This window comes from Pseudomonas ceruminis, from assembly GCF_021602025.1.
GTDB classification, from domain to species: domain Bacteria; phylum Pseudomonadota; class Gammaproteobacteria; order Pseudomonadales; family Pseudomonadaceae; genus Aquipseudomonas; species Aquipseudomonas ceruminis.
Window position 1 is genome coordinate 54,283 of sequence record NZ_BQHW01000014.1, and the last position, 97,920, is coordinate 152,202.

Here is a 97,920-nt window from a genome sequence, read left to right on the forward strand (position 1 = left end):
CCTTCAGGGTTACGCGGGTCGTCGCACCCAGTGGGCGAATGTCACGCACCTCGGCCGCATGGTGGCCTTCGGTTTCATGGCGCGACAACGAGACCTCGTGCGGGCGGAACAACACGTGATGACCTTCGCTCAACGCCAGGCGGTTGGAGTCGCCGAGGAAGTGGTAGACAAAGTCGTTGGCCGGCTTCTCATACACTTCGCCCGGCGAGCCAATCTGCTCGATCACGCCTTTGTTCATCACCACGATGCGGTCTGCCACTTCCATGGCTTCTTCCTGGTCGTGGGTGACGAACACCGAGGTCAGGTTGATGTCCTCGTGCAACCGTGCCAGCCAACGGCGCAGCTCTTTGCGCACCTTGGCGTCCAGCGCACCGAACGGTTCGTCGAGCAGCAGCACCTTGGGCTCCACCGCCAGGGCGCGCGCCAGGGCGATACGCTGGCGCTGGCCACCCGAGAGCTGCTCGGGGTAGCGGTCGGACAACCAGTCCAGTTGCACCATGTTCAGCAACTCGTGGACCTTCTCGGCAATCTTGCTCTCGCTCGGGCGCTCACCCTTGGGCTTCATGCGCAGGCCGAAGGCGACGTTGTCGAACACGCTCATGTGGCGGAACAGCGCATAGTGCTGGAACACGAACCCGACGTTGCGATCACGCACATCGTGGCCGGACACATCCTCGCCGTGGAACACGATGCTGCCATCATCCGGCGTTTCCAGGCCGGCGATGATGCGCAGCAGGGTGGTTTTGCCGCAGCCGGACGGGCCGAGCAAGGCCACCAGCTCACCGCTGTGGATATCCAGGTTGATGTTGTCCAGGGCCTGGAAGCTGTTGAAGCGCTTGCTGACGTTACGAACTTCGATCGACATGAATTATTCCTCCGCTGCGCTTTGGCGCAGGCGGTTAATACGGTTCTCGCTCCACTGCTTGAGCAGCAGGATGAAGAGCGCCAGGATCAGCAGCAGGCTGGCCACGCTGAAGGCTGCGACGTGGTTGTACTCGTTGTAGAGGATCTCCACATGCAGCGGCAGGGTGTTGGTCACGCCGCGGATGTGGCCCGACACCACCGACACCGCGCCAAACTCGCCCATGGCTCGCGCAGTACATAGCACCACGCCGTAGATCAGGCCCCATTTTATGTTCGGCAAGGTCACGTGCCAGAACATCTGCCAGCCGTTGGCGCCGAGCAGCCGCGCGGCTTCCTCTTCCTGGGTGCCCTGCTCCTGCATCAGCGGAATCAGCTCACGGGCAACGAAGGGCACGGTGACGAAGATGGTCGCCAGCACGATGCCAGGCAAGGCGAAGACGATCTGGATATCGTGATCCTGCAGCCAAGGCCCGAACAGGCCCTGCGCACCGAACATGAGCACGTAGACCAGGCCGGCAATCACTGGCGACACCGAGAACGGCAGGTCGATCAGGGTGACCAGTACACTTTTGCCGGGGAAGGTGTACTTGCTTACGCACCAGGCGGCGCTGACGCCGAACACCAGGTTCAGGGGCACGGAAATGACCACCGCCAACAGCGTCAGCTTCAGCGCCGACAAGGCATCGGGCTCGAAGATCGCCTCGAAGAAGGTACCGAAGCCGTTTTTCAAGGCCTGCGACACCACGATCACCAGCGGCAGCAGCAGGAACAGCGCGAACACCAGCCAGCCAAGGCCGATCAGGATGCGTCGCGAAGTGGCACTGCCACGGCGGGCTGCATTGGCGGCGGCGGTAGCGCTCAGGGATGAACTAGACATGACCGGCCTCCTTCAAGGGGTTTCGATGCGGCGCTGCAGCAGGTTGATCAGCAGCAGCAGGATGAAGGAAACCACCAGCATCAGCACGCCGATGGCAGTCGCGCCGGTGTAGTCGTACTGGTCCAGCTTGACCATGATCAGCAGCGGCAGGATCTCGGTCTTCATCGGCATGTTGCCTGCGATGAAGATCACCGAACCATACTCGCCGACGCCGCGGGCGAAGGCCAGGGCAAAGCCGGTGAGCCAGGCAGGCAGCAAGGCCGGTGCCAGCACATGGCGGAACACCTGCAGCGGTTTCGCGCCCAGGCAGGCGGCGGCCTCTTCGACTTCACGCGGGATGTCGGCCAGCACCGGCTGTACCGTGCGCACCACGAACGGCAAGGTGACGAAGGTCAGCGCCAGGGTGATACCCAGTGGGGTATAGGCGATCTTGAAACCCAGGTCGGTGGCGAACTGACCGACCCAACCCGCCGGGGCGTACAGAGCAGTCAGGGCGATACCGGCAACGGCTGTGGGCAGGGCGAACGGCAGGTCGATCATCGCATCGATGATCTTGCGCCCCGGGAAGGTGTAGCGCACCAGCACCCAGGCCAGCAGTGTTCCGATCACACCGTTGATGATGGCGGCAAACAGCGCTGTACCGAAACTCAGCTTGAGCGCGGCGAGCACCCGCGGCGCACTGATGATGTTCCAGAACTGCTCCCAGGTCAGCTGAGCGGCATGCACGAACATGGCTGCCAGCGGTATCAGCACGATCAGGCTGAGGTACACCAAGGTGTAGCCCAGCGTCAGCCCGAAGCCGGGTATGACGGGGGAAATGCGACGTGACATAAATATCCCTGGTTGAACGCACGAAGCCCGGGATCGATCCCGGGCCGGTGCAGGCTACTGAAGGGTGTTGCTCCTGAGGCTGCACAGCAGCCCCTGCGTTCTACTGTGCCTGGTAGATCTGGTCGAACACACCGCCATCGTTGAAGAACTTGGGTTGTGCAGTCTTCCAGCCACCGAAGTCTTTGTCGATGGTTACCAAATCCAATTTCGGGAATTGCTTGCCGAATTCGGCAGCGACTTTCTCGTCACGTGGGCGGTAGAAGTTCTCGGCAGCAATTTTCTGACCTGCCGGGCTGTACAGGTACTTGAGGTAGGCAGTAGCGATTTCCGTGTTGCCCTTCTTCTCGGCGTTCTTGTCGACCACGGCCACCGGTGGCTCGGCAAGGATCGACAGCGAAGGCACGACGATGTCGAACTTGTCGGCGCCACCGTCTTCCTTCAGCGCCAGGAAGGCTTCGTTTTCCCAGGCCAGCAGCACGTCACCCTGGCCGTTGTTGACGAAGGTAATGGTCGAACCGCGGGCACCGGTGTCCAGCACAGGCACATGCTTGAACAGCTCCTGCACGTATTCCTTGGCCTTTTCTTCACTGCCGCCTTGTTTCAGGCCATACGCCCAGGCAGCAAGGAAGTTCCAGCGGGCGCCGCCGGACGTTTTCGGGTTGGGGGTAATCACCGAGACATCTTTCTTGATCAGGTCGCCCCAGTCCTTGATGCCTTTCGGGTTGCCCTTGCGCACCAGGAACACGATCGTCGAGGTGTAAGGGGTGCTGGCATCCGGCAGGCGCTTCTGCCAGTCCTCCGGCAGGGTCTTGCCGAGCTTGGCGATTTCGTCGATGTCACCGGCCAGGGCCAGGGTCACCACGTCGGCGCGCAGGCCGTCGATCACGGCGCGGCCCTGTTTGCCCGAGCCACCGTGGGACTGCTGGATCTTCACTTTGTCGTCCGGATGAGCTTGCTGCCAGTGCTTGATGAACTCGGCGTTGTACTGCTGGTACAGCTCGCGGGTCGGGTCATAGGACACGTTCAACAGTTCGTAGTCCTTGGCGATCGCGGAACCGGCAAAAACGGCACTGGCCAGGGCGGCGAGCGCATAACGGCGGATGGACATGGTGAAGCTCCCGATTGGCATTTTTCTAATTTTGGTGTGATGCGGTATCAGCTGGACTTGTTGCCGGGCTGCTGCAGGCGGAACTTTTCCTTGCGCTCGATCTGCACGACCTGAGCGTTATGCACGGTAATCTCCACCGCACCGAAACGCAGATCGCGCAGGGCGCTCTGGATCTCACGCAGAATGGTGGCTTCGTCCTGACCGTCGATGCTACGCAGAGATGCACTCATGCTCGTTCTCCTGTGAGTGAAGTGCCGGGCAGAGGTTTGAAGGGGATTTGCGCCTGGCTTGAGGGCAATAGTAGTGAGGCGCGGATATTCTTAAAAATACTGTTTAAGAATGTTTATATAACTAATTTAATCATGGGGCCCGATGGCCCTGTCGCGGGCAACCCGGCTCCTACAGAAACCACACCGTTATCACGCCGTGTGGTGTATGCGGAGCCGGCTTGCCGGCGATAGATCCAGTGAGCGTCAGCGTTGTTGCTGCGGCTCTTGGATCTTGTACCAGGCCACATAGAGCGCCGGCAGGAACAGCAGCGTCAGCAGCGTTGCACTGATGATGCCGCCGATCATGGCGTAGGCCATCGGCCCCCAGAACACTTCGCGGGCAATCGGGATCATGCCCAGGCTGGCCGCTGCGGCGGTCAGCAGGATCGGTCGGCGCCGGTGGTTGGTGGCTTCCATCACTGCATCCCACGGCGAATAGCCTTGGGCTTCGAACTCGTCGATCTGCGTCACCAGAATTACCGAGTTACGAATGATGATGCCGGCCAGGGCCAGAATCCCGAGGATCGCCACAAAGCCCATCGGTGTGCCCGTGGGCACCAGCGCCAGCACCACCCCGATCAACCCCAGGGGCGCTACGCTGACGACCAGGAACAGCTTCTGCACGCTTTGCAGCTGGATCATCAGGAAGGTCGCCATCAGGAACAGCATCAGCGGGATGACCTTGGCGATCGGACCTTGCGCCTTGCCGCTCTCCTCCACCGTACCGCCGGTGGCCACTTCGTAGCCAACGGGCAACTTGCTGGCGAACTCGTCGATCTTCGGCTTGAGCTGCTCCACCAAGTCAGTAGGCTGCAGGTCTCCGTTGACCGAGGCCTTGATGGTGATGGTCGGCTTGCGGTCGCGGCGCCACACCAGCGGCTGCTCCAGCTCGTAACGCACTGTGGCGAAGGCCAGCAGCGGTATCGAGGTGCCACTAGGAGTGACGATCTGCAGGTTCTGCAGGGTGTCGGGCGAACCTCGCTCGCTGTCCACGGCACGGGCGATGACATCCACCAGGTAGATGTTGTCGTTGACCTCGGTGACCGGCGCACCGCTGACGATGCTGTTCATCACGTTGGCCACGTCCTCGGACGACAGCCCCAACTGGCGCGCCTTGTCCTGGGCGATTTCCACCCGCAATACCTTACCGGGCTCGTTCCAGTCGTAGATCATGTCGCCGATGTGTTCGTTGCTGTTGAGCATGGTCGCCAGGTCGATGGCGTGCTTGCGCACCTGGTCGATGTCCTTGCCACTGACCCGGTACTGGATCGGCCGCCCCACTGGCGGGCCCATTTCCAGCGACTGAACGTTGCTGCCGATGCCGACGAACTCCTCGTGCAACAGCTTCTGCAGCCGACCGATCAGGGCGCCGCGTTCCTCCAGGCCTTTGCTGACGATCACCAGCTGAGCGTAGTACGGGTTCTGCAACTGCTGGTCGAGCGGCAGGTAGAAGCGGATGGCCCCCTGGCCAATGTACGTGCTCCAGCGCACCAGGTCCGGGTCGTCCTTGATCTTGGCTTCCAGGCGGTCGACGACCTTGCGCGTCTCTTCGATCGAGGCGTTCTGCGGCAGGTTGAGGTCGACGAGGATTTCTGGCCGGTCGGACGACGGGAAGAACTGGTTCTGCACGAAGCGCATGCTGAACAACGCCAGGGCGAAAAGCACGATGGTGCCGATGATGGTCAGCCAGCGGTGGCGCATGCACCACACCAACCCGCCTTCGAATGCCCGCCCGACTCGCCCGGGCTCGGCATCATGCGCTTTGAGCTTGTCGACCTTGAGAATATGCACGCCCAGCACCGGGGCGAAGAACACCGCCACCACCCAGGACACGAGCAGCGCCACGGCGATCACCGCGAACAGCGTAAAGGTGTACTCGCCTGCGGAACTGGCATTGAGCCCGATGGGCACGAAGCCGGCCACGGTCACCAGGGTCCCGGTGAGCATGGGGAAGGCGGTCGAGGTATAGGCGAAGGTGGCCGCCTGCTCCTTGCTCTCGCCCATTTCCAGGCGTGTGACCATCACTTCGACCGTGATCATCGCATCGTCCACCAGCAGCCCCAGGGCAATGATCAGCGCGCCCAGGGAAATCCGCTGCATGGTGATACCGCTGTACTCCATGAACACGAACACCATGGCCAGCACCAACGGGATCGAGCAGGCCACCACCAGGCCCGCGCGTACCCCCAGGCTGACGAAACTTACCGCGAGCACGATCACCACAGCCTCGAACAAGGCACTGGTAAAGCCACCAACCGCCTCCTTCACCACCACCGACTGGTCAGACACGGTGTGCACGCCTACGCCCACTGGCAATTCGCTGACCACGCTGTCCATTTTCTCTTTCAGCGCGGCGCCGAACTCCTGGATGTTGCCGCCCGCCTTCATGCCGATTGCCAGGCCGATCGCGGTCTGGCCGTTGTAACGGAACATCGGTGAGGGTGGGTCGACATAGCCACGCTCGATGTCGGCGATATCGGACAGGCGGAAGAAACGGTCATTGATGCGCAGGTTTACGGTCTGCAGGTCCTTTTCCGAGGCGAACTGCCCCGTGGTGCGCACCGAAATCCGCTCCGGGCCCGCCTCGATCACCCCGGCAGGGGTTACCGCGTTCTGTTGCTGCAAGGCCTGCATGACCTGGCGCTGGTCGATGCCCAGGGACGCCAGCTTGCGGGTGGAGAACTTGAGGTAAAGCACTTCGTCCTGGGTGCCTACCAGCTCGATCTTGCCGATGTTAGGGACTTCACGCACCTCGGCCCGGGCCTGCTCCACGTAGTCACGTAACTGGCGCAGGGTCAGGCCATCGGCGGTGAAGGCGTAGATCGAGCCGAACACGTCACCGAACTCATCGTTGAAGCCCGGCCCCTGGATACCCTGGGGGAACTCGCCACGAATGTCCTGGATCTTCTTGCGCACCTGGTACCAGATCTGCGGAATGTCACCCGCTTTGGTGGTGTCACGCAGGTAGACGTAGACCGTGGACTCGCCAGGGCGGGTGTAGCTCTTGGTGTAGTCGAGGGAGTCGAGTTCCTCGAGCTTTTTCTCGATGCGGTCAGTGACCTGGTAGAGCGTTTCGTCCTGCGTGGCACCCGGCCAACGGGTCTGGATCACCATGGTCTTGATGGTGAACGAGGGGTCTTCCTCACGGCCCAGGTTGAAGTAGGAGAAGATCCCCATCAACAGGCCAACGAACATCAGGTACCAGACGAAGGATTGGTGGCGCAGCGCCCATTCGGACAGGTTGAAGCTTCCTTTCATTGCCCTTCCTCGTCGAATGTGACCTTCTGGCCAGGCTTGAGACTATTCACACCGGCGGTAACCACCCGCTCGCCGGCTTTTACCCCGGAAGCCAGCACAATGCTGTCGCGCGTGCGCTCGAGCACGGCTACATCACGGGTGGCAACCGTCTTCTGCTGTGGGTCGACGACCCACACCTGGGTCTTGCCATCGCGCTCCAGCAGCGCACTCAGCGGCAATTCGCTGCGTGGGGTTATCGCCGAGGTCAGGGTGACGCTGATGGCAGTCCCCAGGTGGAACGCGTTCGGGGTACTGGCAAGGGTCAGCCGCGCACGCCGGGTGCGGGTGGCGGCGTCGGCCTGCGGTTCCAGTTCACGCAGGGTGGCGGTGGTGTTGATGCTGTTGTCCAGCTGCGAGGCAACGGTGAAGGTGAGGTCTTTGGTCAGTTGTTCGGCAACGCTGATTGGCAGGTCGATCACCGCCTCCTTGACGTCTGGCCGGGCCAGAGTCACCACAGCCTGGCCGGCGGTGACAGTCTGCCCGGCCTCGGCCTGCCAGGCGGTGATCACCGCCGCGTGGTCGCTGCGCAGGGTGCTGTAGTCGAGTTGGTCGCGGGCCTGGCTCAGCGCCGAGCGGGCTTGCTCAAGGCTGGCGCCGGTGGTTTTCAGGTCGGTCTGGGCGATGTCCAACTGGGCCTGTGCGCCGACGCCGCGGTCATACAGCTGCTGCTGGCGACGGGCGTTGGCCTGGGCATTGATCCACTGCGCCTGAACCCTGGCCAGGTCGCCTTCGGCGGCGCGCAGCTGGTTTTGCTGGTCGGTAGGGTCGAGGGTGGCCAGGGTATCGCCGGGTTTCACCTGGGCCCCTACATCCAGCCAGCGGCGGGCAATACGCCCGGACACCCGAAAGCCCAGGGTGCTTTCGTAGCGTGCCTGGACAGTGCCGGCGAAACGGCCCAACTGCGACTGCGCCTGGGCCTCGACCAAGGTCGAAAGCACGGGCCGCACGGCTTCGGGCTGCTCTTCTTCACTGCCACAGGCGGTCAACAACAGGCCAGCCGCACATATCATCAGCATTCGTTTCATGGCGCGGCACCTCCATCCTTGGCATCGACCTTTTCAACCTGCATGCCTGGATGCAACAGCTGGCCGCCACTGACCACCACGGTCTCGCCGTCCTTGATGCCCTGGGCGACCACCACCTTGCCGGTGAGGTAGCGAGCGACCTGGACCTTGCGCAGTTCCACCTTGTCGCCCTCGCCCACCACCCACACGGCCGGCTCATGCAATGCTTTGGTCAGGGCTGCCCAAGGCAACTCGATACTTGGCCGCCCCTGGGCATTGGCGGTGGCGGTCACCGGCGAACCGAGCTGCATGCCTGCCGGCACGTCGCGCAGGGCCACCTTGACCTGCACCGTACCGCTCTGCGCCGACACGGTCGGGGTGATTTCACGGACATGGCCCTGGGCCTGGACCTTGGGGTTGTCGAGCAGGCTGACGATGACGCCGACGTCACTGGGCGGCGCCACCAGCAAGGATTCGTACACGTTGAACACTGCATCGCGGTCGCCATCGCGGGCTAGGCTGAAAATCGGCATGGTCGCCTGCACCACCTGGCCAACCTCGGCCTGACGCTCGGTGATCACCCCATCGGCCTCGGACACCAGCGCGGTGTAGCTCAATTGCTCGTTGGCATTGGCCAGCTGTGCCTGGGCAGCCTTGAGCGCGCTCTGGCTGCTGCGCAGTGCAGCCTGGGCAGAATCGTATTCGCTTTGACTGGTGTAGCCCTTGGGCAACAGTTTTTGCTGGCGGACGAAAGCCGCGCTGGTCTGGGTGACCCGCGCCTGGGCGGCAAACACCTCGGCCTTGGCCGAGTCGACATTGTTCTGCAGGTCTTTCGGGTCCAGCCGTGCGAGCACCTGGTTGGCCTTGACGTGATCGCCCACATCGACGCTGCGCGAGATGATCTTGCCACCCACGCGGAACGACAGGTCAGTCTGCACCCGCGCCTGGACGTCACCGGTCAGGGTGACCTTGGCAGCAAAATCGGTGGGTTGAACCTGCAACACGCCGACCCGCGGCATGACCTCGGGGGTTTCTTCCTTGCTGCAGCCTGAGAGCATGCCAAACAGCCCCAAGCCTACGACCAACAGTGAACGCGTCACCCTCATGCAGGCTCCTAGCTTGCGCACAAATGATTCGTGGGATGCGACTGTTAGCGTAGATCAGGGTTCAGAAAAAACACTGATGAGGCCCGTTGGATAACCTCTGAGGCACTTCCTCCAAGGAAAGTACTTACGGTGAGTAGGCCCTTGCACGGGCAAGCCCGCTCCCACTGAGTACTGTGCAGACGTCATGATCTGCGCAGTACCTGTGAAAGCGGGCTTGTCCGCGAGCAGGCCGGGTCAGGCCGACGCAGCGACCTGCGTCGGGCGCTTGACCTGTGGTTGCGACACGTTGGCCGCGGCACCCTCTTCGATCGCCTGCTGGATGGCCTTGCGGCGACGCTCTTCTGCACGGCGGCTGAAGAACCAGACCAGGAAGGTGACCAGCGACACCGACAGCAGGATCAGGCTGGCCACGGCGTTGATCTCTGGCTTCACACCCAGGCGCACGGCAGAGAACACTTCCATGGGCAAGGTGGTGGAGCCAGGGCCTGACACGAAGCTGGCCAGTACCAGGTCATCGAGCGACAGGGCGAACGACATCATGCCACCCGCCGCCAGCGACGGCGCGATCATCGGGATGGTGATCAAGAAGAACACCTTCCACGGCTTGGCGCCCAGGTCCATCGCCGCTTCCTCGATCGACAGGTCCAGCTCACGCAGGCGCGCCGACACCACCACCGCCACGTAAGCGGCGCAGAACGTGGTGTGGGCGATCCAGATGGTGACGATGCCACGCTCCTGCGGCCAGCCGATCATCTGTGCCATGGCCACGAACAGCAGCAACAGCGACAGGCCGGTGATGACCTCGGGCATTACCAGCGGCGCGGTGACCAGGCCACCGAACAGCGTGCGGCCTTTGAAGCGGGTTACCCGGGTCAGCACGAAGGCCGCCAGGGTACCCAACGCAACCGCTGCCACCGCCGTGTAGCAGGCGATTTCCAGCGAGCGCATCACCGACCCCATCAGCTGGGTGTTGTCGAGCAGGCCGACGTACCACTTCACCGACCAGCCACCCCACACGGTCACCAGCTTGGAGGCGTTGAACGAGTAGATCACCAGGATCAGCATCGGCAGGTAGATGAACAGCAAGCCGAGCACCAGCATCAGCTTGGAAAAACTGAAGCGCTTCATGCCCTGCCCTCCATTTCTTTAGCCTGGCTGCGGTTGAACAGCAGGATCGGCACAATCAGGATCGCCAGCATCACCACCGCCAGGGCGGATGCCACCGGCCAGTCGCGGTTGTTGAAGAACTCCTGCCACAACACCTTACCGATCATCAGGGTTTCCGGGCCGCCCAGCAGTTCAGGGATGACGAACTCGCCCACCACCGGGATGAACACCAGCATGCAGCCGGCGATGATGCCGTTCTTCGACAGCGGCACGGTGATTTTCCAGAAGCTGTTGAAGGTGCTCGAACCGAGGTCCGATGCGGCCTCGAGCAAGCTCGGGTCATGCTTCACCAGGTTGGCGAACAGCGGCAGGATCATGAACGGCAGGTACGAGTAGACCACGCCGATATAGACCGCCAGGTTGGTATTGAGGATCTGCAACGGCTGGTCGATCAGCCCCGTCCACATCAGGAAACCGTTGAGCAGCCCGTTATTGCTGAGGATGCCCATCCAGGCATAGACGCGGATCAGGATCGCGGTCCAGGTCGGCATCATGATCAGCAGCAACAGCACGGTCTGGGTTTCCTTGCGGGCGTTGGCAATGGCGTAGGCCATGGGGTAGCCAATCAGCAGGCAGAGGATGGTGCTGAAGAAGGCCATCTTCAGCGATCCCAGGTAGGCCGAGATGTACAGCTCATCCTCAGTCAACAGGCCGTAGTTGGCCAGGTTGAGCACCAACTGGATCTTGTCTTCGACGTAGCTGTAGATTTCGGTATACGGCGGGATGGCCACGTCGGCTTCAGCGAAGCTGATCTTCAACACGATGAAGAACGGCAGCATGAAGAACAGGAACAGCCAGATGAACGGCACGCCGATCACCAGGTGCCGCCCCTGCGGGGTCAGGCGCTGGAAGGCTCGCTTGAGCTTGCGCAGTTTCATGACCGCAGTACCACGCCGCTGTCGTCTTCCCACCACACGTACACTTCATCACCCCAGGTAGGGCGTGCGCCCTGGCGCTCGGCGTTGGCGACGAACGACTGGACGACCTTGCCACTTGGCAACTCGACGTAGAACACCGAATGGCCACCCAGGTAGGCGATATCGTGGACCTTGCCGCGCGACCAGTTGTGCTCGAACTCCGGCTGCGTGGTGGTCACCAGCAGCTTTTCCGGGCGCAGGGCGTAGGTGATGTGTTTGTCTTCCACCGAGGTGGTGATGCCGTGGCCGACGTAGATCTTGCGCTCCAGTTCCGGGCTGGCAATGATCGCATGGCCTTCGGCGTCGTCGACCACGTCACCCTCGAACAGGTTGACGTTGCCGATGAACTCACACACCAGGCGGCTGGTGGGGGTCTCGTAGATGTCCACAGGCGAACCGATCTGGGCAATCCAGCCCAGGTGCATGATGGCGATGCGCTGGGCCATGGTCATGGCCTCTTCCTGATCGTGGGTCACCATCACGCAGGTCACGCCCACGCGCTCGATGATCTCGACCAGTTCCAGTTGCATCTGCGAGCGCAGCTTCTTGTCCAGCGCCCCCATCGGCTCGTCGAGCAGCAGCAGCTTGGGGCGCTTGGCCAGCGAACGGGCCAGGGCCACGCGCTGACGCTGGCCACCAGAGAGCTGGTGCGGCTTGCGCTTGGCGTACTGGGTCATGTGTACCAGCTTGAGCATCTCGGTCACACGGGCGTCGATCTCGGCCTTGGGCATCCGGTCCTGCTGCAGGCCAAAAGCGATGTTCTGCGCCACAGTCATGTGCGGGAACAGCGCGTAGGACTGGAACATCATGTTGATCGGCCGCTCGTAGGGCGGCATGTCGGTGATGTCGACGCCATCGAGGAAGATCCGCCCTTCAGTCGGGCGTTCAAACCCGGCCAGCATGCGCAACAGGGTCGATTTGCCAGAACCGGAGCCACCCAGCAGGGCGAAGATCTCGCCTTTGCGGATTTCCAGGGACACATCGTCCACAGCTACCGTTTCATCGAACTTTTTCGTGACCCGGTCGATCTTGACCAGCACCTGCTTGGGTTGCTGGCCACCCTCGAGGGCTTTCTTATAGGCACCGGAGGCAACTGCCATGAGTGAAACTCCCAACAAGATTTGTGTGCCCGCCCTACGTTTGCGGCGGGCCTGGATTGTTACTTGCCCGACTTGACCTTGGTCCAGCTGCGGGTCATCAAACGTTGCACCTTGGGTGGCAACTCACTGTTGACGAACATCTTGTCCAGCACTTCCTGCGGTGGGTAAACCGCGGCGTCAGTCCTCACGGCCTGGTCCATCAGGTCGCCAGCCTTGGGGTTTGGGTTGGCGTAACCGACGTAATCACTGACCTGGGCGATAACCTCAGGTTTCAGCAAATAGTTGATGAAGGCGTGGGCCTCCTTGACGTTCTTGGCGTCCTTGGGAATCGCCAGCACGTCGAACCAGAGGTTGCCGCCTTCCTTGGGAATCGCGTAGGCCAGTTTCACGCCCTTCTTTGCCTCTTCGGCACGGGCCTTGGCCTGGAATACATCACCCGAGAAACCTGCCGCGACGCAGATGTCGCCGTTGGCCAGGTCGGTGATGTATTTGGACGAGTGGAAGTAGGTCACGTACGGGCGTACCGCCAGCAGCTTCTTCTCGGCCTTTGCATAATCCTTGGGGTCGGTGCTGTTGGGGTTCAGCCCCATGTAGTTGAGCACCGCCGGAAGCATCTCGTCGGCCGAGTCGAGGAACGCCACACCGCACTTGGAGAGCTTCTTCATGTTCTCGGGCTCGAACAGCACAGCCCAGGAATCGATGGTGTCCACGCCCAGCGCCGCTTTTACCTTCTCGACGTTGTAGCCGATGCCATTGGTGCCCCACAGGTAAGGCACGGCGTATAAGTTACCCGGGTCGTTCTTTTCCAGGCGCTTCATCAACGCCGGGTCCAGGTTGGAATAGTTGGGCAGCAGGCTCTTGTCGAGCTTCTGGAACGCGCCCGCCTTGATCTGCTTGCCAAGAAAATGGTTGGACGGCACCACCACGTCATAGCCGGTGTTGCCCGCCAGCAGTTTGCCTTCCAGGGTTTCGTTGGAGTCGAACACATCCTGCACGGGCTTGATGCCCGTTGCTTTCTCGAAGTCCGCGAGTGTGGTCGGGCCGATGTAGTCGGACCAGTTGTAGAGATGCACCGAAGGCGCCGCTTGGACGCTGCATGCCAGCGTCAGGCCCGCTCCAGCCAACAAGGCTTTGCGCAATACAGAAATAGACAAGTGGGTGGTCCTCAAATCAGTGCCTTGGTAACGGCGCAATGCTGCCGCGCACGCAAAACCGGCGCGCAACTTACCTTCGCAGCTTCGATGCCGCAATCATCAATTGCCATTCATTGCCTCTGGGCCGAAAAACCCCGGCCCAGAGGTGCTGCATCGGGCTTATTTACCCGACTTGATCTTGGTCCAGCTGCGGGTGATGAGGCGCTGGGCAGACGCTTCCGGCGCGGCGATCGCGTACAGGTGCTTCTTCACATCGGCAGGCGGATAGATGCTTGGGTCGCTGGTGATGTCCTTGTCCACGAACGGCGTGGCCGCCGCGTTGCCATTCGGGAAGCGCACGGCGTTGGTGATCTCGGCCATGACTTCTGGCTGCATCAGGAAGTCCATGAACTTGTAGGCGGCTTCCTTGTGCTCGGCATCCTTCGGAATGGCGACCATGTCGTAGAAGGTACCTGCGCCCTCTTTCGGGATGATGTACTCGACCTTGACCTTATCGCCGGCTTCGTGGGCACGCGCCTTGGACTGCTCCAGATCACCCGAGTAACCGACGGCCACGCAGATGTTGCCGTTGGCCATGTCGCCGATGTACTTGGAGGAGTGGAAGTAGGTGATCGACGGACGAATCTTCAGGAACAGGTCCTCGGCCGCCTTCAGGTCTTCCTTGGTGGTGCTGTTGGTCGGCTTGCCCAGGTAGTGCAGCGCGGCCGGGATCATCTCGGTCGGTGCATCGAGGAAGCTTACGCCGCAGCTTTTGAGCTTGGCGATGTTCTCAGGCTTGAACACGGTATCCCACGAGTCGATCTTGTCCACACCCAGTGCAGCTTTGACCTTTTCCGGGTTGTAGCCGATGCCGATCGAGCCCCACATGTAGGGGAAGGCATGCTTGTTGCCCTGGTCGCTGGCATCACCGACCGCCTTGAGCAGGTCTTCGTCGAGGTTCTTCCAGTTCGGCAGTTTGGAGCGGTCCAGCTCCTCGTAGACGCCGGCTTTGATCTGCTTGGCCAGGAAGTTGTTGGACGGTACGACGATGTCATAGCCGGACTTGCCTGCCAGCAGCTTGGCTTCCAGGGTTTCGTTGCTGTCGAAGACGTCGTATTTGACCTTGATGCCGGTCTGCTTCTCGAACTTTGCGATGGTGTCCGGAGCGATGTAGTCCGACCAGTTGTAGACGTTCAGCACCTTGTCTTCAGCCTGTACAGCGGTGGCCATGGCACCCATCAGGGCGGCGGCCAGCAACGTCTTGCCCATTTTCTTCATGCGTCATGCTCCAGAATTTTTATTTAGCCATCTGTTCAGCAGCCAGGACCTACGGTGCAGAGCGCCGGGCGACTGGAACAGCCGCTAGTCTGGCAAGTTACAAGGCGCTGTTTCAAGGAAAGCAGCCCCTTGTAACGACTTAATGTCACATCGCTAGCCTAGCAGGCGCTCAACGGATCGCTTCGAGGGTCAGGTCCAGGCACTTGCGCGCCTTTTCCACCAGCTCGTCGACCTCCGCATGGGTGATCACCAGGGGTGGTGCAATGATCATGGTGTCGCCCACCGCGCGCATGATCAGGCCGTTGTCGAAGCAGAAGTTGCGGCACACCATGCCCACCCCTTTGCCTTCGTAACGGCTGCGCGTGGCCTTGTCCTTGACCAGCTCGATCGCACCGAGCAGGCCCAGGCCGCGTACCTCGCCCACCAGCGGGTGGTCCTGCAGCTCACGCAAACGTTTTTGCAAGTACGGTGCCACTTCCGTGCGCGCCTTCTCGACAATCTTTTCGTCGCGCAGAATGCGCAGGTTTTCCAGACCTACCGCGGCCGCTACCGGGTGGCCGGAATAGGTGAAGCCGTGGTTGAAATCGCCGCCCTCGCTCAGCACCTTGGCTACCGTGTCACGCACGATCACACCGCCCATAGGGATGTAACCGGAGGTAAGCCCCTTGGCGATGGTCATCAGGTCGGGCTTGAGGTCGTAATAGTCGGAGCCGAACCATTCGCCGGTACGGCCGAAACCGCAGATCACTTCGTCGGCGACGAACAGGATGTCGTACTTGGCGAGGATCTCCTTGACCTTTGGCCAGTAGGTTTCTGGCGGAATGATCACCCCGCCGGCGCCCTGGATGGGCTCGGCGATGAAGGCGGCGACATTGTCCTCGCCCACTTCCAGGATCTTCTTCTCCAGTTGCTCCGCTGCCCACACACCGAACGCGTCCGGAGTCATGTCACCGCCTTCACCGTACCAGTACGGCTGCGCAATGTGCACGATGCCGGGGATCGGCAGGCCGCCCTGTTCATGCATGCCGCTCATGCCGCCCAGGCTGGCACCGGCGACGGTGGAACCATGGTAGCCATTGATCCGGCCGATGATGGTCTGCTTCTGCGGCTTGCCCTTGAGCGCCCAGTAGTGGCGGACCATCCGCAATACGGTGTCGTTACCTTCGGAGCCGGAGCCGGTGAAGAACACGTGGGTCATGCCCTGCGGCGCCACCTCGGTGATGGCCTTGGCCAGCTCCAGCGCAGGCGGGTGGGCGGTCTGGAAGAACAGGTTGTAGTACGGCAGTTCGCGCATCTGCTTTTGCGCGGCCTGCACCAGTTCTTCACGGCCGTAACCGACCGCAACGCACCACAGGCCGGCCATGCCGTCGAGGATCTTGTGCCCCTCGCTGTCCCACAAATGCACGCCCTGCGCCTTGGTGATGATGCGCGGCCCCTTCTCCTTCAGCTGCTTGTAGTCACTGAAAGGTGCAAGGTGGTGCTCGCCGCTCAGGGTTTGCCATTCACGGGTTTGCGGGTTGTTGACGCTCATGTGCTTCTCCATGGTCCGGTGGCCGCCGGGGGGCGGCCTCAGGGTTGATCACACAGCAAATAGCAGGAACTCACGCTCCCAGGAGCTGATGACACGCTTGAAGTTCTCATGCTCGGCGCGTTTGGTGGCGACGTAGCCGGTGATGAATTTCTTGCCCAGGTACTGGGTCAGCGCGCGGCTGACCTCCATGCGCTCCAGGGCATCTTCGATGGTCAGAGGCAGGCGCAGGTTGCGCCGTTCGTAGCCGCGGCCCTGCACCGGCGCGCTGGCGGCAATGCCTTCGACCATGCCGATGTAGCCGCACAGCAAGCTGGCGGCGATGGCCAGGTACGGGTTGGCGTCGGCGCCTGGCAGGCGGTTCTCGACACGGCGGTTCTGCGGGCCAGCGTCCGGCACGCGCAGGCCGACGGTGCGGTTCTCTTCACCCCACTCGACGTTCACCGGTGCCGAGGTGTCAGGCAGGAAGCGGCGGAACGAGTTGACGTTGGGGGCGAACAGCGGCAGCGCTTCGGGGATGAACTTCTGCAGGCCACCGATGTGGTACAGGAACAGCTCACTCATGCTGCCGTCTTCGTTACTGAAGATGTTCTTGCCGGTGACCGCATCGACCACGCTCTGGTGCAGGTGCATGGCACTGCCCGGCTCGCCGGTCATGGGCTTGGCCATGAAGGTGGCGGCCACGTTGTGCTTGAGCGCGGCCTCGCGCATGGTGCGCTTGAACACCAGAATCTGGTCGGCCAGATGCAGGGCATCGCCGTGACGGAAGTTGATTTCCATCTGCGCGGTGCCGTCTTCGTGGATCAGCGTGTCGAGGTCCAGCTGCTGCAGTTCGCACCAGTCGTAGACATCCTCGAACAGCGGGTCGAATTCGTTGGCGGCCTCGATCGAGAAGGACTGCCGGCCGGTTTCCGGGCGGCCCGAGCGGCCTACCGGCGGTTGCAGCGGAAAGTCTGGGTCTTCGCTGCGCTTGGTCAGGTAGAACTCCATCTCGGGGGCGACGATCGGCTGCCAGCCCTTGTCGGCGTAGAGCTTGAGCACTTTCTTCAAGACGTTGCGCGGTGACAGCTCGACCGGGTTGCCCTTCTTGTCGTAGGTGTCGTGAATGACCTGGGCGGTCGGCTCGATGGCCCATGGCACCAGGAACACGGCGTTTTCATCGGGGCGGCAGATCATGTCGATGTCGGCCGGATCGAGCAGTTCGTAATAGATGTCGTCGTCGACGTAATCGCCCGTCACGGTCTGCAGCAGCACGCTCTCGGGCAGGCGCATGCCTTTTTCGGCGATGAACTTGTTGGTCGGCGAGATCTTGCCGCGGGTGATGCCGGTCAGGTCGCTGATCAGGCATTCGACTTCGGTGATCTTGTGCTCTTTCAACCAATCGGTGAGCTGGTCGAGGTTGTTACTCATAGATACCTCAGGAGGTAATGTGGTCCGCGCATTGATTCTGGATGGAGTAGATTGCTAAAGCAAAAACCCCCATGCAGGAGCACAGTGGATACACTGCAAACACGCGTATCCGTAATGAGTTCGAAGGGCAGGAATACAAGAAGGGAAGCGAAACGGCGCTACGAAGGGTGGTCCAGCTGGGCAAAACGTCAATTATTGCGGCCAGGGCGACCACAGCGCGATTGAGGCTTGCTGCAACGACAGGGATACCCGAGCGCACTGCACAGGCAGCGCTTTCAGGTCGCAAAAAGCGGACCATGTGACCCTCGTATTATTGTGTTCTGGGTTGAGGCCGAGCTTAGCCTTGTTCATTTTTTTACACAACACCTCCGTAAAAAATAAAACACGGCATGTCGGAGATAGCCCTTCAGCAAGGAAATAGCGGATAATGGCACGCCCCGATATGCAGCAAATCTGCCGTCGATGTGCCATTTCAGGGCATCATGGGGTTGGCTTGACATCAGTATGTCTTTTCGATTGACTGGACCTGCAAGCCCCCCTTGATTGATATTTTTAACAACAAAGGTGTTGCATCATGTCGGTACCCCCGCGTGCCGTTCAGCTTAACGAAGCGAACGCGTTCCTTAAGGAACATCCTGAGGTTCTCTACGTTGACCTTCTGATTGCAGATATGAATGGTGTGGTGCGCGGCAAGCGCATAGAGCGCACCAGCCTCCACAAGGTTTACGAGAAAGGCATCAACCTGCCTGCCTCCCTTTTCGCCCTGGACATCAACGGTTCCACCGTCGAAAGCACCGGGCTTGGCCTGGACATCGGCGATGCGGACCGTATCTGCTACCCGATCCCTGGCACCCTCTCCAACGAACCGTGGCAAAAGCGCCCAACCGCGCAATTGCTCATGACCATGCACGAACTCGAAGGCGAGCCGTTCTTCGCCGACCCGCGCGAAGTGCTGCGTCAGGTGGTGAGCAAGTTCACCGATATGGGCCTGACCATCTGCGCCGCGTTCGAGCTGGAGTTCTACCTGATCGACCAGGAAAACGTGAATGGCCGCCCGCAGCCACCACGCTCGCCGATCTCGGGCAAGCGCCCACAGTCGACCCAGGTGTACCTGATCGACGACCTCGACGAATACGCCGACTGCCTCCAGGACATCCTCGAAGGTGCCAAGGAGCAAGGCATTCCGGCCGACGCCATCGTCAAGGAAAGCGCCCCGGCGCAGTTCGAAGTCAACCTGCACCACGTGCCGGACCCGCTCAAGGCCTGCGACTATGCCGTGCTGCTCAAGCGCCTGATCAAGAACATCGCCTACGACCATGAGATGGACACCACCTTCATGGCCAAGCCCTACCCGGGCCAGGCAGGTAATGGCCTGCATGTACACATTTCCGTGCTGGACAAAGATGGTAACAACATCTTCACCAGCGAGGATCCCGAGCAGAACGCCGCGCTACGTCACGCTGTCGGCGGTGTGCTCGAGACCCTGCCCGCGTCCATGGCGTTCCTCTGCCCGAACGTCAACTCGTACCGTCGCTTTGGCGCGCAGTTCTATGTGCCGAATGCGCCGAGCTGGGGCCTGGACAACCGCACCGTGGCACTGCGTGTACCAACCGGCTCGCCGGACGCCGTACGCCTGGAGCACCGCGTGGCGGGTGCCGACGCCAACCCGTACCTGATGATGGCCGCCGTTCTGGCAGGCGTGCACCACGGCCTGACCAACAAGATCGAGCCAGGCGAGCCGATCGAAGGCAACTCGTACGAGCAGTTGGAGCAGAGCCTGCCGAACAACCTGCGTGATGCCCTGCGTGAGTTGGACGACAGCGAGATCCTGAACAAGTACATCGATCCGAAGTACATCGACATCTTTGTCGCGTGCAAGGAGAGCGAGCTGGAGGAGTTCGAGCACTCGATTTCCGACCTCGAGTACAACTGGTATCTGCACACCGTGTAAACGAAAACGCCGCCCTCCGGGGCGGCGTTTTTCATTGTGGGAGCGCAGTTGCCCGCCAAGCGGCCATCACCATCACTCAGATCGCCTTCTCGAAAATCTTCGAATTGCGCTGGTAGTTGTAGAGCGATGCCCGCGCCGCCGGCAGCCGCTCCACGCCACTGGGCGCAAAGCCACGCTCGCGGAACCAGTGGGCAGTACGCGTGGTAAGTACGAACAGGGTATTGAGCCCCAACTGCCGCGCCCGGCTCTCGATGCGCTCGAGCAACTCATCCCCGCGCCCGCCATGGCGGTACTCCGGGTTCACCGCCAGGCAGGCCAGTTCCCCGGCCTCGGAATCGGCAATCGGGTACAACGCCGCACAGGCGATGATCATGCCTTCGCGCTCGACCACACTGAACTGCTCGATCTCCCGCTCCAGCACCTCACGCGAGCGACGCACCAGGATGCCCTGCTCTTCCAGCGGGCTGATCAGTTCCAGCAAGCCCCCTACGTCCTCGATGGTCGCCTCGCGCACCACTTCGAATTGCTCCTGCGATACCAGCGTACCGCCCCCCCCCCGGGTGAACAGCTCGGTCAGCAACGCGCCATCTTCGGCATAGCTGACGATATGGCTGCGCGCCACGCCGCCCTTGCAAGCCTCGGCGGCAGCATCGAGCAGCTCGCCCTGGTAATCGCTGCCCAGGCGCTGCAGATGCGGGGCAACCTGCTGCGGCCGCAGTTCGCGTACCAACTTGCCATCGGCATCCAGCAGGCCCGGCTCAGCACCGAACAGCAGCAGCTTGTCTGCGCCCAGCTCGATGGCGGCGCGGGTGGCCACGTCTTCGCAGGCCAGGTTGAAGATTTCCCCGGTGGGCGAGTAGCCCAGCGGCGACAGCAGCACGATGGAGCGCTCGTCCAGCAAGCGGCTGATACCCTTGCGATCGACCCGGCGTACTTCGCCGGTGTGGTGGTAGTCCACCCCTTCGAGCACGCCGATCGGCCGCGCCGTGACCAGGTTGCCGGACGCCACGCGCAAGCGCGAGCCCTGCATCGGCGAAGCGGCGATGTCCATCGACAGGCGCGCCTCGATGGCCAGGCGCAGGGCGCCGACAGCATCGATCACGCAATCCAGGGTGGCGGCATCGGTAATGCGCATGCCACGGTGGTAGTGCGGTGTCAGCCCACGATCAGCCAGGCGGCTTTCGATCTGCGGGCGTGAACCATGCACCAGCACCAGGCGCACGCCCAGGCTGTGCAACAGCACCAGGTCATGGACGATATTGCCGAAGTTCGGGTGTTCCACCCCATCGCCGGGGAGCATGACCACAAAGGTGCAGTCGCGATGGGCATTGATGTACGGGGAGGCATGACGTAGCCAGTTGACGTATTCGGGCATGACGGGGCCTGTGGATAAAGTGGACGGAGAACGGTGGAATCACACGGCGTTCAGGATCATCGTCGGAACAGGCTTGCGGTCACGCGCGGTCTCCTCTAGGCAAGAACGAATCAACAGGGTGGACGTTTAATGGAGGCAATAGTGCCTGATCAGGTCACGCAATAGACGCACGGTAGGCTCGATTCGTGACATTTCAAGGTATTCGCCAGGCTGGTGGGCGCAGGCTATGTCGCCAGGGCCGAGCACGATGGTCTGGCAACCGAGCTGCTGAAGATAAGGCGCTTCGGTGCCAAACGCCACCGCTTCGGCGCGATGCCCAGTCAGGCGTTCGGCGACTTGCACCAGCTCGGCATCGGCAGCCTGCTCGAACGGTGGCACCTCGGGGAACAGCGGTGCGTAATCGATGCGCACTTCATGGCGCTCGGCCACAGGGCGGAGTTTTTCACGAATGGTTGCACGCAGTTGCTCGACGTCCATGCCTGGCAAAGGCCGCAGATCGAACTCCAGCGCACATTGCCCGCAGATGCGGTTGGGGTTGTCGCCACCGTGGATGCAGCCGAAGTTCATCGTCGGCGTGGGCACGGTGAACTGTGGGTTGCGATAGGTTTCCTGCCATTGCCGGCGCAGGCCCATCAGCTCACCCATCACCGCGTGCATGGCCTCCATCGCACTGCGGCCCAGGCTTGGGTCGGAGGAATGGCCGCTGCGGCCGAGAATATCGATACGCTCCATGAGGATGCCCTTGTGCATGCGGATCGGCCGCAAGCCCGTCGGCTCGCCGATAACCGCTGCACGGCCAAGCGGCTGCCCAGCCTCGGCCAGGGCGCGAGCACCGGACATCGAACTTTCTTCGTCGCAGGTGGCAAGGATCAGCAGCGGTTGCTTGAAGTCATGCTCCAGCAGTGGAAGCACCGCTTCGATGACCAGTGCGAAGAAGCCTTTCATGTCGCAGCTGCCCAGCCCTACCCAACGGCCATCGACTTCGGTGAGCTTCAGCGGGTCGCTGGCCCACAGCTGTTCGTCATACGGTACGGTATCGCTGTGCCCGGCCAGCACCAGGCCACCTGGGCCGGTGCCACGGCTGGCCAGCAGGTTGAACTTGCCTGGGCTGACCTGCTGGATATCGCAACTGAAACCCAGGTCAGCCAACCAGCCGGCCAGCAGGTCAATGACCTGACGGTTGGACTGGTCCAGCGCAGCTTGGGTGCAACTGACCGAGGGCGCGGCGATCAAGGCGGCAAACTGGTCTTTGAGCGGTGGCAACGGCATGCGCAAACTCCTCGGAAGCGTTGCCCATCATAGGGCCATCCGCCGTAAGGAATAAACCGTTGCCGGCCTAGTCCTGTAGACTGCACGGCAATCACGCCCTCCCTTCGAGCCTGCGATGCACAAAGAAACCGAACTCAAGCTTCGCGCCAGCCGCGACACCCTGGCCGCACTGCGCGAGCACCCTCTGCTGAAAAAGCGCAACAAGTCCGGCTGGCAGACCCGCGAGCTGCTCAACCAGTACTTCGACACCCCAGAGCGCGACCTTTCTGCTGCCCGTGTCGCGCTGCGCCTGCGCCGCGATGGCGAGGAGATCATCCAGACCCTGAAGTGCCGCGGCCAGAGCGTCGCCGGCCTGTCCGAGCGCAACGAATTCGAGTGGCACCTGGACAAGGTCAAGCTCGACCTGAAAAAGCTCGACGCCACCTGCTGGCCCGAGCAGCTGGCCGCGCTGGACAAGAAAACCATCAAGCCGCTGTTCACCACCGATTTCACTCGCGAGTTCGCTGAAATCGCCTGGGGCCGTGGCAAGACCAAAGTGGTGATCGAAGCCGCCCTGGACCAAGGCTTCGTCATTGCCGGCAAGCGCAAGGAAGAGATCTGCGAGCTGGAACTTGAGCTGCGCGAAGGCGACCCGCAAGCCCTGTTGGAACTGGCGGCTGAGCTGGCTGCCAGCCTGCCCCTGATGCCGTGCGACATCAGCAAGGCCGAACGCGGCTACCGCCTGCTGGAGCCGGACAGCTACGAGCTGGGCTTGCCCAGCACCGAGCTGGACGCCGAAATGGCCTTGGACGACGCCTTCACGGCCCTCGCCTGGCAGTTGCTGGGCAGCAGCCAGCGCCTGGCCGAACAGTACCGCCACAACGGCCACTGGCGCCTGTTGCAGGACTGGGTGCAGTGCCTGGCCGAACTGCGCGCACTGGTTGCCAGCCTGGGCCAGGCCGCGCCACGGGCAACGACCCGCGAGCTGCGGGCCAGCCTCGATGCGCTGCTGGAAGACTGGCGCCCGCTGGTGCAGGCCGGCAACGATGACGAAGACATCCGCCGCGCAGCGCCTGAGCAGTTCCTGGAAGAGCTCGAGGATGTACGCTGGGGCCAGTTCTCTCTGGAGACTTCGCGCTGGCTGCTGGCCCGCGCCTGGACCGCAGAGCGCAAGGGCCGTGGCGAGCGCCAGGGCAAGGCACAGCTGGCCAGTTGGTTGGCTCACCTGCTGGCCGAAGAGGGCCGCGCGCTGAAGTTGCCACTTTACACCCAGCGCCCGGAAGACCTGGCTGAACAACTGCCGCGCATCGAGCAGTTGCTGGCCTGGCTGCACCATGCGCGCCAGGTCCTCGAAGCGCCGCAGATGGACCGCCTGTATGGCGACCTGAAAAAACTGCACGAGCTGGCTGAGCTGCCGCTGTCGCAAGAGCCTGGCGAGCTGCTCGAAGCCCGTGTCGAGCAGGCCCGTGCGATCGATCAGAGCCGGGGCTGGAAGCATCTGCTCAAGGCTTGAAGCGCGTCGCGGGTAAACCCGCTCCCACAGAACGGTAGTTCGGATCCTGGGGAGTGGGCTTGCCCGCGAATGCTTCAGCGCGCCAGTGGCAGGCTGGTGGTGGACTTGATTTCCGACAGTGCCACAATCGAATTCACCTCCTGAATTCCCGGCACGTTCGACAGCTTTTCGAAGAAGAACCGTTCATAGGCTTCAATATCCTGCGTGACGATTCGCAGCAGGAAGTCCACCGACCCCATCAGTACATAACACTCCAGCACTTCCGGAAAGCCGCGGATCGCCTCGGTAAATTCAGTGAAGTTGGAGCGACCGTGGGCGTTGAGTTTCACCTCGGCAAATATCTGAGTGTTCAGGCCGACCTTTTTGCGGTCGAGCAGGGTCACCTGCCCGCGGATCACCCCCTCTTCCTTCAAGCGCTGAATGCGCCGCCAGCACGGCGACTGCGACAGCCCGACACGCTCGGCGATCTGCGCGCTGGACAGCGAAGCGTCCTCTTGGAGCAGTTCGAGAATGCGACGGTCGTAGGCATCCAGCTCGCTGTGCATTATTGATTCTCCTATTGAATATTTTGCGAATTGATCAATTTGCAAATAGAACGAAATAACCGAATCATAGCGAAAAAATACCGCGAACAACGTGCAAGAATTTCTCCCACATTTTGCGGAGACGAGCATGAACCCACAGCCCCGTACCGACGCCTGGGCCGCCAACAATGCCCACAGCACCGTGCACTATCGCCTGCAGGCCGAGGCCGAGCCCGACAGCCTGTGCCGGGTGCTCAACCTATTCGCCCTGCAATTTCTGACTCCGCACAGCGTGCAGGTCAGCCAGCAAGATGATTGGCTGGATATCGAGGTTGGCATCGGCGGGTTGAGCTGGCACCGGGCGCAGGTGATTGCGCAGAAACTGCGTAACCTGGTGTGTGTGGGTGAAGTGAGCCTGACCAACCTGCAGCGGCTGGAATTGGCGGCTGTCTAAGCGTTTACCGGCCCCAGCAAAATCCCGAAACCCTTCAACTTCGGTAACCCTCGCCCCTCCGGCTAGCCTTGATCAGCACTCCCTCAGGCACGGATGCCAGCCATGCACACCCCCGACAACCCGGCACTCGACCTCAAGCGCGTGCTCCAGGCCTTGCTTGCAGACCAGCACCTGCAAGCCAACGACACCCTTCAAGTGCTCGAATACGCTGCTGCTCACCCCACCGGCCACCCGCTGGAGCAAATCGCCGACTGCCGCCTGGAAAACCGCCAGCAGCCCGGCCAGCCCCTGGACCTGAACTACCTCTGCCAATGGCTGGCCAACAAGGTCGGGCAACCCTTCCTGCGCATCGACCCTATGCAACTCGACCTACCCCAGGTCGCCGGCCTGATCTCACCGGCCTTTGCCCAACGTCATGGCATCCTCATCGTCGCCGCCGACGCATCCAGCATCACCGTTGCCAGCGCCCAGCCCTACCAGGATGACTGGCAGGCAGACCTGGCCCGTAGCCTGGGCCGATCCATTCGTCGCGTACTGGCCAGCCCGCTGCAGATCCGTCAGTCAGGGCAGTCGTTCCAGCGCCTGGCCCAGTCGGTAAAGGGCGCGCAACACCAGCAGTCGGCCAGCCTTGGCGAACTCGATCAGTTGCTGGAGCTGGGCAGGCACCAGGGTGAGGCCGCTGCCACCGACGCCCACATCGTGCACATCGTCGACTGGCTGTTGCAGTACGCAGTCGAGCAGCGTGCCAGCGATGTTCATCTGGAACCGCGTCGCGAGCAGGGCCGGCTGCGCTACCGCATAGACGGGCTGCTGCATACGGTTTACGCCTTCCCCGCCAGCGTGACCCTGGCTGTCGTCAGCCGCCTCAAGCATCTGGGCCGCATGGATGTAGCAGAGAAACGCCGACCGCAAGATGGTCGTGTGCAAAGTAGCCTGCCAGGGGGGCGCGAAGTGGAACTGCGCCTGTCGACCCTGCCGACCCCATTCGGCGAGAAGCTGGTGCTGCGGCTGTTCGACCCGCAGCAGTTACGTGAAGACTTCGATCATCTGGGCCTGCAAGACGAGCAGCTGGCGCAATGGCAAGCCCTGCTGCAGCGCCGCCAAGGCATGCTGCTGGTTACCGGCCCCACTGGCTCGGGCAAGACCAGCACGCTGTACGCCAGCCTCAAGCTACTGGCCACGCCGGAGATCAACCTTTGCACCATCGAAGACCCTATCGAGCGGCTGGAGCCAGCGTTCAACCAGCTTCAGGTTCAGCCGGCCCTGGACCTGGGTTTTGCCAATGGCGTGCGCGCGTTGCTGCGCCAGGACCCTGACATCATCATGATCGGTGAAATACGTGACCGCGAAACCGCGCTGGTGGCGGTGCAGGCGGCACTGACGGGGCATCTGGTGCTATCGACCCTGCACACCAACGACAGTTGCAGCGCCATCACCCGCCTGCAGGAGCTGGGCGTGGCCAATTACCTGATCACCGCCACCCTGGGCGGGGTCATGGCTCAACGCCTGGTGCGCCTGCTGTGCGCTCAATGCCAGGGTTCGCCATCGAGCGCCAGCGGCCAACCCTGCCTGACCTGCCGGGGCACAGGCTTCCATGGCCGCACGGGCCTGTTCGAGCTGCTGATTCCAAGCGAAGGGATGCGCGACCGCATAGCGGCCGGGGCGGATGTTGCCAGCCTGCGGCACCAGGCGCGACAGGAAGGGTTACAAGACCTGCGCGGTTGCGGGGAAGCCAAAGTGGCCCGCGGTCTGACCCGCCTGGAAGAGGTGCTACGCGTCTGTGCCTGAGCAAAAAACCGTTGTTTTCAAGGAACTTGGGCCTGCCTGACAGGATCAAAGCGGGCATCATCAGCCCTCACCCTTCGAGGTGTTTCATCATGCGTCTTAAAACCGCCATCGCAGCCGCTGCCCTGCTGTCGCTGCCTATTGGCTCCGCCATGGCCGATACCTTCTGGCGCAATGTGCTTTCTTCCGGCGCAACCACCGGGTCCACCTACCTGACGTCCAGGGACCACAAGCTGGTGCTCGCGGCGCAGGAGGATGCGGGCAGCTTCGTGGCCAGCGACGGCGCCATTCGTGGGCCGTTCCTGGAGTCCGCGATGCGCCAGGTGCGGGCTGAGCACCCCGGCCTGCAAGCCAGCGACATGGAATTGGCCAACGCCATCCTGGCCAGAAATGCAGTAACCGAATAACCGCGTCGTGCTTTTCGCGGGTAAACCCGCTCCCATAGGGATCGCACCGCGCTGCCAGCGGCGCAGCACCTGTGGGGGCGGGTTTGTCTGCAACGCCCCCATAGCCGCTCTGACGCCCTAGCGATACGCCTCCACCGGCACACACGCACAGAACAGATTCCTGTCCCCATACACATTGTCGACCCGGTTCACCGCAGGCCAGTACTTGTGCTGGCGCACGTGAGCACTGGGGGCGACCGCCTCCTCCAGGCTGTATGGCCGGCTCCACGGTGCAAGCACATCGGCCAGCGTATGCGGCGCATGCTTGAGCGGGTTGTCCTCCGCCGTCCAGTTGCCCTGCTGCACCTCGCCGATTTCTGCGCGGATCGCCAGCATCGCCTCGACGAACCGGTCCAGCTCGGCCTTGGACTCGCTCTCGGTCGGCTCGACCATCAGCGTACCTGGCACCGGGAACGACATGGTCGGCGCATGGAAGCCGTAATCCATCAGGCGCTTGGCCACGTCCTCTTCCGTGATACCGGTCTGCGCCTTGAGTGGCCTGAGGTCGAGAATGCATTCATGCGCCACCCGCTGGTTACGGCCGCGATACAGCACCGGGAAGGCCCCGCCCAGCTGACTGGCCAGGTAGTTGGCCGACAGGATCGCCACCTCGCTGGCATCCGCCAGCTGCGGGCCCATCATGGCGATGTACATCCAGCTGATCGGCAGAATGCTCGCGCTGCCCCAGGGTGCTGCACTGACTGCGCTGTTGTTCGGGTCCAGGCCGGGCACGGGCACCACTGGGTGGCTGGCGACAAACGGCGTGAGGTGGGCGCGAATGCCAATCGGCCCCATGCCAGGGCCACCCCCACCGTGGGGGATGCAGAAGGTCTTGTGCAGGTTCATGTGCGACACGTCGGCACCGATGTCCGCGGGCCTGGCCAAACCCACCTGGGCATTGAGGTTGGCGCCATCCATGTAGACCTGGCCGCCGTGCTGGTGCACGACCTCACAGATTTCCCGAATGCCCTCCTCATACACGCCATGGGTCGATGGGTAGGTGACCATCAGGCAGGACAATCGCTCGCCTGCGGCACTGGCTTTGGCCTTGAGGTCGCCAAGGTCGACGTTGCCGTCGTCATCGCAGTCGACGATCACCACCTCCATGCCCGCCATTTGTGCCGAAGCCGGGTTGGTACCGTGGGCCGAGGAAGGGATCAGGCACAGGGTGCGCTGCGGCTGGTGGCGGCTGCGGTGATAGCGGGTGATGGCCATGAGGCCGGCGTATTCGCCCTGGGCGCCGGAATTGGGTTGCATGCAGATGGCGTCGAACCCCGTTATGGCGCATAACCAGCGTTCCAGTTCGTCGATCATCGCCTTGTAGCCCGTGGTCTGGCCCGCAGGCGCGAAGGGATGGAGCTGGGCGAACGCAGGCCACGTAATGGGAATCATCTCACTGGTGGCGTTGAGTTTCATGGTGCAGGAACCCAGCGGGATCATCGACTGGTTCAGTGCCAGGTCCTTGTTCTCCAGTTGTTTGAGATAGCGCAGCATCTCGGTTTCGCTGTGGTGCAGGTTGAACACCGGATGGCCGAGAAACGGTGTGCGCCGTGCCAGTGCCGCGGGAATGCCTTCCGGCAGGACCTGCTGGTCAAGGCCGGGCACCTCCAGGCCATGGTCCACTCCAAGGAAGATGTCGAATAGCCGCAACACAGTGTCTTCGCTGCAGGTCTCGTCCAGGCTTACACCCAGCTGGCCACGCCCCAGAATGCGCAGGTTGATCCGCGCCGCCTCGGCGCTTTCGATGATCGCCGCCTGGGCGCCGCCCACCTCAAGGGTCAGCGTGTCGAAGAAATACTGGTTGAGACGCTTGATCCCCTTCGCCTCAAGGCCCGCGGCCAATACGACGGTGAGCCGGTGGACGCGCTGGGCGATGCGCTGCAAGCCTTCAGGGCCGTGGTACACCGCATAGAAGCCGGCGATGTTGGCCAGCAGCACCTGGGCCGTGCAGATGTTGGAGTTGGCCTTCTCACGGCGGATGTGTTGTTCACGGGTCTGCAAGGCCATGCGCAGCGCGGTGTTGCCACGGGCGTCGCGGGACACGCCAATGATGCGGCCCGGCATGGCCCGCTTGTAGTCGTCGCGACAGGCGAAATAGGCTGCATGCGGGCCGCCGTAGCCCATAGGCACACCGAAGCGCTGGGTCGAGCCAAGCACCACATCGGCGCCAAACTCGCCGGGCGGTGTCAGCACCACCAGGCTCAGCAGGTCCGCCGCCACGCAGGCCAACGCCTGTTGGCTGTGTAGCTGGTCGATGAGGGGGCGCAGGTCGCGTACCTCACCCTGGGTGTCCGGGTACTGCAGCAGCGCGCCGAATACCTGATGCTGGGCAAGGTTATCCACAGAGTCGACGATCAACTCGAAACCAAAGCCTTCGGCACGGGTACGCAGCACCGAGAGCGTCTGCGGATGGCAGTGCTCGTCGGCGAAGAACGCGTTGCGCTTGTTACGCGTCACGCGCTTGGCCAGCGCCATGGCTTCGGCAGCTGCGGTGGCCTCGTCGAGCAGCGAAGCATTGGCCAATGCCAGGCCGGTAAGGTCGATCACCATCTGCTGGAAGTTGAGCAGGGCTTCGAGCCGGCCTTGCGCGATTTCAGGTTGGTAAGGCGTGTAGGCGGTGTACCAGCCCGGGTTTTCCAGCACGTTGCGCAGAATGACAGTGGGTGTGATGGTGCCGTGGTAGCCCATGCCGATCAGGCTTGTCCACAGCTGATTCTGCTCGGCGTAACTGGCGAGCCTGGCCAGTGCGGCCTGCTCATCCAAGGCCGGTGGCAAGTCGAGGGCGCGGTTCAAGCGGATGCCCGGCGGCACGGTCTGCTCGATCAACTCGCTGCGGCTGTTGAGGCCCAGCGCGCTGAGCATGGCCTGCTGCTCCGAGGCATCGGGCCCCAGGTGGCGGCGCAGGAACGGGTTGAGCTCTTGCAGTTGCTGCAGGGATGGCGACTGGGACATGACGACGCTCTCTTCCTGGACCAGGTCTCATGGAGACTTATAAGTCTAGGAAGGATTGCCGATACTGCGGGAAAACTTGTCTGGGCAATACCGGCCTCATCGCCGACAGGCGGCGATGAGGCGCGGACAGTTACTCGCCGATAGCCGCTTTGTAACCCGCTGCATCCAGCAGCTTGTCCAGTTCGGCCTGGTCGCTTGGCTTGAGCTTGAAGATCCAGGCAGTGTAAGGCGCTTCGTTGAGCTGCTCCGGGCTATCGGCCAGTGCTTCGTTGACCTCGATCACTTCACCGCTGACCGGGGCATAGATATCCGAAGCGGCCTTCACCGACTCGACCACACCCGCCGCATCGCCAGCCGCGAACACCTTGCCCACTTCTGCCAGTTCAACGAACACCACATCACCCAGGGCCTGCTGGGCGTGGTCGCTGATGCCCACGGTCACTGTGCCATCGGCTTCAAGGCGTGCCCACTCGTGGCTTTCGGCAAAACGCAGATCGGCGGGGATATTGCTCATGTCTTGTATTCCTCGATTGGGTCAGCGGTCGGCCCGCCGTTAATTGTTCAGATCAGAATCTTGCCGTGGCGCACAAAAGTCGGTTTGACCACCCGCACCGGGTACCACTTGCCGCGAATCTCGACCTCGGCACGGTCTCCGGTGGCCATAGGCACCCGGGCCAGAGCAATGGATTTGCTCAGCGTAGGAGAGAAACTACCACTGGTGATCTCCCCTTCGCCAATCCCGGCAACGCGAACCACCTGATGGGCGCGCAAAACGCCGCGTTCTTCCAGTACCAGGCCGACCAGTTTGTCCTGCACGCCGTGCTCGATTTCTGCCAGCAGGCTGGCGCGGCCGATGAAGTCGCGCTCTGCCGGTTCCCACGCGATGCTCCAGCCCAGATTGGACGTGAGGGGGGTGTGGTGTTCATCGATATCCTGGCCGTAGAGGTTCATGCCGGCTTCCAGCCGCAGTGTATCGCGGGCGCCCAGGCCACTGGGGGCGATACCGGCACCCACCAAGTCGTTGTAGAAGGCCACCGCCTCCCTGCCCGGCAGGATGATCTCCAGGCCGTCTTCACCGGTGTAGCCGGTGCGGGCAATGAACCAGTCACCGTCGGCAAGCCCTTCGAACGGGCGCAGTTCACGGATCAGCGCCGCGCGCGAGGCACTGAGCAACGCGGCTACCTTTTCCCGTGCCTGAGGCCCCTGGATGGCGAGAATGGCCAGGTCGGGTCGCACTTCGACACCCACCGAGAACCCCGCGCTCTGGGCTTCCAGCCAAGCCAGCACCTTGGCCCGTGTGGCAGCGTTGGTGACCAGGCGATAGCCATGTTCCGTGCGGTAGACGATCAGGTCGTCAATGACCCCTCCCGCTTCGTTGAGCAGCGGGCTGTACAGTGCCTTGCCTACGCCCCCCAAGCGGGCTACGTCGTTGGCCAGCAAGCGCTGCAGCCAGGCAGTGGCATCGCTGCCATCGATGTCGATCACTGTCATGTGGGAAACATCGAAAACCCCGCAATCGCTGCGTACCTGATGGTGCTCCTCGACCTGCGAGCCATAGTGCAGGGGCATGTCCCAGCCACCAAAGTCGACCGTCTTGGCGCCGAGCGCCAGGTGGAGGTCGTATAAAAGCGTGCGCTGTCCCATGGGTTTCTCCTTCCGGGCGTGGCGAAGCGGCGGCGGTCGATGACGTTCAGTCGTCAGCTTTTCTTGTAAGACCCGCCGCGCGAATGCCGCGCATTGTAGCCGCAAGGGCGAAGGCTGGCATCCTCAGTGACTGTGACCGGGGCGTCGGGCGGAACGGCGAATCAGGCCGATGACCGGCAGCAGGCCCACCAATACAAGGGTCAAGGCAGGCAACGAGGCGCGCGCCCACTCTCCCTCGCTGGTCATCTCGAACACCCGGACTGCGAGGGTGTCCCAGCCGAAGGGGCGCATCAGCAAGGTAGCCGGCATTTCCTTGAGCACATCGACGAACACCAGCAGCGCAGCGCTGAGCGCCCCCGGCACCAGCAGTGGCAGATACACCTTGAAAAACAATCTCGCGCCACCGACGCCAAGGCTGCGAGAAGCCTCTGGCAAGGACGGGCGAATACGCTCCAGGCTGCTTTCCAGTGGCCCATAGGCGACGGCGATGAACCGCACCAGGTAGGCCAGCAGCAAGGCAGCCACACTGCCCAGCAACAGGGGCTTGCCGGCGCCCCCCAGCCAGCTGGACAGCGGTATCACCAGGTGGTTGTCCAAGTAGCTGAACGCCAGCATGATCGACACCGCCAGCACTGAGCCGGGTAAGGCGTAGCCCAGGTTCGCCAGGCCGACCCCGGCACGAATACCGCCGGTCGGCGCCTGGCGCCGGGCAAACGCCAGCAGCAAGGCCACACACACCGTGATCAATGCCGCCATGCCACCCAGGTAGAGGGTGTGCAGCACCAGGCCGACATAACGCTCATCCAGATCATGCCGGCCCCGCTGCCAGCACCATACCAGCAGCTGCAACAGCGGAATGACGAAGGCACAGGCAAACACCAGCAGGCACCAGCCACTGGCGAGCAGCGCCTTGACTCCGTGCAAGTGATACAGCGCCTGCCCCCGTGGGCGTTCGTTGCCGCTGCGCGTCGCACCCCGGGCGCGGCGCTCGCCGTAGAGCACCAGCATCACCGCCAGCAGTAGCAAGCTCGCCAGCTGAGCGGCGCTGGAAAGGCTGAAAAAACCGTACCAGGTCTTGTAGATGGCGGTGGTGAAGGTATCGAAGTTGAATACCGCTACCGCACCGAAATCAGCCAGGGTTTCCATCAGGGCCAGCGCGATGCCGGCGCCGATCGCAGGCCTTGCCATAGGCAGGGCAACCCGCCAGAACGCTTGCAAGGGCGACAGGCCGAGCACCCGCGCAGCTTCCATCAGGCCTTTGCCTTGGGCGAGGAATGCGGTGCGCGCAAGCAGGTAGACGTAGGGGTAGAACACCAGCACCAGCACGATGATCACCCCACCGGTGGAGCGCACCCGCGGCAGGCGCATCGGCCCGAATACCTCGCGCAAGGCACTTTGCACGGGGCCGGCGAAATCCAGCAGGCCGACGAAGACGAACGCCAGCACATAGGCGGGGATCGCAAACGGCAGCATCAGCGCCCAGTCCAGCCAGCGCCTGCCAGGAAACTCGCACAGGCTGGTGAGCCAGGCCAGGCTGACACCGAGCACGGTGACGCCAAGCCCCACGCCAACCACCAGGGTCAGGGTATTGCCGAGCAGGCGGCTCATCTGGGTGTCGAGCAGGTGGGACCAGATCTGCAGGTCGATTGATTGCCAGGACAGCAGCAGCACGCTCAGGGGGAGCAGCACCAAGGCGGCGATCAGGCAGACCGGGAGGTACCAGCGACGTTGGGGGGTGTGGGGCAAATCGGATTTCTCTGTGGCTGGTTGCGACCGCTTTGCGGTCGTTCGCGGGCAGTGCCTGCCCCGCGAAAGGGCCCTTGCGGGCCCCAGAAGGATAAAGCCTGCCGCTTAGTTGTAGCCAGCCCGATCCATCAGGCGAATGGCTTCGGCCTGGCGCTTGCCGGCCACTTCGACAGGGATGCTGTCAGCCTTGAAGCTGCCCCAGGCCGCGACTTCGTCCGATGGCTTGACCTTGGGGTTGGCCGGAAACTCCTGGTTGATGTCAGCGAACAGCTTCTGCGCCTCCTCGCCGGTCATCCACTCCACCAGCTTCTTGGCTGCCTCCGGGTGCGGTGCGTGCTTGGTCAGGCCAATCCCCGACAGGTTGACATGCACACCGCGGTCGCCCTGGTTAGGCCAGAAAATCTTTACCGGCAGGTTCGGGTTCTGCTTGTGCAAGCGCCCGTAGTAGTAAGTGTTGACCACCCCCACGTCGCACTGGCCCGCCTCGATGGCCTGGATCACCGAATTGTCGTCGGAGAACACGTCGGTCGACAGGTTGTTTACCCAGCCTTTGACGATTTGTTCAGCCTTGGCTTCGCCGTGGTTCTCGATCAGCGTGGCGGTCAGCGACTGGTTGTATACCTTCTTCGCCGTGCGCAGGCACAGGCGACCCTCCCAGTGCTTGTCGGCCAGTGCTTCATAGGTGCTCAGCTCCGTCGGCTTGACCCGCTCGGTGGAGTAGACGATGGTCCGCGCACGCAGGCTCAGGCCGGTCCAGTCATGGGACGAGGCGCGGTATTGGGACGGGATGTTCTGGTCGATGATATCCGACTTGATCGGCTGCAGGATGCCCATTTGCTCGGCCTGCCAGAGGTTGCCGGCATCGACGGTCAGCAGCAGGTCGGCCACCCCGTTCTCGCCCTCGGCCTTGATGCGTTGCATCAGCGGGGCTTCCTTGTCGGTAATGAACTTGATCTTGACCCCGGTCTTGGCGGTGTAGGCGTCGAACACCGGCTTGATCAGCTCGTCGATGCGCGAGGAGTACACCACCACTTCGTCCGCCGCCTGGGCCGTGCCGCCGAACAGGGTCAGGGCCAGGGCGGCCAGTAGGGGCTTGCGTGGCAACATGGAAAGCACTCCTCGGATCGTATGAGAGGCGCAAATGGTAGTGAATCCCATTTTGCGGCTCATCCACCGAGCAGTTACCGGATGTTGCAAAGCCCCCTCAAGGCTTGGCCAGTTCTGGCAGATCGCCTGTCAGGCCCAGTGCCTGGCGCACGAACAAGGCCTTGGCTTCCGGCATCTTTTCCACGATTTTCAAGCCGCTGTTACGCAACCAGCGCAACGGCAGCGGGTTGGCCTGGAACAGCCGCTCAAAGCCTTCCATCGCCGCCATCAACGCCAGGTTGTGCGGCATGCGCCGACGTTCGTAGCGGCTCAGTACCTTTTCATCCGCCAGCCGCTCGCCGCGCTCGCAGGCATTGACCAGCACCTCGGCCAGTACGGCGGCATCGAGAAAGCCCAGGTTGACGCCCTGCCCTGCCAGCGGGTGAATGGTGTGCGCCGCGTCACCAATCAACGCCAGGCCTTCGTCCACGTAACGTTTTGCATGGCGCTGACGCAACGGCACACAGACGCGCGGGTCGGCCTCCAGCACGGCGCCCAGACGCCCTTCGAATGCGCGTTCCAGCGCTTTGAGGAAGGCTGCGTCATCCGATGCCATGAGCTGTTCGGCGTGCTCGGGGGTGGTCGACCAGACGATCGAGCACCAGTCCTGCTTGCCGTCACGCGACAATGGCAGGAACGCCAGCGGGCCTTCGTCGGTGAACCGTTGCCAGGCCGTGGCCTGGTGCGCCGCGCTGCACCGTACGCTGGTAACGATGGCGTGATGCAGGTAATCCCACTCACGCGTCTGGCAGCCCGCCAGGCGTCGCACCGCCGAATTGGCACCGTCGGCAGCCACCACCAACGGCGCGCGCAGGCGACGACCATCGGCCAGGGTCAGCAGCCACTCGTCACCCGAGCGACGCAGCTGTTCCAGGCGGGCATTGGGTAACAGGCCGATATCACTGTCGTGCAGACGCTCCAGCAACCCGTCCTGCACCACCCGGTTTTCGACAATGTGGCCCAGCGCCTGGGCATGCACGCTGGCTGCCGAGAAATGGATCTGCCCCGTGCCGCTGCCGTCCCATACCTGCATGTCCGAGTACGGCGAAACGCGCCGCTTCTCGATGCCCTCCCACGCGCCCAAACGCTCGAGAATGCGTTGACTGGCAGCTGAAAGGGCACTGACCCGTGGCTCGAACGGCGCATCGCCATCAAACGGTTTGACCGACAGCGGGCCACCATCGAGCAGGAGAATGTTCAGGCCACTGTGGCGCAATGCCAGGGCCAGAGCGCTACCGACCATACCGGCACCGACAATCAACACATCTGCGCGCATGTCCATGCCTTACGCCTGCCTCGCTTGCGGCTTGAGCCGCACGTATAGGGTTTTATCGACCCGCGCCACCAGTTCACCGGCGCCATCGCGGATATCGACCTGCAATCGTGGCAGGTACTTCTTGCCGGTGGCGGTCTGCTGGCGAATTTCGTTCAGCAGTGCGTCATCGACGTGAAACTCGGCATACACCGGCCCTTTGCCAGGGGCGATGAAGTCGATGCTGGCAGCCTTGTCCCAGACGATGTACTCCCGGCCCAACTGCTCGATCAGCAGCAGCATGTAGAACGGGTCGACCATCGAATACAGGCTGCCTCCGAACTGGGTGCCGACGTAGTTGCGGTTCCAGCGGGTGAGCTTCATGCACACCTTGACGCTGCGCATGTCGGGGCTGATGTGCTGGATGCGAATACCGGCACCGAGGTACGGCGGGTAGAAATTCAGCAGCCAGCGCAACATGCGCGCCCGGCGCGCCAGCTTGCGAGGGTTGCTCATGCCTGGCCTCGCGGATCAGGCCGGGTACCCAGGCCCATGGCCTGGCGGGCGAACCAGCTTTTTGCCGGTGGCAACAGGTCGAGCCCGAGCAGGCCAATGTTGCGTCCGGCCGCCAGCAGCGGCTGGTTGCTGCCGAACAGGCGGGTGACCTGGTCGGAAAAGCCGATGGTCAGGGCCTGGTCGAGCCGTTGGCGGTGATGGTAGGCCTGCAGGGTCGCCAGGTCGCCTGGCTGCTGTGGGCCTGCCAGCAGCGCGTCGGCCAGCGACTGCACATCACGCAGTGACAGGTTGAACCCCTGACCTGCAATCGGGTGCAGGCTGTGCGCGGCATTGCCCAGCACGACCAGATACGGGCGCACCTGCTCCTGGGCTTCGACCAACGCCAGCGGGTACAGATGCCGTGCGCCCACCTGACGCAGCGCGCCGAGGCGGTAGCCGAATGCGCCTTGCAGCTCACGCAGGAAGCTGCGCTCGTCGATATCGGCCAAGCGCCTGGCGTCCATGCCCTGCCGGGTCCAGACCAGCGCGCACCGGTTCTCGGGCAACGGCAGCAGGGCCATGGGGCCTTGCTCGGTAAAACGCTCGAAGGCTTGCCCACGATGGGCTTCGCCAGGGGTGATATTGGCAATCAGCGCGCTTTGGTCATACGGGGTGCGGCGCACATGGATGCCCAACTGCTCACGCAACCCGGAACGGCCACCGTCGGCCAGCACCGCCAGGTCGCACTCCAGGCTGGTGTCATCGTCAAGCTGCAAACGGTAGCCGCCGGCAATCGCCTGCATTGCCTTGACTTCGGCCGGGCAGCGCCAGCTCACCACGTCGCGGTCCAGCCCTTGCCATAGGCACTGGCCCAGCCAGGCGTTCTCGACAACGTAACCCAGTGCGGGCACACCTTCCTGTGTGGCGTCCAGGCGGGTAGCACCAAAACGCCCGCGATCGGATACCTGGATCTGGCTGATGGGCTCGGCACGCGGGCTGATAGCCTGCCACAGGCCAAGGTGCTGATAGATCTGCCGGGTACCGAACGACAGCGCCGAGGACCGGGCGTCGTAGCTGGGCTGGAAGCTGTCACCCGGGGCAAATGGCTCGATCAACAGGATCTTCCAACCTCGCGCCTTGGCGCCTGCCTGCAGGGCCAGGGCCAGGCTCGCGCCAACCAGGCCGCCGCCGATGATTGCCAGGTTGACCCGGCTCATGCCGCGTCCTTGCGCGCAGCCTGCATCAAGGCCTCGATCTCGGCGACCGTCTTGGGCACGCCTGATGTCAGAATTTCACAACCTTGCCGGGTGACCACCACGTCGTCCTCGATCCTTATGCCGATGCCGCGCCATTTCTTTGCAACCTGCTGGTTGTCGGCGGCAATGTAGATGCCAGGCTCGACAGTCAACGCCATGCCGGGCTCCAGCACACGCCACTGACCACCGACCTTGTACTCGCCCACGTCGTGCACATCCATGCCCAGCCAGTGCCCGGCGCGGTGCATGTAGAAGGCGCGATACGCCTCGTTGTCGATCAGCGCCTGCACCTGGCCCTTGAGCAGCCCCAGCTCCACCAGCCCTTCGGTGATGACCCGCACAGTCGCCTCGTGGGCGTGGTTCCAGTGCTTGCCAGGGGCGATCTCGGCAAAAGCGGCTTCCTGGGCCTTGAGCACCAGCTCGTAGATGGCCTTCTGCTCTGGCGAAAAACGCCCGCTGACCGGGAAGGTGCGAGTGATGTCGCTGGCATAGCAGTCGATCTCGCAGCCCGCGTCGATCAGCACCAGATCACCATCCTTGAGCAGGGCATCGTTCTCCTGATAGTGCAGGATGCAGCCGTTGCGACCAGCCGCGACGATAGACCCGTAGGCCGGCATCTTCGCGCCGCCCTTGCGAAATTCGTAGTCCAGCTCCGCTTCCAGGCTGTATTCGTGCAGCCCGGCCCGGCAAGCCTGCATCGCCCGCACATGGGCCCGTGCGGATAGGGTTGCCGCCGCACGCATCACTTTCACTTCTGCCGCCGATTTATACAGACGCATGTCGTGCAGCAGGTGATCCAGCGCAACGAACTCGTTCGGCGGCTGGGCACCGAGGCGCGCCTTGGAGCGAATGACGTTGATCCAGTCCATCAGTCGACGGTCGAATTCGGCGTTGCTGCCCATGGCGCTGTAGACCCGCTCGCGGCCTTCGATCAGGCCAGGCAGGATCTCGTCGATGTCGGTGATCGGGAAGGCATCGTCGGCACCAAAGTCGCGGATTGCCCCTTCCTGCCCGGCCCGCAGGCCGTCCCACAGCTCCCGCTCTGGGTTGCGCTCTCGGCAAAACAGCACGTATTCGCCATGCTCGCGGCCAGGGATAAGTGCAATGACCGCTTCTGGCTCAGGGAAGCCACTGAGGTACTGAAAGTCGCTGTCCTGGCGGTATACGTGCTCGACGTCGCGATTGCGGATGGCGACCGCGGCAGCCGGCAGAATGGCAATGCTGTTGGGGACCATCTGCGCCATCAGCGCCTTGCGCCGGCGGGCATACTCGGCCTTGGGTATGTGGCTCATGGGCAGAACGACCCCCGGTTGATCAATGCAACGATGGTTTTGGTGCAGGCGCGACTGGCGCTGCCAGTTCCGTGTACAGCAGCAACGGAGCGACCCGCAGGTACTCCATGACTTCCATGTAGTCGCTTTCGCCGTCTTCGGACTCTTCCAGTGCTTCCTGGACCTGCGAAATGGCCACCAGGTCCTGGAGCACCTCTTTGGCATCGGTGGACAAGTCCTTGCCACCGGCATTCAGGCCAAAGCCCGTGATGAAGCCCTGGCACCACTGGCCCAGCGCTGTGGCACGCTCGGTGAGTGGCGTCTCGTCCCCTGGCAGCAGCAGGACAATGGCGATGTCTTCGCCGGTCAGCTCGGCCTTGACCATCTCCTGCAAGCCGAGCAGTGCGGCACGCACAGAGTCTTGCGGCTCGTTTTCCAGCACCCCGGCGGCGTCGGCCAGCCATGCATCGGCATCGAAGCCGACACCGGCGCAGCTGCGGCCGATGAGCAGGCCGTGCAGCTCGGCAGGGGATACTGGGTGGCCGTTGCTCGAGAGCAGCGCGGCGAAAGCGGTGTAAGGCGATTGGGTATTAGGCATGGGCGGCTAGGCGCCAGACGGCGCATTTGACTAGAATGAAGACCTTGTATCCTAGCACCGGCAGGCGCGCCAAGACCATCGGCACTGGCCGACGCCGTACAGGGAGAGGCATCATCGCCGGGTGAAACATTGATGGAGCGAAGCGAGTGCAACCCACGCAAGAGAACGACCTGCAAGCGCTGATGAGCCGATTCGAGTTGCTGATCGAACGCGTCGAGCAACTAAAACGGCAAAATGCACTCCTAGTAGCTCAGGAAAAATCCTGGCGCGAGGAGCGCGCCCACCTCATCGAAAAAAACGAGATCGCAAGGCGCAAGGTCGAGTCGATGATTTTACGCCTCAAGGCCCTGGAGCAAGACTCATGAGTTCAAGCAATAGCGTCACCGTGCAGATCCTCGACAAGGAATACTCGATCATCTGCCCGCCGGAAGAGCGCAACAACCTGGTCAGCGCCGCACGCTACCTGGACAGCAAGATGCGCGAGATCCGCAGCAGCGGCAAGGTGATCGGCGCCGACCGCATCGCGGTCATGGCTGCTTTGAACATCACCCACGAAATGCTCCATCGCCAGGAAGATCGTACTGACGCACCTGCCGGCAGCACCAACCGCGAACAGGTCCGTGACCTGCTCGATCGGGTCGATAAGGCGTTGTCCGACGATGCGGATACCAAAATCAGCTGAGATTGGTATACTGGCGCCACTCCCTGGGGGATGCGCCAGTCGGTTATGTCCCTGAGCCGATACGCACAACCACGGGGGTTGCACGCTGGGGCCGGTGTGCATGTCCGCTCGACGGAAAGCCTTAACGCCCCCTGCAATCTCCACCTTGAACTTTCGGGTTCAAGGGCTACACCGATAGCGGTCTTATCGGGGAGCCTGATTTTTCTTGCCCACCCTGCGCGGTGGGCAATTCGACACCTGGGACAGCCAGTGCCATGACCGACGCCAAGCCCGAATCTGCGCCGCTCACCCGCCCCCAGCTTCGTCGCCTGCTTCGCAAAGCCCGCCGTGCCCTGAGCCCCGCCCAACAGCGGCAGGCCTCGCTTGGCCTGTATCGACAGCTGGCGCAAAACCCGCTGTTCCGCCGCGCCCGGCACATTGCCCTGTACCTGCCCAATGACGGTGAAATCGACCCGCGCCTGCTGCTGCGCGAGGCCCAGCGCCGGGGGAAACGTACCTACCTGCCGGTCCTGCATGCCTGGCCGCGCACGCGCATGGTGTTCCAGCGCTTTGAACCGGGTGAAAAGCTCAAGCGCAACCGCTTCCGCATTCCAGAGCCCCTGACCGACCGCAGGCGCCAACGGCCAATCTGGTCGCTGGACCTGATCCTGCTGCCACTGGTGGGGTTCGATGAAGCCGGGGGGCGGCTGGGCATGGGGGGTGGTTTCTACGATCGCAGCCTGGCTTATCAGGCTCGCCGCAAGACATGGAAAAAACCACTGCTGCTGGGGCTGGCGCATGAATGCCAGAAGGTCGAGCGGCTGGCGCAGGCCAGTTGGGATGTACCGCTGCAGGGCACGGTCTCGGACCGTGACTGGTATCGGGCGCCGAGTTGAGCGGCGTCAGCAGAAGGGTCAGCGTTGCGGTTGGCCGGCGTCCACCGGGGCCTGATAGGCGGTGTCCAGCTTGCGCTCCCAAATACCCTGGGCATAGCCGGTGGTGACCACACCCAGGCCAAAAATGAAGACCAGGATCCAGAGCAGATCCGGTTTGCGTTGATTCATCGAAGCATGCCCCCTAAGCAAACTGTTCAGGCTCGGCGACCTTCTTGGTGCCGCCGGAGCGTCTAGCTTTAAAATCGGCGCATTTTCCGACAACCTGAGTCGACACGCAAACCTTGACGCCAACCGGCTGTCGGTTTCGTGCAACAGGTTATTTCAAACCTTTTCAGGAGCACCCTCCATGGCCTATTGGCTGATGAAATCCGAGCCCGACGAGCTCTCCATCGAAGCCCTTGGGCGCCTGGGTGAAGCACGCTGGGACGGCGTGCGCAATTACCAGGCGCGCAACTTCCTGCGAGCCATGAGCGTTGGCGACGAGTTTTTCTTCTATCACTCCAGCTGCCCAGAGCCGGGCGTTGCCGGCATCGCCAGAATCACTGCAGCGGCCTACCCGGACCCGACCGCGCTGGACCCAGAGAGCCATTATCACGACCCCAAGGCCACTGCCGAGAAGAACCCATGGAGTGCCGTTGATGTGGCGCATGTGAGGACCCTGCCCAAGGTGCTGAGCCTGGGGTTGCTCAAGCAGCAGGGTGCTCTTGCCGAACTGCCGCTGGTGCAAAAGGGAAGCCGCCTGTCGGTGATGCCGGTTACGCCCGAGCAATGGGCGGCAATAGTCGCGTTAAGTTGAAAGTGCGCTAGGATCAGGGGGTTTGACCGATATCAATACGCCATGGATTGCCGCACGTCACGATGAAGGTGCGCATTAAGCAGGGACGCTGACTGATGAACCGATATGCCCCCAGGATCTTCGCCACCGCGCTGATCGTTCTACTGGCGACCGCTGCTGGCCTGGGTTACTGGAAGTCGCTCCACGACCAGTTACCCGAAGGTTTGAGCATGGGCAACGGCCGCCTCGAGGCAACCGAAGTTCAGATTGCCAGCAAAATCCCTGGGCGCTTGGCCGAAGTGCGGGTCGACGAAGGCGACAAGGTTACCCGCGGCCAGCTCCTTGCCCGTATCGACACCCGCACCATGGAAGCTCAGCGCAGCCAGGCCGAAGCCGAAGTGCTGCGTGCCCGGGAAAACTACGCGGCGGCCCAGGCCAGTGTGCAACTGCGCCAAAGTGAGCTGCTGCTGGCCGGGCAGGAGCTCAAGCGCGTGCGTGAGATCTTCCAGCGCAAGTATGCCAGCCAGCAGTTGCTCGATCAGCAGCAGGCCCGCTTCGACACGGCCAACGCGGCAGTGGTCGCTGCGCGTGCCCAGCTGGCGGCAGTCAAAGCTGCCATCGGCGCTGCTCAGGCCCAGGTGGCTCAACTCACCAGCGAAATCGACGACAGCAGCCTGCGTGCGCCCATCGACGGCATCATCCAGTTGCGCCTGGCCGAACCGGGTGAAGTGCTGGGCGCTGGTGGTCGGGTACTGATGCTGATCGACCCGAGCGACCAGTACATGAACCTTTACCTCCCCGCGTCCACCAGCGGCCGCCTGACCGTAGGCGATCAGGCGCGGATCGTTCTCGACGCCCTGCCAGATCAGGCCTTGCCGGCGAAGGTAGCCTTTGTCGCGGCCAAGGCACAGTTCACCCCGAAGCAGGTCGAAACCCGTGACGAGCGGCAGAAACTGGTGTTTCGCGTCAAACTGCGCTTGATCGACCCCAGCGCTGTGCCCCAAGCCAAGCCGGGCATGCCGGGTGCTGGCTACGTGCGCACGGCGGACGTGGACTGGCCGGCCAACCTGCAATGAACACGCCAGCGCTGCTGGCCGAAGGTATCAGCCACCGCTATGGCGATCTGGTCGCCTTGCACACGCTGGGGTTCAGCCTGCCTGCGGGCACACGCTGCGCACTGATCGGCCCGGACGGGGCCGGTAAATCGACCCTGCTCGGGTTGATCGCCGGCGTGAAGCGCCTGCAACAGGGCGAACTGCAGGTGCTGGGCGGCTCCATCCGGCAGAGTCGCCACCGCGCCGCGTTGTACCCAAAAGTGGCATTCATGCCGCAAGGGCTGGGCAACAACCTTTATCCCGAACTGTCGATCAGCGAGAACATTCGCTTTTTCGCCACGCTGTTTGGCCTTGGCCGCAGCGAATGCGAACAGCGCATGGCCAGCCTGCTGCATGCCACCGACCTGCAACGCTTCGCCGAGCGCCTGGCCGGCAAGCTGTCGGGGGGCATGAAACAGAAACTGGGCCTGTGCTGTGCCTTGATCCACGAGCCTGACCTGCTGATCCTCGATGAACCTACGACGGGCGTCGACCCGCTGTCGCGGCGGCGCTTCTGGGAGCTGGTCGAGCAGGTACGCGCGCAACGCCCGCAATTGACGCTGCTGGTAGCTACCGCCTACATGGAGGAGGCCGAACAGTTCGAACACTGCCTGATGCTCGATGGCGGCCGGCTGATTGCCGCGGGCCCCAGCCAGACGCTTTGCGCCGTTACGCCCAGCGGCAAGCTGGACGACGCGTTTACCCACTTCCAGGGCGCAGGCACGGCCCAACACGCGCCATTGAGCATCCCACCACGCACGGCCAATGACAGCCCGGTCGCCATCGAAGCGCACGACCTGACGCTGCGCTTTGGCGATTTCACCGCCGTCAACAAGGTCAGCTTCGCCATTGGCCGGGGGGAGATTTTCGGTTTCCTGGGCTCCAACGGCTGCGGCAAGACCAGCACCATGAAAGTGCTCACCGGCCTGATGCCCGCCAGCGAGGGCAGCGCCAAGCTGCTCGGACGCCCGGTGGATGCCAGCGACCTGGCCACGCGCAAGCGGGTGGGATTCATGTCGCAAAGCTTCTCGCTGTATGGCGAGCTCAGCACCCTGCAGAACCTGACACTGCACGCACGCCTGTTCGACCTGCCCAAGGCCGAAAGCGCCCAGCGAATCACCGAACTGATCGAACGCTTTGACCTGGGCAGTTTCGCCGACCAGCCATCAGGCGCCCTGCCCCTTGGTCTGCGCCAGCGTCTGTCGCTCGCCGTCGCGGTGCTGCATCGCCCTGAGGTGCTGATCCTCGATGAGCCGACGTCCGGCGTCGACCCGGCCGCCCGGGACGACTTCTGGCGGCTGCTGGTGGAGTTGTCCCGCGAGCAGGGTGTGACTATTTTCCTGTCCACCCACTTCATGAACGAAGCCCAGCGCTGCGACCGTATTTCGCTGATGCATGCCGGCCGAGTGCTGGCCTGCGACACACCTGACGCACTGCAGCGCCAGTACAACGGTGAAACCCTGGAAGACGCTTTCGTCCGCTGCCTGGAACAAGCGCAGACGCCCGAGCCCCAAGCCCCGGACAGCAGCGTACTGGAGCAGCCCGCCGCAACCACGGTCACGCCGCCGTTGCGTCAGGGCTTCAGCCTACGGCGCCTGCTGGCGGTGGCCAGCCGGGAAGGCAAGGAGCTGCTGCGTGACAAGGTACGCCTGGCCTTCGCCCTGCTCGGTGCAGTGTTCATGATGGTGATCTTTGGCTATGGCATTTCGCTGGATGTGGAGAACCTCGCCTTCGCCGTTCACGATCAGGATCAAAGCCCGCAGAGCCGTGCCTACCTCGAAGCCTTTCGCGGATCGCGCTATTTCGCCGAACAGGCGCCGATCCGTGATACACGCGAGATGCACCAGCGCCTGCAGCGCTCGGAAATCAAACTGGCCCTGGAGATCCCGCCCGGCTTTGGCCGTGACCTGCACGCAGGTCGCCAGCCGGTGGTGGCGGCCTGGCTCGATGGCGGCATGCCGTTCCGTGCCGAAACCAGTCGTAACTATGTGGAAGCGGTACACCAGGCGAACCTCGAGCAGCTTGCCGCGTCCAGCCAGCAGGCCGTGCAGCGCCAGGCGCCAGTGCGCCTGGAAACGCGGTTTCGCTACAACCAGGATGTGGTCAGCGTGAACGCCATCGGCCCAGGGGTGATGGCACTGATCCTGGCCTTCATACCGGCCATGCTCACCGCGCTGGGCATTGTCCGCGAGAAAGAGCTCGGCTCCATTACCAATTTCTACGCCACGCCCCTCACCCGCCTGGAGTTCCTGCTTGGCAAACAGCTGCCCTACCTGGCCGTGAGCCTGGTCAACCTGGCCCTGCTGGTGGCGATGAACCGCTGGCTGTTCGCCGTGCCGCTCAAGGGCAGCGTCCTGGCCCTGGCGTGCGGAGGCGTCTGCTACCTGCTGGCAACCACCAGCCTGGGCCTGTTGATATCGGCGTTCACGCGAACCCAGATCGCGGCCATCCTGGGCACCATGATCATCACCAGCTTGCCGACCATCCAGTTTTCCGGCCTGATCGTGCCACGCTCGTCGCTCGATGGCGCTGCGGCCGTGATGGGCCAGCTGTTCCCGGCAGGCTATTTCCTCGACATCGCGGTCGGCACCTTCACCAAGGCGCTGAGCCTGCGCGAGCTGTGGCCGCAGTGCCTGATCCTGCTGAGCTTCTTTGCTGTGTTCACCGGCCTGAGCCTGGCCATGCTCAAAAAGCAGGAGGCCTGACATGTCGCGCCTGAACCACACCTTGCGCCTGGGCCTGAAAGAACTGACCAGCCTGCGTCATGACAGTGTGCTGCTGCTGTTTCTGCTGTACGCCTTCAGCGTGGCGATCTACATGCCTGCGGCGGGCTCGGTGATCGGCGTGCACAACGCCAGCGTCGCCGTGGTGGATGAAGACCACAGCCAGCTTTCGCGCAAACTCACCGAGTCGCTTCAGCCACCGGAATTTCAGCCTGCGGTCCCCCTGCCCCCAGACCGCCTGGACCAGGCAATGGACAGTGGCCAGTACACCTTCGTGATCAATGTGCCGGTTAATTTCCAGAGCGACCTGCTGGCCGGGCGCTCGCCGGAGTTGCAGGTCAATGTCGATGCCACGGCCATGAGCCAGGCATTCATGGGGGCCGGCTACATTGGCCGGATCGTTGAACGTGAGCTGCTCGACTATGCCCAGCGCTCCACGGCGCAGGCCCCGGTCCTGATCAACCCCAAGGCACTGTTCAACCCCAATCTGGAGGGCGGCTGGTTTCTGGCCGTGATCCAGATCGTCAACAACATCACGATCCTGGCGATCGTGCTCACGGGCACCGCGTTATTGCGTGAACGCGAACATGGCACGCTCGATCACCTGCTGGTGCTGCCGCTGAGCGCGCTGGAAATCATGCTGGCGAAAATCGCCAGCAACGCGCTGGTGGTGGTGATCTGCACCTGGATTTCGCTCATCGTCGTGGTCAAGGGCGCCCTGGGTGTACCGCTGGCCGGGTCCATGGGGCTGTTCCTGGCTGTGACCGCACTGTACCTGTTTGCCAGTACCGCGCTGGGGATCTTCCTCGCCACCTTGGCGCGTTCGACGCCTCAATTCGGCCTGCTGGCGATCCCGGTCATCATCCCGATGCTGTTGCTGTCAGGCGGCAGCACACCGCTGGACAGCATGCCGCAGTGGCTGCAATGGGTGATGCAGGCCTCGCCGTCGACGCATTTCGTCAGCCTCGGCGCCGCAATTTTATTCCGCGACGCCGGGTTTGCAGTGGTGTGGCCAGACATCCTGGCCCTGGCCGTGATCGGCCTGGTGTTCTTCAGCGTGGCGCTGGCGCGTTTTCGTCGCAGCCTCGCCTCCTGATCACTGCACGATCAGGTTGTTGAACAGCAGGTCCTCGACGATCGGCTTGCCCTCTTCCGACTCCATCACTTGCTGCACCTGCTTCAGCGCTTCCTGGCGCAGTTTTTCCTTGGCGTCGACGTTGCTGAGGTTATCCACACCCTGCTGGGTGAACAGCGCCACCAGCTGGTTGCGAATAAGCGGCTCGTGGTGCTTTACCGCCGCTGCCGCAGCGTCACCGGTCACGCGCAGGGCCACATCGGCCTTGTATACGCGCAGCCTCGGGCCACCGTCGAGCGCATAGTTACCAACGAAAGGCGGGCTCAGGCTGATGTAGGAGACCTTTTGCCCCCCGTCCTTGGCTTCCTCGGCCATCGCCGCCGCAGGCAGCATCAGGGCCAGCAACATCAAGATCCACGCTTTCACGAATTCGCTCCTCAATACAATTGGCGCCAGCTTACCCAGCACGCCGCTCAAACCCAAGCCCAGGCTTATGCCGGCCCATCAGGGTGGGCCATGCTCGTTGACCCGGCAGGCGACCCTCCTAAACTTATCGGCCACTACACGCAAAGGAATAGCCCCGATGAAAGCTGTGTTGTGCAAGACCCTAGGCCCGGCACGCGACCTGGTGCTGGAAGAGGTGGCCAGCCCGGTGCCGAAGAAGAATGAGATTCTGCTCGAGGTCCAGGCAGCCGGGGTCAACTTCCCCGATACCTTGATCATCGAAGGCAAATACCAGTTCCAGCCGCCGCTACCGTTTTCGCCGGGTGCAGAGGCCGCCGGTGTAGTAGCTGCTGTCGGCGAAAAGGCGGGAGCGTTCAAGGTGGGCGACCGGGTGATGGCCCTGACCGGCTGGGGCGCGTTCGCCGAACAGGTTGCCGTACCGCACTACAACGTGCTGCCCATCCCCAGCAGCATGGATTTCACCACCGCAGCCGCCTTCGGCATGACCTATGGCACGTCCATGCACGCACTCAAACAGCGCGGCCAGTTGCAGCCTGGAGAAACGCTGCTGGTACTGGGTGCCTCAGGTGGTGTTGGCCTGGCCGCAGTGGAAATTGGCAAGGCCATGGGCGCTAGAGTGATCGCCGCTGCCAGCAGCGCCGAAAAGCTGGCGGTGGCCAAGGCTGCGGGCGCGGACGAGCTGATCGACTACAGCCAAGCCAGCCTCAAGGACGAAATCAAGCGCCTGACGGGCGGCCAGGGCGTGAACGTGATCTACGACCCGGTCGGCGGCGAACTGTTCGAACAGGCCGTGCGCGGTCTGGCGTGGAATGGCCGGCTGCTGGTCGTGGGCTTTGCCAGCGGGGCCATACCGCAGGTGGCGGCGAACCTGTTGCTGCTCAAGGGCGCTGCGGTGCTGGGGGTATTCTGGGGGGCGTTCACCCAGCGTCAGCCGGAGGATAACGCAGCTAACTTCAGGCAGCTGTTTGCCTGGCACGCGCAGGGCAAACTGAAGCCGCTGGTGTCGAAAACGTATCCACTGGCCGAGGCGGGGACAGCGATCGAGCAATTGGGCCAGCGCAGAGCCGTGGGCAAACTGGTGGTGCTGGCGAGGTAAGGCACCGTAACCGGGCTGCGTGCATGGCCTGTTCACGCCCACAGGTACTCCTGGCGGGGTGCCTGTGGGGTCAGCTTTATCCACAAAGGGTCGGCAATGCCAAGGGCCGACTCAGACCTCACGCAGGTTATGGCAGCGCCTGAACCGTGCTTCCAGGTTGCGATCCGGCATCTGGTGCGTGCGCAGCGCATTCAAGGTCTGCTCGACATAGTCGCGCGTGGTGCCATAACGCCCTTTGGCGCTGGCCAGGATCTGGCTCAGCAATGTGTCCGGCAGGTTGCCTGCATAGCACGGCAGATGCCGTTCCAGCACGAAACCAAGCGCCTGTACTTTGCTGCCATCACCCAACCGGCAACTCAGCCAATGCGGTCGATAGGCCGGGTACGGCATCTCCCGCTGCCACAGGGCCATGAGCGAGTCATCGAGGTTGCTCTCATCCAGGCGGTAGGCGAACCCACTGCAGGAGCCACCACGGTCCAGGCCAAACACCAGCCCTGGGGTTTCCGGTGTGCCCCGGTGCTCGTGCGACCACAAGTAAAGCCCACGGTGATAGCCATGCACACGGGCACGTTGGCGTTCCACAGAGTTGCACTCCGGGCGCCAGATCAACGAACCATAGGCAAACAACCAAACGGGCCCACCCTCATGACGCGACATCGTCATTTGCATGGAGTTGAACAGTTGCTCGTGTGTCAGTTGCTGACCGAAGTCGAGTGATGGAGGATAAGCAACTTCCCAGGATAGACTTTCAAGTGCCGACATAAGCTGCCGCCATTATTCCCTGTGAACTACGGATGATGCGAGAGCCGCTTGCTGGCAGGGGCTGCGCCGCCGCGGGCCCTGCGCATGCACTAACCTTAGGATAGAAAGTGGCCAATGCTCAACCCCTCGCGCCTAAGTTTCACGCAAACTTCCGACGATTGGGGGAGATTATTCCGAACACAGTGAAAGTTATTGGCCAAGGCGGTAACAATTACCGCCTTATACCCACTCGCTGAAACTTCGGTTATTAACCGCGGGGGGCGTAGGCGAACACATCGGCGCGCATGCGGTGGGGATCCATACCGGCCTCCACCAGGGCGTCGAGCGTGGCATAGACCATGTTCGGCGAACCACTGGCATAGACATGCGCCGCATTGAGGTCTTTCACGTCCTCGCAAACCGCCTCGTGCAGCATGCCGCAACGGCCCTCCCAGCCGCACAGGTCGCTGACCACCTTGTGCAGGAACAGATTGGGCAGGTGCTCCCATGCGTCCCAGTGCTCTATGGTGTAGAAGTCTTCAGGGCGGCGTACCCCCCAGTACAGGTGCACCGGATGCTTGAAACCCTGGGCACGGCAGTGTTCGACCAGGCTATGCATCTGGCCCATGCCTGTGCCGGCAGCTATCAGCACCAGCGGGCCATCAGGCAACTCGGCCAGGTGAGTGTCACCGAACGGCATTTCGATATGCGCCATGCCGTTGCGTTGCAATTGCGCCAGCAACTGCTGTGCACTCTCTTCACGCACCAGCACGTGCAGCTCCAGATCACGCCCGGAATGAGGGGCCGAGGCCAGCGAAAACGCGGCCGGCTTGCCGCCGTCGCGGTCGATCATCAAATACTGCCCGGCGTGATAGCGTGGCGGCTTGCCCGCTGGCGCGCGCAGGCGCACCCGCCAAACGTCGCCACCGACTTCGACGCACTCGCTGACGGTGCAGGCCAGTTTGCGCACCGGCAACTCGCCCGGGGCCAACACACCATCCCAGAGCAAAACGCAGTCCTCCAGCGGCTCGGCGATGCACGTGAACAGCTCGCCATGATCGCGAACCTCACCGTCCTGACGCACGCGCCCTTCGACCAACAACGCGGCGCAGACATGGCAATTGCCATTGCGGCAGCTGTTCGGGCAGTCATAGCCCAGCCGCCGTGCTCCATCCAGGATCCGTTCCCCGGGTTCGAGCGCCAGCACCGCCCCGGACGGCTGCAACGTTACCTGCATCAATCTATTCCCAACTGGTCCCACAGCTCATCGATACGGCGGGTGACGGCCTCGTCCTTGACGATGACCCGCCCCCATTCGCGTGTAGTCTCGCCCGGCCACTTGTGGGTGGCATCCAGGCCCATCTTCGACCCTAGCCCCGATACCGGCGACGCGAAGTCCAGGTAGTCGATCGGGGTGTTGTCGATCATCACCGTATCACGCTTGGGGTCCATGCGCGTGGTGATGGCCCAGATCACGTCGTTCCAGTCGCGGGCGTTGATATCGTCGTCGGTGACGATAACGAACTTGGTGTACATGAACTGTCGCAGGAACGACCACACACCCAGCATCACGCGCTTGGCGTGCCCTGGGTACTGCTTTTTCATGGTCACCACCGCCATGCGGTACGAGCAGCCTTCCGGCGGCAGGTAGAAATCGACGATTTCCGGGAATTGCTTTTGCAGGATCGGCACGAACACTTCGTTCAGCGCCACACCGAGGATCGCCGGCTCATCGGGCGGCCGCCCGGTGTAGGTGCTGTGGTAGATCGGTTTTTGCCGGTGGGTGATGCGCTCGACGGTGAACACCGGGAAGCTGTCCACTTCGTTGTAGTAGCCGGTGTGGTCGCCGTAGGGCCCCTCCGGCGCCATCTCGCCTGGGTGGATCACACCTTCGAGAATGATTTCGGCGGTGGCGGGTACCTGCAGGTTGCTGCCACGGCACTTCACCAGCTCGGTACGGTTACCGCGCAGCAACCCGGCAAAGGCGTATTCGGACAACGTATCCGGCACCGGTGTGACGGCACCCAAAATGGTGGCCGGGTCTGCGCCCAGGGCCACGGCGACCGGGAACGGCTGGCCCGGGTGCTTCTCGCACCACTCGCGATAATCCAGCGCACCGCCACGGTGGCTCAGCCAGCGCATGATGACCTTGTTGCGACCGATCACCTGCTGGCGGTAGATGCCGAGGTTCTGGCGGTCCTTGTTAGGGCCGCGAGTGACAGTCAGGCCCCAGGTGATCAACGGTGCCACGTCGCCTGGCCAGCAGTGCTGAATCGGTAACTGGCCCAGGTCGACGTCATCACCCTCGACGACCACTTCCTGGCACACCGCATCCTTGACCACCTTAGGCGCCATCGACACGACTTTCTTGAAGATAGGTAGCTTGGACCAGGCATCCTTCAAGCCTTTCGGCGGCTCCGGCTCCTTGAGGAAGGCCAGCAACTTGCCGATCTCGCGCAACTCATCGACCGACTCGGCGCCCATGCCCATGGCCACCCGCTCCGGGGTGCCGAACAGGTTGCCCAGTACCGGTATGTCGAAGCCCGTGGGCTTTTCGAACAGCAGCGCAGGGCCTTTGGCGCGCAGGGTGCGGTCGCAGACCTCGGTCATTTCCAGGACAGGGGAGATCGGAACCTGGATGCGCTTGAGTTCGCCGCGCTGCTCCAGGCCGCGGATGAAGTCGCGCAAATCGCGATACTGCATGCATGAGCCTCGTATTGGCCGTATCGGTCGGGGTGCAGAGTGTAGCGCCGAACGGCGTTCAATGGCCAAAAATGACTTGGGGCCGCTTCGCGCCCCATCCCTTGCAAACCAGCTCCCACACGGATCGCAGAGGACCAATGGGAGCCGGCTTGCCGGCGATGGGCTGCGAAGCAGCCCCAATCATTACTTACCGATCTAACCGCTTACTTGCGCTTCATCGACAGGAAGAACTCGTCGTTGGTCTTGGTCTGCTTGAGCTTGTCGACCAGGAACTCGATGGCGGCAATCTCGTCCATCGGGTGCAGCAGCTTGCGCAGGATCCACATGCGTTGCAGTTCGTCGTCGGCGGTCAGCAGCTCTTCACGGCGGGTACCGGAGCGGTTGATGTTGATCGCGGGGAACACACGCTTCTCGGCAATGCGACGGTCCAGCGGCAGCTCCATGTTGCCGGTGCCCTTGAACTCTTCGTAGATGACTTCGTCCATCTTCGAACCGGTTTCGACCAGCGCGGTAGCGATGATGGTCAGCGAACCGCCTTCTTCGATGTTACGCGCAGCGCCGAAGAAGCGCTTTGGCTTCTCGAGTGCATGGGCGTCGACACCACCGGTCAGGACCTTGCCGGAGCTCGGGATCACGGTGTTGTAGGCACGCGCCAGACGGGTGATGGAGTCGAGCAGGATGACCACATCCTTCTTGTGCTCAACCAGGCGCTTGGCCTTCTCGATCACCATCTCGGCAACCTGCACGTGACGGGTCGGCGGCTCGTCGAAGGTCGAGGCGACCACTTCGCCGCGCACGGTGCGCTGCATTTCGGTCACTTCTTCCGGGCGTTCGTCGATCAGCAGAACGATCAGGTGGCACTCGGGGTTGTTGCGGGTGATGTTGGCCGCGATGTTCTGCAGCATGATCGTTTTACCCGCTTTCGGCGGAGCGACGATCAGGCCACGCTGGCCCTTGCCGATCGGGGCGCAGAGGTCGATGACGCGGCCGGTAAGGTCTTCGGTGGAGCCGTTGCCGGCTTCCATCTTCAGGCGCTTGTTGGGGAACAGCGGCGTCAGGTTTTCGAACAGGATCTTGTTCTTCGCGTTTTCCGGGCGATCGAAGTTGATCGTGTCGACCTTCAGCAGGGCGAAGTAACGCTCCCCTTCCTTCGGCGGGCGGATCTTGCCGACGATGGTGTCGCCGGTACGCAGGTTGAAGCGGCGGATCTGGCTGGGCGAGACGTAGATGTCGTCAGGGCCGGCCAGGTAGGACGCATCAGCCGAACGCAGGAAACCGAAACCATCCTGGAGAATCTCCAGCACGCCGTCACCCGAGATCTCTTCGCCGCTTTTCGCGTGTTTCTTCAACAGGGCAAAAATCACGTCCTGCTTGCGCGAACGGGCCATGTTTTCGATGCCCATCTGTTCGGCCATTTCCAGCAGATCGGTAATCGGCTTTTGCTTGAGTTCAGTCAGGTTCATAAGGGGAGTGACGTAATCATGTAAGAAGGGAGAATTAAGCTTCTGGCTTAATGAAGCCGCGCCGCTAGATGGCGACAGGATCGCGTACTGATTCGAATTAGGGATGCGTCGGCGACGGCGTGCAGAGGGCACTGAAGAAGCAGTGCGAGGCCGAATGTAACACTTGCTTTTTTCGGCGTCTAGTGGATTGAAAAAGAAAAACCCCGGAATTTCCGGGGCTTTTTCACATCACAGGTGGGCGTCGAGGAACGCGGCCAACTGCGATTTGGACAGTGCGCCAACCTTGGTGGCCTCGACATTGCCGTTCTTGAACAGCATCAGGGTCGGGATACCACGCACGCCGTGCTTGGCCGGGGTTTCCTGGTTGTCGTCGATGTTCAGCTTGGCGACGGTCAGTTTGCCCTCGTAAGTGGAAGCGATGTCGTCCAGAACCGGAGCGATCATCTTGCATGGGCCGCACCATTCAGCCCAGTAGTCGACCAGCACCGGGCCTTGGGCTTGCAGGACTTCGGCCTCGAAGGTGGCGTCGGTGACGTGTTTGATCAGATCGCTGCTCATGGATATCTCCAGGGTCGTAAGCAAAAAACGTGGCCCATCATAGCCGCACCCACGCCCTACAGGAAGCCACGGGCGATTGAGTGTAACTATAGTTGTGCAAGACACCACGAATCGAAACTGTCATACAAGTGTCATAGCATCAAATGGCACATTGCCTTGCATCAAGCCTTGGCGTGCCGTGCGTTGGCGACAGCCTGCTAACGTGGCACGATTGCCAGGTTACCGACCGAGAACACTCAGATCATGCCGCATACCTCCGCGAAGAACCTGTCTCTGATCGCCGCCATAGACCTTGGCTCCAACAGTTTTCACATGGTCGTGGCCAAGGCTCACCACACTGAGATCCGCATTCTCGAGCGGCTCGGTGAAAAGGTTCAGCTGGCCGCCGGCATCGACGAAGACCGCAAGCTCAGTGAAGAAGCCATGGAGCGAGGCCTGGAATGCCTCAAGCGCTTTGCCCAACTGATCAACGGCATGCCGGCCGGCTCCGTGCGCATCGTGGGCACCAACGCCCTGCGTGAAGCGCGCAACCGCAACGACTTCATCCAGCGTGCCGAGGCCATCCTCGGTCACCCGGTCGAGGTCATTTCCGGCCGTGAAGAGGCCCGCCTGATCTACCTGGGCGTGTCCCATACGCTGGCCGACACTCCTGGCAAACGCCTGGTAGCCGACATCGGCGGCGGCAGCACCGAGTTCATCATCGGCCAACGCTTCGAGCCGCTGCTGCGCGAGAGCCTGCAGATGGGCTGCGTGAGCTTTACCCAGCGCTATTTCCGCGACGGCAAGATCACCCCGGCCCGCTATGCCCAGGCCTACACCGCCGCGCGCCTGGAACTGATGAGCATCGAGAATGCCCTGCACCGCCTGACCTGGGATGAAGCCATCGGCTCGTCCGGCACCATCCGCGCCATTGGCGCAGCGATCAAGGCCGGCGGCCTGGGCAATGGCGAGGTCAACGCAGAAGGCCTGGCCTGGGTCAAACGCAAGCTGTTCAAGCTGGGTGAGGTCGACAAGATCGACTTCGACGGCGTCAAGCCTGACCGCCGTACCATCTTCCCGGCTGGCCTGGCGATTCTCGAAGCGATCTTCGACGCGCTGGAACTGCAACGCATGGACCATTGCGACGGCGCGCTGCGTGAAGGCGTGCTGTTCGACCTGCTGGGCCGGCACCACCACGAAGACGTGCGTGAACGCACCCTCAATTCCCTGATGGAGCGTTACCACGTCGACCACGGGCAAGCCGCGCGCGTGGAGCGCAAGGCATTGCACGCCTTTGACCAAGTGGCCAACGCCTGGGACCTTGAAGATGGAAACTGGCGCGACCTGTTGGGATGGTCGGCGAAAATCCACGAAATCGGCCTGGATATCGCCCACTATCACTATCACAAGCACGGTGCGTACCTGATCGAGCACTCCGACCTTTCAGGTTTCTCGCGGGAAGATCAGCAGATGATGGCCCTGCTGGTGCGCGGTCATCGCCGCAACATCCCCAAGGACAAGTTCGCCGAACTGGGCGAGGAAGGGGTCAAGCTGTTGCGTCTGTGCGTACTGCTGCGTTTCGCAATCCTGTTCCATCACATCCGCGGCACCCAGCAGATGCCCAAGGTGCAGCTCAAGGCCGTCGACGACAGCCTGGACGTGGCCTTCCCCGAGGGCTGGCTGGAACAGAACCAGCTGACCCAGGCCGACTTCGCCAACGAGGCGGAGTGGCTGGCCCGGGTCGGCTTCGTCCTCAGCGTACGTTGAGGACCGGGTTGCTCAGGCGCTCCAGCAGGGTCGCCTGGGCACTGCGCGGGTTCTGGTTGCCGGTCGGGCTGCTGCGCACGTAGCGCCCGTCAGGCTGCAGCGTCCAGGCATGGGTGTTGTCGGTCAGGTACGCCTCCAGCTCCTTCTTCACCCGCAGCAACAGCTTCTTGCCTTCGACCGGGAAGCAGGTCTCGACCCGCTTGTCCAGGTTGCGCTCCATCCAGTCGGCACTGGACAGGTAGATTTGTTCTTCGCCGCCATTGAGGAAGTAGAACACCCGCGTGTGCTCCAGGAAGCGGCCGATGATGGAGCGCACCTGGATGTTGTGCGACACACCGGGAATGCCCGGGCGCAGGCAGCACATGCCGCGCACCACCAAGTCGATCTTCACGCCCGACTGGCTGGCCTTGTAGAGGGCCTTGATGACCTTGGCGTCGGTCAGCGAGTTGAACTTGGCAATGATGTGCGCGGGTTTACCTTCGAGGGCAAACTGCGTCTCCCGGGCAATCATGTCGAGCATGCCCTTCTTCAAGGTAAACGGCGCGTGCAGCAGTTTTTTCATGCGCAGCGTCTTGCCCATGCCGATCAGCTGGCTGAACAGTTTGCCGACGTCCTCAGTCAGGGCGTCGTCGGAGGTCAGCAGGCTGTAGTCGGTATACAGGCGGGCGTTGCCGGCGTGATAGTTGCCAGTGCCCAGGTGCGCGTAGCGCACGATCTCACCTTGTTCACGGCGCAGGATCAGCATCATCTTGGCGTGGGTCTTGAAGCCGACCACACCGTAAATTACCACCGCACCGGCAGCCTGCAGGCGGCTGGCCATCTGCAGGTTGGATTCTTCATCGAAGCGCGCCCGCAGCTCGATCACCGCAGTGACTTCCTTGCCGTTACGTGCCGCATCGACCAGGGCATCGACAATTTCCGAGTTGGCGCCGGAACGGTACAGCGTCTGGCGTACGGCGAGCACGTGCGGGTCCTTGGCGGCCTGGCGCAGCAGGTCGATCACTGGCGTGAAGGACTCGAACGGGTGCATCAGCAGGATGTCCTGCTTGCCGATCACGCTGAAGATGTTGTCGGCATTGACCAGCAGCTTGGGGATCGCCGGGGTGAACGGCGTGTATTGCAGTTCCGGGTGGCTGTCCAGGCCGGTGATGCTGAACAGGCGGGTCAGGTTGACCGGGCCATTGACCTGGTACAGCTCGCTCTCGCTCAGGCTGAACTGCTTGAGCAGGTAATCGGACAGGTGTTTCGGGCAGGTGTCGGCCACCTCCAGGCGCACTGCATCGCCGTAGCGGCGCGAGAACAGTTCGCCGCGCAAGGCGCGGGCAAGGTCATCGACCTCTTCGGAATCCAGCGCCAGGTCGGCGTTACGGGTCAGGCGGAACTGATAGCAACCCTTGACCTTCATGCCTTGGAACAGGTCGTCGGCATGGGCATGGATCATCGACGACAGGAACACGTAGTTGTCGCCTGGGCCGCCAACATCTTCCGGCACGCGAATGACCCGTGGCAGCAGGCGCGGCGCGGGAATGATCGCCAGGCCCGAGTCGCGGCCGAAGGCGTCGACACCTTCGAGCTCGACGATGAAGTTCAGGCTCTTGTTCACCAGCAGCGGGAATGGGTGGGTCGGGTCGAGGCCGATCGGGGTGATGATCGGCGCGATCTCGTCGCGGAAATAGCGGCGCACCCAGGTCTTGAGCTTCGGCGTCCAGTAGCGGCGACGGATGAAGCGGATGGCGTGTTTTTCCAGCTCAGGCAGCAGCACATCATTGAGGATCGCGTACTGGCGCTCTACTTCGATATGCACCAGCTCGCTGATGCGCGCCAGCGCCTGATGCGGCTGCAGGCCATCGGCGCCGGCCTGTTCACGGGCAAAATTGATCTGCTTCTTCAGGCCCGCCACGCGGATCTCGAAGAATTCATCCAGGTTGCTGGAGAAGATCAGCAGGAACTTCAGGCGCTCGAGCAGTGGATAGGACTCATCCAGCGCCTGCTCCAGCACGCGTATGTTGAACTGCAACTGCGACAGCTCGCGATGAATGTACAGGCTGCTGTCGTCCAGGCTTGGAATGGCGATGGCCGGTGCCGGCGCGGCCGCAGGGGCTGGCGTGGCAGCCTCTACCACCGGTTCCGGGGCTGCAGGCAAGTCTGGTGGGGTCTGCACAATCTCTTCAGGGACGGCCTGGGCGTCCTTGATCGCGACAGGGGTGAGCACTTCATTATTCATCTGGACGTTCCTGGAGGACGTTAACGCCCTATCATCAATTGAGCGGGACGATAAGCGGCCATTATGACGCCTGTGTTACACCCGCAGGCAACCCTACGACTTGTGGCCGCAGGCATTGTCCTCGTAGGAATTGTTCACGTCGAGACACATTTGGACACTTTCACGAATGCGCGCGAAGGGGTAGGCTGCGCGTTCATTTCGCCAGCACCTCAGAAAATGCTTCAACAATTCCTGCAGGATTTCGGCTACTTTGCCCTTTTTCTAGGCACCTTCTTCGAAGGCGAGACCATCCTGGTGCTTGCAGGATTTCTTGCGTTTCGCGGGTACATGGACATCAGCCTGGTGGTTATCGTGGCGTTCTTCGGCAGCTATGCCGGCGACCAGTTGTGGTACTTCATGGGCCGCCGCCACGGGCGCAAGATCCTTGCGCGCAAACCCCGCTGGCAAGCCATGGGCGACCGCGCCCTGGAGCATATTCGTCGCCATCCCGACATCTGGGTGCTGAGCTTCCGCTTCGTTTACGGCCTGCGCACGGTAATGCCCGTGGCCATCGGCCTGTCCGGTTACCCGCCACGCCGTTATCTGCTGCTCAACGGCATCGGCGCAGCCATCTGGGCGCTTGCCCTTGGCGCTGCCGCATACCACTTCGGCGCAATCCTCGAAGGTATGCTGGGCAACGTTAAGAAGTATGAGCTATGGGTGCTCGGTGCCCTGCTGTTGCTGGGTGTCCTGCTGTGGTTGCGCCGCCGCTTCCGCACGCTGCGCGCGGAGCGCAAGGCGGCGGCACAGGGCCAAGGCCCAGAGGCTGAAACGGCTGTCAGCCACGAGCGGGAACCAGACAAAGGGCGCGATCAACGCTAAACCGAACGCGCCGGCCGTAGAGCGCTGGCACGTTCGACAGCGGGCGCCCACTCCAGGTGTACGGCCGCGCGCTGTTCTTCCAGCGCCCCCAACACCAGACGATCCCAGATAATGAACACGCCGCCGTCGTTACGATCCAAGTAGGCAGGATTCTAAGCAGGGTGGACGCCGTGGCTAGGTGCTGGGTCCAGGCCCCTTCGAGCCAGCCACGTCTGCCAAACTAGAGGACAGTTAGCGCCTCGAAACTGGAGTAATGAGCATGACAAAAAAAGTAGCGGTGATTCTTTCCGGCTGTGGCGTGTATGACGGTGCCGAAATCCATGAAAGCGTGATCACCCTGCTGCGCCTCGATCAGCGCGGCGCGCAGGTACAGTGCTTTGCGCCGAACATCGCGCAGATGCATGTGATCAATCACCTGACCGGCGAGCCGATGCCGGAGTCGCGCAATGTGCTGGTGGAATCGGCGCGTATCGCGCGTGGCGACGTGAAAGATATCCGTGAAGCCAAGGTCGAGGACTTCGATGCGCTGATCGTGCCGGGCGGTTTTGGCGCGGCCAAGAACCTGTCCAACTTTGCCGTGGAAGGCACCGAGTGCACCGTGCAACCAGACGTACTGGCCCTGGCCGAAGCCTTTGCCGAAGCCTGCAAACCGGTCGGCCTGATCTGCATCTCGCCGGCCCTCGCGGCAAAAATCTACGGGCCAGGCGTGCTGTGCACTATCGGTAACGATGCCGATACGGCGGCGGCAGTGGTCAAGATGGGTGGCACCCACCAGGAATGCGATGTGCATGACATCGTCGAAGATACCCAGCGCAAGCTGGTGACCACCCCGGCATACATGGTGGCCAAGTCGATCAGCGAGGCGGCTGGCGGGATCTACAAGCTGGTGGACCGCGTGTTGGAACTGGCCCACGAGGGTGACTGATCAGCCCTTGCTCAGGCGGGTCAGAATACGGTCCAGCGCATTGGCGAACGCCTGCTTCTCGCGTTCGCCATAAGGCGCCTGCCCGCCGCCAACCTGCCCCTGCTCACGTAGCTCAGTGAACAGGTTGCGCACTGCAAGCCGGTCACCCATGTTGCGTTCGTCGAACTCACGCCCGCGCGGGTCCAGTGCTGCGACGCCTTTCTTGATCAGCCGGTCGGCCAACGGTACGTCGCTGCAGATCACCAGTTCGCCGGGCAAAGCATGCTCGACCAGGTAGTCGTCGGCAGCGTCCATGCCGCTAGGCACCACGATCAACCGCACCACGGCGAAGGCGGGCTTGGCCACGGCCTGGCCGGCCACCATGATCACCTCAAGCTTGCGCTTGAGGGCGAATTTGACGATCAGGTCCTTGGCTGCCTTGGGGCAGGCGTCGGCGTCGATCCATATGCGCATGTAGCAATCTCTTCTGTCAGAGCCGGCCTCTTCGCGGGACAAGCCCGCTCCCACAGGAACACCTCTGAGCCTAAGGCCTGTGGGAGCGGGCTTGCCCCGCGAAGAGGCCAGCAGCATCAACACCTAAACGGCAGCCCGGCGCTTCTCAGCCAGACGACTACGCCCATAGAGCACCAAAATAGCCAGCAACGCCACCGCCTGTGCCGCCAGCGAGTACGCATCGGCATGAATTCCCAGCCAGTCGAACTCGAAGAACGCCACCGGCCGCGTGCCCAGCACACCCGCTTCCTGCAGCGCCTTCACGCCATGCCCGGCGAACACCACCGAGAGCGCGCACAGCAAGGCTGCGTTAATGCTAAAGAACAGCGACAGCGGCAATTTGGCCGAACCGCGCAAAATCACCCAGGCCAGGCCGACCAGCAGCACCAGTGCGGTGGCACCCCCGGCCAGTACCGCCTGGTGCCCTGCCGGGCCAGCCTGCAGCCACAGGGTTTCATAGAACAGGATCACTTCAAACAGCTCGCGGTACACCGAGAAGAACGCCAGCATGGCAAAGCCGAAGCGCCCGCCGCCGCTGACCAGGCTGCTCTTGATGTAATCCTGCCAGGCGGCTGCATGGCGACGGTCGTGCATCCACACGCCAAGCCACAGCACCATCACGGCAGCGAACAACGCCGTGCAACCCTCAAGCAGCTCTCGTTGGGCGCCACCGACGTCGATCACATAGGCCGCCAGGGCCCAGGTGCCGAAGCCGGCGACCAGCGCGAGCGCCCAACCGATGTTGACGCTGCGCACCGCCGATTGCTGGCCGGTGTTGCGCAGGAAGGCCAGGATCGCAGCCAGTACCAGAATCGCCTCAAGGCCTTCGCGCAACAGGATCAGCAGGCCGGAGATGTAACTCAACGACCAGCTCAGGCCATCGCTGCCCAGCAACTTGGAGGCTTGATCAAGCTTGACCTTGGCTTCGGCCAGGCGCTGTTCGGCCTGGGCGACCGGCAAGCCGTCCTGCAGTGACTGGCGGTAGGCCATCAAGGACTTTTCGGTGTCCTTGCGCGCCTGGGTGTCGATGTTGTCCAGCGAGCTTTCCACCAGCTCGAAGCCTTCCAGGTAGGCGGCTACCGAGAGGTCGTAGGCCTGGTCGTGGTCGCCTGCGCGGTAGGCGGCCAGGCTCTTGTCCAGGGTGCTGGCGGTGTAATCGAGCAACTGCGCCGGGCCACGTTTGACCTGCGGCGGCTGGGCACGCTGGGCGCGGAATGCCTCCACGGCGCCAGGGCCTTCGTTGGCGGCGACTTCTGCCGGGGTCTGGCGGGCCAGGTCGGCCAGGTTCCAGGTCTTGTCACCCTTTGCAGCCTGCGGGTCGGCGGTGAAACTGGCGATGTAGGCGGCCACGTCCCAGCGTTGGCGTTCATCGAGCTGGTCGGCGAACGACGGCATTTCAGTGCCATCGATGCCCAGGTTCAGGGTGTTGTAGAGGTCGAACAGGCTCAGTTGGTCGAGGCGTTCAGTGTTGCGCAGGTTGGCCGGGGCGGGTTCCAGACCGACGCCCGCCGGGCCATCGCCGGCCCCTGTGTCGCCGTGGCAGATCGAGCAGTTTTGCGTGTACAGCGAGGCGCCACGGGCCGGGTCCGGGGTAATCACCGGCGCCTGGCTGACCTCATAGGCCACAGCCAGACGTGCGCCCAGCTGTCGGGCCTGCTTGGCCACCGCGGCACCGTCCTGGCGCTGGTCGATGGCCTGGCGCAAGGCTTGTACGCCCTGCTCAAGGGCGTTTTGCTCCGCGTTTGCCGGCAGGCCTTTGACCAGATCGGCCAACACCGCGCTGAACTCCTGCTGCTCACGGTATTCGCCGTCGTCGATCACCTTGCCGTCACGTACGGTCGGCGGGTAGTCCGCGCCGATGTAATCGAGCAGGTGCAGGGCCTTGCCGGCCTCGGCAGGGGATTCGGCCAGCGCCAAGGTGCTGCACAGCGCCAGCAAAGGCCACAACAGCCAGGCAAGACGGAAACGGGTATTCATGGGCAATCTCGAAGGGAATGCGAAAGAGAACATTGTTCACTTCCACTCAGCTTCGCTCAAGGTTTGCGGGCGGATTTCATGAAAAATCTTGAGACAAAAACCCGGCGCGGGCTCCGCCCTCGATCGCCGGTGGGCTTGCTCCCCCAGTATTTTTTTACAGGCTTCAAGGGGGCGCTGTACTTGTGGGAGCCGGCTTGCCGGCGATGGGCGGCGCAGGCCTGAGGGCTATCCAATAGACGCCGCAGGATAATTCGACACAGAATCAGAACTGAAGCATTTTTTATATTCGGAAAACTCTTACAATTTCAGGCGTTAGGGAATATGTAGCGCAGGCTACGCATGCCCTCCTACCTGGCGAATGATCACGGTTTTATCTTGCACCTGAAAATGAACACGTTGACCTCCACTGAGGCGGAACTGATAAATCCCTGAGCGTTTATCAAAGACTTTGTAGTCGCTATCACCCAAACTCAATGCTGCGTCCCGAGGCGACAATCCCTCATTGTGAATCGCGTTTTGAAACTTGTCGAATTTTTCCTGCTCCACTTTTGTCAACACCGCTAAGTTCTTCCGCACCTCAACCTTGTCTAATTTCCAACCTTTATTTTCTTCTGAGATAGCGTTAAAAAATACAGCGTTTCTCGAACTGTGCCGGTCGCTTATGCCGGGAGTCGAAGGCGTCGAGAGGGGCGATGATAATGACGAATTGGAGGTACTCGAAATAGATCGATTCATCGCAGGTTTCGCAGGTTTCCTCGAACCAGGCGCCTGCTGCGAATTGGGAGGCATAATCAATGTTTCCGGCCTGTTCTTCGGTTCGGGCAATAATCGCCTAGGCATATGCCCGGTTGGATCACTGAAATTGACAGGGTCACCGGAGACATACGCATAGCAGTTGATCCCTCCCTGATCAAAGGGGCTCAACACATCCTGACTTAAGAATCGCATCAGCGCCGGGCTGTAACCACGAGCGCCGTTACCTAGCAGATACCAACCCGTGAGGGCTTCACGTGGTTGCCCGTTGAATCCAGGCAAGATGGGTGATTGAGGAAAGCTAAAACCATAAGGGCTGTAGCTAAGCGTTTCATGGCGCACTGCAGTCGCACCGCCCATAACCGTACGCATCGGGCCTGATAATAAAAGTGTGCTGCCTGACACCTCCCCAGCTCCGATTTGCGCAAGGTCCCCCGCTTCAGCCTTAACTATCGAACTCGCAGCACGCGCTCCCATCACCGTCACGAGCTCAGTGTTCCGGTAGAATCTTTTTTGAGAATAAACAGATTTCCCGCTCGGTGTAGCGCCCATAAAGACCTCACACGCACTCCACAATCTTGAACGAAGCGTGACAGAACCGTGCGAGCGGGAAAACTGACAAAAATATCAGTTGCAGGGCATTACGAATAACACCTTATATCGGCCTGCCCCGCCGACAGGCATCCAGCGACCCGGGCAATCTCAAGGCTTGGCGGCATCCTTCCAGCCGCCACCCAACGCCAGGAACACCCCAATCTGCCCCATGGCCACCTGGCTATTGGCCGCCGCCAGCTGCGCACGCATGTCGGTGTACGTCCGCGTCGCCTGCAGGTCCGCCAGGAACGACTCACGCCCTGCCTGGTAATACCGGTGCGTCTGGTCCGCCGCTTCCTTGGCCGACTTCTCCGCCTCGGCCAGCGCATCGCGCCGGTCGAGCAGGGCGCTGTACTGGGCCAGGCGGGTCTGGGTCTCGCGAATGGCGTTCAGCACCACACCGTCGAAATGCGCCAGTGCCGCCTGTGTCGAGGCTTCGGCCATGCGAATGCGGGCGCGGGTGCCGTTGGTAGGGATGGTCCAGCTGATCTGCGGGCCGAAGCCCCAGCGGTTAGTCGAGGGTTCGCCGAGGTTTTCGAGGATACCGATGGTGCCGACCTGGGCGCCAAAGCTCACGTCCGGGTAGAGCGCGCCCGTGGCCACACCAATAGTCGCGGTGGCCGCTGCCAGTTGGCGTTCGGCCTGGCGCACATCCGGGCGGCGCTTGAGCAGCGCAGTGCCATCGCCAACCGGGACCAGTTGGTTCAGGTGCGGCAGCTCGGCGCAATCGGCGGTGCCGGCAGGTAGCTGATCCAGCGGCTTGGCCAGCAGCGCTGCCAGGGTGTACATGCCGGTCTCTCGTTCGGCCTTGAATCTGGGCAGTTCGGCGCGCAGGGACTTGAACTGGGTCTGCGAGCGGGTGACCTGGGTTTCATCGCCACGGCCGGCATCACGTAGGCGCTGGTTGAGCTGCACGCTCTGCTCCTGCAGGTCGAGCGACTCGCGGGCGATGTGGTATTCCTCGTTGGCCGAGCAGACCTGGGTGTAGGCCTTGACCACATCCGCCACCAGGGTGATGCGCGCAGTATCGGCGGCAGCCTGTACGGCGTCGGCATTGGCCTTGGCCGCTTCGGTGCCGCGCTTGAAGGTGCCCCACAGGTCGAACTGGTAGGAGGCGCTGATGATCGCTTCGCCGATGTTGGCCACCGGAACCTTCTCGGGCAGCAGGAAGGCCTCGCCGGACTCCTGCAAACGTTGCGCGCCTGCTTTGATGCCGCCGTTGAAACCACCCTGCGACTCGGCCACTTCGACCTGGGCACGGGCCTTGGCGATGTTGGCCGCCGCCACGCGCAGCTCGGTGTTGGCGCTCAGCGCCTGGCGTACCAGTTCGTTGAGGCGCTGATCCTGATACAGCTGCCACCAGTCCTCGGGCACCGGCGCCGACACCACGCTGTCAGCATCCTGGCGCAGCGGACCGTTGAGGTCGCTGCGCTGCACGGCTGCGTCCTTGGGCACTTCATAGTCCGGGCCGACCATCATGCAGGCACCCAGCGACAGGCAGAAACCCGCCAGGATCAGCTGTTTCATGGATGCTGACCCTCGATGATCGACACCGTGGCCGTCCGCCCGGCGATCATGCGGAAATCTGCCGGTACTTCATCGAAGGCGATGCGCACCGGGATCCGCTGCGCCAGGCGCACCCAGCTGAACGCTGGGTTGACGTTGGGCAGCAGGTTGGCGCCACTGCTGCGGTCGCGGTCCTCGATACCGGCGGCAAAGCTCTGCACATGGCCGCGCAGGCGGGTGTTGTCGCCCATCACGCGGATGTCCACCGCATCGCCGATATGGATGCCACCCAGCTTGGTCTCTTCGAAGTAGCCATCGACGTGGTACGAGGCGCTGTCGACCACCGACAGCACCGCACGGCCAGCGGTGACGAATTCATGGTTACGCGGTGCGCGGTCGTTGAGGTAGCCATCTACCGGGCTGCGTACCACCGAACGGTCAAGGTTGAGCTGGGCGGTGTCGACCGCCACCTGGGCCTCGCTGACTGCCGAGCGCGCGCGGGCTTCACGGGACTGGCTTTCCTCCAGTTGCTCGGCCGCCACCAGGTTGCCCAACTTGCGGTTGCGCTGCGCTTCGCGGGAGGCCTGGGCCAGGGTTTCCTGGCGCTCGCCGAGGGTGGCCTTGGCCTGGCGCAGCGCCAGGCTGAAGCGGTCCTGGTCGATGGTAAACAACACGTCACCGCGTTTGACGGTCTGGTTGTCGCGCACCTCGACCTTCTGGATCAGCCCGGACACATCCGGAGCGATCTGGATCACGTCGGCCCGGATATGACCGTCGCGGGTCCAGGGGGCGAACATGTAGTACACCACCATCTGCCATACGAGCACGGCGGCGAAGGTCACTACCAGCAAGGTCAGGACCACACGGCCCAGGGTCAGCAAAGGTTTTTTCATGGCAGCATCAGGCTTCGGCAAAAATGGTCCACCGCGCCAAGCAGCACGGCATACAGGGCAACGTTGAACAGCGCCCGGTGCCAGACCAGGCGGTAGAAATGCAGGCGCACCAGCACCGCGTGCACCCCAAGGAACAGCAGGTAGGTGCAGAACATCATCACCAGCAGCGTGGGCAGGAATACCCCACTGATATCCAGTTCACCGATCACAGGGGCGCTCCGTCGAGGCCGGGGGGCAGTTGCGGTTGCTCGGCCGGTTCAAGCATGACCTCGACACCTGGCAACAGCGCCAGGCGCAGGCCGCTCAGGGCATGCAGCAGGTGGGTGCGGGCGTCACCGCGCTCGTACAGTTCATCCAGGTTAAGCGCCAAGCGGGCGCGCTCCATATTGCGCAGCAGCGCGGCCGGGGCATGCAGGCGTTCGCCCGCGCGCAGGCAGGCCGCGTAGTGGCCGCCGACTTCCTCGATGACCGTTTGCAGGCGCTCGCGGGCCAAGGTGCCTGCGCGTGGCATGTAGGCCAGCAAGTCGAGCAGGTTCAGGCCCACACGCAGGTCGCGCAGCGCCACGCCGCTGTCCTGGCCGGTCTGGGACAGGCGCGGCAGGTGCTGCATCAGGCGGTCGAGCATCTGCACGCCAACCTGGCGGTGTTCGGCCAGCGTGGCCGGCTCGGTCATCTCTACGATGTCGCGCCAGGCGAAACGGGTCATGCGTTTGGCGGCCAGTTCCACGCCGAACGGGCGCATCACCAATGTCCAGATGAATGCGAACAACAGCCCAACCGGGCCGGCCAGGTTGGAGTTGAGGAAGGTGAAGAAGTCGGCGTCGTAGGCGCCCTGGATGCTGATGAAGGTCGAGGTGTTGACGATGGTCAGCAACGTGCCCAGGTAGAAACGCGGCTGCACGGTCAAAGTACCGATGCAAATGAACGGCACCGCGAAGGCCAGTACCAGCATCGGGAAATCGTGCAGGTTGGGCAGTACCAGGAACAGGTACAGGCTGGAGAAGATGACCGACATCAGCGTCCAGAAGAAGAACCGGTAGATCTGCGGCGCGGGGTCGTCCATCGCCGCGAAGAAGCTGCACGACACAGCGGCAAGAATCACCGCGCTGGCGCCGTCGTTCCAGCCCAGGCCAATCCACAGGCCGCAGGCAACGATGATGGCGAGCACGGTAGAGATCACCGAATAGAACATCAGGCCGCGGTCGAAGAACGGCGTCAGGCGGCCCAGGCGCCAGTGGCGGTACACCGCGCGCCAGGGCGTGGGGTCATCGGTGCGCAGGGCGTGTTGCAAGGTGCAGCAGTCCTGCCACAGGTCGGCCCATTCGGTCAGGCGGTAAAGGGCGTTGGACAGCAGCAGCTCGGCACGCTGATCGAGCGCGGCAGCACCAGGCTGCAAGCGGTCGATCTTCTCGTGCAGGGCCGTCCAGCGCGCCACTGAAGCGCTGTCGGCGGTACCCTGAAGCCACTCGCGGGCGGCTTGCAGTACCGGTTGCAACTGGGCGAACTGCAACGGGGCGCGCCCTTGGAGGGCAACCAGGGCATCGTCGAGCGCATCGATCACCGGCAGCAGGTGGATCATCCTGCCGCGCAGTTCGCGGGCGTTCTTGAGGGTGTGAGGGCCAGCACCTTCGTGGCCGAGCTGGCCGATCATCATTTCCAGCGAGTTGAAGGTAGCGACCATCGCACCGCGCATGGCACCCACTTTCTCGGCAGCGACATCGCGGGCCAGGTAGGTGTCGCTGTAGCGGATCGCATCAATGAACCAGTTACCGGTAGCGCCAACCACCACAGGTGCCAGCCGACGCGGCCAGAAGATCGCCCCGACCACCGCCGCGCAGACGATGCCCAGGCAAATCTCCTGGGCACGGGAAGAAGCCACGTCGAACACCGCCAGCGGGTTGTCGACCACGGCCAGGGCGATCATCGGCAGGGTGTAGCCGGCGAGCATCAGCACGTAGTTGTTGGCGGTGCGCAGGTTCAGCGAAAGGTACAGCAGGGTGCCGGTCCACATGGCAATGGCGACCGTCAGCAGCAACGGAGACTGCACCAACGGCGGCACCAGGAAGATCGCCCCGCCAGCACCGAGCAGCGTGCCCACGGCGCGATACAACGCCTTGGAACTGGTGGGCCCGACGAACGGGCTGGAGACGATGTAGACGGTGGCCATCGCCCAGTACGGGCGCGGCAACTGCATCAACAAGGCGATGTACAAGGCGATCATCGACGCAGCGAAGGTACGCACGCCATAGAACCAGTCACGGGCCGGTGGTACCGAGCTGAAAAAGCCGTTCATGCCACCCCGCCTGCGCTACCGAGGCCGGCGGCCTCGAAGGCACGCAATACGCGCAACGTGGCTTGCAGGTCGGCCTCGTCAATGCCTTGAAGCACGTCATGGCGCACACGCACCAGCTCGGCTTCGATAGCCTCAGCCAGGGCGCGCCCTTCGGCGGTCAGGCTCAGGGCCTTGGCGCGGCGGTCCAGTGGGTCCTCGCTGCGGCACACCAGCCCGGCCTTGCACAACTGATCGAGCAGGCGCACCAGGGATGGGCTTTCCAGGCCGGCGGCCTGGGCCACCGCTACCTGATGCACGCCATCGCCCAGGCGCACGATCATCAGCAGCGGTGCAGCGCAGGCTTCGGAAATGCCGTAACCGGTCAAGGCGGTATGGCAGATGCGCCGCCAGTGGCGTGCGGCAACGACCATGCCGCTGCTGACGTGCAGGCGCAGTGAATCAAGCGTCATGAGAGGAACCAAGGATATTCATAGTTTGCTAACTATCAATATACGCCTGGCCCTCCCCCTGTCGTCAACCGGAGGCGACAGAGGGAATGGATAAATTGTTGTTCATTTTGAGGGATTGAGGCTCTCTGCACCGGCCCCATCGCCGGCAAGCTCAGGGCTGGACCTGGTCTTCGAGCTTCATCGCCAACGCCAGTGTGCTGCCCATCTGCACCGCGCGGTCCCGCCAATCGAGGTAGCGTGCGCCGTCCCGCCTGCTGAAATGCACCGCCAGCTCCTCGGCGGCCTGCATCACCCCGGTCGCCGCCGCAAGTTCCAGCCAGTACAGCGCCGCCTTGGTGTCTGCCTCCACATGCAGCCCATGCAATAGCCGGTAGCCCACCTCGAACCGGCACCGCGCCTCGCCCCGTTCGGCGCCACGAAGGAACCACTGGTACGCCTGAGTCAGGTCTACCTGCCAGCCCAGTTCGGTATCACAGACTTCTTCCTCGAGCAGATCACCGAGCGCAGCAGCGGCGTGCAGCATGCCGCGGTCAAAGGCCTGCCGATAACATTGCGCAGCTTGCACGTAGGAGGTATCGATACCTTTGCCGAAGTAATGCTGCTGCCCCAGGTTGAACCAGGCAGCGGCACTGCCCTGCAAAGCGGCCATGCGCAGCAGGTGCCCGGCGAGCACGGTGTCGGCCCGCCAGTACTTGCCATTGAGCCAGATCCAGCCCAGGTCGTTGAGCGCTGCCACATTGCCGGCCAGCGCCTGCTGCCGCAGGTCGACGTACACCGCCTGCAAGTCTGGCGCTTCGTCCAGGCGGCTGACCAGCAGCGACCGCTGGCTCGGCAAGCCCACCCCGGCGAACAGCCGCTGGCGCCTCCCGGCGGGCGTCGGCGCGGCGATGACCTGCTCTGGCAGAAGATGGGCGAGCAGCGAATGGATATTGCTGGCAGCAGACATGTTCATCCTCATTGAACGACCCACAGGCCCGACCGTGGCTGTGATGAGGCGTGATTCTGCGCGACGTCACGTCAAAACCTGTCGCGAACGATTCGACAGCAGGCAACCAAATGGCAGTTCCTTGATCTGAACGGGTCGTGGCTAATTGCCATGACCCACGCTTGCCGCCATCCTGATGCGGCAAGCCTAGACAAGGACGTTATCTTTTGCCGTTCGCCACTACTCGCGCCACCATCAGCCGCCAGTGGGCACTGCTACGCCAGTTGCCCAACCGCTCGCCGGGCATTACCAGTGCCGAACTGGTATGGCGCCTGCGGGATGTGGGCTTCAACGTCAGCAAACGCACCGTGGAGCGCGACCTCAACGAGCTGTCGTTGATTTTTCCGCTGGAGCGCAATGACAAGAGCATCCCATTTGGCTGGCATTGGTCGGCGAATGTCGTCGGGGAGCTGCGTGGGCATTTCGATCTGCAGGGTTTTCTGCGCGGTGAAACGCTACAGCCGGGCCAGGAGGGTGGGCTGGAGCTGCAGGCCTGGGTCAGCGATCAGGTGGCGCGGCAGTTGCGCGATGCGCCCTTGAGCGCAGACATGCAGCTGACCCCGCTGGCGCAGGGGCATCTGCTACAGGCCACGGTCCAAGACGGTGGGGCGTTGCGCTGGTGGGTGTTGAGCCAGGGGGAAGGAGTAAGGGTGGAGCAGCCCGCCGGGTTGCGCAATGAGATCGCCAGGACCCTGAGCAATGCGGCTGCCAAGTATCAGGAGTAGTTGACTGCACCTGTCCTATCGCCGGCTTGTCGGCGATAGGACAGGTGAAGATCAGCGCTGCATCCCCCAGCGCCGCACAGTCAACCGCTCCAGGGTATTGAACACCAACCCCTCGACCAGCAAGCCAATCAGGATCACCACCGCCAGCCCGGCGAACACCTTGTCGGTGTACAACTCGTTACGGTTCTGGAAGATGTACCAGCCCAGCCCGCCCTTGCCACTGCTGGCGCCAAACACCAGTTCGGCCGCGATCAGCGTGCGCCAGGCGAAGGCCCAGCCGATCTTCAGCCCCGACAGGATCGACGGCAACGCCGCCGGCACCAGGATATGCAGCACCAGGCGCAGGCCTTTGAGCCCATAGTTGCGCCCGGCCATGCGCAAGGTTTCCGACACCCCGAGAAAGCCTGCGTAGGTATTGAGCGCCAGCGCCCAGAGCACCGAATGCACCAGCACGAAGATCAGGCTGTTGTCACCGAGGCCGAACCAGAGCAAGGCCAGCGGCAACAGGGCAATTGCCGGCAGCGGGTTGAACATCGAGGTCAGCGTGCCCAGCAGATCGCGCCCAAGTTGGGTCGATACCGCAAGGCTGGTCAGGCCGAAAGCCAGGACGATGCCCATCAGGTAGCCCTTGAGCAGGATCACCAGCGACACGCCGACTTTTGCCGGCAATTCGCCGCTCACCAGGCCGTCCCACAGCGCTGCTGCGGTCTGCAGGAAGGTCGGCAGCAGCAGGTCGTTGCCCTGGTAGCGGGCGATGGCCTCCCACAACGCAGCGATCACCACGAGGATCACCGCCTTGCGCAACCATCCATGCTGCCAAAGGCGCTGAGCCAGTGGCAGGTTGCGCTCCAGAGGCACACTGAGCAGCGGCTCCAGCTGCACCTCGTATTCCTGGCGTACAGGTGTAGTGGTCATGGCTGAAGCTCCTGTCAGTAAGCGATGCGGATGTCGTTGAAGCCCAGGTCGTCCGTTTGCTCGGGCACATCGACCTCGTCGAACAGCAGGCGATGGATGCGTCGTGCGCTGGCCTGGAAGTCACTGGCGCCGAGGCTGCCCAGGTCGTACTGATGGCTGTGCACCTCGGCCCTTACCCGCCCCGGGTGGGGCGACAACAGCAAGATGCGGTTACCGACCACCAGCGCTTCTTCGATGGAGTGGGTGACGAACAGCAAGGTAAAGCGCACCTCCTCCCACAGCAGCAGCAGCTCTTCCTGCATCTTGCGCCGGGTCAACGCGTCGAGCGCGGCAAACGGCTCGTCCATCAACAGGATCTTCGGTTGCGTGGCCAGGGCGCGGGCAATCGCCACGCGCGCCTTCATGCCGCCCGACAGGGTGTGCGGATAGGCGTCGGCGAAGGCGGCGAGACCGACCTTGTCCAGGTAGTGCAACGCACGCTCTTCAGCCTCGGCACGCTTGAGCTGGCCAGACACCAGCAACGGGAACATGACGTTCTGCTTCACCGTCTTCCACGGTGGCAGCTGGTCGAACTCCTGGAACACCACGATGCGGTCAGGGCCGGGGCCGCTGACTGGCTGGCCCTGCAGCAGGATCTGCCCTTCCTGGGGGCTGATAAAACCTGCCACGGCCTTGAGCAGGGTGGACTTGCCGCACCCCGAAGGGCCGAGCAAGACAAAACGGTCGGCACGATCGACTTCGAAGCTGACCTGGTGAGTGGCCCGTACCACGCGCTGCGCGGTGCGGTATTCAAGGCTCAAATTGTCCACCTTGAGCAAAGGCGCTGTAGCGACACGGCTCAGGTTGCTGGCCGTGTGGCCTGGCAATGGGGCGGTCATGGTCGGTCAGCTCCCCTGCAGCGGGCGTTCGTCCTGGAAGAAGTAGTCCTTCCACGATTCCGGCTTGTGCTTGATGGCGCCGACCCGGTACAGGAAATCAGCCAGCTTGTAGGTGTTCTTCGGTGTGACAGTGAACTCGTACTGCGGGTTGTCGATCAGCTTGATCAGCGCATCGCGGTCGATCTTGGCCTTGGTCACACGGATATAGGTGTCGGCAGCGGCTGCCTTGTCCTTCTGGGCAAAGTCCGCAGCCTCGGCCAGCGCATCGACAAAGGCCTTGTAGGTCTTGGGGTTGTCATTGCGGAATTTTTCGGTGGCGAACAGCAGGGTCGGCGAGTTGGGGCCGAGCAGGTCATAGCTGTTGAGCACCACGTGCACGTCCTTGTTGGCCAAGGCCTGGTCCTGGAACGGCGGGTTGGAGAAGTGCCCGTTGAGCTCAGTACCACCCGCCAGCAACGCAGCAGTGGCGTCCGGATGCGGCACGGCCAGGGTGTATTTGTCGAGGCGGTTGTATTCCTTGTCTCCCCACTGCTGGGCAGCAGCGTACTGCAGGAAGCGCGACTGCACCGAGACGCCCACTGCTGGCACGGCTATACGGTCCTTGTCGGAAATGTCGGCGATGGTCTTCACGTTCGGGTTGCTGCTGAGCAGGTAGTACGGGAAGTTGCCCAGCGAGGCCACGGCCTTGACGTTCTGTCGGCCTTTGGTACGGTCCCACACGGTCAGCAGCGGGCCGACACCGGCGCCGGCGATGTCTACCGAGCCGGACAGCAGCGCGTCATTGATTGCCGCGCCACCAGAGAGCTGGGCCCAGTCGACCTCGATGTCGATGCCCTGCTCCTTGCCGTGTTTCTCGATCAGGTGCTGGTCACGTACCACGTTGAGCAACAGGTAGACGATACCGAACTGTTCGGCAACGCGGATCTTGCCTTCGGCATGTGCCGCGGTGGGCAGCGCAAGGCTACCGACGACCAGGCTGGCGCCCAGGCCAATGCTTGCCGCCAGGCGGCTGATGGAGTTGCGCATGATGTTTCCTCAGTCGTCAGAACGGGGCATCGCCCTGGATGGTGGTACGGAACAGTTTGCGCCGCAGGTGCGCAGGGCAGCCGGTGGCCAGGTGGATGAGCGAGCGGTTGTCCCAGAACACCATGTCGTGGGGTTGCCACTGGTGGCGATAGATGTTCTGTTCCAGCACGCTCAAGGCGTAAAGCTGCTGCAGCACGTCGCGGCTTTCATCGTCCGGCAGGCCGACGATGCGGGTGGTGAAACCTTCACTGACGAACAGCGCTTTGCGGCCGTTCTCCGGGTGGGTACGCACCACCGGATGGATGACTTCCTGCACCTGGGCCAGTTGCTCGGCGGTCAGGGTGGGGCGCCAGTTACCTTCGAATTTGGTTTCGGCATAGCGGGCGGTGTAGGAGTGAGCGGCACTGCGGCCTTCGACCACCTTACGCAGGGCTTCGGGAACGGCGTCCCAGGCTTTGTGCATATCGGCGAACAGGGTATCGCCACCTTCGCTGGGCAGCTCCTGGGCGTGAAGCATGGAACCCAGGCTTGGGAGTTCTTTGTAGGAGAGGTCCGAGTGCCAGAACTTGCCGGCATCACCCAGGCCGATGTTCTGGCCGTTCTCGATGATGTTGGAGACGATCAGGATCTCAGGGTGGCCAGCAAGCAGGAACTGCTTGAGCACATGGATCTGCAGCTCACCGAAACGGCGGCTGAAGCTGATCTGCTGTTCAGGGCTGATGCGCTGGTCGCGGAACACCAGCACATGGTGGTCGAGGTGGGCGCGATGAATACGGGAGAAATCCTCGGCGTTGACTGGTTTGGCCAGGTCCAGGCCGATGATCTCGGCGCCGACGGCACCAGAGAACGGGCGGATTTCGAAGGTTTGCGGCTGGGCGCTGTCGATGGACGACAAGGCGTTCGAGGCGGCGGACATTGTTCACTCCCACGCAGTGCGCGACTTCAAGACGCGCAACGATCAGAAACGCACGGGGATTACCCGTGTGGGTTCAAGTCGTGCGGCGCATCGATTGGTCGATGGGTACGCAGTCGGGCGAACTATAAATGCATAAGAAGAATATTTTAAATATCTTTAACGAATATCCATATGATGCAGTTCATTGCAGTGTGTAGGCACCAAACGCCGCTAACGCCACTCGCTATAAGGCTCCAGAGACGTTACTGGCAACGCCAGGTTACCCCGCCATGGCTCGAACAGATAACGCACATAGAACACAGCATGGCTGGGTGCATAGTCATCGCTATGCTGCCAGTCGAAACCGGCCCCCATTGCCCAGTGATCACTCAAACGCCGCTCAACGGCGCCATGCAGGCGATACCCCAGTCCGGTGCTGTCGCTGGCGTCGACCGTGGCATCAATGTTGGACTCGACAACGTCATAGCGCGCCAGCAACTTGCGGCTGATGCGCGAGTCCGGGTAGAGACGGCTGCTATCGCTATGGGCGCGCGACCAACTGACCGAGCCCTCCACCAGGAACGACCAGTCGTAGTTGCGCCAGGCGTAACTGACTGGCACACCCACCGACTGGTAGCGCTGTGGGCTGTAATACCCACCCTGGCCGAGGCTGTAACCACCCAGATCCTTGTCATAACGCCAATGCATCAGGGTAAGGCCGACCCGCATGCGCTCATCCGCCGTTTCTATCGCTCGGTAGTAGTATCCCGCCATGGCGCGAGTGCGTTGGTTGTCGGCAACATTCTCACCATAGAGCCAATGGTGCCCCAGACTGGCCCACACCCCATGATCACCACCCTGGTCCCAGCTCAAACCCAATGTCGCGCCATTGGCCGTCACGCCACCCCAGCGCACGCCGGTAGCAGGATCACGCGCTCCGGCGAACGACAGCAGCGAATTGCTCATGGGCCTGCGCGAGGCCGCCAGCGACCACCCCACCTGCCCCAGGTCGCCATTGACGATGGCGCCACCCAGCCAGTTGTTGACCTCGTAACCTTGAGTGGTGCCCAGGTCAAAGCCCCAGCGATCATTCTGCCAGCCCAACGCCAGCACGCCGCCGTCAGCCGTTTGCGAACCACCGCGACAGGTTGGCAGGGCCGCGCCGTTACGGGTTACGCCTTCAAACTGGCAGGTACCGAAATCGGCCGTATTGCGCCCATCTTCGTTCAGGTCGAAGGAACCTGCATCCATGCCAATGCGTTCCACGCGGGCGAACGCCGTGCCGTCGTCCCATGGGGTGTCGACATGCAGCAAGGTCGATTGGGTGTTCAACCTGGAAATACCTGGCGTACCGTCGTTCTTGCGCCAGCCGTAGTCATGCATGAGCGTGACATGGGTGTTGCGCTGGCGGTAGAGCTCATCCACATCACTGCGCAGGCTGCGCACCAGCCAATCATCCGCATCGTTGGCACGGCTGGCCAAAGTCATTGCCCGGTCATCCCGCGGCGAGAGCGCCGAACGACCGAGCAATTGCGCATCGGCCATCGCCGCTGCATAAAGGTCCAATGCGCGCTGCGGATCGTCTGCAGCGACTAAGCGCGCAGCATCACGGCGCAGCAAGGGGTCAGGCTGGGGCTGTTGTGCAGCAATGCGCTCCAGCAGCCTGGCAGCTTTTTGTTTTTCCCCCAACGCCACCCAGACCTCCGCCAGACGCTGCTGGCCCCCCACCGTCAGGTCAGTCAATTGCAACGGTTGCGTGGCCAATGCCTGGCGCACACGCGACAGGTCGCCTTCGGCAATCCAGCTTTGCATCATGCCGAGGCGGGCTTCCGGGCGCTTGGGCTGAGCCTGCAATACACGCTGGTAGTAACCACGCGCCTTGCTGTGATCGCCCCGCTCTGCCGCCCAGTCCGCCATCAACAAGAGGTCGTCAGGATCACCCTCGCCCTGGGCCTGGACGGCTTCCAGCACTGCGGTCGCCTCATCGGTACGGCCCTGGTCCTGCAGACGCTGCGCCTGGGCCAGGGTCATGCGCCGACGCAGCCGTTTGTCCAGCGACCGCATGTCATCGGTCCAGGCACCTTGTGGCACGGCGCGCAAGGTCTGCTGGGCGAGCACATCACGGTCACTGGACTCTAGATAAAGCCCATGGGCATAGCGGATGGCGGGATCCGCCGACTGACGCTGCAGTACTTGGGCGAATGCGGCGTCTGCCTCGGCGTTACGCCCCTGTTGGCGAAGGCTGCTGGCCAACTGGTAAACCAACCATGGCTCATCGGGGGCCAGCTCGACAGCCTGCTCCAGTACTCGGCTGGCAGTGAGCCAGTCCTCATGGCGCAATGCCACATCAGCCTGCTCGCGCAGGCGGGCAAGTTGCAGACTTTGCCGCAGGCTGGCGAACTGGGCCTGCTGAGCCGGCGGCAGGCTTTCCAGATACGCTTGGGCCTTGTCCATCGATTGAGCTTGATAGATCCGCATCAAGCCGCGTAGCGCACTTTCATTGCCTGGTGCTCTACCCCGTACGTGCAGGTACTGCCGCTCGGCGCTAGCTGCATCACCTTCGGCCAGCGATACATCAGCCAGCCCGAGCAAGGCAAATTCATCCTCGGGGCGTTGCTGTCGCGCCTGCTGATACAGCGTGCGAGCGGTGCGCAGGTCCTGCTTGGCCAGCGCGTTGTCCGCCCGTTGCAGCAACCCCCAGTACTGGCTGGAAGCCTCAAGGTCTTTCCATTTGCTCATCAAGCGTGTGCTCTGCTCGATCGCAGCAGCCTGGCGGAACGCAGTGTTAGCCTCTGCGTAACGACGCTGGCGCATCAGTGCGACACCCAACGCACCGTGCAAACTGGCATCGTCCGCATAGTGGCGCAGCGCCAGGCGCAGCTGCGCTTCGGCTTGAACATTACGTTCCTGTTCGAGTAGCACCTTGCCGCGTTGCCCTGCCTGCCAGGCGGGGTCGGCCACCAGTTTGCGCTGCTGATTGAGGTTTTCGCCGGCCAGGGTCAGCAGAGGCGAGGCTGGGTAACGCTGCACGAACGCCTGCCAGGCTGCAACGCTGCTGCCACTTACCGGCTGCTCGGACAGGTAGTCGAATTCGCGCTGTGCTGCAGCATCTCGCGCTGCCGGGTCACGCGACAGTTGGTCCAGCACCTGCAATGCCTCGCTATCGCGGTCTTCGCTGAACAACCAGCTGGCCAGGGTCTGGCGCAGGCCAGCATTGCCAGGGTACTGACGATCAAGCTGTTGCAACTGACTGATTGCTTGCGGCCGCTGCCCGACTAAGTTGCCCCGCACGCGCCAGTAATCCAGGGCCATGTCCAGGCTCGGGGGATCCCCGGCAAACAACTGGTCATAGGCGATCAGGGCTTCTTCATAGCGTCCGGTGACCGCCAGCAGGCGGGCCTGCTGCAGCCGCTGCGCCGGCTCCGGTTGTTGCAGTTGCAGCAAACGGCGAGCCCGCCGGTCCTGATTGCTTCCAGGCGCCACTTGGCTGATCGTTGCACTCAGTTGTTCCGCCTCTTGGGGCTTCTGTTCCCGCAGAGCCAGGCTCAACGCTGCCAGCAACGCATCAGGGTCGAGTGGTTCCAACAGCCTCAGCTTGGCCAGGGCGTTATGCACCAGGTCATCGCGGTGCAACGCTTCACCGACACGGACCTGTTCGAGCAGCCATTGGCGCTGCTCATCGCGATCCTTAGGTTGTGCGGCCACTGCACATGACAACGCTGTCAAGGTCAGCACACCGATCATTCGGAACATGGTGCGCTCCAGGCAGGCAGCAGTCGGCCGTTGTTGTCGAAGCGATAACGGCCCTCATCCCAGCCCTGGCCGAACAGGGCAAGCACCTGGTTGTAATACGCGCGCGGCTCGACGGGCTGCTCGTGCAGGCGTTTACGCTGGGCTTCAAGCGCAGCGTGGCCGCCCGGGGCAGTGGCCAACAGCGGCAGGAGTGCTGCAGAGAAGCCCACGGGGCCATGGCCGCTGACCTTTGCGCTGAGGGCGTCGACGCTTTCCGGTGGCTGGCCGCCGCGCATGGTCAGCGCCACCATCGGTGCAAAATGGTGCAGTAACTCATCACGCTGCGCCGCCCCGTTGGCCAGCATTCCCAACCACAGGTACACACGAATGGCGTCATAGTCCCCGGCACTGCCGTGCTCGGGATCGGGCTCGACGGCGGCTGCAGGTGTCCACAACAACCAGTCCGGCGCGAAGCCCTTGGGCGACGCCTCTAACCAGACACGGCGGACATTGCCAGCCATCTCCGCCCATAAGGGATCTACCAAGGCGAAGCGGTCGAACAACTGCGGGGGCAGGTAGCTGGGATTGAGCCGCCAGCCACGATCGTTTTCGAAACCGTAGTCGCCAGGCAATATCATCACACCCAGACCAGGCAACTTGCGCACGGTCTGCGCGGCAATGCGCCAAAGCATCTGCTGGCCCAACTGAGCGTAGGTGGGCTCATCCCACAGCCGCCCCGCTTCGAGCAGGCTGTAAGCGATCCACAGATCAGCGTCGCTGGCATTATTGGTGTCCAATACTTGCCATTGTTGCTGGCTGTTGCGCCCCCATAGCCAAGCCGGCAAGTGCCGTGCAAGGTCACCCTGGGCTAGGTTGTTGCTGGTCCAGCGCAGCACGTGAGCAAAGGCCTCGCGATCATTACCGACCAAGGCGAAGAACAACGCATAGCTCTGCCCTTCGGAGGTGGTAACCAGACGCTCGTCACTGCGATCAAGAACTCGGCCATCCGCACTGACCATTTGGATCTTGAATCGCTCCCAGGCCGGCCACGGACACGCCGTCGACGCCGCAGCGACGGCGGGCATGCACAGCAGCGCCAGTAATGCCAACAGCTGTCGCATGTTCAATCAGCCTCGCCCAAGCGACGACGCGCGGCCCAACGCAGCGCACGCCACAACAGGAAGGCGAACAGCAGCACGCTGACGGAGGCGACTACCGCGATCAGCGCCGGATAGTCGGACAGGTGGAACCACAGCAGCAGCCACCACGGCAGTTGGCCAACAAAATAGTGCTCGCCGATGAACTGGCTGCTGACACCACTGCTGCGCACCAGGGCGACGGAACCTGCCACCGCCTCCAACTTACCCGAGTCCGCCAGCACCTCACGCAACAACGCGAAATCGGCATCAGAATTGGCCAGCAGAGCAACGACACTGCGCTGCTCATGGAACGGCGATTTCAGCCCTGTGATAGCGGCGATCGGCGCCTGCGCACTAACCGCGACACGGCTATTGGGTTCAACCGGCGCGGTCGTGAAACGCTGATTACCCTGCGATGCCAGGGTCCGGCCCTGCACCATCCAATCTCGTTGTTGATCGAGCATCAGGCCGAGGTTAGGAGCATCGCGCAGCCCTTCAGGCATACTACCTATCAACAGCAGGTCGGCATCAGCTTGCGCTGCCTGTTCCCAATCGTCGGTCAGCCGCACGTTAAGAGCCGGGTAGCCAGTCTGCCCAGCCACGCTGCTGACTGCATCGAGCAGGGTACCGACCTGCATCTGTGTCGGTTTGCCCGGTACCAGGATCACTGTTTCGGACAGATCGGCCATACGGCTGTAGGGGAAGCCACTGCGGGCAAAGGCACGCAGATCAGGCATTGCCATGTAGTGGTAATAGCCGGACAGGTCGATGGTCGAGTTCTCGTCGATAGCGGCTCGTACGTCCACCGGCAGCGAGGTTTGGCAGTGGTCGCGCTGGGCGCTCCCCAAGGTGCTGGCAAAGCTGAAGTCGAAGCGCAGGCGATTTCGCGCACCGATCTTCAAGGCAGGTACCAGCGACTGTTCGGTCAATGCCGTGCTATCGGTGGACAGCACGTTCAGGCGCATTTCTTCGAGCGTGCCGCCGCGGCGGTCATTACCCACCAGGGGCATGCTGGTGATGTATTGATCGTTGACACTGATGCTCAACCGCGATTCGTCGGTAACCGCCGGCGGTGTATAGCGATACAGGGTCTGCAGCGGTATACCCTGGTTGCGCCAGACAAACAGGTCTGGCGGCAAATTCACATCGAGGGTGATCGGCCGCGGCTGCAAGCCGCTTACCTGAAGCTGCTCGGGATAATCGAGCAGCTCAGAGAAGCGCACCGGCCGATCCGTACGTGTCCAGTTCGGCGCATCGTATGGCTTGCGCGGTTGCAGGGCCGTCATCTGCTCGATTTTGACCCGTGCCCCTCGGAACAAATCGCTGCCAACGGCCAGCGCGGATGCCGCCTTTACCAGGTCCTCGTCATCGCGACCGAGCACCAGCAGCACTTTGCTCCAGCGATCGGTCGGGTGATCGATCAGTTGCACTACCGGGCCATCGACCTTCGGAAATTTCTCAAGGTCACCGAGAAACGCCGGGCGACGCTCGTTTGTGGCGAAAACGATGACCGGATTTGACCTGTCACCGCTGGCTGGCAGCGTGTTGAACGACACCGGGAAAGTCGCTTTGCGCCACCCTGCCTTGCTGCCGAAATAGGATGAAAGGATAGCGGCTGCGCGCTGTTCCCCCAGTGTTGGCGCGTCGGCGAACACCACCGGTAGCTCGACCTTGCTGGTATCGCGCGCATCGAAGAACGGCAGCGGGAAGTAGGCAAGGTCATTTTCCAAGGTCAGCGGCTGCTCAAGCAGCCTGACCTGACTCTTGCGATTGAGGTTCAGCCACAGGCCGCTGTTCGCAGGGTCTTCACAGATGTCGGTGTAATGCCCGACGAACTCCAGGCGTACTCGGTTGAAGTCGCTGATGAGTTTCGGGTCCAAAGGCAACTGGCGCCGCACGCGCTGGCCGAGCTGGTCCTTTTCTACCGGCACCACACCCATCAATTCATCGTTGAGATAGACGCGCAGATGCGAAATGTTCGGAAGCAATGCCGGCGAAGGGGTGTAGTCCAGTTGCAGGACCGCCTCGGTCGCCAGGCGATCTCGGCGCACACCGAAATCGATGTTCTCGCTGCCACGCACACCCAGTAAAAGGCTGTCAGAAGCACGGCCTAGCTGCTCGAATGTTTTGCTAACGGGCCAATTGGGCACTGCTGACTCGCCAGGTACGGCAACGGGAGCAACAGCGGCGACGGCAGCGTTCTGGAGAAGGGAGGCAAGCAGCGCCATCGCCAAGCCCCAGGTGCGCGCGGGATAACGAGTCATCATGCGTCTCGGTCAACAAGGTTCGTGGATGGAGTGGTTCGTGGCGTACGGGGCATGTAGCTACCCAGCCAGCACGCTAGGTGGCACACGGGCTGCAGCCGTTCGCGGAGCCAACCTGGGGTGTGTTCGATCAAACGCCGGTAGCCTACGCCGCCCAGCTTGAGTACGCCGACCAGGCTGCTAAGCGGGCGATCGACTTCGTGCTTGTCCTGCCAACCCAGCCACGCATCGGCCCGGGCGAAGGTGCAGTGCACCAGATCAATCCGCTGTTGCTGGCTGAGGCTATCGAAGGTCAAGCCCACATGCTGGCCGACGCTACGGGTCACCCGTGCAGCAAAGGCAAACTCGCGCTGGCCGCGGCTCAGCAGCAGCCGCACCCGCTCCCCAGGTCGGGGGGCAGTGACCTCACCCAACTGCAAGCCGATACCTCCATCGGAGTAATCGACCAGCGTGCAGGGGTAGCCGTGGCCACTTTCCAGCAGCAGGGCGACCGGCAGATGCATCTGCACGCGGTGAGCGCGACGAACCTGACGCACTTCGGCCGCGACCGCGCAGGCGGCGCCGAGGATCAGCAGGTTATAGATCACCCACAGCGAACTGACGATCACTGTGCCTATCTCAGCTACCGGCCCGTAAATCAGTCGCCAAACAGCAAAACCCAGGCCAACCACGTTCAGCCCGGCGAGGAACAGATATGGCTGGGCGATTCGCCAATCGAACTGCCCTTGCTCCATCAGCCCACCCTTGGCAGTGACATTGAAGGTCCCTTTCTTTGGCGCGAACAACGCAACCGTGGTGGGCCTGGCGATGTACCAAGCCAGCACGGTCTCGTAGACCTCACCCCAAAACGTCTGCCGGTATTTGCCCTGCATGCGTGAGTTGGTAAGGCTGGCATGAATCATGTGCGGCAACACGTAGAGCAGAATCATCAACGCGGGTGCGTAGATGATGTAGGCATGCAGCAACAGGAATGCCAGCGGCGCAGTGAGGAAGATCAACCGGGGTAGGCCAGCGAGGAAGTGCAGCATGGCGTTGGCGTAGCAAACCCGCTGGAACAAACTGAGCCCGCGACCGAACAGGGGGTTGTCGGTCCGGAAGATTTGCACCATGCCACGCGCCCAGCGAATGCGCTGGCCGATGTGGGCCGACAGGCTCTCGGTCGCAAGACCTGCTGCCTGGGGGAGGCTCAAGTAGGCCGAGGTCCAGCCCTGGCGGTGCATGCGTAAGGCGGTATGGGCATCCTCGGTCACTGTCTCGACCGCGAATCCGCCGATGCTTTCCAGCGCGGTGCGCCGTAGCACGGCGCACGAACCGCAGAAAAAGGCAGCGTTCCACATGTCGTTGCCGTCCTGGATCAACCCATAGAACAACTCGCCTTCATTGGGGCGGCGGCGGAAAGACCCCAGGTTGCGCTCGAACGGGTCGGGCGAGAAGAAATGATGGGGCGTCTGCACCAGTGCCAACTTGGGGTCCTTGAGGAACCAGCCGACCGTCATCTGCAGGAAGGAGCGCACCGGCACGTGGTCGCAGTCGAAAATCGCAATCAGCTCGCTGTCAGTAACGCCCAGCGCATGATTGAGGTTCCCTGCTTTGGCGTGCTTGTTGTCCGAGCGCACGATGTAGCCCACACCCACTTCGTCGGCGAAGGCGCGAAACGCCTCGCGCCGACCATCGTCAAGAATGTAGATGCGCAGGCACTCGCGGGGCCAGTCCAGGCCCAGGGCGGCGAGCACAGTGGTGCGCACCACCGACAGGTCCTCGTTGTAGGTAGGGATCATCAAGTCGACTGTCGGCCAGTGCTTCAGGTTTTCCGGGAGGCTCACCGGTTTGCGTTGCAGCGGCCAGCAGGTCTGGATGTAGCCAAGGATCAGCACAAACCAGGAATAGGTTTCTGCAACCAGAAGGATCACGCCACAGACCAGGTCGAGTGTATCGTTCCAGTTCAATGTCGAGGTATAGCGCCACCACAGATAGCGACAGGAAATGATCGTCGACAACACGATCAGCATCAGCGTCGGGAAACGGCCGGGCATGTAGCGCACCAACATCGCGATGCCCCACAACAGAAAAATGAACACCAGCTGCGCCAGGTAACCGAACGGTTCGGTCACACAGAGCAATGCCAGAAGGACAGCGCAGCAGGTGAGTACGGTGTAGAACAGTCGGCGGCCAAAAACGCTCAGACGACGCAAACGCCTGGCGGAATCGCGTTGAAGCTGGCTGTCGCGAAAACGTGCAGGTACCTGGCGCATGGTTTCTGCCAGCCGAGCTCGAAGCCGTCGCACCCCCTCCCAGGCAGCACCCAATGGGCTTGCCAATGCAGTCCGGACGCCAGGTAGCCAGCCCAGCTTATGCTGCTGCCGATCATGCCGCAGCAGCAGCCAAACGCACTGGATCAGCAGGCGCACCGGGTCCCCCAGTGTCGGCCGCTTGCCGACGAACTGCGGGAACAACCGCTGGCGGTCGGCCAGTAATGCTTGCCAGGCTGGCGATTCAAGCCGCAGCAACAGGTACGCCAGCCACACGCACAGGGTAAACACCAACGCGACCGGCTGACGGGCGCCGCGAGCAGTAAAGTGGCCGTAGGCTGAGAGAGGCGTCACGCTCACGCTTGCCGCCTCGCCAGACAGCGCACTGCCAGGCTCTGCACATCCCGGGATGCCAGGCTCTGCGGCGCGTAATGGCCTACGGGTGCCTTACAGGCAAAGGCCTCGGCAAAGGCTTCGTCACGGTGCACCAGTTGCAGGGGCAAACGGTTTCGATACTGGTCACGCCAAACCATCAGCACATCGCCTTGCAAGCTGCTTGCAGGGTCGAAACGGTTGACCAGCATGAGGTCGTAACGCTCCAACTGCTGACGACCGAGCAGCACATGGCTGGTCATCTCCGCCTCTGCCACCAATATCTGCATATCGGTTTTAAATGCCCGTGTCCTTTCGGCACTGACGGGGTGAGGAAGGTCGAACAGCAACCAGTCGAAATGCTCGGCCAACGCGGCTTGTCGAGTGCGCCAAATATCAGGGTCGAAGTACCCGCTCAGGTCCTTGATCTGACCTTGGGCAACCTCGCCAAAAGGCATCAGACACAGCCCGTCGAGCACTTCATACAGGGGTTCGCCGAACGGCCGTCCTTGCAGTTGCGAACGTGCCCAGCCGTCACGCTGGTCAAGGGGCAAGTTATAGTGCAGGCCCAGCAGGTTTTCCGGGCACAGGTCGATCAGCAGTACCCGCTCGCCAAGCTCTCGCAAGGCGTAACCCAGTGCTGCCACCAATGCGCTGCGTCCCAGCCCACCGCGCAAACCATGCAATGCCAGGGTGATCATGGGGTGACTGCCTCCGGCAGTACTACCCGATCCGCAGCGGCTTTCTCGGCCCGTGCCCTGTAACTTTCACCCAGCAACGGCCAGCGCTGCAATGCCTGCTGCACGCCGACCATCATGGAGATGTCCTGATAGCTCAGGGCAGGCAGGGCCAGGTGCTGACGAAGCTGGGCGATATCGTCACTGCGATCGGAGGGGTCAGCCTTGCCAGCCATCATGGGCTCTCCTTGGGAACAGGCTGCCAATTCGGCTGCCCTTGCAGACGCATGTAGGTGCGCCCTTGATAGTCGAGGACCTGGGCACCAGAGGTTTCCGAAACACGCTCGGTGGTCGGCAGGTCGGTAAGCAGGCTGGGCAGGTCGAGCGTCTGCCCGGCACCCAGGCCGGCGTAAACGCGCGATACCAACTCGGACAAGGCCAGGAAGCTGGTGGGTGAGGTCACTCTCAACGGCTCGCTGCGTACATGCTGGCCCATGCCAATGAACTTCAGGCCGACCGGTACATGAGTAATGGACGGTGTCGGGATTTCGCGCATGCCGGACAACTGCATTCGGTCACCGTGCAAGGCCGCGCCATGTTCAGGAACGATGGCCACCACCACGCGACGGCCACTGCCCTCGAGGTCGTCCAAAAACTTGCCCAGGTCGGCGAAAAGGCGGTTGGCCCGCGTGGCGTAATCGGCCGCGCGCGTGCCGCCGTCGGCGGTCACGACGCGGTTACCATCATGGAGGCTGATCGTGTTGTAAAACAGCGAGACATGCTGAGCTGCCAGGTTTTTGCGCTGGCCCCACCAGCCACGTAACACATCCAGATCCCCGGCGATTGGCGAGCCATCGAAACTGACCAGCGCCCTGGGGAAGTCGCTGGCACTGAGGCCAGGCTGAGGCATGTGCTGGCTGGTAATGTCGCCAATGAAGTTGTCGAACCGCCCGCTATGGTTTAGCAAGGTCTGGCTTTGGAAGCCGAGCTTGTCCAGGTTCTGGAACAGCAGGCACTGCTCGGGAGCCGGCTGGTACAGACCGGAATGAGACGATTGGCCACAGCTGGCCCTGAGCACGCGTATTGCGGCAGGCCCGCTGTAAGACGTGGCGGAGTTGAACTGATCGAAAACCACGTCCATGCGTGAGAACAGCGCATTATCGTGCATGCCAACAGCCGATAGATCATCCCAGGCCAAGGAACACACGTTGATGATCAACAGGTCGAAGGGCTGCTCGTCTGGTTTGACTACAGGGAACGAGGTCACTCGCTGACGCTCGCTGGCGAAGAAGCGCTCGAGCCAGGCATTGAGGGTCGCATTGTCGGCTACCGCAGCGGTAGACGCCGTGGCGGCAACGCCGCCCACGGCCTGCTGGCCGCCGGGGGCGCTCAGCGACGGTAGCCCACCGAGTGTAAGCCATGCTAGCCCCACCAGGCTGAGCGTGCTCAGACGCAGCCAGTGACGCAAGAACAGGTAGCCCACTAGCAGCAGCACGAGGGCTCCCATCAGGTTCCAGTTGACGAACCTGGCCATCAGCTCCAGCAGGTAATGCCACGAAAAATCGAACACACCTGGTTGTTCCAGCAGGCGACGGAACGGGGGTAGCCAAGTGTCGTGATAGAACAACGCGACGCCCAGCGGCACCGCCACGACCTGACGAACAATTCGCACCCACCTCAAAGGCAAGGGCACTAACAGAAATGCTGCGAACAACAGATTCGGCAAAGCCTGAAAATCAAGCGTGCCGATGGCCACCAAAAGAAATTTGGCCAGGAAGTAGAGGTTCCACGCACCCAGGCCGCGCCAAGCCGCTGCCCCAGGTACGGTATGGGTCAAACTAGTCATGATCGGGACTCTGACGCACTACACGGCGGCGTACGCCAACCGGCTTCAGGTAACGGGGCCGCAGACGGCGGCTGAGCCAACCCAACACCACGGCTCGTGCACGTATCACGAATAGAACCAGCATCAAGGTGACCAGCGCACTGATCCCGATCACCTGCAGCAGTTGTTCGAAGTTCATACCGCTCCCTCAAGGCGCAGCCTGATCTGACGTGGAGTCAGCACCGGCCTCTTCTGCGCCGACGGCAGCGCAACTGAATCCGCGAGTGGTAGCTGCGGTTTAGTGGCGTCGAGGAAGGCAGGGGTTGCCAAGCTGTCGAGGCTTACCAGCACATCCTGGCTGATAAACAGCTCTTTCCAGGACAACTGGAATATATGGTCCAGCGCCTGTTCGACACCTTCGGAACGACAAGCGAACAGGAACAGGAACAGCACTTCACCGACCACACAGGCGATATCACCATCGCGGCGGAACATTGTGCGTGAACACGCCTGCAGCGGGCTCAGGCCAGGCGCAGGGCGCAGTACCAGCAACTGGTGCACGATTTCACCGTTTCGATGACCGTGCCACATCTGTTGGACGGCCTCTGCAAAGGCGCGCGGGGCGACCAGGCCACAAATAGGTAACGGTCGAAGGCGCGCGAGCAAGGCATCAAAATCGGCCGGCAGATGTCGACGCCAGACATAGCCCTGGATGCTGTCGACCATGGTCAGAAATCGCGAAAGGCTCGCGCCGAATGGCACGATTTGGCTGGCACCGCATGCCAGCAGCAACTGCTCGTCCTGATAGCGGAGGGTGGGGGCCACTTCACGCACCACCAGCTTGAGTGCATTACCACGCAGTTGTCGCAAGGTGTGAAGCTGCAGGGCCAGCACATCAAGACGCTGCCCACCGTCCATGGCAAAAATCACAGTTGCCGAGACAGCCCGGCTCGCCTTGGCCCCTAACTCGCTGATGCTGTCGAACACCTGCCAATGCTCGGACAGTGCTGGCGCCCCTTCAAGCACTTGGCTCTGTGCCAGGCATTCCAACTCATCACCGCCCGCATCGGTCAACGGCACAGCACGACCGGCAAATACCAAGCCATCAGCGTGGCGCGCCAGTTCGAAATCCTGTGGGCCGGCTACGCCCAGCCTGTTGCTCCAGAAATGTTGCAGATAGCGGACGCTGCCCTGCCCACGGTAAAGCTGGGCGAGCCCGTCGATAGACTGATTGAATGCTCGGAGACGCTCGACCAGCGAAGCACTCTGCCCCTCACTGATGACCACGATCAGCGCACCGGCAGCCAGTGCCGCTTGGCGCAGGGTTTGACACCAGTGCTCGACCTTGCCGCTTTCCCAGGCAGACGTCGGCACGAGCGCCATCAGCACGCGGCCAGGCAGGTCTATGCGAGGCAGATCATGCATGAGGTGCAGGACGGCTCGCGTGTCACTTTCGTACAGTGCCAGTTCGACCGGGCCGCAATTCGAATCCAGCCCACCAAGCGTCTCACGCAACGCGCGCGCATCGCCCAGCAACGCCGCCCGGGTTTGTTCAGGCATGCTGGCGATCAATTGACGGCAGAGTGTAGAGGCGTTTTCTGTGGTGTCACAGGCCAACCAATACAGGCCTTGCTCATGAAACTGGCTATGCTCGGCACTCAAACCGGGAATAGCCAACAACGGAATACTTTTCGTCAAAACGATGACTCTGAATTCGATATCGAAGCTGATTCTTGGCGAGAGGGCCTTGCACGCAGGGAAGACTTTTTTGACGTGCCTTGGCGTCAAAAAGTCGACTAGCACAGTCGCGCATTGATATAAATCGTCAATTCTACAGCACCAAGGCAAAATAGTGTCAAGATGATGGTTTCACCGCTTGTCGCAAATCCCTCCCGGCGCGACTGGCAGGCGCAACAGCGCAACAGCGCAACATTGCCTATGCTGGCCTGAGCCGGCAATCAATGGCCAGGTGAGGAGGATGGATGCCATGTTCTACGTGCAACGCGACAACAAGGGGCAACTGCAGCGGGTGGAAGCTGCACCCTACGCCGAATACACGCAAATCCTGCCGGACGACCATGCAGACATCCAGGCATGGTTTGCTGACGACGTGGTCGAGACCAGCCTGCAGCAACTCAAGCAGAGCGACCTGGACATGATCCGGGTGCTTGAAGACGTGATCGAGGTGCTCACCGCCAAAGGCGTGTTCAGCATCACCGACCTGCCGCCAGGGGCTCAGGCCAAGTTGCTCAGCCGCTCCACCGCACGTAAGGCACTGGGCAGCTTGAACAACCTGATCGGCGAAGAAGATGGCGGATTGATCTGACCCACTTGCGCGGTCAACGCCAGGGCGCGGGTTCACCGACCAGCTGCCCCTGAATCCCTTCGACCCCCATTTGCGCCAGCACAAGGCGCTCCCCTTCCGTCTCGACCCGTTCGGCTATCAACGGCAAGTCGATACTGTGGGCCGCGCGTTGAATCGCCTCGATGAACAGGCGTTTATGCTGTTCGTGGTCAATGTTGCGAACGTAACTGCCGTCGATCTTCAGGTAGGCCAGACCCAGGTGCACCAGGTTGCCAATCCTGTTGAAACGCCCGCCAAAACGCTGCAACGCCAGCCCGAAGCCAAGCCCGTGCAGGCGCCGGGCCAGGTGTTCGAGTACAGCCTGCTCGGGGAGCTGCTCTTCGCCGATTTCCAGGACCAAGCGCGGCCCCAGCGCGATGTGTTGGCCCAGCAGTTCGTAAATCCGTTGCAACGCCTTGGGGTCAGCCAGGGTTGCGGCCGACAGATTCAGCGCAAGCACCTGATCATGACCCTGCAGATGCGTCAGCACTTTTTCCAGCACCAGGACATCCAGCCGCGGCATCCAGCCGAAACGCTCCAGCCAAGGCAGGAAGCGGCCAGCCGGCAGAGCCTCGCCCTGGCCGTCGTGCAAGCGTGAAATGACTTTGTGGTGGCGCACGCGTTGCGGTGCCTTGCAATCCACCACCGGCTGGAAGAACAGTTCGAACTGGTCTTTGAGGAAGGCCTGATCCAGCCGCGCTCGCCAGTCATGATGGCTTTCGCCAGCGATCGCCTGAGCCCCCTGCTCCAGGCACATCCAACCTGGCGTCAGCTGGCTCTCGGCGCGCGCCAGGGCCTCATCGGCAAGATGCAAGAGCGCCTGCGGTGCGTCGCCGGGGCGAAAGGGTACAAGGCCAATAAAGGCAACCGGATCAACGTCGGTGGCACCGGTCTGGTGCAGGCTCTGCAAGGCCGCTTCCAGCGCCTGGGCAAGGTGCACGGCATCTTCCTGCACCATGCCCGGTGCCAGCACCGCAAACTCGCCGCCCCGACTGCGAGCGATCAGGTTTCTGGTTGCCGGGTAGGCGTCACAGGTACGGCACAGCTGTTCGCCCACCGCTTGCAGCAGCTGGTCGGTACGTTGGCCCCCCAGGCGGGTGTTGAGCCCTGACAGGTCGCGCACGCGCAGCAACAGCAAGTAGCCTGCTCGCCCTTCCTCCCGGTGGCTTACGCAGGCATCGAGCTGCATGTCGAAGTAGCGGCGGTTGGCAAGCCCGGTCAAGCTGTCCTGATAAGACTCGGCACGCAGCCGCTCGCTGCGTTCGGCCTGTTCGTTGAACAGGGCCTTGAGCTTCTCGACCATCTGGTTCATCGCCTGGACCACACGGCGCAGCTCGGGCGTGCGGGGCAACTCGGGCAGGCTCAGGAACTCACGGCGGGCAATGGCATGGGATTGTTCGACCAGGTAGTCCAGCGGACGCAACTGGCGTCGCAGCAACAAGGCTCCCAGCACCGCACTCGCCGCGCCGCAGAGCAGCAGCCAGCCCAGGCTGCCCAATGCACTCTGCCAGAGCTTGGCGATGGCGAACATCGGATGGCTGATTACCTCGACTCGGGCGGCCTGTTGCCAGCCACGGCTGACAATCGCATCACCGCCGGCCGCTTGCAGTCCGAGCAAATGGACGAACCAGGCTGGCACACCGCCGGGGTCTGGTTCTGCGTGGCGCTCGACCAGTACCGCGTTGGATGCCTGGTCGATGACTTTGATGCTCGTGTAATAGCCACTGTCGAAGATCGAACTGACCATGAGCTCGACCATGGCTGGGTCGTCGATGTTCGGCGTCAGCGCCAGCGCCAACGCGGTGGCTGCGTCCTGGGCGTGGGAGCGCAACTGGTTGACGTACTGGCTGCGCGAGCTTTCCAGGCTGACCATGAAGCTGCCGCTGAACGCGACCACCAGGAACAGGCAAATGGCCAACAGCAATTGTTTGAACAGTGACATTGGCGCTCCTTCAGTAAACCGGCTCGGCCGGGAACCCTTCGGCCTGCATTTTTTTCAGCACGTCCTGCCAGCGTGACAGGCGCTTGGTGTCACCGACTTTCCTGTTGCCCGTGGCCCCGGCGAGCCACAGGCCTTCACCATTGAAGGCGTAGACCGGCAACAGGTCGGTACGTTGGCTGGCTGGCTTGATCGCATCCATCAGGCTGTCGAGCACCAGTGGCTGTGCTTGTGGGCTTGAATAATAGGTCAGCACCATATGCGCGCGATTCTGGCGCAAGGCCTTGACGTAGGTAATACGCAGCTTCTCGCTGGAAATGCCCATGCGCCTCAGGCTGAAATACTTGGCGATAGCATAGTCTTCGCAATCACCGGCACCCTTGATCAGCGACTGGATCGGTGTGGCCCAGTAATCGACCTCGTGCCACAGGTCGATGTCTTCGACATAGCGCAGCTGCTGGTTGAAAAACAGATTGACCACCTTCAGGCGCTGAAGCTCGGTGCGTTGGCTTTGCGTGGCCATCAACGTTTGCCAGGCATCGATGCGGCCTTTGCCAGCACCCAGCGGGCCATACAACGCCTGTGACTTGCGACTGATCTCGGCAAAATCCCAGTCTGCGTGCAAACCGCCCAGTGGCAAGCCCGCCAGCAGCAGCGCCAGGCCGATTCGTTGTATGGCAGCGTTGAGCGTCCCGGGTATCGCCACGGCGAAGACCTGTTCAGACCTTTTTGAATGCAGCGATGGTGGGGCCTGACCATTTAAAAGACAATGGCACCCTGCAATCACGGCACCGGTTGTCGGGCTGACCCTACTTTATGGTTATCACTTTGTGTGTTCGCTTCCTTTGGCTCGCGTCTTCATCCACCATACTTGAAGTATTGATTCACCCCCCTCAACGCATTCGGGTTTGACAACCGGTCTTGCCTGTCACTAGTTTCATTGGATCCAACTTTCGTCATCGAGGCAGACTCCGCGTGGCCGAGAAAATCAAATTGAGCAACGTGTTGGTAAGCGAACAGGTGCCCGCCCACCTAGCCCGTGGCGTGATCGAAGAACGCTTGCGCAGTGCCATCCTCGACGGCCGCCTGCCACCGGGTACTGCCGTGCGTCAGCAAGAGCTCGCCACCCTGTATGGCGTCAGCCGTATGCCGGTGCGTGAAGCCCTGCGCCAACTGGAGGCGCAATCGCTGCTGAAAGTGGAAATGCACAAAGGCGCGGTTGTCGCGCCCTTGATCGGCGAAGATGCGGTCGACACCTACGCCCTGCGGGTGTTGCTCGAGTCCGAAGCGCTGCGCCAATCCATTCCTCTGCTAGAGGCCGAAGACATCGCCCGCGCGCGTGGTTACATCCGGCAATTGGAAACAGAAACCCGGCACGCGGAAATCGGCCGCCTCAACCGCCTGCTCCACATGGCGCTGTATGGCAAGGCGCAGAACCAGAAGCTGCTGCGCCTGATCGAGAACGAGCTCAATGAAGAGGAGCGATTTCTACGATTCCATCTGTCTTCGATGGGGCTGGGCAAGCTGACCCAGGACGATCACAACGCGCTGGTGAATGCAGCCAGCGACAAGCGGGTGGATGAGGCGATCAGGGTGCTGGAGCAACATCTGAACAATGGGGCGCGCGTGATCAGGAATTACTTGGACAAGCAGGCGGCCCAGTAGCAGGGCAAAACAGCAAATCACGGTTGCAAACGTCCGCGCCCCGGCAAACAATGAGACTAATTATCATTTATGCCGACAGCCCGTCATGCCTTCCAACAATTCCGTGCACACACTCTACAGTGATCATCACAACTGGCTGAATACATGGCTGCGCAGCAAGCTGGGCAATGCTGCCGATGCCGCAGACCTGGCACAGGACACGTTCGTACGCTTGCTGCAACGCCAGGAGCACATGCAACTGAACGCGCCACGAGCCTTCCTGCGGACCATCGCCCGTGGCCTGGTGATCGATCACTGGCGGCGTGAAGCGTTGCACCGCGCCTATCTCGATGCCTTGGCGCAGCTGCCTGAGGCGCAAGTACCGTCTGCCGAAACCCGCGAGCTGCTGCTGGAGTTGCTCGAACGCATCGCACGGATGCTCGATGGCCTCAAGCCCAAGGTTCGCCGGGCGTTTCTGCTGGCCCAGTGCGAGGGGCTGAGCCACAAGGCAATCGCCGAGCAGATGGGAATATCGCTCCGTTCGGTCGAGCGCCATGTGGCCGACGCGCTCTACCATTGCTATCTGTTGCGCTACGAAGAGGCGCATTGAGTGGTGCCCTCCGCCAAGGCCGTGAAGCAGGCCATTGAGTGGATGCTTTGCCTGCGTGAGCGTGGAAACGACCCCAGGCTGTTGCAGCAATGCGAGCAATGGCGCAACGCCGGACCGGAACATGAACTGGCCTGGCAAAGGGTGCTGGCGCTTCATCACGACCTCGACCTGCGCGCCGTTCCAGGGGCCAGTGTTGCCCTGCAGACGCTGGAAACCAGCCAGCGGCGGCTGCGACGTCGCCAGGCCCTCAAGCTGCTGGGTGGAGTGGCCCTGGTGGGCACGGCTACCTGGCTGACGAAAGACCTCGACAGCGTCAGCGCATGGACCTCCGACTACGCCACCGCAACCGGCGAGCAACGCAGCGTCGGGCTGCCCGATGGCTCGTTGTTGCAACTCAATACCCGCAGCGCCGTGGACCTGGCCTTCACGGCCCAGCAGCGCATGATCCACCTCAAGCACGGTGAATTGATGCTTACCTGTAGCCAGGCAGCCGACCAGGCACGACCGCTATTGGTACAAACGCGTGATGCCCTCCTCGAGGGTTTCGAGGGGCGCTTCACTGTCCGACAGGACGATGACTGCACAAGGGTCAGCGTCAGCCAAGGCACCGTTGCGATACATCGTCCCAGCGATGGCAACCTGCAGTGGATCGGCAGTGGGCAGGACTGGCGGCTGGACTCAGCGGGTGCCCAGCGCCTCGAACAGGTGGACATGGACGCCGCAGCCTGGACGCAAGGGCTGATCGTCACCCGTGACATGCGCCTGGCCGATTTCCTCGCGCAGGTGAGCCGTTATCGTCATGGCTACCTGAGCTGCACTGGCGACATCGCAGACCTGCGTTTGTCGGGCGTATTCCGCCTGGAGGACCCGGAACGGCTGCTGCAATTGCTACCGCAGACGCTGCCAGTGCACTTGCGCCAACGCACACGCTGGTGGATTCGGCTGGAGCATGTGGCCTGATTTCAATATTCGGTAAATATTTTGGCGGGTGTTACGTAGGCATCCGGCTAGGACAGTAAGCGACGCTTTCTGCCCTTAACGATCCGACGGACTTCCCCATGCCCATTGCTTCACGCTCAGCACGTGCCACAACCGAGAATGATTTTCGACCTGTCTTGAATTCAGCCATGCTTGGCAAAGCAGTCCGCGCCGCGCTATTCGGCACCGCGCTTGTCATAACCGCTGCGCCAATGCTGGCACAGGCAGCCGAACCGACGCCGCTCGGCCAACAATATGCGATTCCCGCTGGCCAATTAAATGACGTGCTCAACCAGTTTGCCCGTCAGGCTGGCATCACACTGTCGAGCACGCCGCAATTGACAGGTGAACTGAAGTCCAATGGCTTGCAGGGCCACTATGCGACCGACCAAGCGTTACGCCAGTTGCTCCATGGCACCGGGCTTGAGGCCGTCAGCCAGGATGGGCACAGCTACGTCCTACGTGCCCAGCCACAAGAGGCCGCCCTCGCACTCCCGGACACCGATGTTCGAAGCTTCACCCTGGGTAACGCGTTAGGCAGCATGGAGGGCTACAACGCGACCCACAGCCAGGTCGCGACCAAGACCAGCACGCCCCTGGTGGAAACCTCGCAGTCCGTGTCGGTGGTGACCCGTCAGCAAATCGATGACCAGGGGTCGCAGACTGTCGCCCAGGCCATGCGCTACACCCCGGGTGTGCTGACCAACCCCTATGGCGCCACCCATCGCTATGACTATGTGGCGATGCGTGGCTTCAACGATGGCTCGGTGGACAACATCTACGTCGATGGCCTCAAGTCCATGGGCGACAACGGCACCTACAGCACCATGCAGGTAGACCCTTACTTCCTGGAGCGTATCGACATCCTCAAGGGCCCCTCCTCGGTTCTCTATGGCCGCAGCTCCCCTGGTGGCCTGGTGGCACTGACCACCAAGAAGCCTCTGTTCGAGGCCTACCACCAGGTACAAGCTACCGTGGGAACGCAAGGGCAACGTGGCATGGGCTTCGACTTCAGCGGCCCGCTGGATGATGACAAACGCATTGCTTATCGCCTGACTGGCCTTGCAGATGCTTCCGACACGCAGTTCAACCACACCAAGGAAGAACGCTACGCCATTGCCCCGTCGATGAGTATCGACTTCACCGAAGATACGTCGCTTACTCTCCAGGCTTACCTGCAGCACGACCCCAATGGGGGCTATCACGGTGGTAACCCGGCAGACGGCATGCTGCACAAACGTAACGGGCAGCGGCTGTCCGACCACTTCTTCGAAGGCGAGCCGGGGATCGACAATTACGAACGGACCCAGCAATCGTTCAGCTACCAGTTCGAGCATCGCTTCAACGACGTCTTCACTGCACGGCAGAACTTCCGCTACCAGGATTCCGATGTGTCGATGGACCAAGTGTACTCAGCGGGCTGGGCCGATGCCGACAGCAATATCCTCAACCGCGCCTATACCGGTGGTGACGAGCGTCTGCATTCGTTCATCATCGATAACATGCTGCAGGCGGAGTTCTTCACCGGCACAGCGAAACACACGCTGCTGCTGGGCACCGACTACCAACGGCGCAAGGCCGATGTAGAGTGGCGCTACGGTACGGTCGACCCGCTCGATGCCGGGAATCCGCATTACGGTAATGGCAACCTTCAGGTACTGGGCGAAAACCGCTACCAACGTCGCTTGCAGCAGACCGGGGTGTATCTGCAGGACCTGGTCGAACTGGACCAGTGGCGCTTCTCGCTGGGGCTGCGTCAGGACTGGGTGAAGGTCTCGGAAGAGAACCGTGACAGCGACAGCAAGGTCAGCGACCAGCGCTCCAAGTTCACCACGCGCGCCGGTGTGTTGTATCTGTTCGAGAACGGTATTGCGCCCTACGTCAGCTATTCGGAATCGTTCAATCCCAATACGGTTTCCGACCAGGACGGCCGCCCGCTGGCACCAACCGAGGGCACTCAGTGGGAAGCCGGTATCAAGTACCAGCCACCGGGTAGCGACAACCTGTTCACTGCATCGGTGTTCCGCATCGAGCAGGAGAACCTGGCATCCAAGCAGCCGAACGAAGACTTCTATCGCCCAGTAGGTGAAGTGCGCTCCCAAGGCCTGGAGCTGGAAGCCCATGTGCAGGTGACGGATAACCTCAAGCTGTTGGGTGGTTACACCTTCACCGATATCGAGTACTCCAAGTCGATGCCGAGCCTGGTGGCAGGCAACCTCGACAACAGGGGTAACTCGCCGACCCAGGCACCGAAGCAGATGCTCTCGCTGTGGGCCGATTACAACTTCCGCCAGGGCCCGCTCGACGGTCTGCGTCTGGGTGGGGGGGTACGGTACGTGGGATACAGCTGGGTGGATGCGGAAAACAGCATGAAGGTGCCCTCCTACACCTTGTTTGACGCCTCGGTCGGCTACGACCTTGGCAAAGTCGGGCTCAAGGGTGTGGATGTACGCCTGAATGCCAACAACCTGACCAACGAGACCTACATCACTTCGTGCGCCAGCCTGAATTACTGCTACATGGGTGAGGAGCGCAATGTCAGCGCTACGGTCAGCTATCAGTTCTGAGCCTGCCTACCTTCGCTGCGAAGCCAGCGCCTGATACCAGGTGCTGGCTTTTTCGTTTCTGGTGATTTTGGGAGTTTGCTCAGATGCGCCAATTGTATGTCTTGCTGCACCGCTACCTGGGCCTGGTGATTGCCGCGTTTCTTGCCCTTGCCGGGCTCACCGGCAGCCTGCTGGCGTTTCATCATGAACTGGATGAATGGCTGAACCCAGGCTTTTACGAGGCGCCATCCGAGGGTGTGGTCCAGCAGCCGGGTGCGCTTGTGGATAAGTTGCAGGCGGAACATCCGCGCTTGCAAGTCTGGTACATGGAGTATCCGCAGGAGGCAGGCCATTCCGCCTTGCTGGCAATGGTCCCGCGTAATGACCCGCAGTCGGGCGAGCCCTATGCCGAGAAGAACACCGTGTTCTACCTTGACCCCGTCACTGGGCAGACCCTGGGCCAGCGTTATTGGGGTGAGTGCTGTTTCTCGCGGGAGAACTTGATGCCGTTCATCCTGGAGCTGCACTACAGCCTGGCCTTGCCGGGCAATTGGGGCCTGCTGCTGATGGGCGTGGTGGCCATCCTGTGGGTTGTGGATTGTTTCATTGCGCTAGTGCTGACGCTACCCAGAGGGCGCCCGTTCTGGCGCAAGTGGGGGACGGCGTGGAAGATCAAGGGCGGCCACGCCTATCGGCTTAACATGGATATCCACAGGGCTAGCGGACTGTGGCTTTGGTTATTGCTGTTGCCCATCGCCATCAGCAGCGTTGCGATGAACCTGCCGGCGCAGGTCTTCAAACCGGCGGTGTCGTTGTTCTCACCGGTTGAGCCGAGTGTGTATGAGGCGCGTGGCGCGTTGCCGAAGGAGGCCCTTGGGGTAACCAGGCTTAACTACCAACAGGCCTATCAGCGGGCACAGGAGGAAGGCTCGCGGCTAGGGCTGATGGCCCCAATCGGGGAGCTGTACTACAGCTTCGAATACAACTTCTATGGTGCCGGGTTTGGTCAGCATGACACCGATGCCCATGGCAAGTCCTGGCTGTTCTTCCATGGCACCGATGGCCGCTTGCTAGGCCAGGAAATCGCCGGGCAAGGCACGCTGGGTGAACAGTTCTACCGACTGCAACTGCCCATACACGGCGGCCGGATCATCGGCATGACCGGGCAGATCCTTATCGCGATACTGGGTGTTGTGATTGCAGTGCTTTCCTTTACCGGCGTGTACATCTGGTGGCGCAAGCTGCAGGCACGACGGATGGGCAAAGCACGCAAGGTCGCAATGCAATAACCCAGAAAGGACAAAGCCCCTGTCTGCAGCGCAGACAGGGGCTTTGGGTTTGAATCTTGACGATGACCTACTCTCACATGGGGAAACCCCACACTACCATCGGCGATGCATCGTTTCACTGCTGAGTTCGGGATGGGATCAGGTGGTTCCAATGCTCTATGGTCGTCAAGAAATTCTGTGTGCCGGCCCGTCCTGCGGACGTACCCGCGAATCTCTGTAGTTCCTACTTAAAGACAAAACCCCTACCTGCTCACGCAGATAGGGGTTTTGCGAAATGAATCTTGACGATGACCTACTCTCACATGGGGAAACCCCACACTACCATCGGCGATGCATCGTTTCACTACTGAGTTCGGGATGGGATCAGGTGGTTCCAATGC

Annotated in this window: 82 protein-coding genes, 2 rRNA genes, 1 other RNA gene and 1 pseudogene (1 of these 86 only partly in view); 24 read left to right on the forward strand and 62 right to left on the reverse strand. The window is 62.2% G+C overall.

All coding sequences use genetic code 11. The features are described from left to right. From L6D80_RS16940 to L6D80_RS17010, 15 genes are all read right to left on the reverse strand, one after another. A protein-coding gene (locus L6D80_RS16940; protein WP_008093195.1) for a sulfate/molybdate ABC transporter ATP-binding protein crosses the window boundary here: on the reverse strand, nucleotides 1–865 show its 5' portion. Its footprint begins 125 nt before the window's first position; 865 of the gene's 990 nt are visible here — the first part of the coding sequence; its start codon is at nucleotides 863–865; the stop codon falls past the left edge of the window. Nucleotides 866–868: 3 nt separating this feature from the next. Next, nucleotides 869–1,741, reverse strand: a complete 873-nt coding sequence (gene cysW, locus L6D80_RS16945; RefSeq protein ID WP_054902496.1) for a sulfate ABC transporter permease subunit CysW — start codon at nucleotides 1,739–1,741, stop codon at nucleotides 869–871. Nucleotides 1,742–1,753: 12 nt separating this feature from the next. Next, nucleotides 1,754–2,572 (reverse strand): sulfate ABC transporter permease subunit CysT, encoded by an 819-nt coding sequence (gene cysT, locus L6D80_RS16950; protein WP_051098159.1) that lies wholly within the window; start codon nucleotides 2,570–2,572, stop codon nucleotides 1,754–1,756. A gap of 100 nt (nucleotides 2,573–2,672) precedes the next feature. Beyond that, nucleotides 2,673–3,680 carry a sulfate ABC transporter substrate-binding protein gene (locus L6D80_RS16955; RefSeq protein ID WP_054902495.1) on the reverse strand — a complete coding sequence of 336 codons (1,008 nt, stop codon included), beginning with the start codon at nucleotides 3,678–3,680 and terminating at the stop codon, nucleotides 2,673–2,675. Between the two features lie 47 nt (nucleotides 3,681–3,727). Beyond that, nucleotides 3,728–3,910 (reverse strand): sulfur starvation response protein OscA, encoded by a 183-nt coding sequence (gene oscA / locus L6D80_RS16960; protein ID WP_054902494.1) that lies wholly within the window; start codon nucleotides 3,908–3,910, stop codon nucleotides 3,728–3,730. Between the two features lie 243 nt (nucleotides 3,911–4,153). Beyond that, complete coding sequence (locus L6D80_RS16965) at nucleotides 4,154–7,207, reverse strand: efflux RND transporter permease subunit (protein WP_176513826.1); 3,054 nt, start codon at nucleotides 7,205–7,207, stop codon at nucleotides 4,154–4,156. Further along, nucleotides 7,204–8,271: an efflux RND transporter periplasmic adaptor subunit gene (locus L6D80_RS16970; RefSeq protein ID WP_054902492.1), complete on the reverse strand. Its 1,068-nt coding sequence runs from the start codon at nucleotides 8,269–8,271 to the stop codon at nucleotides 7,204–7,206. Before L6D80_RS16970 ends, L6D80_RS16965 begins: the two co-directional genes overlap by 4 nt. Continuing rightward, nucleotides 8,268–9,356, reverse strand: coding sequence for an efflux RND transporter periplasmic adaptor subunit (locus tag L6D80_RS16975; RefSeq protein ID WP_176513825.1), 1,089 nt, complete (start codon nucleotides 9,354–9,356; stop codon nucleotides 8,268–8,270). Before L6D80_RS16975 ends, L6D80_RS16970 begins: the two co-directional genes overlap by 4 nt. A gap of 234 nt (nucleotides 9,357–9,590) precedes the next feature. Then, nucleotides 9,591–10,484 (reverse strand): ABC transporter permease subunit, encoded by an 894-nt coding sequence (locus tag L6D80_RS16980; protein ID WP_054902490.1) that lies wholly within the window; start codon nucleotides 10,482–10,484, stop codon nucleotides 9,591–9,593. After that, on the reverse strand, nucleotides 10,481–11,401 hold the full coding sequence (locus tag L6D80_RS16985) for an ABC transporter permease subunit (protein WP_176513824.1): 921 nt from the start codon (nucleotides 11,399–11,401) through the stop codon (nucleotides 10,481–10,483). Before L6D80_RS16985 ends, L6D80_RS16980 begins: the two co-directional genes overlap by 4 nt. Then, a complete protein-coding gene (gene potA / locus L6D80_RS16990) occupies nucleotides 11,398–12,540 on the reverse strand; it encodes a polyamine ABC transporter ATP-binding protein (protein ID WP_054902488.1) in 1,143 nt (380 codons plus the stop codon). The genes L6D80_RS16985 and potA overlap by 4 nt, the downstream gene beginning before the upstream one ends. A 59-nt stretch (nucleotides 12,541–12,599) precedes the next feature. Next, nucleotides 12,600–13,694, reverse strand: coding sequence for a polyamine ABC transporter substrate-binding protein (locus tag L6D80_RS16995; RefSeq protein WP_176513823.1), 1,095 nt, complete (start codon nucleotides 13,692–13,694; stop codon nucleotides 12,600–12,602). 159 nt (nucleotides 13,695–13,853) lie between these two features. Next, nucleotides 13,854–14,951: a polyamine ABC transporter substrate-binding protein gene (locus L6D80_RS17000; RefSeq protein WP_054902486.1), complete on the reverse strand. Its 1,098-nt coding sequence runs from the start codon at nucleotides 14,949–14,951 to the stop codon at nucleotides 13,854–13,856. Nucleotides 14,952–15,120: 169 nt separating this feature from the next. Further along, complete coding sequence (locus L6D80_RS17005) at nucleotides 15,121–16,482, reverse strand: aspartate aminotransferase family protein (protein WP_176513822.1); 1,362 nt, start codon at nucleotides 16,480–16,482, stop codon at nucleotides 15,121–15,123. 48 nt (nucleotides 16,483–16,530) lie between these two features. Then, nucleotides 16,531–17,889 carry a glutamine synthetase family protein gene (locus L6D80_RS17010; RefSeq protein ID WP_054902484.1) on the reverse strand — a complete coding sequence of 453 codons (1,359 nt, stop codon included), beginning with the start codon at nucleotides 17,887–17,889 and terminating at the stop codon, nucleotides 16,531–16,533. 574 nt (nucleotides 17,890–18,463) lie between these two features. Between L6D80_RS17010 and L6D80_RS17015 the strand changes: the two genes are divergently transcribed. Beyond that, complete coding sequence (locus tag L6D80_RS17015) at nucleotides 18,464–19,840, forward strand: glutamine synthetase family protein (RefSeq protein WP_054902483.1); 1,377 nt, start codon at nucleotides 18,464–18,466, stop codon at nucleotides 19,838–19,840. 76 nt (nucleotides 19,841–19,916) lie between these two features. Here L6D80_RS17015 and argA read toward each other — a convergent pair whose 3' ends face one another. Together argA and argE are read right to left on the reverse strand one after the other, a co-directional pair. Beyond that, nucleotides 19,917–21,215 carry an amino-acid N-acetyltransferase gene (argA, locus tag L6D80_RS17020; RefSeq protein WP_054902482.1) on the reverse strand — a complete coding sequence of 433 codons (1,299 nt, stop codon included), beginning with the start codon at nucleotides 21,213–21,215 and terminating at the stop codon, nucleotides 19,917–19,919. A gap of 126 nt (nucleotides 21,216–21,341) precedes the next feature. Continuing rightward, nucleotides 21,342–22,484 (reverse strand): acetylornithine deacetylase, encoded by a 1,143-nt coding sequence (gene argE, locus L6D80_RS17025; RefSeq protein ID WP_176513821.1) that lies wholly within the window; start codon nucleotides 22,482–22,484, stop codon nucleotides 21,342–21,344. Nucleotides 22,485–22,599: 115 nt separating this feature from the next. Here argE and L6D80_RS17030 point away from each other — a divergent pair, with 115 nt between their 5' ends. Then, nucleotides 22,600–23,976, forward strand: coding sequence for a CYTH domain-containing protein (locus L6D80_RS17030; protein WP_054902480.1), 1,377 nt, complete (start codon nucleotides 22,600–22,602; stop codon nucleotides 23,974–23,976). A 74-nt stretch (nucleotides 23,977–24,050) separates the two neighbouring features. Here the strand turns inward: L6D80_RS17030 and L6D80_RS17035 are convergent, their stop codons facing one another. Next, on the reverse strand, nucleotides 24,051–24,521 hold the full coding sequence (locus L6D80_RS17035; RefSeq protein WP_054902479.1) for an Lrp/AsnC family transcriptional regulator: 471 nt from the start codon (nucleotides 24,519–24,521) through the stop codon (nucleotides 24,051–24,053). A gap of 127 nt (nucleotides 24,522–24,648) precedes the next feature. Between L6D80_RS17035 and L6D80_RS17040 the strand changes: the two genes are divergently transcribed. From L6D80_RS17040 to L6D80_RS17050, 3 genes are all read left to right on the forward strand, one after another. Further along, nucleotides 24,649–24,954 carry a hypothetical protein gene (locus L6D80_RS17040; RefSeq protein ID WP_054902478.1) on the forward strand — a complete coding sequence of 102 codons (306 nt, stop codon included), beginning with the start codon at nucleotides 24,649–24,651 and terminating at the stop codon, nucleotides 24,952–24,954. 102 nt (nucleotides 24,955–25,056) lie between these two features. Further along, the gene (locus L6D80_RS17045; protein WP_176513820.1) at nucleotides 25,057–26,742 is read left to right on the forward strand and encodes a GspE/PulE family protein; all 1,686 of its coding nucleotides are present in this window, start codon (nucleotides 25,057–25,059) and stop codon (nucleotides 26,740–26,742) included. An 89-nt stretch (nucleotides 26,743–26,831) separates the two neighbouring features. Continuing rightward, nucleotides 26,832–27,146, forward strand: a complete 315-nt coding sequence (locus L6D80_RS17050; protein ID WP_054902476.1) for a DUF2388 domain-containing protein — start codon at nucleotides 26,832–26,834, stop codon at nucleotides 27,144–27,146. A 117-nt stretch (nucleotides 27,147–27,263) separates the two neighbouring features. Here L6D80_RS17050 and gcvP read toward each other — a convergent pair whose 3' ends face one another. The 10 genes from gcvP to L6D80_RS17100 form a co-directional block, all read right to left on the reverse strand. Then, on the reverse strand, nucleotides 27,264–30,137 hold the full coding sequence (gene gcvP / locus L6D80_RS17055; protein WP_054902475.1) for an aminomethyl-transferring glycine dehydrogenase: 2,874 nt from the start codon (nucleotides 30,135–30,137) through the stop codon (nucleotides 27,264–27,266). A 130-nt stretch (nucleotides 30,138–30,267) separates the two neighbouring features. After that, nucleotides 30,268–30,651: a glycine cleavage system protein GcvH gene (gene gcvH, locus L6D80_RS17060; protein WP_054902474.1), complete on the reverse strand. Its 384-nt coding sequence runs from the start codon at nucleotides 30,649–30,651 to the stop codon at nucleotides 30,268–30,270. 47 nt (nucleotides 30,652–30,698) lie between these two features. Then, complete coding sequence (gene gcvT, locus L6D80_RS17065; RefSeq protein ID WP_054902473.1) at nucleotides 30,699–31,781, reverse strand: glycine cleavage system aminomethyltransferase GcvT; 1,083 nt, start codon at nucleotides 31,779–31,781, stop codon at nucleotides 30,699–30,701. A 123-nt stretch (nucleotides 31,782–31,904) separates the two neighbouring features. Further along, entirely contained in the window at nucleotides 31,905–33,527 is a 1,623-nt protein-coding gene (locus tag L6D80_RS17070; RefSeq protein ID WP_054902472.1) for an ABC transporter permease, read from the reverse strand. Between the two features lie 105 nt (nucleotides 33,528–33,632). Further along, nucleotides 33,633–34,634, reverse strand: a complete 1,002-nt coding sequence (locus L6D80_RS17075; protein ID WP_054902471.1) for an extracellular solute-binding protein — start codon at nucleotides 34,632–34,634, stop codon at nucleotides 33,633–33,635. Nucleotides 34,635–34,731: 97 nt separating this feature from the next. Further along, nucleotides 34,732–35,949 carry a 2-octaprenyl-3-methyl-6-methoxy-1,4-benzoquinol hydroxylase gene (locus L6D80_RS17080; protein WP_176513847.1) on the reverse strand — a complete coding sequence of 406 codons (1,218 nt, stop codon included), beginning with the start codon at nucleotides 35,947–35,949 and terminating at the stop codon, nucleotides 34,732–34,734. Nucleotides 35,950–35,958: 9 nt separating this feature from the next. Then, entirely contained in the window at nucleotides 35,959–36,441 is a 483-nt protein-coding gene (locus L6D80_RS17085) for a DUF4442 domain-containing protein (RefSeq protein WP_054902469.1), read from the reverse strand. Then, the gene (ubiH, locus tag L6D80_RS17090; protein WP_176513819.1) at nucleotides 36,438–37,637 is read right to left on the reverse strand and encodes a 2-octaprenyl-6-methoxyphenyl hydroxylase; all 1,200 of its coding nucleotides are present in this window, start codon (nucleotides 37,635–37,637) and stop codon (nucleotides 36,438–36,440) included. Before ubiH ends, L6D80_RS17085 begins: the two co-directional genes overlap by 4 nt. Then, a complete protein-coding gene (gene pepP / locus L6D80_RS17095; protein ID WP_054902467.1) occupies nucleotides 37,634–38,968 on the reverse strand; it encodes a Xaa-Pro aminopeptidase in 1,335 nt (444 codons plus the stop codon). Before pepP ends, ubiH begins: the two co-directional genes overlap by 4 nt. Nucleotides 38,969–38,990: 22 nt before the next feature. Then, a complete protein-coding gene (locus tag L6D80_RS17100) occupies nucleotides 38,991–39,545 on the reverse strand; it encodes a YecA/YgfB family protein (protein ID WP_054902466.1) in 555 nt (184 codons plus the stop codon). 182 nt (nucleotides 39,546–39,727) lie between these two features. Between L6D80_RS17100 and L6D80_RS17105 the strand changes: the two genes are divergently transcribed. The 4 genes from L6D80_RS17105 to L6D80_RS17120 all read left to right on the forward strand — a co-directional run bounded on the left by L6D80_RS17105 (nucleotide 39,728) and on the right by L6D80_RS17120 (nucleotide 41,102). Then, complete coding sequence (locus L6D80_RS17105) at nucleotides 39,728–39,910, forward strand: TIGR02449 family protein (RefSeq protein ID WP_033693939.1); 183 nt, start codon at nucleotides 39,728–39,730, stop codon at nucleotides 39,908–39,910. Further along, complete coding sequence (locus L6D80_RS17110) at nucleotides 39,907–40,227, forward strand: cell division protein ZapA (protein WP_054902465.1); 321 nt, start codon at nucleotides 39,907–39,909, stop codon at nucleotides 40,225–40,227. The genes L6D80_RS17105 and L6D80_RS17110 overlap by 4 nt, the downstream gene beginning before the upstream one ends. Before the next feature lie 17 nt (nucleotides 40,228–40,244). After that, nucleotides 40,245–40,424: non-coding RNA, 6S RNA (ssrS, locus tag L6D80_RS17115), on the forward strand. 57 nt (nucleotides 40,425–40,481) lie between these two features. Further along, the gene (locus tag L6D80_RS17120) at nucleotides 40,482–41,102 is read left to right on the forward strand and encodes a 5-formyltetrahydrofolate cyclo-ligase (RefSeq protein WP_176513818.1); all 621 of its coding nucleotides are present in this window, start codon (nucleotides 40,482–40,484) and stop codon (nucleotides 41,100–41,102) included. 18 nt (nucleotides 41,103–41,120) lie between these two features. On the opposite strand, the gene L6D80_RS17125 is transcribed toward L6D80_RS17120, so the two are convergent. Continuing rightward, nucleotides 41,121–41,270, reverse strand: coding sequence for a hypothetical protein (locus tag L6D80_RS17125; protein WP_176513816.1), 150 nt, complete (start codon nucleotides 41,268–41,270; stop codon nucleotides 41,121–41,123). Nucleotides 41,271–41,448: 178 nt separating this feature from the next. Here L6D80_RS17125 and L6D80_RS17130 point away from each other — a divergent pair, with 178 nt between their 5' ends. The 4 genes from L6D80_RS17130 to L6D80_RS17145 all read left to right on the forward strand — a co-directional run bounded on the left by L6D80_RS17130 (nucleotide 41,449) and on the right by L6D80_RS17145 (nucleotide 46,790). Next, nucleotides 41,449–41,898, forward strand: coding sequence for an EVE domain-containing protein (locus L6D80_RS17130; RefSeq protein ID WP_054902463.1), 450 nt, complete (start codon nucleotides 41,449–41,451; stop codon nucleotides 41,896–41,898). Between the two features lie 95 nt (nucleotides 41,899–41,993). Continuing rightward, complete coding sequence (locus L6D80_RS17135) at nucleotides 41,994–42,953, forward strand: HlyD family secretion protein (protein ID WP_176513815.1); 960 nt, start codon at nucleotides 41,994–41,996, stop codon at nucleotides 42,951–42,953. Next, the gene (gene rbbA, locus L6D80_RS17140) at nucleotides 42,950–45,676 is read left to right on the forward strand and encodes a ribosome-associated ATPase/putative transporter RbbA (protein WP_176513813.1); all 2,727 of its coding nucleotides are present in this window, start codon (nucleotides 42,950–42,952) and stop codon (nucleotides 45,674–45,676) included. Before L6D80_RS17135 ends, rbbA begins: the two co-directional genes overlap by 4 nt. Before the next feature lies 1 nt (nucleotide 45,677). Beyond that, complete coding sequence (locus L6D80_RS17145; protein WP_176513810.1) at nucleotides 45,678–46,790, forward strand: ABC transporter permease; 1,113 nt, start codon at nucleotides 45,678–45,680, stop codon at nucleotides 46,788–46,790. Here the strand turns inward: L6D80_RS17145 and L6D80_RS17150 are convergent, their stop codons facing one another. Beyond that, nucleotides 46,791–47,195, reverse strand: a complete 405-nt coding sequence (locus L6D80_RS17150) for a flagellar basal body-associated protein FliL (RefSeq protein ID WP_054902459.1) — start codon at nucleotides 47,193–47,195, stop codon at nucleotides 46,791–46,793. It lies immediately after the preceding gene. 157 nt (nucleotides 47,196–47,352) lie between these two features. Here L6D80_RS17150 and L6D80_RS17155 point away from each other — a divergent pair, with 157 nt between their 5' ends. Further along, nucleotides 47,353–48,330: an NADPH:quinone oxidoreductase family protein gene (locus L6D80_RS17155; RefSeq protein WP_176513808.1), complete on the forward strand. Its 978-nt coding sequence runs from the start codon at nucleotides 47,353–47,355 to the stop codon at nucleotides 48,328–48,330. A 111-nt stretch (nucleotides 48,331–48,441) separates the two neighbouring features. Here L6D80_RS17155 and L6D80_RS17160 read toward each other — a convergent pair whose 3' ends face one another. The 5 genes from L6D80_RS17160 to trxA form a co-directional block, all read right to left on the reverse strand. Continuing rightward, nucleotides 48,442–49,092 carry a gamma-glutamylcyclotransferase gene (locus tag L6D80_RS17160; RefSeq protein WP_054902457.1) on the reverse strand — a complete coding sequence of 217 codons (651 nt, stop codon included), beginning with the start codon at nucleotides 49,090–49,092 and terminating at the stop codon, nucleotides 48,442–48,444. A 247-nt stretch (nucleotides 49,093–49,339) separates the two neighbouring features. After that, entirely contained in the window at nucleotides 49,340–50,308 is a 969-nt protein-coding gene (locus L6D80_RS17165; RefSeq protein ID WP_054902456.1) for a CDP-6-deoxy-delta-3,4-glucoseen reductase, read from the reverse strand. Further along, a complete protein-coding gene (gene ubiD, locus L6D80_RS17170; protein WP_054902455.1) occupies nucleotides 50,308–51,774 on the reverse strand; it encodes a 4-hydroxy-3-polyprenylbenzoate decarboxylase in 1,467 nt (488 codons plus the stop codon). The genes L6D80_RS17165 and ubiD overlap by 1 nt, the downstream gene beginning before the upstream one ends. A 203-nt stretch (nucleotides 51,775–51,977) precedes the next feature. Then, nucleotides 51,978–53,237: a transcription termination factor Rho gene (rho, locus tag L6D80_RS17175; protein ID WP_003253661.1), complete on the reverse strand. Its 1,260-nt coding sequence runs from the start codon at nucleotides 53,235–53,237 to the stop codon at nucleotides 51,978–51,980. Nucleotides 53,238–53,465: 228 nt separating this feature from the next. Beyond that, entirely contained in the window at nucleotides 53,466–53,795 is a 330-nt protein-coding gene (gene trxA, locus L6D80_RS17180) for a thioredoxin TrxA (RefSeq protein ID WP_009684153.1), read from the reverse strand. Nucleotides 53,796–54,038: 243 nt separating this feature from the next. Between trxA and ppx the strand changes: the two genes are divergently transcribed. Further along, nucleotides 54,039–55,541: an exopolyphosphatase gene (gene ppx, locus L6D80_RS17185; RefSeq protein WP_054902454.1), complete on the forward strand. Its 1,503-nt coding sequence runs from the start codon at nucleotides 54,039–54,041 to the stop codon at nucleotides 55,539–55,541. Here the strand turns inward: ppx and ppk1 are convergent. After that, complete coding sequence (ppk1, locus tag L6D80_RS17190) at nucleotides 55,528–57,765, reverse strand: polyphosphate kinase 1 (RefSeq protein WP_176513806.1); 2,238 nt, start codon at nucleotides 57,763–57,765, stop codon at nucleotides 55,528–55,530. The two genes, ppx and ppk1, sit on opposite strands and share 14 nt — an antisense overlap. A 216-nt stretch (nucleotides 57,766–57,981) precedes the next feature. Between ppk1 and L6D80_RS17195 the strand changes: the two genes are divergently transcribed. Further along, the gene (locus tag L6D80_RS17195) at nucleotides 57,982–58,626 is read left to right on the forward strand and encodes a DedA family protein (protein WP_054902501.1); all 645 of its coding nucleotides are present in this window, start codon (nucleotides 57,982–57,984) and stop codon (nucleotides 58,624–58,626) included. 259 nt (nucleotides 58,627–58,885) lie between these two features. Then, complete coding sequence (gene elbB / locus L6D80_RS17200; protein ID WP_054902452.1) at nucleotides 58,886–59,551, forward strand: isoprenoid biosynthesis glyoxalase ElbB; 666 nt, start codon at nucleotides 58,886–58,888, stop codon at nucleotides 59,549–59,551. Here elbB and L6D80_RS17205 read toward each other — a convergent pair whose 3' ends face one another. From L6D80_RS17205 to L6D80_RS17245, 9 genes are all read right to left on the reverse strand, one after another. Continuing rightward, nucleotides 59,552–60,004: a YaiI/YqxD family protein gene (locus L6D80_RS17205; protein WP_054902451.1), complete on the reverse strand. Its 453-nt coding sequence runs from the start codon at nucleotides 60,002–60,004 to the stop codon at nucleotides 59,552–59,554. It abuts the gene before it with no gap. A gap of 123 nt (nucleotides 60,005–60,127) precedes the next feature. Beyond that, nucleotides 60,128–62,053 (reverse strand): FTR1 family protein, encoded by a 1,926-nt coding sequence (locus L6D80_RS17210; protein ID WP_176513804.1) that lies wholly within the window; start codon nucleotides 62,051–62,053, stop codon nucleotides 60,128–60,130. A 300-nt stretch (nucleotides 62,054–62,353) separates the two neighbouring features. Continuing rightward, nucleotides 62,354–63,325 carry an RHS repeat-associated core domain-containing protein gene (locus tag L6D80_RS17215; RefSeq protein ID WP_176513802.1) on the reverse strand — a complete coding sequence of 324 codons (972 nt, stop codon included), beginning with the start codon at nucleotides 63,323–63,325 and terminating at the stop codon, nucleotides 62,354–62,356. Nucleotides 63,326–63,475: 150 nt separating this feature from the next. After that, nucleotides 63,476–64,894: an efflux transporter outer membrane subunit gene (locus L6D80_RS17220; RefSeq protein WP_176513800.1), complete on the reverse strand. Its 1,419-nt coding sequence runs from the start codon at nucleotides 64,892–64,894 to the stop codon at nucleotides 63,476–63,478. Next, nucleotides 64,891–65,766 carry an efflux RND transporter periplasmic adaptor subunit gene (locus L6D80_RS17225; RefSeq protein ID WP_054902447.1) on the reverse strand — a complete coding sequence of 292 codons (876 nt, stop codon included), beginning with the start codon at nucleotides 65,764–65,766 and terminating at the stop codon, nucleotides 64,891–64,893. Before L6D80_RS17225 ends, L6D80_RS17220 begins: the two co-directional genes overlap by 4 nt. Then, on the reverse strand, nucleotides 65,763–65,975 hold the full coding sequence (locus L6D80_RS17230; protein WP_054902446.1) for a DUF1656 domain-containing protein: 213 nt from the start codon (nucleotides 65,973–65,975) through the stop codon (nucleotides 65,763–65,765). The genes L6D80_RS17225 and L6D80_RS17230 overlap by 4 nt, the downstream gene beginning before the upstream one ends. Continuing rightward, nucleotides 65,972–68,059 carry an FUSC family protein gene (locus tag L6D80_RS17235; RefSeq protein WP_054902445.1) on the reverse strand — a complete coding sequence of 696 codons (2,088 nt, stop codon included), beginning with the start codon at nucleotides 68,057–68,059 and terminating at the stop codon, nucleotides 65,972–65,974. The genes L6D80_RS17230 and L6D80_RS17235 overlap by 4 nt, the downstream gene beginning before the upstream one ends. Next, complete coding sequence (locus L6D80_RS17240) at nucleotides 68,056–68,508, reverse strand: MarR family winged helix-turn-helix transcriptional regulator (protein ID WP_176513798.1); 453 nt, start codon at nucleotides 68,506–68,508, stop codon at nucleotides 68,056–68,058. Before L6D80_RS17240 ends, L6D80_RS17235 begins: the two co-directional genes overlap by 4 nt. 151 nt (nucleotides 68,509–68,659) lie before the next feature. Continuing rightward, complete coding sequence (locus tag L6D80_RS17245) at nucleotides 68,660–69,454, reverse strand: tetratricopeptide repeat protein (RefSeq protein ID WP_176513796.1); 795 nt, start codon at nucleotides 69,452–69,454, stop codon at nucleotides 68,660–68,662. A gap of 206 nt (nucleotides 69,455–69,660) precedes the next feature. Between L6D80_RS17245 and L6D80_RS17250 the strand changes: the two genes are divergently transcribed. Beyond that, nucleotides 69,661–70,218 (forward strand): WYL domain-containing protein, encoded by a 558-nt coding sequence (locus L6D80_RS17250; protein WP_054902442.1) that lies wholly within the window; start codon nucleotides 69,661–69,663, stop codon nucleotides 70,216–70,218. A gap of 51 nt (nucleotides 70,219–70,269) precedes the next feature. Here L6D80_RS17250 and L6D80_RS17255 read toward each other — a convergent pair whose 3' ends face one another. From L6D80_RS17255 to bcsE, 13 genes are all read right to left on the reverse strand, one after another. Beyond that, nucleotides 70,270–71,133 (reverse strand): ABC transporter permease, encoded by an 864-nt coding sequence (locus L6D80_RS17255; RefSeq protein ID WP_054902441.1) that lies wholly within the window; start codon nucleotides 71,131–71,133, stop codon nucleotides 70,270–70,272. A gap of 14 nt (nucleotides 71,134–71,147) precedes the next feature. Beyond that, nucleotides 71,148–72,011, reverse strand: coding sequence for an ABC transporter ATP-binding protein (locus tag L6D80_RS17260; RefSeq protein WP_054902440.1), 864 nt, complete (start codon nucleotides 72,009–72,011; stop codon nucleotides 71,148–71,150). Nucleotides 72,012–72,017: 6 nt separating this feature from the next. Further along, nucleotides 72,018–73,037 (reverse strand): ABC transporter substrate-binding protein, encoded by a 1,020-nt coding sequence (locus tag L6D80_RS17265; protein ID WP_054902439.1) that lies wholly within the window; start codon nucleotides 73,035–73,037, stop codon nucleotides 72,018–72,020. A gap of 16 nt (nucleotides 73,038–73,053) precedes the next feature. Next, nucleotides 73,054–73,953, reverse strand: coding sequence for a TauD/TfdA dioxygenase family protein (locus tag L6D80_RS17270; protein WP_054902438.1), 900 nt, complete (start codon nucleotides 73,951–73,953; stop codon nucleotides 73,054–73,056). Nucleotides 73,954–74,163: 210 nt separating this feature from the next. Continuing rightward, a complete protein-coding gene (gene bcsC, locus L6D80_RS17275) occupies nucleotides 74,164–77,685 on the reverse strand; it encodes a cellulose synthase complex outer membrane protein BcsC (protein ID WP_176513794.1) in 3,522 nt (1,173 codons plus the stop codon). Then, entirely contained in the window at nucleotides 77,673–78,785 is a 1,113-nt protein-coding gene (gene bcsZ / locus L6D80_RS17280) for a cellulose synthase complex periplasmic endoglucanase BcsZ (protein WP_054902436.1), read from the reverse strand. The genes bcsC and bcsZ overlap by 13 nt, the downstream gene beginning before the upstream one ends. A 2-nt stretch (nucleotides 78,786–78,787) precedes the next feature. After that, nucleotides 78,788–81,067 carry a cellulose biosynthesis cyclic di-GMP-binding regulatory protein BcsB gene (bcsB, locus tag L6D80_RS17285; RefSeq protein WP_054902435.1) on the reverse strand — a complete coding sequence of 760 codons (2,280 nt, stop codon included), beginning with the start codon at nucleotides 81,065–81,067 and terminating at the stop codon, nucleotides 78,788–78,790. After that, nucleotides 81,067–83,676: a UDP-forming cellulose synthase catalytic subunit gene (gene bcsA, locus L6D80_RS17290; protein WP_176513792.1), complete on the reverse strand. Its 2,610-nt coding sequence runs from the start codon at nucleotides 83,674–83,676 to the stop codon at nucleotides 81,067–81,069. The genes bcsB and bcsA overlap by 1 nt, the downstream gene beginning before the upstream one ends. Then, complete coding sequence (gene bcsQ / locus L6D80_RS17295) at nucleotides 83,673–84,389, reverse strand: cellulose biosynthesis protein BcsQ (protein WP_054902433.1); 717 nt, start codon at nucleotides 84,387–84,389, stop codon at nucleotides 83,673–83,675. Before bcsQ ends, bcsA begins: the two co-directional genes overlap by 4 nt. Further along, nucleotides 84,386–84,604: a cellulose biosynthesis protein BcsR gene (bcsR, locus tag L6D80_RS17300; protein ID WP_054902432.1), complete on the reverse strand. Its 219-nt coding sequence runs from the start codon at nucleotides 84,602–84,604 to the stop codon at nucleotides 84,386–84,388. The genes bcsQ and bcsR overlap by 4 nt, the downstream gene beginning before the upstream one ends. Next, on the reverse strand, nucleotides 84,601–86,211 hold the full coding sequence (gene bcsG / locus L6D80_RS17305) for a cellulose biosynthesis protein BcsG (RefSeq protein ID WP_054902431.1): 1,611 nt from the start codon (nucleotides 86,209–86,211) through the stop codon (nucleotides 84,601–84,603). Before bcsG ends, bcsR begins: the two co-directional genes overlap by 4 nt. Next, nucleotides 86,204–86,389: a cellulose biosynthesis protein BcsF gene (bcsF, locus tag L6D80_RS17310; protein ID WP_054902430.1), complete on the reverse strand. Its 186-nt coding sequence runs from the start codon at nucleotides 86,387–86,389 to the stop codon at nucleotides 86,204–86,206. The genes bcsG and bcsF overlap by 8 nt, the downstream gene beginning before the upstream one ends. Then, nucleotides 86,386–87,876 carry a cellulose biosynthesis protein BcsE gene (gene bcsE / locus L6D80_RS17315; RefSeq protein WP_054902500.1) on the reverse strand — a complete coding sequence of 497 codons (1,491 nt, stop codon included), beginning with the start codon at nucleotides 87,874–87,876 and terminating at the stop codon, nucleotides 86,386–86,388. Before bcsE ends, bcsF begins: the two co-directional genes overlap by 4 nt. A gap of 301 nt (nucleotides 87,877–88,177) precedes the next feature. Between bcsE and L6D80_RS17320 the strand changes: the two genes are divergently transcribed. Beyond that, nucleotides 88,178–88,516, forward strand: a complete 339-nt coding sequence (locus tag L6D80_RS17320; RefSeq protein ID WP_054902499.1) for a hypothetical protein — start codon at nucleotides 88,178–88,180, stop codon at nucleotides 88,514–88,516. Between the two features lie 13 nt (nucleotides 88,517–88,529). Here L6D80_RS17320 and lapD read toward each other — a convergent pair whose 3' ends face one another. Both lapD and lapG read right to left on the reverse strand, forming a co-directional pair. Continuing rightward, nucleotides 88,530–90,476, reverse strand: a complete 1,947-nt coding sequence (gene lapD, locus L6D80_RS17325) for a cyclic di-GMP receptor LapD (protein WP_176513790.1) — start codon at nucleotides 90,474–90,476, stop codon at nucleotides 88,530–88,532. Nucleotides 90,477–90,486: 10 nt separating this feature from the next. Next, a pseudogene (gene lapG / locus L6D80_RS17330) lies at nucleotides 90,487–91,249 on the reverse strand (cysteine protease LapG). Nucleotides 91,250–91,448: 199 nt separating this feature from the next. Here lapG and L6D80_RS17335 point away from each other — a divergent pair. The 5 genes from L6D80_RS17335 (at nucleotide 91,449) to L6D80_RS17355 (ending at nucleotide 97,540) form a co-directional block, all read left to right on the forward strand. Then, on the forward strand, nucleotides 91,449–92,138 hold the full coding sequence (locus tag L6D80_RS17335; RefSeq protein ID WP_054902427.1) for a GntR family transcriptional regulator: 690 nt from the start codon (nucleotides 91,449–91,451) through the stop codon (nucleotides 92,136–92,138). Between the two features lie 85 nt (nucleotides 92,139–92,223). After that, nucleotides 92,224–92,727: a sigma-70 family RNA polymerase sigma factor gene (locus L6D80_RS17340; RefSeq protein WP_054902426.1), complete on the forward strand. Its 504-nt coding sequence runs from the start codon at nucleotides 92,224–92,226 to the stop codon at nucleotides 92,725–92,727. Beyond that, the gene (locus L6D80_RS17345) at nucleotides 92,728–93,687 is read left to right on the forward strand and encodes a FecR domain-containing protein (RefSeq protein ID WP_256215739.1); all 960 of its coding nucleotides are present in this window, start codon (nucleotides 92,728–92,730) and stop codon (nucleotides 93,685–93,687) included. Between the two features lie 167 nt (nucleotides 93,688–93,854). Further along, a complete protein-coding gene (locus tag L6D80_RS17350; RefSeq protein WP_176513786.1) occupies nucleotides 93,855–96,272 on the forward strand; it encodes a TonB-dependent siderophore receptor in 2,418 nt (805 codons plus the stop codon). An 83-nt stretch (nucleotides 96,273–96,355) separates the two neighbouring features. After that, entirely contained in the window at nucleotides 96,356–97,540 is a 1,185-nt protein-coding gene (locus L6D80_RS17355) for a PepSY-associated TM helix domain-containing protein (RefSeq protein ID WP_054902425.1), read from the forward strand. Between the two features lie 54 nt (nucleotides 97,541–97,594). Here the strand turns inward: L6D80_RS17355 and rrf (L6D80_RS17360) are convergent. Continuing rightward, nucleotides 97,595–97,710: ribosomal RNA gene (gene rrf, locus L6D80_RS17360) — 5S ribosomal RNA — on the reverse strand. Nucleotides 97,711–97,819: 109 nt separating this feature from the next. Then, nucleotides 97,820–97,920 (reverse strand): 5S ribosomal RNA (rrf, locus tag L6D80_RS17365); the annotation flags it as partial.

Bases quoted from the DNA above. Each gene is read 5' to 3' on its own strand.
- L6D80_RS17120 (WP_176513818.1), top strand. From the start codon at position 40,482: ATGACCGACGCCAAGCCCGAATCTGCGCCGCTCACCCGCCCCCAGCTT.
- L6D80_RS17135 (WP_176513815.1), top strand. From the start codon at position 41,994: ATGAACCGATATGCCCCCAGGATCTTCGCCACCGCGCTGATCGTTCTA.
- L6D80_RS17245 (WP_176513796.1), bottom strand. From the start codon at position 69,454: ATGTCTGCTGCCAGCAATATCCATTCGCTGCTCGCCCATCTTCTGCCA.
- ppk1 (WP_176513806.1), bottom strand. From the start codon at position 57,765: ATGAATAATGAAGTGCTCACCCCTGTCGCGATCAAGGACGCCCAGGCC.
- L6D80_RS17270 (WP_054902438.1), bottom strand. From the start codon at position 73,953: ATGTCCGCCGCCTCGAACGCCTTGTCGTCCATCGACAGCGCCCAGCCG.
- elbB (WP_054902452.1), top strand. From the start codon at position 58,886: ATGACAAAAAAAGTAGCGGTGATTCTTTCCGGCTGTGGCGTGTATGAC.
- L6D80_RS16985 (WP_176513824.1), bottom strand. From the start codon at position 11,401: ATGAAACTGCGCAAGCTCAAGCGAGCCTTCCAGCGCCTGACCCCGCAG.
- cysW (WP_054902496.1), bottom strand. From the start codon at position 1,741: ATGTCTAGTTCATCCCTGAGCGCTACCGCCGCCGCCAATGCAGCCCGC.
- rho (WP_003253661.1), bottom strand. From the start codon at position 53,237: ATGAACCTGACTGAACTCAAGCAAAAGCCGATTACCGATCTGCTGGAA.
- L6D80_RS17340 (WP_054902426.1), top strand. From the start codon at position 92,224: ATGCCTTCCAACAATTCCGTGCACACACTCTACAGTGATCATCACAAC.
- argA (WP_054902482.1), bottom strand. From the start codon at position 21,215: ATGCCCGAATACGTCAACTGGCTACGTCATGCCTCCCCGTACATCAAT.
- potA (WP_054902488.1), bottom strand. From the start codon at position 12,540: ATGGCAGTTGCCTCCGGTGCCTATAAGAAAGCCCTCGAGGGTGGCCAG.
- L6D80_RS17195 (WP_054902501.1), top strand. From the start codon at position 57,982: ATGCTTCAACAATTCCTGCAGGATTTCGGCTACTTTGCCCTTTTTCTA.
- L6D80_RS17145 (WP_176513810.1), top strand. From the start codon at position 45,678: ATGTCGCGCCTGAACCACACCTTGCGCCTGGGCCTGAAAGAACTGACC.
- L6D80_RS17350 (WP_176513786.1), top strand. From the start codon at position 93,855: ATGCTTGGCAAAGCAGTCCGCGCCGCGCTATTCGGCACCGCGCTTGTC.
- bcsQ (WP_054902433.1), bottom strand. From the start codon at position 84,389: ATGATCACCCTGGCATTGCATGGTTTGCGCGGTGGGCTGGGACGCAGC.
- L6D80_RS17030 (WP_054902480.1), top strand. From the start codon at position 22,600: ATGCACAAAGAAACCGAACTCAAGCTTCGCGCCAGCCGCGACACCCTG.
- L6D80_RS17105 (WP_033693939.1), top strand. From the start codon at position 39,728: ATGAGCCGATTCGAGTTGCTGATCGAACGCGTCGAGCAACTAAAACGG.
- gcvH (WP_054902474.1), bottom strand. From the start codon at position 30,651: ATGAGCAATATCCCCGCCGATCTGCGTTTTGCCGAAAGCCACGAGTGG.
- L6D80_RS17155 (WP_176513808.1), top strand. From the start codon at position 47,353: ATGAAAGCTGTGTTGTGCAAGACCCTAGGCCCGGCACGCGACCTGGTG.
- L6D80_RS17130 (WP_054902463.1), top strand. From the start codon at position 41,449: ATGGCCTATTGGCTGATGAAATCCGAGCCCGACGAGCTCTCCATCGAA.
- L6D80_RS17035 (WP_054902479.1), bottom strand. From the start codon at position 24,521: ATGCACAGCGAGCTGGATGCCTACGACCGTCGCATTCTCGAACTGCTC.
- argE (WP_176513821.1), bottom strand. From the start codon at position 22,484: ATGCCGTTGCCACCGCTCAAAGACCAGTTTGCCGCCTTGATCGCCGCG.
- oscA (WP_054902494.1), bottom strand. From the start codon at position 3,910: ATGAGTGCATCTCTGCGTAGCATCGACGGTCAGGACGAAGCCACCATT.
- lapD (WP_176513790.1), bottom strand. From the start codon at position 90,476: ATGTCACTGTTCAAACAATTGCTGTTGGCCATTTGCCTGTTCCTGGTG.
- rbbA (WP_176513813.1), top strand. From the start codon at position 42,950: ATGAACACGCCAGCGCTGCTGGCCGAAGGTATCAGCCACCGCTATGGC.
- L6D80_RS17235 (WP_054902445.1), bottom strand. From the start codon at position 68,059: ATGAACGGCTTTTTCAGCTCGGTACCACCGGCCCGTGACTGGTTCTAT.
- L6D80_RS17045 (WP_176513820.1), top strand. From the start codon at position 25,057: ATGCACACCCCCGACAACCCGGCACTCGACCTCAAGCGCGTGCTCCAG.
- cysT (WP_051098159.1), bottom strand. From the start codon at position 2,572: ATGTCACGTCGCATTTCCCCCGTCATACCCGGCTTCGGGCTGACGCTG.
- L6D80_RS17080 (WP_176513847.1), bottom strand. From the start codon at position 35,949: ATGCGCGCAGATGTGTTGATTGTCGGTGCCGGTATGGTCGGTAGCGCT.
- L6D80_RS16980 (WP_054902490.1), bottom strand. From the start codon at position 10,484: ATGAAGCGCTTCAGTTTTTCCAAGCTGATGCTGGTGCTCGGCTTGCTG.
- bcsR (WP_054902432.1), bottom strand. From the start codon at position 84,604: ATGATGGCTGGCAAGGCTGACCCCTCCGATCGCAGTGACGATATCGCC.
- L6D80_RS17215 (WP_176513802.1), bottom strand. From the start codon at position 63,325: ATGGGCGCTACACCGAGCGGGAAATCTGTTTATTCTCAAAAAAGATTC.
- ubiH (WP_176513819.1), bottom strand. From the start codon at position 37,637: ATGAGCCGGGTCAACCTGGCAATCATCGGCGGCGGCCTGGTTGGCGCG.
- L6D80_RS16975 (WP_176513825.1), bottom strand. From the start codon at position 9,356: ATGAGGGTGACGCGTTCACTGTTGGTCGTAGGCTTGGGGCTGTTTGGC.
- L6D80_RS17225 (WP_054902447.1), bottom strand. From the start codon at position 65,766: ATGAAAAAACCTTTGCTGACCCTGGGCCGTGTGGTCCTGACCTTGCTG.
- pepP (WP_054902467.1), bottom strand. From the start codon at position 38,968: ATGAGCCACATACCCAAGGCCGAGTATGCCCGCCGGCGCAAGGCGCTG.
- L6D80_RS17265 (WP_054902439.1), bottom strand. From the start codon at position 73,037: ATGCGCAACTCCATCAGCCGCCTGGCGGCAAGCATTGGCCTGGGCGCC.
- L6D80_RS17255 (WP_054902441.1), bottom strand. From the start codon at position 71,133: ATGACCACTACACCTGTACGCCAGGAATACGAGGTGCAGCTGGAGCCG.
- L6D80_RS17260 (WP_054902440.1), bottom strand. From the start codon at position 72,011: ATGACCGCCCCATTGCCAGGCCACACGGCCAGCAACCTGAGCCGTGTC.
- L6D80_RS17165 (WP_054902456.1), bottom strand. From the start codon at position 50,308: ATGCAGGTAACGTTGCAGCCGTCCGGGGCGGTGCTGGCGCTCGAACCC.
- L6D80_RS17205 (WP_054902451.1), bottom strand. From the start codon at position 60,004: ATGCGCATATGGATCGACGCCGACGCCTGCCCCAAGGCAGCCAAGGAC.
- bcsC (WP_176513794.1), bottom strand. From the start codon at position 77,685: ATGTTCCGAATGATCGGTGTGCTGACCTTGACAGCGTTGTCATGTGCA.
- L6D80_RS17100 (WP_054902466.1), bottom strand. From the start codon at position 39,545: ATGCCTAATACCCAATCGCCTTACACCGCTTTCGCCGCGCTGCTCTCG.
- L6D80_RS17355 (WP_054902425.1), top strand. From the start codon at position 96,356: ATGCGCCAATTGTATGTCTTGCTGCACCGCTACCTGGGCCTGGTGATT.
- L6D80_RS17320 (WP_054902499.1), top strand. From the start codon at position 88,178: ATGTTCTACGTGCAACGCGACAACAAGGGGCAACTGCAGCGGGTGGAA.
- trxA (WP_009684153.1), bottom strand. From the start codon at position 53,795: ATGAGCAGCGATCTGATCAAACACGTCACCGACGCCACCTTCGAGGCC.
- gcvT (WP_054902473.1), bottom strand. From the start codon at position 31,781: ATGGGACAGCGCACGCTTTTATACGACCTCCACCTGGCGCTCGGCGCC.
- L6D80_RS17000 (WP_054902486.1), bottom strand. From the start codon at position 14,951: ATGAAGAAAATGGGCAAGACGTTGCTGGCCGCCGCCCTGATGGGTGCC.
- L6D80_RS17075 (WP_054902471.1), bottom strand. From the start codon at position 34,634: ATGTTGCCACGCAAGCCCCTACTGGCCGCCCTGGCCCTGACCCTGTTC.
- L6D80_RS16955 (WP_054902495.1), bottom strand. From the start codon at position 3,680: ATGTCCATCCGCCGTTATGCGCTCGCCGCCCTGGCCAGTGCCGTTTTT.
- L6D80_RS17040 (WP_054902478.1), top strand. From the start codon at position 24,649: ATGAACCCACAGCCCCGTACCGACGCCTGGGCCGCCAACAATGCCCAC.
- L6D80_RS17085 (WP_054902469.1), bottom strand. From the start codon at position 36,441: ATGAGCAACCCTCGCAAGCTGGCGCGCCGGGCGCGCATGTTGCGCTGG.
- L6D80_RS17125 (WP_176513816.1), bottom strand. From the start codon at position 41,270: ATGAATCAACGCAAACCGGATCTGCTCTGGATCCTGGTCTTCATTTTT.
- L6D80_RS17010 (WP_054902484.1), bottom strand. From the start codon at position 17,889: ATGAGTAACAACCTCGACCAGCTCACCGATTGGTTGAAAGAGCACAAG.
- bcsZ (WP_054902436.1), bottom strand. From the start codon at position 78,785: ATGCGACAGCTGTTGGCATTACTGGCGCTGCTGTGCATGCCCGCCGTC.
- L6D80_RS16965 (WP_176513826.1), bottom strand. From the start codon at position 7,207: ATGAAAGGAAGCTTCAACCTGTCCGAATGGGCGCTGCGCCACCAATCC.
- L6D80_RS16970 (WP_054902492.1), bottom strand. From the start codon at position 8,271: ATGAAACGAATGCTGATGATATGTGCGGCTGGCCTGTTGTTGACCGCC.
- L6D80_RS17015 (WP_054902483.1), top strand. From the start codon at position 18,464: ATGTCGGTACCCCCGCGTGCCGTTCAGCTTAACGAAGCGAACGCGTTC.
- bcsB (WP_054902435.1), bottom strand. From the start codon at position 81,067: ATGACTCGTTATCCCGCGCGCACCTGGGGCTTGGCGATGGCGCTGCTT.
- bcsG (WP_054902431.1), bottom strand. From the start codon at position 86,211: ATGACTAGTTTGACCCATACCGTACCTGGGGCAGCGGCTTGGCGCGGC.
- L6D80_RS17210 (WP_176513804.1), bottom strand. From the start codon at position 62,053: ATGTTCTCTTTCGCATTCCCTTCGAGATTGCCCATGAATACCCGTTTC.
- L6D80_RS17110 (WP_054902465.1), top strand. From the start codon at position 39,907: ATGAGTTCAAGCAATAGCGTCACCGTGCAGATCCTCGACAAGGAATAC.
- L6D80_RS17160 (WP_054902457.1), bottom strand. From the start codon at position 49,092: ATGTCGGCACTTGAAAGTCTATCCTGGGAAGTTGCTTATCCTCCATCA.
- L6D80_RS17240 (WP_176513798.1), bottom strand. From the start codon at position 68,508: ATGACGCTTGATTCACTGCGCCTGCACGTCAGCAGCGGCATGGTCGTT.
- L6D80_RS17220 (WP_176513800.1), bottom strand. From the start codon at position 64,894: ATGAAACAGCTGATCCTGGCGGGTTTCTGCCTGTCGCTGGGTGCCTGC.
- ppx (WP_054902454.1), top strand. From the start codon at position 54,039: ATGCCGCATACCTCCGCGAAGAACCTGTCTCTGATCGCCGCCATAGAC.
- gcvP (WP_054902475.1), bottom strand. From the start codon at position 30,137: ATGTCCCAGTCGCCATCCCTGCAGCAACTGCAAGAGCTCAACCCGTTC.
- L6D80_RS17050 (WP_054902476.1), top strand. From the start codon at position 26,832: ATGCGTCTTAAAACCGCCATCGCAGCCGCTGCCCTGCTGTCGCTGCCT.
- L6D80_RS17005 (WP_176513822.1), bottom strand. From the start codon at position 16,482: ATGAGCGTCAACAACCCGCAAACCCGTGAATGGCAAACCCTGAGCGGC.
- ubiD (WP_054902455.1), bottom strand. From the start codon at position 51,774: ATGCAGTATCGCGATTTGCGCGACTTCATCCGCGGCCTGGAGCAGCGC.
- bcsF (WP_054902430.1), bottom strand. From the start codon at position 86,389: ATGAACTTCGAACAACTGCTGCAGGTGATCGGGATCAGTGCGCTGGTC.